Genomic DNA, 106,919 nt, shown 5'->3' with positions numbered 1-106,919 from the left:
AGGCGCTCGACGCCGAAGGCCGCCTGCCGGAGACCGGCTGGCGCAAGGAGCAGCAATGGGCGCTCGACATGGGCCTGCCCGGCGCCGACTCGATCGTCGACAAGTCGATCCCGACCTTCGCCCGCGGCGAGCTCCCTCATTTCGCCGGCATTAACACCTTCATGAAGGCGCCTTACGTCGAAAACGTCCGCGACGTCGGCAAATACGACGCCGCCGTGCTCGGCATCCCCTTCGACTCCGGCACCACCTACCGGCCGGGCACGCGTTTCGGGCCGCAAGGGGTGCGCCGCATCTCCGCGCTCTACACGCCCTACAATTACGAGATGGGCGTCGACCTGCGCGAGCAGATGACGCTGTGCGACGCGGGAGACGTGTTCACGATCCCCGCGAACCTCGAGAAGAGTTTCGACCAGATCTCGAAGGGCGTCAGCCACGTCGCCTCGTCCGGCGCGCTGCCGGTGATGATCGGCGGCGACCACTCGATCGGATTCCCCTGCGTGCGCGGCATCGCGGAATGCACGTCCAAGCGGATCGGCATCATCCATTTCGACCGGCACATCGACATCCAGGAGAAGGATCTCGACGAGCGCATGCACACCACGCCCTGGTTCTGGGCGACCAACCTGCCGAACGTCTCGCCGAAGAACCTGGTCCAGCTCGGGATCGGCGGCTGGCAGGTGCCGCGCTACGGCGTCTCGGAGGCCCGCAAGCGCGACACCAACGTGCTGACGATCGCCGACATCGAAAAGTTCGGGCTGGAGAAGACCGCCGAGATCGCGCTCGAGCTCGCCTGGAAGGACGCGGACGCGGTCTACATCTCGTTCGACGTGGACTCGATCGACTGCGGCTTCGTGCCCGGCACCGGATGGCCCGAGCCCGGCGGCTTCCTGCCGCGCGAGGCGCTGAAGATCCTTGGTCTGGTGACGGCCCCGGGGATCTGCGGGCTGGAGGTGGTGGAGGTCTCGCCGCCTTACGACACGTCGGACATCACCGCTTTGTTCGGCGTGCGCGTGATCGTCGAGGCGCTGGGGTCCATGGTCGCCAACGGCACCCTCGGCAAGCACAAGACGATCATCGACAAGCCGGTGAGCTTCTGATGCGGTCGCAGAGGCGATCTGCGTGCTTCGAGACGCGGCCCTGCGGTCCGTTCCTCAGCATGAGGGGCGTGGCGGATGGGAGCCTGAACCCTCCTCATGCCGAGGAGGCGCGAAGCTCCGTCTCGAAGCACGCACGCCGTCGCGCGAGACGTGAAGGTCGGGAGGCCTGAATGCATTACGGACACGACCACCCTCACGACCATGCCGGCGGGCATTCCCACGGGCACGGCCACAACCAGCCGGCGGCGCGCGCCGTGCAGTGGCAGACGCCGCATCTCCCTCATGATCACGCCCAAGCGACGGAGGACCCGCGCGAGACCGACCTCGACCTTGTCGAGGCCGCCTTCGTGGAGGCCTTTTCGGCCGCTTCTGACGTGACGAGCTTTCTTCGCGTCGCGGGCGTGCCCTTCGTCGGCGAGGACGAAGCCGGCCGGCGGCTGCATCTGCTGCGCGTCGAGACCGAGGACAGCGTCGACGTCGGGGCGGTCGCGCCGCTGCTTGGCGGAAAGGGCGTGCGTTACGATCCGCTGCCGGCGAAGATGACGTCGCGCCGCCGGCGCCTCGCTTTCCTGTTCCATGACGGCGCCGTCGTGCGGCGCCTCGACTTTGCGGCGACGCGCCGCCTCGCCGACCGCACCGAAGCCTCCTTCTTCGAAACCGAAACGCGCTGACGCGCCGAACGTCCGTCAGGAGAACGACCCGATGACGCCTCGCCTGCTCCGCCCCGCGCTCGCCGCAGCCGCAGCCCTCGTCCCCTCGCTCGCTTACGCGCATCCCGGCCATCTCGACGCGGTCGGATTCGCGGCCGGCTTCGGCCACCCGATCGGCGGGCTCGACCACGTGCTCGCCATGGTGCTGGTCGGCGTGTTCGCCGTCCAGCTCGGCGGCCGGGCCGTCTGGCTCGTGCCCGCCACCTTCGTCGCGGTCATGGCCGCCGGCGGCGCGCTCGGCGCGGCAGGGGTGGAGGTTCCCTTCGTGGAGACCGGCATCGCGCTCTCCATCGTGGTGCTGGGGGCGGTCGTCGCCTTCGGCGTGAAGGCGCCGGCGGCGGCCGCGATGGCGCTGGTCGGGCTGTTCGCGATCTTCCACGGACACGCGCATGGGGCGGAGATGCCGGAGACCGCGGGCGGTCTCGCCTACGCCGCCGGCTTCATGATCGCCACCGCGCTCCTGCACGCCGCCGGCGTCGGGCTGGGCTTCGCCATCGGCCGGCTCGCCGAAGGCCGCGGCGATTGGCTCGTCCGCGCCGGCGGGGCCGCCGCCGGTCTGGCTGGCGTCGCCCTGCTCGCTTGAGCGGTCCCGCCGGCTAAAGCGTCGCGAGCACCGTCTCCGGCGCTTCCGACAAGGCATGCGCGAGAAAATCCAGCGCGTGCCGGATCTGGGGTCGGGTGGTCGGGCCGCCGAGGCAGACGCGCACCGCCTCGGCGGGCTTGCCGTCGGCCGCGAACATGTCGCTCGCGACGACGCCGATCCCCGTCGCCCGCGTGTGCTCGACGAAAGCCGAGCGCGTCCAGGGCGCGGGCAGCGGCAGCCAGATGTTGAAGCTGAGCGGGTCGGCGCGGAACGAGCCCGCCGGCAGGATCTCGGCGGCAAGCTTCTGCCGCGCTGCGCTCTCGCCGCGGATGAATCGCAACAGGCGATCGGCGGTGCCGTCCTCGATCCAGCGGGTCGCGAGCGCGACGGTGAGCGGCGACGGCATGACGTTCGCCGCCCTGAGCGCCGCCGCGAACGGCCATGCGGCCCGCGCGCTCGGCGCCACGACATAGGCCGCGCGCAGGCCCGCCCCGATGCATTTCGCGAGCCCCGCAATGTGCCAGGTGAGATCGGGCGCGATCGCGGCGAAGGCCGAGATCTTCTCGGTCGGGATGAAGCCATAGGCGTCGTCCTCGACGATCGGCACGCCAAAGCCGCGCGCCACCGCCGCGAGCGCCGCGCGGCGCTCCTCGGGAATCGTCAGCGTCGTCGGGTTCTGCAGCGTCGGGTTGAGGTAGATCGCTTTGGGCGACAGCCGTTCGCAGGCGTCCGTGAAGGCTTCCGCCGTCACGCCATGCTCGTCCATCGCGAGCCCGACGAGCTTCAGCCCCAGCAGCGCCGCGATCGCGCGCATGCCGGGATAGGTGACCGCCTCGCACAGCACAACGTCGCCGGGCTTCGCCAGCACGCCGAAGATCCCGAGCAGGGCCGGGTGGGCGCCGGGGGTCACGAACAGGCGCTCCTGCGTCGGCACCAGAGCGCGGCGGCCGAGCCAGGCGGAGGCGGCGTCCTTGTCGGCGCGCGAGCCGCCGAATCCCTGATAGCGCAGCAGCGGCACGAGATCGCGCGAGACCTCCAGCAGGCCCTCGCGCATGAGGTCGAGCAGCTCCGGATCGTCGGGCTCCGGGGGCAGGTTCATCGAGAGGTCGACGAGTTCGGGCCGGCTCGGGCCCGTCGGCCCGGCCTGACGGCCCCTGCCCCGGACGAAGGTGCCCTGTCCGACGCGGCTGTCGACCAGACCGCGCTTCTGCGCCTCGACATAGCCGCGCGCCACCGTGGTGAAGTCGACGCCCAGCCGGCGCGCCAGCAACCGCTGCGGCGGCAGACGATCGCCCGCCGACAGCCGGCCGGCCTTCACGTCGCGCTCGATGTGGTCGGCGATCGCAATGTAGCGCGGCGCGCCATTGGCGGAGAGGTCGGGCGTCCAGTCCAGCATGCGGCGATGTCGTCCCGGTCGAGGCGTCGGCGACCCGCCGACGGATTGACTGTATAATGTTGCAATCGCCCGCTGTCACGCGCCGGGACGCGGAGCCGCCGCCTGCGCGCTAGACGCCGGCGCCTAAGTTGGAAGCGGAGGGCGCCCGATCGTTGGGCCGTCGGGGGCAGCCGCATGGCTTGACATTGAATGGATATATGACTGCATATTGTTGCGTCTGAACGCTTCGGTCAATCTGGCGCCGAGGTTGCATCCTCTCTCCGCAACGCCAACGCGTCGGAGGAGTCGACGATGCCCGCAGTGACGAAGCCCGCCCATCAGAAGGGCGACTTCCTGGTCGATTACGAATCCAAGCTGTTCGAAGACGTCAAAGCCGAGCCCGGGGAAAAGGCGCTCGTCACCTTCCACACGGTGGCGTTCGAGGGTTCGATCGGCTTCGTCAACCTGCTCCAGGCGACCCGCCTCAAGCGCAAAGGCTTCGAAACCTCGATCCTGCTCTATGGCCCCGGCGTCACGCTCGGCGTCCAGCGCGGCTTCCCGAAGCTCGGCGACGAGGCGTTTCCGGGCCACCTCAACTTCAACAACCAGATCACGAAGTTTCTGGAGGAGGGCGGCAAGGTCTACGCCTGCCGCTTCGCGCTTCAGGCGCTCTACGGCCATGGCGAGCCGTCTCTGATTCCGGGCATCACGCCGATCAGCCCGCTCGACGTGCTCGACCTCATTCTGCTCCACCGCAAGGACGGAGCCTTCATCCTCGACACCTGGACGCTTTAACGCCGCTCGCGATCCCGGATCGCCGGTCGCCGGCGATCCGGGATGATGCGTTCCTGCAGGGAGGCCGTCATGGCCGAAAAGCGCATCGTCAAGGCCGCCGCGGTCCAGATCGCGCCTGATCTCGAAGACGGGTTGGGCACGCTCACGCGCGTGCTGAACGCGCTCGACGACGCCGCGGGCAAGGGGGCCGATCTCGTCGTCTTCCCCGAGACCTTCCTGCCCTGGTACCCCTATTTCTCCTTCGTGCGCCCGCCCGTCGCGATCGGCGCGGAGCACCTGCGCCTGTACGAGCACGCGGTGGTCGTGCCGGGGCCAGTGACGGAGGCCGTGTCCGCCGCCGCGCGCAGGCACGGGATCGTCGTCGTGCTCGGCGTCAACGAGCGCGACCACGGCTCGCTCTACAACGCGCAGCTGATCTTCGACGCCGACGGGACGCTCAAGCTCAAGCGCCGCAAGATCACGCCGACCTATCACGAGCGGATGATCTGGGGGCAGGGCGACGGGTCCGGCCTCAAGGTCGTCGACACCCGGGTCGGCCGCGTCGGCGCGCTCGCCTGCTGGGAGCACTACAACCCGCTCGCCCGCTACGCCCTGATGGCGCAGCACGAGGAGATCCACGCGGCCCAGTTCCCGGGCTCGATGGTCGGGCCGATCTTCGCCGACCAGATGGAGGTGACGATCCGCCACCACGCGCTGGAGAGCGGCTGCTTCGTGGTCAACGCCACCGGCTGGCTCACCGACGCGCAGCGCGAGACGATCCAGCCCGACGAGAAGCTCCGCAAGGCGCTGACCGGCGGCTGCATGACCGCGATCGTCTCGCCGGAAGGCGCCCATCTCGTCCCGCCGCTGACGTCCGGCGAGGGGATTCTCATCGCTGATCTCGACATGGCGCTCTGCCTCAAGCGCAAGCGGATGATGGATTCGGTCGGCCACTACGCCCGGCCCGAACTCCTGAGCGTCGTCCTCGACGATCGCCCGCACGCCCCCGTCCGTTCGCCGTTCGCCGAAATCCCCGACCTCGGGAGAGACCCCGATGAAACCGATGCTCAAAGCCCCGACGTCGATCGCGACGGAGGAGCTGATCAACGCGTTGCAGTCCTCCGGAGTGCGGCTGGTCGACCCTAGGGCCGGAGCCGACAGCCGCCGCGGCGGCGCCGGACCTTCCGACCACAAGGCGATCACCATCGACGGCATGACCGTGATGGCGCCGGTGCACACCGCGCCGGCCTTCGAGAGCCCATATCTCGTCGAGAAGCCCGACGCCTTCGGCCGCTCGCGGCTGACGCGCGACGGCAAGCTCGTCGCCGACGTCTCGTTTCCGCTGCGCCCGAAATTCTACGATCTGACGACGGCGGAAGGCGTGCCCTACAGCCACATCGCGACGCTTCACGGCCGCGACGTGTTGGCGACGACGGTGCTTCAGACGTGCATCCGCTACCAGAGCCGCGCCAAGACCTGCCAGTTCTGCGCGATCGGCCAGTCGCTCGCGGCCGGCCGCACGGTGGCGCACAAGACGCCGGCGCAGCTCGCCGAGGTGGCGGAGGCCGCCGTCCGGCTCGACGGCGTGCGCCACATGGTGATGACGACCGGCACGCCGAAAGGCGCGGACCGCGGCGCCGCAGTGCTCGCCGAAAGCGCGGCCGGCGTGAAGGCGCGCGTCGTCCTCCCGATCCAGGTCCAGTGCGAGCCGCCGGACGACGACGCCTGGTTCGCCCGGATGCGGGACGCCGGTGCGGACGCGCTCGGCATGCATCTCGAGGCCGTCACCGAAGACGTCCGGCGGAGGATCATGCCGGGCAAGGCCCAGGTCTCGGTCGCGCGCTACTTCGAGGCCTTCGCCGCAGCCGTGCCCGTGTTCGGGCGCGGCCAGGTCTCGACCTACATCCTCGCCGGCCTCGGCGACGCGCCCGAGGACATCCTGTCGGTCTGCGAGCGGCTGACGGCGATCGGCGTCTACCCCTTCGTGGTGCCGTTCACCCCGATCTCCGGCACGCCGCTCGAAAGCCATCCGACGCCGTCCGCGGAGTTCATGAACGGGCTTCTGAAGCCGCTCGCCGGCATGCTCGCCGCGAATGGGCTGAGGTCTGCCGACGTCAAGGCGGGCTGCGCCAAATGCGGCGCCTGCTCCGCGCTCGCGACCTACGAGCGGAGCGGAGCGAGATGATCCTCGAGCCGTTCGCCCCCTTCGTGTCGAGCGAGTTCCGCGTGAAATACGCGACGGAGCCTTGGGAGCTTCGCGGCGCCGCCGCGCTGCGCCGCGCCGTGTTCTGCGAGGAGCAGAAGATCTTCGAAGGCTCCGACCGCGACGCAATCGACGCGCTCGCGACGCCGATCGTGGCGCTGTCCTCCTATGTCGTGGCGGCCGACGCGGTCGTCGGGACGGTGCGCATCCACGAGGAGGAGCCCGGCGTCTGGTGGGGCTCGCGGCTCGCGGTCGCGCCCGCCTATCGCCGGGTCGGAGCGCTCGGCCAGGCGCTGATCCGGCTCGCGGTGTCGTCCGCGCACGGGCGCGGCGCGACCCGCTTCCTCGCTTATGTCCAGCCGCAGAACGGACTGCTGTTCCAGCGCCTGCATTGGCGCGTGATCGACGAGACCGCGCTCCACGGCCGGCCGCACCTTAGAATGGAGGCCGACCTCGCTTATTACCCGCCCTTCCTGACGCCGGAGGCCGGCTTCGCCGCCTATCCCCGGAAGGCCGCGTGATGCTGGGAACCGCGGCCCTCGAAGCGATCGCCGGCGCGATCCGCGACGGATCGGGGCTGAAGGCCAAGGCCGACATCGGCCGCGCCGCCGCGCGCCTCGGCCTGTCCGCCGCAGACGCCGTGCCGGCCGGCGACGACTGCGCGGCGATCCCGACCGACGACGGCTGGCTGCTGCTCGCGATCGAAGGCTTCATGAACGGCTTCGTCGCCGGCGATCCCTGGTTCGCCGGCTGGTGCGGGGTGATGGTCAACGTCTCCGACGTCGCCGCCATGGGCGGGCGGCCGATCGCCGTGGTCGACGCCGTGTGGGCGGAGGACGAAGACCGCGCCTCGCCGGTGCTCGCCGGGTTGCGCGAGGCCGCCGATCGCTACGGCGTCCCTGTGGTGGGCGGCCACACCAATCTCGCCTGCGACCGCGGCCAGCTCTCAGTCGCGATCCTCGGCCGCGCGCGGCGTCTGCTGACGAGCTTCGACGCCCGGCCGGGCGATCGGCTGATCGCCGCGATCGACCTGCGCGGCCGCTACCGCGAGCCGTTCTCCAACTGGGAGGCGGCGACCGACGCGCCGCCCGTACGGCTGCGCGCCGATCTCGAGCTGCTGCCGGAGATCGCGGAAGCCGGCCTCTCGCTCGCCGCCAAGGACATCAGCCAGGGCGGCCTCGTCGGCACCGCGGCGATGCTCGCGGAATGCTCCGGCGTCGCGATCGAGATCGACGTCGACGCGGTCCCGCGGCCGGACGGCGTCACGCTCGACCGTTGGCTGACGAGCTTTCCGAGCTACGGCTACCTGCTCGCCGTGACGCCCGAACACGTCGCCGCGGTGCATCAGCGCTTCGAGCGCCGCGGGATCGCCGCCGCCGATATCGGCGCGATCTCGCAGGGGTCGCGGGTCACGATCCGTCGGGGCGCAGCCTCCCAGACCGTTTGGGATTTCGCCGACCGACCGCTCATCGGCTTCGCGCCGCAGCGGGCGCCGGCATGACGCGCGCGAGCGTGAGGGGCCGCCCATGATGACCGGGCCTCTGCGGATCGCGCTCTTCACGCATTCCGTGAATCCGCGCGGCGGCGTGTCCCATGCGCTGTCGCTGGCCGAAGCGCTGGACGAGCTCGGCCACGAGGCGATCGTCCATGCGCCGGATGCCGACGCCCGCGGATTCTACCGTCCCGCGCGCTGCGGCACGGTGGCGGTGCCGGCGACCCGGATCGCGGACGGCGACACCACGGCTCTGGTGGAGGCCCGCATCGCCGATTACGTGCGCTGGCTTCAGCGCGCCGAGTCGCGCCGCTTCGACGTGTTCCACGCGCAGGACGGCATCTCCGGCAACGCGCTCGCGGACCTGAAGCAAGCCGGCCGCATCGCGCGCTTCGCGCGCACCGTCCATCATGTCGACGACTTCGCCGACCGCAGGCTGGAGGAGCTGCAGCACCGCGCGATCGCGACGGCCGACGCCCATTTCACCGTCAGCCGTCTCTGGCGCGACGACCTGCGGCTGCGCGTCGGCGTCGAGGCGACGGTGGTCGGCAACGGAGTCGACCTCGCCCGCTTCAGGCCTGAGCCCGACGGGCGCGAAGGTCAACTCAAGCTCAGGCTCGGTCTCGGAAGCGGCCCGGTGGTGCTCGCGGTGGGCGGCGTCGAGGACCGCAAGAACACGCTGCGCCTGCTGGCCGCCTTCCTGCAGATCCGCCTGTTCCGGCCGGAGGTGCAGCTGGTGATCGTCGGCGGCGCGTCGCTGCTGGACCACGGCGCCTATCAGGCGCGCTTCGCTCAGGCGCTCGCGGAGGCCCGCCTGCCCTCCGGCGCGGTGGTGCTGGCCGGGTCGCTGCCCGACGCAGACATGCCGGCGCTCTACCGGATCGCCTCCCTGCTCGCCTTTCCCTCGCTCACCGAAGGGTTCGGGCTCGTGACGCTGGAGGCGCTGGCGAGCGGCTTGCCGGCGCTCGTCTCCCGCATCCCGCCCTTCACCGAATATCTCGGCGCCGACGAGGTCGTCTGGTGCGACCCGCGCTCGGAAGGCTCGATCGCCAACGCCCTGATGGCCGCGCTGTCGGAGCCCCTCAGCGCCAAGCTCGCGCGCGGCGGTCCGGCGGTCGCCGCGCGCCACGGCTGGCGGCGCGTCGCGGAAGCCCACCTCGCCGTCTATCGCCGCCTCGCGGAGCCCGCTTATGCCTGAGATGCGTTTCCTGATCCGCTGGCCCGACGGGGCGCCCGAGAGCTGCTACTCGCCCTCCCTCGTCGTGAGGGACCACATGGCGCCCGGCGAGAGCTATCCGCTCGACGATTTTCTCGCGCGCGCCCGCACGGCGCTGACCATCGCGAGCGCCCGCGTCGAGGCGAAATACGGCCGCCCCTGCGGACTCGCGCTCGGCCAGCTCGCCCGCATCGAGGCGAAGGCCGCGAGCTTCGCGGACGCTCCCGATCCGCGCGTCGCCATCGACGCCTTTGAAGACTGACCGGAGGACATGCGCGCCATGACCGATGCGACCGCCGAAGCTCCGCTCCCGCATTATCCCGTCGTCGTGGTCGGCGGCGGGCAGGCGGGCCTCTCGACCAGCTATTGGCTGAAGCAGCGCGGGATCGCGCATGTGGTGTTCGAGGCGCGCGCCGCCTGCCACGTCTGGAGCAGCCAGCGCTGGGACAGCTTCTCTCTCGTGACCCCGAACTGGCAGTGCCAGCTGCCGGGCCACCCTTACGGAGGCGACGATCCCGACGGCTTCATGCGCCGCAACGAGATCATCGCCTACGTCAACGCCTTCGCCGCCAAGGTGAAACCGCCGATCCGGGAGGGCGTGTCGGTCACCCGCGTGACGCGGCGGCCCCAGGACGGCTTTGAGGTGACGACGACCTCCGGCTCCTGCACCGCGGACGAGATCGTCGTCGCCTCCGGCGGTTACAACGAACCCATCGTGCCGCGCTTCGCGGAGAAGCTGCCGCCCGAAATCCTCCAGCTCGGCGCCGCAGACTACCGCAATCCGGACGCGCTGCCGGAGGGGCCCGTGCTGGTGGTCGGCTCTGGCCAGTCCGGCGCGCAGATCGCCGAAGACCTGCACCTCGCCGGTCGCAAGGTGCATCTCGCGGTCGGCCACGCGCCGCGCTGCGCCCGCTTCTACCGGGGCCGCGACGTCGTCGCCTGGCTCGCCGACATGGGCTACTACGAAATGACGGTGAACGAGCATCCCCTGCGCGAGGGGGTGCGCGACAACACCAACCATTACGTCACCGGGCGCGACGGCGGCCGCGACATCGATCTCCGGCGCTTCGCCAAGGAGGGCATGGAGCTCTACGGCGCGCTCGAAGGCTTCGAGGCCGGCGCGCTCCGCTTCCGCGGCGACCTCGCAGCCAGCCTCGACTCCGCCGACAAGACCTACAACGGCATCAACGCGGCGATCGACAAGCACATCGCGGAGAACGGGATCGAAGCGCCGCCGGCTTCCGTGTACGAGCCGGTGTGGCGGCCCGCGGAGGAACGTCTGACCCTCGACATCGCAGCCGCCGGCATCCGCGCCGTGCTGTGGTGCATCGGTTTCAGGCCGAACTTCCGTTGGCTCGACGCGCCCGTGTTCAACGGCGCCGGAGCCCCGATCCACGAGCGCGGCGTGACCGGCGAGCCGGGCGTGTCCTTCATCGGCCTACCCTGGCTCAACACCTGGGGATCCGGCCGCTTCGGCGCGGTTGGGCGCGACGCCGAATATGTCGTCGACCGGATCGCGGAACGGCTGCGCAGGACCCGGCCGGCGCTCGCCGCCATCTGAGCGACGGAAGGCCGGAGCTCGCCCCGCGGCCGGCCGACGCCGCAAAGCCGCTTGCGCCGTTCCTGTTTCGTGCCATAATCGAACGTATGGAGAACATCACCCAGTCCCCAGCGCTGGACGAAGAGGTGCGGCGCGAAGCGCGCGGGCCGTCGCTCGTCGGCGTGGCGGCCGATCTGGCGCGCGGCGTTTGCCGCCATCTCGTCGCGGCCGGCTATGGCTGCCTGCTGGAGGTTCCGCTGCGGTCCGGCCGTCGCGCCGACGTGATGGCGCTCGGCGCGAAGGGCGAGATTCTGATCGTCGAGATCAAATCCGGCCGACAGGACTTCCGCACCGACCGCAAATGGCCGGACTATCGGGATTTCTGCGATCGATTGAGTTTCGCCGTCGGCGCCGACTTCCCGCAGGAACTCATTCCCGGCGATGTCGGGCTGATGCTCGCGGACCGTTACGGCGCGGCCGCCATCCGCGACGGACCGCGTCATCCGCTGGCGCCGGCCCGGCGCAAGGCCGTCTGTCTGCGGTTCGCCCAGATCGCTGCGGTTCGTCTGCAAGCGAAGCTTGATCCAGCGACCTTCGTCGCGCCCTAACGCAAGCTGTGAGCGCAACCACAATCCGCCATGTTCCCGTCTCAATTCGGCACATTCTGCCGCGAGACTTCGATGCGTCGGGTGATTCGACGACTAACCGAGCGCCCGGCAGTTCCGGCGTCTCCGTCGAGCTTCATCGATGCTTGGCGCCGCTTAAGACGGCGCATCTGGAGACGAGTGATGTCCAATGATGACGTGAACGCGGTGATCCTGCGCCTGGCGCGGACGCTGCAGCGCTGCGGGGAGGATCCGCGCGTCGTGTTTTCCGCTCTGATCGGCGCGGCGGCCACCGTCGCCGCCGACCTCGGCCACGAGGTCGACACCCCGGAGGACCTGCGGCGCGCGATCGACTCCGTCGTCACCTTCGGCGATCTCAGGGGGTTGCGAAGCGGATCGGACGTGACGTCGGCCGCGAATGTCGTGCCGTTCCGTCCCGCCGCGCGCGTCGCCTGACGGCGGGGTCCGGAGCTTGGACGACGGGCGGTCGAGCCCCCGCAGAACGCATTTGATCGGTCGAGCAGGGCGACTGCGGCCGCCCGGATCGTGAGCGGCCCGCTTTGAAGCGCGACATTCTCGACTGTCCTCCCGGGCTTGGTCCCGGGATCCATTCCCGCCGCGGGCGGCATATCCCTGAAGACCCAGCACACATGGGTTCCGGGAACAAGCCCGGAACGACGTCTGCGGTGGGAGAAACCGAACGAGTGCGGGCGGGCGTGATCCCGCTCCAAGATGCGGCGGGGCGCAGCGTGGCGCCGGCAGGTCAAGGCCTGCCAGTCTGGCCGACCGCCTAGGCTGACGTTTCTACGAACCCGCGTAGCCAGCGCCGCTCAGCGCGGCGCGCGTTTGGCCAGGATGCGCTGCAGCGTGCGTCGGTGCATGCTGAGACGACGCGCCGTTTCCGACACGTTTCGCCCGCAGAGCTCATAAACCCGTTGGATATGCTCCCAACGGACACGATCCGCCGACATCGGATTCTCGGGCGGCTCCGGCTTATGGTCGCCGGCGGCGAGCGCGCTGTGGATCTCGTCGGCGTCCGCCGGCTTCGCGAGATAGTCGACCGCGCCGAGCTTCACTGCGGTGACCGCGGTCGCAATATTTCCATAGCCCGTCAGCACGATGCCCCGCGCATCCGGGCGCCGCGCCTTCAGCGCGGAGATCACGTCGAGGCCCGACCCGTCTCCAAGCCGCATGTCCACCACGGCGAAGGCGGGCGGCGCTTTCTCCACGGCCGCTAAGCCCTCGCGAATCGTCTCGGCGATCGTCACGGCATAGCCGCGGGCCTCCATCGCGCGCCCGAGGCGCTGCACGAAGGCTCGATCGTCGTCCACGATCAACAGCGTCATGTCGCCTGAGACCTCGGGGGTCTCGGCTGGCGCGCCCGTATCCGTCGTCACTTGCATGGCCACCCTCCCAGGCGCCTGAAACATGGTCCGCGGAGGCGCGCTCCCCGCGACCAATCGAAGCACTTATACCGTTCGCCGCAGCCGATCAACCGCGCCGGGAGAGACCCCGCACGCAGCCCCGATCCGCACATATCGCATGGCGAGGAAAATAGACGGCGTCCCGCCGCACGTCAGCGCGGCGCGAGAACCATCGTCATCTGGCGTCCTTCAAGGGACGGATCGCTCTCGACCTTGGCGAGAATCGACACCTCTTCGCGCACCTTGACGAGCAGCTTGAGCCCGAGATCTTGGTGCGCCATCTCTCGTCCGCGGAAACGCAGGGTCACCTTGACCTTGTCGCCTTCCTCGAAGAACCGTCGCATCGCCTTCATCTTCACGTCGTAGTCGTGATCATCGATGTTGGGACGCATCTTGATCTCTTTGACTTCGACGACCTTCTGATTTTTGCGAGCCTCAGCGGCCTTCTTCTGCGCCTGGTACTTGTACTTGCCGTAGTCGAGCAGCTTGCAGACCGGAGGCACCGAGTTCGGCGCGATTTCGACGAGGTCGAGGCCCGCGTCCTCCGCGGCCTGGAGCGCGTCGTTGATCTTGGTGGCGCCCAAGTTCCGCCCATCTGCGTCGATGAGCTGAACTTCCAGGACACGAATCTCCTTATTGACGCGCGGGCCATCTTTCTGCACCGGCGCGACGGGCCTCATGGGACGACGAATGGCGGCGATCTCCTCTTGACGACACAGGGGCGACGGCGGGCGAAAACACGAAAAACCCCGTGACGGCTCACGAGGCGTTCGGGCGTCCACGGCGCATCGCGCCCGCGTCTGCCGCCAAGATCGTGACAAAGGCGTTGGAAGTCAATGACGCGCGCGCCCGCAAAGCCATTGAGGCCGCAGCGCAACGCCAGACGATGGCGCCGCTCCGAACGGTCCGCCATGATAGCGCCGCCGCCAACCGCCGGGAGGCCGAGCCCTGAACGCCGCCAGCCGCGCCCTGCCCATTCTCTATCTCGACGCCGACGCCTGTCCGGTGAAGGATGAGGCTTACCGCGTCGCGGAGCGCCACGGCGTTGAGGTCGTCGTCGTGGCGAACCGCTTCATCAACACGCCGCGCGGAGGCGCCGTCCGACTGCAGGTGGTCGGCGAGGGTCCTGACGTCGCCGATGACTGGATCGCGGAGCATGTCGCGCCGGGCGACGTCGTCGTCACGGCCGACATCCCGCTCGCCGCGCGCGCGCTCGAGAAGGGCGCCGCCGCCATCGGCACGACGGGGCGGCCGTTCACGCAAAGCTCGATCGGCTCCGCGCTCGCGACGCGGGCTCTGATGAGCCACCTCCGTGAGGTCGGCGAGATCACAGGCGGCCCTCGCGCCTTCGCCCCGAAGGACCGCTCGCGCTTCCTTCAGGAGCTGGAGCACGCGCTGACGCGGGCCAAGCGCGCTTTGGCCGCGGCCGGGCCATGACGCGACGAAGGCTTCTCGCGCTGCTCGCCGCGCCGGGTCTGACCGCGGCCGCATGGTTCACGAACGCCCGGGCGCGCAACGCCTATTACGAAGGCCCCGTCACTGATCACTTCGACGGGCTGCGCTTCTTCAACCCCGATCTTCCCTGGACGAAGACGCCGTTCGAGGCGTTCCGGGCGCTCGCCCTCGCGGAGAAGGCCAAGTGGCCGGCCAAGTGGCCGAGCCCGTTTCGCGACCGCCCGCCGCGCCGGGTCGACGGAGCTGCGTTGCGCGTTGTGGCGGTCGGCCACGCCACGCATCTCATTCAGGCCGCCGGCCTCAACATCTTGACCGATCCCGTCTGGTCGGAACGCTGCTCGCCGGTCTCATTCACCGGGCCGAAGCGCGTCTGCCCTCCGGGGATCGCCTTCGACGACCTGCCCCCGATCGACGTCGTGCTGCTGTCGCACAATCACTACGACCACATGGACGTCGCGACCCTGTCCGCGCTCGCCGCGCGCGACCAGCCCCGCGTCATCGTCCCGCTTGGCAACGACGCGATCCTCAAGGCGCATGATCCGGCCATTCGCGCCGAGGCCTATGATTGGGGCGATCGCGTCCCGCTGTCGGCCGACGTCGCGACCACGCTGCGCCCCGCCTATCACTGGTCGGCCCGCGGCGTGGCGGACCGGCGCAAGGCGCTGTGGTGCGCCTTCGCGCTCGACGCCGGCGCCGCCGGCCGCGTCTACATAGCGGGCGACACCGGCTTCGGCCCGGCGGCCAACTTCCCGGCCGCGCGCGAGGCCCACGGCCCGTTCCGGCTCGCGATCCTGCCGATCGGCGCCTATGAGCCGCGCTGGTTCATGAAGGACCAGCACATGAATCCGGAGGACGCGGTCGAAGCCATGCAGCTGCTCGGCGCCGAGCAGGCGATCGGCTGCCACTGGGGCGTGTTCCAGCTCACGGCGGAGGCGATCGACGCGCCCGCCAAAGAGCTCGCGGCAGCGCTCAAGGCCAGGGGCATGTCGCCCGAGCGCTTTCGCGCGCTGCGCCCGGGCGAAGTGTGGGAGTCGTCCGCGCCCTGAGCGCGGAGCGGCTACAGGCCTTCGAACAGCGCCGTCGACAGATAGCGCTCGGCGAAGCTCGGGATGATGACGACGATCGTCTTGCCGGCGGCTTCCGGACGGGCCGCGACCTCGAGGGCTGCGGCGACGGCGGCGCCGGAGGAGATGCCGACGGGGATGCCCTCGAGCCGGGCGATCAGACGGGCCGTCTCGAATGAGGTCTGGTTGCCCACCGTCACCACCTCGTCGATGACCGCGCGGTCCAGCACCCCCGGCACGAAGCCCGCGCCGATGCCCTGGATCTTGTGCGGGCCCGGCTGGCCGCCGGACAGCACCGGCGAATCCTCGGGCTCGACCGCCACCACCTTGACCGCCGCCTTGCGCTGCTTGAGCACCTGGCCGACGCCGGTGATGGTGCCGCCCGTGCCCACGCCGGAGACGAAATAGTCGAGGGCGCCGCCGGTGTCGTTCCAGATCTCCTCGGCGGTGGTGCGGCGGTGGATTTCGGGATTGGCCGGGTTCTCGAACTGCTGCGGGATGACCGCGTTCGGAATCTCGCGCACCAGCTCCTGGGCGCGGGCCACGGCGCCCTTCATGCCCTTCGGCCCCTCGGTCAGCACGAGTTCGGCGCCCAGCAGCGCCAGCATCTTGCGACGCTCCATCGACATGGTCTCCGGCATCACCAGGATCAGCCGGTAGCCGCGGGCGGCGGCCACGAAGGCGAGCGCGATGCCGGTGTTTCCGGAGGTCGGCTCGACCAGCACGCTGTCGGGCTTTAGCACGCCGTCGCGCTCCAGCGCGTCGATCATGGCGACGCCGATGCGGTCCTTGACGCTGGAGATCGGGTTGAAGAACTCAAGCTTCGCGAGGATGTGGGCCTTGACGCCCTTGTGCGCGGCGAGGCGGTCAAGGCGAACGAGCGGCGTGTCGCCGATCGTGTCTGTGATCGAATCGTACACCCGGCCGCGGCCGGGGGCATGATGCGGATCGACGGGCTTGAGGGCCGGCTGGCTCATCGGACATCTCCTCGTCGCCGGCGTCCTGTCGTCCGCGCCGACGGTTGAATGGTTCCGCCGACGATATCGAAGTTACAGATCAATGTCGATGAACGTTGATAATTACACGCTCATATCGTGAAATCATAGGTCGGACGATTGTCGCCGAACACCGAGCGACGCTCAGCCTCCCGGCAGAGATCGTCGACGCTGATCTCACCCAACCGCTCGAGAAAGGCTTCCGACGCCGAGCGGATCATCGGGGTCACCACGTCGGAAACGAGGGGCGACACGTCGTCGGCGCGCGCCTCCCGCGCTGCCGGATCGGACGCGTCTTCGCCCTCTCCCAGGGCCGCGCGCACGATGTCGGCGATCGATATGCGGCGGCGTTCGCGCGCGAGCTCGTAGCCCCCGCGCGGTCCGCGCACGCCTTTCAGGATGCCGGCGCGCACGAGAACTTGAAGCAGGGTCTCGAGATGTCGCGGGGGCAGGCCATGACGGGCCGCGAGCATCTTCGCCGCGATCGGCGTGGGACGCGCGTGATAGGCGATGTCCACGACGGCGGCGACGGCCAGCAGGCTCCGGCGCGGCAGCAGGTTCATTCTGCGTCTCCTCCCGGACCTACCGTCCCGTGGAGCCGAAGCCGCCCGTCCCTCTCGCGCTGGGATCGAGCGCCGCCGTCTCGACGATCGTCGCACGCGCGACCGGCGCCATCACGAGCTGCGCGATCCGGGCCCCGCGCTCCACCGCGAAGGCCTGGTCTCCCAGATTGACGAGAAGGACTTTGACCTCGCCACGATAGTCCGCATCCACCGTTCCGGGCGTGTTCAGAACCGTGACCCCATGACGAAGCGCGAGCCCCGAACGCGGCCGGATCTGAGCCTCGAAGCCTTCGGGAAACTGGAGCGACACCCCCGTCGGGACAAGAGCGCGCGCGCCGGGGACGATAACGATCGGCGCGTCGGCCGGAACGGCCGCGACCAGATCGAGCCCGGCGGCCCCCGCCGACTCGTAACGCGGCGTCGGCAGCCCTTCGGTATGCGGCAGCCGCAGCAGGTTCAGCGTGACCTCGATCATCGGGCCGCCAGCGCCGCGGCGATGCGCTCGACCAGGGCGTCCGCGACGGCGGCTTTGGACATCGCCGGCCAGGACTCCACGCCGCCCGGTCCCACGAGATGGACCGTGTTGCGCTCCCCGCCCATCACGCCGCTCGCCGGCGAGACGTCGTTGGCGACGATCAGATCGCATCCCTTGCGGGCGAGTTTCGCCTTGGCGTGCTCGATCACGTTCTCGGTCTCCGCGGCGAAGCCGACGACCAGCGCCGGCCGCCGCTCGCCTTTCGACACCGTAGCGAGGATGTCGGGGTTTTCGACCAGCGCGAGCGACGGCGGCCCGCCTTCGCCCTTCTTGATCTTCTGCTCCGCGCCTTCCGCCACGCGCCAATCCGCGACGGCTGCGGCGAACACGCCGACATCGGCCGGCAGCGCGGCCTCGACCGCGGCCAGCATCTCCCGCGCCGACTCGACCTTGACGACCCGAACGCCGGCAGGGTCTGGGATGGCGACCGGGCCGGAGACCAGCGTGACGTCGGCGCCGGCCGCCGCGGCTGCGGCCGCGATGGCGTGCCCCTGGCGGCCCGAAGAGCGGTTCGCCAGAACTCTCACCGGATCGATCGGCTCGTGCGTAGGGCCGGAGGTGACCAACACCCTTCTTCCTGACAGGCTTTGCGGGGCGGCGGACTGCATCCGGGCGAACAGCGCTTCGACGGCCGCCGCGATGGCGAGCGGCTCGCTCATCCGCCCGAGCCCGCTTTCGCCGCGCTCGGCCATCAGGCCGGAGTCCGGCCCGACGAAGGCGACCCCGTCCGCCTTCAGCCGCTCGACGTTGCGGCGCGTGGCGGGGTGCGCCCACATGGTCGGGTTCATCGCCGGCGCGACGAGCACGGGCGCTGTGGTCGCGATCAGAGCCGTCGAGGCGAGGTCGTTGGCGAGGCCGTTCGCCAGCTTCGCCAGCAGATCGGCCGTCGCCGGCGCGATCAGCACGAGGTCGGCGTCGCGGGCGAGCCGGATGTGGCCGACGTCGTGCTCGTCGGTCAGGTCGAACAGGCTCTGGAAGCAGCGCTCGCCCGTCAAAGTCGCGACGGAGAGCGGCGTGACGAATTCGGCGCCGGCCGCGGTCAGGATCGCGCGCACGGAAAAGCCGCGCTCCTTTAGCCGCCGGATCAGGTCGAGCGACTTATACGCGGCGATGCCGCCGCCAATGATGAGCAGGATGCGGGAGGAGGTCACGGCGCGGGGCGGCCTCGGGTTGAGAACCTGTGGGTCACGTGGGTTCACCTGAACAGATAGACCAGCACGCCGAGCGCGATGGCGCCGAGCGCCAGGTTGCCCCAGATCGCGGCGCGCTGGACGCCGCTGACGATCGCCTGGATGCTGTCGTCGGAGTAGCTCAATCCGCCGCGCACGACCTCCTCGAGGTCGACGGTGATGCGCTCGACGCGCAACAGCAGGTCCGGCAGGGCGCCCACCCCCCGCAGGAGATGGCGCAGCTCCTCGGCGGCGTTCTCCGCGATCCCGATCGGTCCGAGATTGCGCTCGATCCACTCCCGCACGACGGGTTCGGCCGTCTTCCACATGTCGAGCCTCGGGTCGAGCGTGCGCGCGACGCCTTCGACGACGACCATGGTCTTCTGCAGCATCAGAAGCTCAGGCCGGGTCTGCATCTGGAACAGCTCGGTCACCTCGAACAGCAAGGTGAGCAGCTTCGCCATCGAGATCTGGTCGGCGGTGCGCGAATGGATCGGCTCGCCGATCGCGCGCAGCGCGCGGGCGAACTCGTCGACCGACTCGTCCTGAGGCACGTAGCCCGCTTCGAAATGGACCTCGGCGACGCGGCGATAGTCGCGCACGATGAAGCCGTGGAGGATCTCGGCGAGGAAGCGTCGTTCCTTCTTGCCGAGCCTGCCGGTGATGCCGAAATCGACCGCGATCAGGGTCCCGCCGGCGTCGACGAACAGGTTTCCCGGATGCATGTCGGCGTGGAAAAAGCCGTCGCGCATCGCGTGCCGCAGGAAGGTCTGCATGAGATGGCGGCCGAGCGCCGGCAGGTCGTGGCCGGACGCCTCCAGCGCCGCGCGGTCGGACAGTTTGACCGCGTCGATCCATTCCAGCGTCAGCACGCCGCGCGCCGTGCGCTCCCAATCGACGGCGGGAACGCGGAAACCGGGATCGGCGGCGGTGTTCTCGGCGATCTCCGACAGCGCCGCCGCCTCGAGCCGCAGATCCATTTCGATCGCGATCGACCGGGCGAGGGTCGCCACGACGGTCACGGGCTTCAGCCGGCGCGCCTTCGGGACGCGCCGCTCGATGAACCGCGCGATGGCGAAGAACGCCGCGAGATCGCGCTGGAAATGGCGTTCAACGCCCGGCCGCAGGACCTTGACCGCCGCCGCGTACTCGACGCCGTCCCTCCCCCGCACGATCGCGCGATGGACCTGCGCGATCGAGGCGGCGGCGACGGCCGGGCCCAGCGTCACGAAGCGCTGGCCGAGCGGCGCGCCGAGCGCCTCGGCGATGGCCGCCTCCGCGATCTTCTGGGGAAAGGGTTCGACCCGGTCCTGAAGGCGCTCCAGGTCGCGCGCCGCGCGGACGCCGACGACGTCCGGCCGGGTCGCCAGGAACTGGCCGAGCTTGACGTAGGAGGGTCCCAGGCGCTGCAGCGCACGCGCGAGCCCTTCGGCGCCGTCCTTCGCAGAGCGTTTCTCGAACAGCCGGCCGAAGCCGATCAGCGTGCGCGCCGAGGGCGGCAGGTCGATCGGATCGACGAGGCGGAGCGCGCCCTCGCGGCCCATGACGAAGCCGGCGCGGGCAAGACGCAGCAGGTTCGGCAGGACGGAGAGCGCCGGCATGAGCTCAGGCCCGCCCGCCGGCGGCGCGTGACGCGGGGCGAGTCGTCAAATCCGGAAGCCCATATGCAGCGCCGCCACTCCGCCGGTCATCGGCGTCGCGCTCACCTGATCGAAGCCGGCCTCGCGCATCATGTCGGCGAAGGTCGCGGCGTCGGGAAAGCGCCGGATCGACTCGACGAGGTAGCGATAGGGCTCGCCGTCCCCGGCGACCGCCTGCCCCAGCCGAGGAATGACGCGGAACGAGAAGGCGTCGTAGATGCGGTCGAGGCCCGGCACGTCGACCTTCGAAAACTCCAACACGAGCAGCCGCCCGCCCGGCTTCAGGACGCGTCGCATCTCCTTCAGCGCGACGGGAATCCGGGGCACGTTGCGGATGCCGAAGGCGATGGTGACGGCGTCGTAGGAGCGATCCGGAAAGGGCAGATCCTCGGCGTTCCCCTGTACGAAGCTCACGCGGTCGGAGAGCTTGCGCTTCGCCGCCCGGTCCGCGCCGACCTCGAGCATGGCGCCGTTGATGTCGAGCACTGTGACCGCGACGCCTGCCCCTCCCGACTTCAGCGCGCGGAAGGCGATGTCGCCGGTGCCGCCCGCGACGTCGAGCAGACGGAACGATCTGACGCCGCGCGGAAGGCCGATCTCCGTCGCCATGGCGGATTTCCATGCGCGGTGCAGGCCGCCCGACATGAGGTCGTTCATCAGATCGTAGCGCGCGGCGACCTTGTGAAAGACGTCGTCGACGCGGGCCTGCTTGTCGCCGAGCGGCACGCGCTCGAAGCCGAAATCGGTCTCGTCGGAGGCGGGGCGGTCCATCATGTCCTCGGGCGCGAAAGCGGCCGGACCCTAGCTTGCGCGCCCCGCCCGCGCCAGAGCCGGTTCGCGCTACGCGAACCCGCGCAGCTGGCGAAGCGGAGAGTCGAGCAATCATCCCACTCTACGGGCGAAGAAAGTCTTTGTTAACTATGGTTTTGGAGCCGCGCACTGCAAGAACGAATCGTGATTCACCCATGTTTTGCCGATTCGTTCTAAATCGAACGAATCACGTACCTGACGTCAGTTATCGATTCGTTCCGCCGTTCAGGTTGGAAGCCCAGCTTGGAACGACATATATTGTTAACTATACATGCACAAATAGCGGCGTGGTTGGGAGTATGCTAGGCCAATTGAGACCTTGACGAGCGATCCTGCTTGACGAGCGAACGCCCGCATGCCGCGGGACCGCGCTCGGGACGTGAAGCGATGGATTGGCTTGGCAGCGCTGTCGGACGGCGGGCGATCGCCTACCTCACGGCGGAGGTTCGCCGCGAGCCGCTCGCGCCCGGCGACCCCAAGGCGCTCGCCGCCACGCTTCGGGTCGGCGACGTGATCCTGGTCGCTGGCCGCTCGCGCGTGGCGGGCGTAATCCGTCGGATGACTTCGTCGATCTGGTCGCACGCCGCTCTCTATGTCGGCGACATGCTCGACGCCTTCGAGCCGGACGGCGAACGCCATACGCTGGTCGAGATGGAGCTCGGAATCGGCTGCGCCTCGGCGCCCCTGTCGAAATACGCCTCCGAACAGACGCGCGTCTGCCGGCCGTTCGACCTCGACCTCGCCGAGCGGGAGCAGGTCGCGCGCTATTGCATCCTTCGGATCGGCTACGAGTACGACGTCAAGAACGTCTTCGATCTCATGCGGTATCTCGCGCCTCTGCCGCTGCTGTCGCCACGCTGCGGGCGCCGCGTCCTGATGCTGGGCTCAGGGCTGCCGACGCGGGCGATCTGCTCGTCGCTGATCGCCCGCGCCTTCGAGCAGGTGCGCTATCCCATCCTGCCGCGCGTGGAGACGGTCGCCGACGCGGAGACGCGCAAGGAGATCCTGCACATCCGGCACCATTCCCTCTACATGCCGCGCGACTTCGACATCTCGCCCTTCTTCGAGGTGGTGAAGCCGACGCTGGCGCAAGGCTTCGATTATCGCCGGCTGGTCTGGGCCGAGCGGCGCCAGACGGCCCGCAGCGAAGCGAGCCACCCTCCGTCGCCCGCTTTGGTCGCGATGCGACGCGAGCGCTGACGGGCGACGCGCGGCTCCGACGAACTGCCAGCGAGATCTCCGCCGGCTTGACAAACGATATATCGTTTGCGAGATAGGTCTCATGCAAAACCTATCGAAAGAACATCCGATGTTCGCTCATTCCCATCGCTGGGGCCGCCGCCGGCCCTGGTTTGGAGCCGACCTCTCCGCCGAGCCGCGCGAACGCCACTGCGGCAAGGGGCATCGCGGCGGACCCTTCGGGCGCCACCGCGGCGGGCCGTTCGGCGGCCGCGGTTCGCGCATGTTCGACGCGGGCGCGCTCCGCCTCGTCGTGCTCGGCCTGCTCGCGGAAGGCCCGCGTCACGGCTACGACGTCATCAAGGCGCTCGAGGCCCGCTTCCAGGGGGCCTACTCGCCGAGCCCAGGCTCGATCTATCCGATGCTGCAGATGATGGAGGAGGCCGATCTCGCGACCTCGGCGACCGAGGGCGCGAAGCGCCTCTACTCGATCACGGAGCAGGGCCGCGCCTATCTCGAGGAGAACCGCGCCGAGCTCGACAAGATCAACGCGCAGCTCGACGAGGCGTCCGGGGCGCTGGGCGAGGCCGCGCTCGGCGAGGCGATCCACGATCTGAGGCGCACCCTGTTCCGCAAGCTCCGCGGCGGCGATCTCAGCGCCGACCAGGCCGCGAAGGCGCGCGACATCCTCGCGCGCGCCGTGCGGGATCTGGACGGGATCTGACGGCCGACCGACGGGCGCGAACCTTCGAAGAGGTTCGCGCCTCTCAGATCTTCCGCAGCCGCACCTCGTCGATGCGGTGGCTGCGGCCCTTCTTGAGGATCAGGTCGGCGCGGGCGCGCGTCGGCCGGATGTTCTCGCGCAGGTTCGGCAGGTTGGTCTCCGCCCACAGCTTCTCAGCCGTCTCCAGGGCTTCGGCCGTCGAGACCTGGGCGTATTTGCGAAAGTAGGACTGCGGGTCGCGGAAGGCGGTCTCTCGCAGCCGCATGAAGCGCTCGACGTACCAGCGCCGCAGCAGCGGCTCGTCGGCGTCGAGATAGATGCCGAAGTCGATGAAGTCCGAGACGAAGGGCGTGACGCGCCCGTTCTTCGGCCGCTCCCCGGTCTGCAGAACGTTGAGGCCTTCGAGGATGACGATGTCGGGACTCCCGACCACGGTCCGCTCCCCCGGCACCACGTCGTAGACGAGATGGCTGTACATCGGGGCGGTGACGTCCTTCTTCCCCGCCTTGATGTCGGACACGAAGCGCAGCAGGCCCTGGACGTCGTAGCTCTCGGGAAAGCCCTTTCGCGCCATGAGGTTGTCGCGAGCGAGGACCGCGTTCGGCCAGAGAAAGCCGTCCGTCGTGACGAGGTCGACCTCCGGCATGTTCGGCCAGCGCGCCAGAAGGGCGCGCAGCACGCGGGCGGTGGTGGATTTGCCGACCGCGACCGATCCCGCGACGGCGATGACGTAGGGAACCCGCGTCTCGCTGTGGCCGAGAAAACGCTGGGTGGCGCGGAACAGCTGCTGGCGCGCGGCGACGTAGAAGGCGAGCAGGCGCGCGATCGGCAGATAGATCTGCTCGACCTCGTCCATATCGATCGGATCGTTGAGCGACGCGAGACGGGCGAGGTCCGCGTCGTCCAGCGTCATCGGCGTGTCGGCGCGCAACGCGGCCCAGGCCTCGCGCGAAAACGTGGCGTAGGGCGAAGGGCTCGGGGGCCGGTTGGGCCGATCGTCCATCAGCGCCCTTCCCGCGACGCCTTTTCCTGGAGCCCCGACTGCGCGGTGCGCTGCTCCAGCACCTTCATGACGTCGGCGAGGGGAACCTGCCGCACCCTGAGGGCCACGAGCAGGTGATAGAGCACGTCTGCCGCCTCCGCGGCGAGTTCGACCTTGGCGCCGCTCGCGCAGGCGAGCGCCGCCTCGACGCCCTCTTCGCCGAGCTTCTTGGCGCAGCGGGCGGGGCCCGCCTCGATCAGCGCGCTGGTGTAGCTGTCCTTGGAGCTGGCGGAGGCCCGCTCAGCCACGATGCGTTCGAGGTCGTCGAGACTGAATGTCATCGCGGGGGGCTCGCGCGCGAGAGGGGGGACGAGATGGCGTAAGACCGCCGCAAGGTTCGGATCACGCGGCGTAATCCTCGGTCAAGTCGAGCGCAAGACCCGCGGGCAGGATTGTCGCCGCCTGCTCCGGCTCACGCGCCGGGATCGAGCCGCACGGCGAGGCCGGCCGCCGCCATCGCGGCCTTGGCCTCTCCGATCGTGTGCTCCCCGAAATGGAAGATGGAGGCCGCGAGCACCGCGCTGGCGCCGCCCTTCGACACGCCTTCCACGAGATGCTCCAGCGCGCCGACGCCGCCGGAGGCCACCACCGGCACCGGCACCGCGTCGACCACGGCGCGGGTCAGCGCCAGGTCGTAGCCGTCGCGCGTCCCGTCGCGGTCCATCGAGGTGAGCAGGATCTCGCCGGCCCCGAGCGACGCCACTTCGGCGGCGTAGGCCACGGCGTCGAGCCCGGTCGGCCGGCGGCCGCCATGGGTGAAGACCTCCCAGCGGTCCGGCTCGCCCTCGGTCGAAACCTTCTTGGCGTCGACCGCGACCACGATGGCCTGCGCGCCGAACTTCTCCGCGGCCCGCGCCACCACCGAGCGGTCGTTGACCGCCGCCGACATGATCGAGACCTTGTCGGCGCCGGCCAGCATCAGCGCCCGCACGTCCTCGACGGAGCGCACGCCCCCGCCGACCGTGACCGGCATGAAGCAGTTCTCCGCCGTGCGCGCGACGACGTCGAGCAGGATCGCCCGCTCCTCGTGGCTCGCCGTGATGTCGAGGAAGCAGAGCTCGTCGGCGCCGGCGGCGTCATAGGCGATCGCCGCCTCGACGGGGTCGCCGGCGTCGCGCAGATCGACGAACTGCACGCCCTTCACGACGCGGCCGTCCTTGACGTCGAGACAGGGAATGACGCGAATTTTCAGCATGGGATCGACGCCGCTGCGTGCTTCGAGCCGGCCCTCCGGGCCTCCTCGGCATGAGGAGGTTTGAGCCTGCCGCCATCGGCCCTCAGGCTGAGGAGCCCGCTCTTGCGGGCGTCTCGAAGCACGCAGGCGCGGCCGGCGATCATCAATTCGCCCTCGCCGCCTTCACGAAGGCGAGCGCCTCGCGGCCGTCCAGGCGGCCATCATAAAGCGCGCGGCCGGTGATCGCGCCGGCGATCGCGGCGTTCTCCGGCGCGAGCAGGCGGCGGACGTCGTCGATGTCGGCGAGCCCGCCGGAGGCGATCACCGGGATCGCGACCGCCTCGGCGAGCTCCCGCGTCGCCTCGAGGTTCAGGCCCTTCAGCAACCCGTCGCGGGAGATGTCGGTGTAGATGATGGCGGCGACGCCGGCGTCCTCGAATCTGCGGACCAGGTCGAGCGAGGTCATGTCGGAGACCTCCGCCCAGCCCTGCACCGCGACCTTGCCCTCGCGGGCGTCGACGCCGACCGCGACCCGGCCGGGATGGGCCTTCGCGGCCGCCTTGACGAACTCCGGATCGCGAACCGCCGCCGTGCCGAGGATCACGCGCGCGATTCCGCGCTTCAGCCAGGCCTCGACCGCCTTCATGTCGCGGATGCCGCCGCCGAGCTGCACCGGCGCCCCGGCCGCCTCCAAGATCGCGTCGACCGCCGCCGCGTTGACGCTGGCGCCGGCGAAGGCGCCGTCGAGATCGACCACGTGCAGCCACTCAAAGCCGATCTCGGCGAAGGTCCGCGCCTGGGCGCCGGGGTCGGCGCCGTAGACGGTGGCCTGCTCCATGTCGCCCTGCTTGAGCCGCACGACGGAGCCGCCCTTGAGGTCGATGGCGGGATAGAGGATCACGGCCGCCACTCCACGAAGTTCGCGAGCATCGCCAGGCCGAGGCGCTGGCTCTTCTCCGGATGGAACTGGACGCCGGCGACGTTGCCGCGCGCGACCAGCGCCGTCACCGGCCCGCCATAGGAAGCGGAGGCGACGACGTCGTCGGCCTCGTCCGGGACCAGATGATAGGCGTGCAGGAAATAGGCGTGCAGGCCGTCCGGCCCAAGGTCGAGCCCCTCGACGAGCCTGTGCGCGCGATGCCGCTCCAGCGTGTTCCAGCCCATATGCGGCACCTTCAGCCGCGCGTCGCCCGGGTGGATGCGCACCACCCTGCCCGGAATCCAGCCGAGCCCCGGGGTCGGCTCATACTCCTCGCCCTCGGTCGCGAGCAGCTGCATGCCGATGCAGATGCCGAGAAACGGCCGGCCGCGCCGCAGAACGGCCTCGGCGAGCGCCTCGCCGAGCCCGTTCGCATGGCTGAGCGCGGCGCGGCAGTCCGGAAAGGCGCCGTCGCCCGGCAGGACAACTCGATCGGCCGACGCCACCAGTTGCGGGTCGCTGGTCACGACCACGTCGCGGCCGCCGGCGCGCAGCAGCGCCTTCTCGACCGACCTCAGATTGCCTGCGCCGTAATCGACGACCGCGATCGTCACCGCGCCGCTCCGGGCTCCGGGAACAGGCCGAGCACGCCGGACACGGGCGGCCGAAAGGGCGCGCCGCTTGCCCCGCGCGGGGCGGCCGTCGGCGCCGCGCCGGCGAGCCAGTCCTGGAAGAAGGCGAGCTCGGCCTCCTCCCGCTCGCGGGCGACGACGCTGCCGGCGAGGGTGAAACCACGCCGCTCCAGGGAGCGGGCGCGCAGCCACGCCGCCTCGAAACCGACGGCGAGGTTCGGCAGCAGCGCCAGCGTGAAGCTGGAGCCCCCGCGGAGACCGAACGCCCATGCGGCGATCGCCAGCGCGACCTCGGCCGCGACATAGATCGCGAGCGCCAGCCAGCACCGTCGGAACGCCAGCCAGAACGGCGCGAAGACGAAGGCGCGCTTGGAGAAGCCTTCCCGCAGGGTGACAAACCCTTCAGCGCCGTCGAGCGTCGGCCGCGCGCCGCCGGGCGGTTCGTAGATCAGCCAGTTCCGCATGTGCTCAGTGCCTTACAGGATCAGTCGCCGATCCGTTCCTTGGTCGACGGCAGCCGGTCGCCCGCCCGCGGATCGATCGCGAACGCCGCCTTCAGGCAGCGCGCGAGGCCCTTGAAGCAGGATTCGGCGATGTGATGCGCGTTCGCGCCGTACAGCGTCTCGACATGCAGCGTCACCGCCGCATGGGTCGCAAACCCCTGGAAAAATTCGCGCACGAGCTCGCTGTCGAACTCGCCGATCTTCGCCGCCGGGAAGGTCGTGCGCCAGACCAGGAACGGCCGGCCCGACACGTCGATCGCGACGCGCGTCAGCGTCTCGTCCATCGGCATGTGCACGTCGGCGTAGCGCGTCAGGCCCTTCATGTCGCCGAGCGCCTTGCGCACGGCCTGCCCGAGCGCGATCCCGACGTCCTCGGTCACGTGGTGGAAGTCGACATGCGTGTCGCCCTTGGCGGCGACCTCGAGGTCGATCATGGCGTGCCGCGAGAGCAGCTCGAGCATGTGGTCCAGGAAGCCCACGCCGGTCGAGATCTTGGACGCGCCGGTCCCGTCAAGGTCGACGCCGAGCGTGATCTCGGTCTCCGCGGTCTTTCGGGTGACGTCGCCCCGTCGCATGGGCTCTCCGGGCGCGTCGCGCGCGTCTCTAGGGAAGGAAACGGCGCGTCACTACCACGCTCTCCTTGCGAGAACCATGGCCCAGAGAGCCGCGGGCCACGGCGCATGTGCAAAGCCGCCCCGAAAGAATCGAACGCGCTCTCGAAAACTGCGAAGGACGGACTACCTCGTGCCTGACGACGCCGTCGCGCGCTCGGGAGGTCCGGGCCGGCGGCGCTCGAGGGGATCAAGATGGCCAAGTCCACTCCGAAGACGTCCGCCAAGATGGACGCAGCAAAGGTCCGCCGCAAGGCCGCGCTCGCGACGCCGACCAGCCTGGAGTCGAACGCGATCAAGGACATCGAGGGCGCGATGAACGCGCTGCTCGCCGACACCTTCGCGCTCTATCTCAAGACCAAGAACTTCCACTGGCACATGAGCGGCCCGCATTTCCGCGACTACCATCTGATGCTCGACGAGCAGGCCGAGCAGATCCTCGCGACCACTGACGACATGGCCGAACGCGTCCGCAAGATCGGCGGCACGACGATCCGTTCGATCGGCCACATCGGGCGCCTGCAGCGGGTCGAGGACAACGACGCCGACTTCGTCACGCCGCAGGACATGCTGGCGGAGCTCCGTCAGGACAATCTCGACTTCGTCCAGCGCATGCGCGAGGCGCACGACGTCTGCGACGAGCATGACGACGTCGCGACCGAAAGCCTGATCGAGAACTGGATCGACGAGGCCGAGCGGCGGGCTTGGTTCCTGTTCGAGGCTTCGCGAGGCGCGTGACGGGCTTGGAGCGCGCCGGTCGGCGCGCTCCCCTTACCTCGGGCTGAGGTCGATCCGTCGTCGCGGCGCGGCGGAGCCCCCCGACGCCCAGATGTCATAGGCGTCGAGCGCCGGGCTCGGAGGGTCGAACAGTCCGGGCGGACACCCGATCGCCGCCCGCTCGCCGGTCGCCGACGCGACGAGATCGCGCGACAGGAGGTCCCGTGCGAACCGGGCCGTGCTCGATGACGGATCGAAGCATTCGAGGTCGAACAGCGTGACCGGCCGACCGGTCGCGCACGCTTCGCATGTCATGGTCAGCGAGTCCGGCGTCACCGCATAGCCGTCCGCCCCCGCCATCGCGGCTTCAAAACCCGCGCGGTCCGAGCGGTCGACGAACACGGCGCGGCCGGCGAACGCCGCGCGCAGCCGGCTTTCGACAGTTCGCATGGTGCGGCGAGAGAACGCGATCGTCAGCGGCTGATTCGCCCGCCGCTCCGAGAGTGCGGCGAGTTGCGACGCGATCCGCGCGGGATCGATCGTGAACGCCTTGTTCAGACCGCCGATGAGCGCGACGAGCCCGGCCGGAGCGTCGGCGGCGCGCGGGCCTTGGATGCGGCGCGTCATGACGCCGAGCCGAAGCACGGTCGTGCGCGCGGCCGGGAAGGCGGCGGCGTCGGGAGGATCGTCGCCTTCGAAGGCGTGCCGGCCGACCAACGCCACGTCGAAGATCTCGTCACGCCAGCGCGGCCGGCCCGAAAACACCGCGAAGACGTCCGTCCCGAACAGCGCGCGATACGCGGCGACGACAGGTTCGGCCGCTCCGCCGCTCGCCACGATCCGCAATCGGCCGGGGCTGCGCGCCCGAGGCGCGGCGCGCCGGATCGCGATCCGCTTCCGAGCGTTCAGGACGAGACGATCCAGCGGACCGGTCATCCGGGCGGGCGACGGAATGAGCTCCACCGCGTCCGGCGTCCACCCGGCCGCCTCGCAGAAGGCGTGACACTGGTTGACGTGACCGGTTTTGGCGACGCTGACGATGAGGGTACGCATAAGGGACGGTCCGCGCAGATCCGGCCGGTCTTCTAGACCGCCGGCGCGACGGTCGCGCGACGCGCCGGGCGCAGTTGCGAATCGTTCGCGCATACATACGTAAGCGGCTCCAGAGTTCCGGAGTCCCCCATGTCCGACATCATCCTGCACGGCACGACGATCCTGCTCGTCAAGAAGGGCGGACGCGTCGTCATCGGGGGCGACGGCCAGGTGAGCCTCGGCCAGACGGTGATGAAGGCGACCGCCAAGAAGGTGCGTCGCATCGCCAAAGGCGAGGTCATCGCGGGCTTCGCCGGCGCCACCGCCGACGCCTTCACTCTGTTCGAGCGGCTCGAGACCAAGCTGGAGCAGCATCCCGGCCAACTGCTCCGCGCCGCGGTCGAGCTCGCCAAGGACTGGCGCACCGACCGCTATCTCCGCCGGCTGGAAGCGATGATGCTGGTCGCCGACAAGAAGGCCGCGCTGGTCATCACCGGCACCGGCGACGTGCTGGAGCCGGAGGACGGGGTCGCGGCGATCGGCTCCGGCGGGAACTACGCGCTCTCGGCCGCCCGGGCGCTCGTCGACATGGACCTCGACGCCGAGGCGATCGTGCGCAAGTCGATGAAGATCGCCGCCGACATCTGCGTCTACACCAACGGCAATCTCACGGTGGAGAGCCTCGAGACCGAGGAGTGAGGGGCGGCGACGCTCGCTGCATGCTTCGAGACGCCCGCTGTCGCGGGCTCCTCAGCATGAGGCGCGGTGAGCTGGCCATGTCTGAAACCTTCCTCATGCTGAGGAGGCCCGACGGGCGGTCTCGAAGCACGCCTCACGGCTCCACAGCCTGATTTCATCCCGCCGGCGCTTCGGGCCGGCTGCTCCGAATGGGCCGCCGAGGCGGCGCCGCTGAAAGAGACCACATGACCGACCTCTCCCCCCGCGAAATCGTCTCCGAACTCGACCGGCACATCGTCGGCCAGCGCGACGCCAAGCGCGCGGTCGCGATCGCGCTCAGGAACCGCTGGCGCCGGCTGCAGCTGACCGGGCACCTGCGCGAGGAGGTTCTGCCCAAGAACATCCTGATGATCGGCCCGACGGGCGTCGGCAAGACCGAGATCTCGCGGCGGCTCGCCAAGCTCGCCAACGCGCCGTTCCTCAAGGTCGAGGCGACCAAGTTCACCGAGGTCGGCTATGTCGGCCGCGACGTCGAGCAGATCATCCGCGACCTGCTCGAGGCCGCGATCGGGCTGACGCGCGAGGCCAAGCGCAAGGACGTCCGCGCCAAGGCCGAACTCGCCGCCGAGGAGCGTATTCTGGTGGCGCTCGTCGGCGCGACCGCGAGCCCGGCGACGCGCGACTCCTTCCGCAAGAAGCTGATCGACGGCGACATGGAGGACAAGGAGATCGAGATCGAGATCGCCTCCTCCGGCTCGCCGATGATGGAGATTCCCGGCATGCCCGGCCAGGTCGGCATGATCTCGCTCGGCGACATGTTCAAGAACATGGGCGGCCAGAAGAAGACCCGCCGCATGCCGGTCAAGGACGCGCGCGAGCAGCTCGTGGCGGACGAGTCCGACAAGCTGCTCGACCAGGAGCAGCTGGTGCAGGACGCGATCCACGTCGTCGAGAACGCCGGCATCGTTTTCCTGGACGAGATCGACAAGATCTGCGCCCGCGAGGGCCGCGCCGGCGACGTGTCGCGCGAGGGCGTGCAGCGCGACCTGCTGCCGCTGATCGAGGGCACCACGGTCGCGACCAAGCATGGTCCGGTGAAGACCGACCACATCCTGTTCATCGCGTCGGGCGCCTTCCATGTCGCGAAGCCGTCCGACCTGCTGCCCGAGCTGCAGGGCCGGCTGCCGATCCGCGTCGAGCTGTCCGCGCTGACCCGCGAGGACTTCGTCCGCATCCTGACCGACACGGAGGCGAGCCTCGTGAAGCAGTACGTGGCGCTGATGGCGACGGAAGGCGTGACGCTGGAGGTGACGGCGGACGGCGTCGACGCGCTCGCCGACATCGCGGTCCAGGTGAACTCGACCGTCGAGAACATCGGCGCGCGCCGGCTGCAGACGGTGATGGAGCGCGTCCTCGACGAGATCAGCTTCACCGCGGCCGACCGCGCCGGCGAAACGGTGGTCGTCGACGGCGACTATGTCCGGAAGTTCGTCGGCGATCTCGCGAAGAACGCGGATCTGAGCCGGTACATTCTGTAAGCGGCCTAACGCGGACGCCTGATCCGCACATAGAGCGCGCCGGCCCCGCCATGGACGGGGTCGGCGGGCTCGAAGCCGACCACCACGCCCCTCGCGGTCTCCGCGGCGAGCCACAGCGGCACGGCGCGGCGCAACACGCCGCGCTCGGCGAAGGGATCGGCGCCGGGCGCGCCCTTGCCCGTGATCACCAGGACCAGCTTGTGCCCGCGCGCCTGCGCTCCCGCCAGGAAGGACGAGAGCCGCCGATGCGCGTCCTCCTGCCGGAGCCCATGCAGGTCGATGCGCGCGTCGATCGCGACCACGCCGCGGGCGAGGCGGCGGCGGAACCGGGTCTCGAGCGGCGCGAGGGCGGGCAGCGCGGGCGGGCGCGGCTGAACGCGCGCGGACAGCGCCGAAGGCGAGGCCTGCGGAGTCGCGGCCGGGGCGACAGGCGTCTCGGGCGCCGGCTCGGCCGCGGACGGCGCCGCGCGCCCGGCCAGCGGCGCGACGTCCTTCACCACTTTGCCCCAGAGCTCGAGCTCCGCGCGCGTCGGGTCGCGCCGCGACCGCCTCATGACGTCTCCGACCGAAAGCGAATGGCGCCGATCCGGGCCCGACGGCCCGGATCGGCGTGACGAACAGGCTTGGTTCTAAAGGAGCGCGCGCCTCCGCGACAGACGGGGCCTCCCATCCTGTATCCTGCCTTGATCTTCGGACCGAGGCCCGCGCGGCCCGCATCCTAGGATTACTTGGCCTCTCCCGCCCCGGCCTCGCGCGGCAGCAGCGCGACGAAGCCCGTCTGCTGCTTCATGCCGCCGGCGACGGCTCCGGCGGCGTCTCCTGTCCCGACGAAATAATCGCCGCGCGCCGCGCCGAGAATGGCCGAGCCGGTGTCCTGCGCGACGACCAGCTTCTCGATCCGCTCGCCATCTGGAAAGCGGCCCTCGATCCAGAAGGGCAGGCCGTAGGACCAGAGCGTCCGGTCGACCGCGATCGATCGGCCGGGCGTCAGCGGCACGTTCTGCGCGCCGCGAGGCCCGTCCGTCTCCTTCAGGGAGCCGTCGATCCGGAAGAAGATGTAGGATGCGTTCTCGCGCATCAGGTCGCGGCCCTCGCGCGGGTTCTGGGCGAGCCAGGTGCGGATCGAGGCCATGGTCGTCCCCGATTTGGTGAGAGCGCCCCGCTCGACCAGCAGACGGCCGATGCCCGTGAATTTCTGGCCGTTGCGTCCGTCATAGGCGAGCCGCAGCGCCGTCCCGTCGGGCAGGCGCACCCGCGTGGACCCCTGGATGTGGACGAAAAAGGCGTCGACCGGCTCGGTCCAGACGAGCTCTAGCCCGCGGCCGGCGAGGGCGCCGTCCTCGATCTTCGCCCGCTCGGGATAGGCCTCGAGGCCGCCATCGGGCCTGCGGCGCGCAGCGCCGAGGCCTGGGGGAACGCCCGGCGCGGTCTCGCCCTCGGCGAACATGACCAGATCGGCGGGGCGCGCCATCAGCGGGGTGTCGAAGCGTGCAGTCTTCTCGCGTGAGCCCTCGATCTCGGGCTCGTAATAGCCGGTCAGCGTGCCGGTTCCGACGCGGTAGGCCCGGAACTCGCGCTCGAAGAAGGCGCGCGCGGCGGCGGCGTCCTGCTCGTCGAGGGCGAGGGCGTGTTCGCAGACCGCCTTGAGAGCGGCGCTCGGGGGAAGGGCGGGGCGTGACGGCGGCAGGTCGTCGCGGATCGCCCGGCACGAGGCGGAGAAGGTCGCGAAAGCGGCGGCGTGGTCGTCACGCGCCCAGCCTTTCAGCTCCGAGAACGCGACGGGGCTCAACCCGACCGGCTGGGCGAGCGCTGACGCCGGCGCGACCAGGGCCGCAAGCGCCGCCATGGCCGCCGCCACGAATGCTCGCCGCATCCGCCCGCCCGTCAGAGGGGCTCGGTCGAGATCAGCCGCCAGTTCGGATCGCGCGCGTTGACCTCGCGGGCGAAGGTCCAGACGTCGACCAGGTCGGCGATCTCGGTCGCGCTGCCGTCGATCAGGGCGCCCGTCTTGTCGCGCGTGGCGGTGATCAGCTTCGACACGAAGCGCACCGTGACCTGCGCGCTCTTGCTCGCGACCTCCGCGCCGACGATTTCGGCCTTCTCGATCGAGACGAAGTTCGACTCGACCGTTTCTCCGCGGCTCTCGCGATCGGCGATCGCCTGCGCGAAACTGTCGAACACCTCGCGAGCCAGCAGAGGCTTCAGCGACTTCCGGTCGCCTGCGGCGAAGGCGGTCACGATCATCTCATAGGCGGCCTTGGCGCCGACAAGGAATCCCTTGGCGTCGAAGCCGCGCTCGGCGGCGGCGATCTGATCGAGGCCGCGCGCCACCGCCGAATCGGGCTCGGCGACGCCCGCCCACCGGTCGCCGGCGGACTCTGCGATCGGCTCGGCCGGTTGCGCGGGGCGCTGCGGCTCGGAGGTCCGCTGCGGGAGAGGGATCACCTTGTCGTTCGCGGGAGGCTCCGGCTTGGTCTGCGGGCGCCCGACGAACGGATCCTGCGGACGGCGCTCATTGCCCGTGCGGGTGCCCAGCACCGACCGCAGCCGGAGGAAGATGAACACCGCCAGCACGAGAATGATCACGGTATAGATGTCGAAGCCTTCGCTCATCTCATCTCGCAGTCGGTTCGTAAGGCCCCGCCGGCGCGATCGATCGCCTCGGGCCGCCATCCTATATGTGAGGAACGCGCCGCGCGATTCCAGTCGCCTGACGGAGAAGCTTGAATTCGGCGGCCCGCCATACCCACATGTCCTACAGCGCGTTCCGCCACAAGGACCTTCACGGACACGTCATGCCCCGACTCCTCGCACTTCTGTTCGCCCTGCCAGTGCTCGAACTGATCGTCTTCGCGCTTGTCGCGTCTGCGATCGGCCTCGGCAAGGCGATTTTGCTGCAGGTCGCGATCTCCGCGATCGGGCTCGCCATGCTGGGCTCGCTGTTCAGCGAGGCGAAAGGCCGGCTGTCCCGCGAGGGCGGATTCACAGCCTTTGCGCTCGACGGCACGAAGGGCCTGCGCGGACTGGCCGGACTGCTGCTCGCGATGCCCGGCTTCGTCACGGACGCGCTGGGCGTGCTCGCGCTCGTTCCGGAGTTTCGCCAGGGCCTTCGGCGTTTCATCCGCGGCGGGGAGCCCGTCGTCGCCACACGGCGACCGCGTCCTCCGAGCGGCCGCGCCGAGATGCTCGATCTCGAAACCGGCGAATGGCGCGAAGTCCAGCCCACGGGCCGGGCCAAGGTCTGACGGACGCGCCTTGCGGCCGCTCGCGGGGCCGTGTTACGCCGCGCCGCTCGCGGCCTCATCGACGTCACCTTGGCCGCCCGGCTTCCCTCCGACGCGGAAAAGAGACGCTCAATGGCCAACACCAACGGCGCGCCCGCCGCCGAGAACAAGGCGCCCGCCATCAACGTCCTGGCCCAGTACGCCAAGGACCTGTCGTTCGAAAACCCGAACGCCCCCCGTTCGCTGGCTCCGCGCACCACCTCCCCGCAGATCGAGATCAACGTCAACGTCAACGCCCGTAAGGTCGGCGACACCGATTTCGAGGTCGAGCTCCAGATCCAGGGCGCGGCTAAGGACGGCGAAACCCAGCTGTTCGCGGTCGAGCTCGCCTATGGCGGCGTGTTCCGCGTGGTGAACATCCCGGAAGAGCAGATCCACCCGGTCGTCATGATCGAGTGCCCCCGCCTCCTGTTCCCCTTCGCCCGTCAGATCGTGGCCGACAGCGTGCGCAATGGCGGCTTCCCCCCGCTGATGCTCGATCCCGTCGATTTCGCCGCACTTTATCGCGCCCGCGCCGAAGAAGCGCAGGCCGCCGGTCAGCCGATGCCGAACTGACGTCAGTCCTTCCGCTGGCGCACCGACGCCAGCCGAAATCCCGTCGCGCGTGACGCGCGCGGCGGGACGCTCGCCATCACCCAGCGGCGGCGAGCGCGGGCTCGGCGAGATACTCCCGCCAAATCGGCGTTCCGCCGAGAGTCGCGACGAAGGCGAGATGAGCCGCGATCTCGTCCGGCGTCAGCCGAGGCGGCAGCGGCGCCGGGCGACGGGCGACGGCCGATCCCATGCGCGCGCCGCGGTCGGCGAGATGCGACAGACCGAGCGTCGATTGCCGCCCGCCGAGCAGCTCGAGATAGACCTCCGCGAGGATCTCGCTGTCGAGCAGCGCGCCGTGCTTGGTGCGGCGCGAATTGTCGATGCCGTAGCGCTGGCAGAGCGCGTCGAGCGAGGCCTGGCCGCCCGGGTTCTTGCGGCGGGCGAGCATCAGCGTGTCGACCACCCGCTCGCGGCCGATCGCCGGTCGACCCATCCGGTCGAGCTCCGCGTTGAGAAATCCCATGTCGAAAGCGGCGTTGTGGATGACCAGCGCGTCGTCGGCGATGAAGTCGAGAAACTCGTCGGCGATCTCCGCGAAGCGCGGCTTGGTCGACAGGAACTCGCTCGACAGGCCATGCACCCGGAAAGCGCCCTCCGGCATGTCGCGCTCGGGATTGACGTAGACGTGGTAGCTCGCGCCGGTCGGGATGCGGTTCAGCAGCTCGACGCAGCCGATCTCGACGACTCGGTCGCCAGTCAGCGGGTCGAGCCCCGTGGTTTCGGTGTCGAGCACGATCTCGCGCATCGCCTGAAGCTCAGCCTCCGCTCAGTTTGGCAAGCGCCCGGCGCACCTGCGCGCGGGCGTCCTCAACGCCGCGGGACGTGTCGATCACGACGTCGGCGCGCGCGCGCTTCTCGGCGTCCGGCGTCTGCCGCGCCAGAATGCTTTGAAACATCGCCTCGGTCATCCCCGGCCGCTCCATCACCCGCCCGCGCTGCTCCGCCTCGCCGGCGCTGACCACCACGACCGCGTCCATGCGGTCGGCCCGGCCGGTCTCGAACAGCAGGGGGACGTCAAGCACGGCGACCTTCGCGCCCTGGGCCCGCGCCTTTTCGAGAAAGGCGCTCTCCGCCGCGCGCACCAGAGGATGGACGATCGCCTCCAATTTCGCGAGCGCCTCGGGCTGTCCGAGGACCCTCATCCCCAGCTCCTTGCGATCGACGACGCCGTTCCGGACGGTTCCGGGAAAGGCGGCCTCGATCAGCGGCGCCGCTTCCCCCGCATAGAGCGCATGCACCGCGGCGTCGGCGTCGTGGACGGCGGCGCCCTCCTCCGCGAACAGTCTGGCGGTGGTCGACTTTCCCATGCCGATCGAGCCGGTCAGGCCGATGACGATCATGCGCGCGTTTCGATATCCGCGACCGCGAGCGCCCGGAGCTCGGGCGTCACCGCAGGCCGCACGCCGAACCAGCGCTCGAAGCCCGGGACCGCCTGATGCAACAGCATCCCTAAGCCGTCGACCACGCGGTTCCCGCGCGCGCGGGCTTGGGCCAGCAACTCCGTCTCCAGCGGGACGTAGACGAGATCGTTGACGACCGTGCCGCCTCGGAGTCCGGCCAGCCCGACGCCGAGCGTGCCCTTGCCGGCCATGCCGAGCGATGTCGCGTTGACCAGCACGTCCGCGCGCGGCAGCCAGCGCGGCAGGTCGTCGACGCCGCCGGCCACGCCGGCGCGCCCCGCCAGCGCCGCGACAGCCTCCGCCTTCGACGCGGTCCGGTTGAGGACGACCACCTTGTCGAAGCCGCGCTCCGCCAGCGCGTGGACCACCGCCCGCGCCGCGCCGCCCGCGCCGAGGACGATTGCGACCGACCGCTCGCCTTCCCAACCCCGAGCGCCCTCGTCGAGATTGGCCAGAAAGCCTATTCCGTCGGTGTTCGCTCCGAGCAGACGGCCGCTCTCGAGCCACAGCGTGTTGACCGCGCCGAGCGCCGCTGCGCTTGGCGCCGCTTCGTCGACCAGCGCGAACGCAGCCTCCTTGTGCGGAACCGTGACGTTTCCCCCCACGATCCCGCTGGCGGCGAAACCGCGCACGAAGGCCGCGAAATCCTCGGGGCGCACCTCCGCGGGGTCATAGGCGCCGTCGACGCCATAGGTCGCGAGCCAATGGCGGTGGATCAGCGGCGAGCGCGACTGGCGGACCGGCCAGCCCAGCACGCAGGCGCGGGGAGGGCCGCCGGTCATTCCGCCAGCGCGCCGAGACGGCGCAGCGCGGACAGCAGCGGCAGCAGCGGCAAGCCGAGCACCGTGCGGAAATCGCCGTCGACGCGGTCGAACAGCTGCGCGCCCAGGCCTTCGAAGTGGTAGCCGCCGACGCTCGTCATCACGCTTGCGCCGACGGCGCTGAGATAGGCGTCCAGGAACCGGTCCGAGAGCGGCCGCATCGCGAGCCGCGCCTCATCGACGCCGCTCCACAGCACGACCCCGTCGCGGGCGAGGGCGGCGCCGGAGGACAGCACGTGCATCCGGCCGGCGAGCCGCCCGAGCTGGTCGTGGGCCTCGGCCGGCGTGCGCGGCTTGGTGAAGCGCTCGCCGTCGAGCGAGAGGGTCTGGTCGGCGCCGACGACGAGACGTCCGGGCGTCCGCGTCGAGACGTCGATCGCCTTGGCGGCGGCAAGCGCGCCGGCGACGCTCGCCGCGTTGGCGCCATCGTCCGTCAGCGAGGCTTCGACCGCGCGCTCCTCGACGGAAGACGGCCGGATCTCGACCGGCACGCCGGCGTCCTGAAGCAGCCGCGCCCGGATCTCGCTTTTCGACGCGACGACGAGCGGGAGCGGCTCGAGCCAGAGCGCCGTCGCGTCTTGGGCGAGCGGACCGGACATCGGCGAGCCCCTCATGTGGTCGCGATCGATTCGGCGAAGCGCCTGGCGCGGTGCTCGGTCAGCATGGCGATGATGGAGGCCGCCGTCTCTTCGATCGATCGCCGCGTGACGTCGATCGTCGGCCAGCCGTGACGCGCGCAGAGCCGGCGCGAATCCTTGACCTCCTCGGCCACGGCCTCCGGGTCCACATAGGAGCCTTCCTGCAGCCGGCCGGTCATCGCGCCCTCGAGCCCGAGCACGCGGTTGTGCCGGATCGCGACGATCCGCTCGGGCGTCGCGATCAAACCCACCACGAGCGGCCGCTTCAATCCGTCGAGCCCGGCCGGCGGCGGCACGCCCGGAACCAACGGAACGTTCGCGGTCTTCACCCCGCGATTGGCGAGATAGATCGACGTCGGCGTCTTCGAGGTGCGGCTGATGCCGAGCAGAACGACGTCGGCGTCCTGCAATTCGTGGGCGTTCTGCCCGTCATCATGCGCCATCGTGTAGTTCAGGGCGTCGATGCGCTTGAAATAATTGGCGTTCAGCGAGTGCTGAGCGCCCGGCTGCTTGTTCTGTTCGGCGCCGAGATAGGAGCGCATCAGCGCGAACACGGGCTCCAGAACGGACAGGCAGGGGCTGTTGAGTTCGGCGCAGTGGCTTTCAAGAGTCGCGATGAGGTCCTCGTCGACCAGCGTGTAGAGCACGATGCCGGGGTCGGAGGAGATTTCCTCCAACACGCGTTCGAGCTGCCGGGCGGATCGAACGAGCGGGTAGACGTGCTCGACGGCGGTGACGCTCTGGTACTGCGAAGCGGCCGCCCGCGCGACCGACACCAGGGTCTCGCCGGTCGCGTCCGACACCAGATGGAAGTGAAAAGACGGCGTCATGGGGCTGGGGGTAGACCTCGGCGCGCCTGCCGTGAGCGCTGTGGACGGCTGTGGACGGCGAAGCGTCGAATGGGCCGCGGCGCCGGCACTGTCGCCGAGCCCGCCAAATTCATCAACACCCGCCCGTGACGGGAGAGCCACGGAGGCCTCGGTGGCGAAAAGGGTGAACAACTCGTTAACGCCGCCAATTTGAGGCTTTCGCCACAGGTCCTAACGAACCGTTAACGCCGGCTGCCCTGTGGGCGACTTGTGGACGGGCTGGAACGCTTGTAGTTCGCCCCCCTAACAATAGAAGCAGAAGAGTCGAATCTTAAGTTTTGAGAAAGGAAGCGCATTGACCGGTCCTGTGGTCGAACGGCGGCCGGACGAAGCGGGAAGCCGTGAGTCCCGCTTCCTCAGGACGCTCGCCGGCGAGGCGCTGACGCCGCCCCCGATCTGGCTGATGCGCCAGGCCGGTCGCTACCTGCCGGAGTATCGCGAGCTTCGCGCCAGAGCGGGCGGCTTCCTCGATCTCTGCTACACGCCCAAGTTCGCGACGGAGGTCACGCTGCAGCCGATCCGCCGCTTCGACCTTGACGCCGCCATTCTGTTCTCCGACATCCTCGTCGTGCCGCATGCGCTCGGACGCGACGTTCGGTTCGTCGAGGGCGAAGGCCCGAGGCTCGACCCGATGACGTCCCTCGCCGACGTCCATCGGCTCAAAGAAGCGATCGATCTCGATTTCCTCGCTCCGGTGTACGAGACGGTCTCGCGCGTCCGAGCCGAGCTCGATCCGTCGAAGGCGCTGATCGGCTTCTGCGGCGCCCCCTACACGGTCGCAACCTACATGGTCGGCGGGCGCGGCGGCGAGGAGCAGGCGCCGGCGCGGCTGCTCGCCTATCGCGAACCCGACACCTTCCAGGCTTTGATCGACCGGTTGGTCGACGCCTCGGCCGCCCATCTGCTTGCGCAACTCAGGGCGGGGGCTGACGCCGTGCAGATCTTCGACAGCTGGAGCGGCGACCTGCCGCCCGCCGAGTTCGCGCGCTGGTCCACCGCCCCGATCAAGGCGGTGTGCGAGCGGGTGCGGGCGGAGGTTCCGGACGCACCGATCATCGCCTTCGCCCGCGGCGCCGGCGCGAAGCTCGCGGACTTCGCCGCCGCGGTGCCGGCGAATGCGTTCGGGATCGCCACTTCGGAGAACCTTGCGGCCGCCCGACGGGCCGTCCCGGGCCACAGAGCGCTCCAGGGCGCCGTCGATCCTATCGCCCTCGTCGCTGGAGGCGCCGCGCTCGATCGGGCGGTGGACACGGTTCTGGAGGCTCTGGGCGACCATCCGCTGATCCTGAACCTCGGCCACGGCGTCCGGCAGGAGACGCCGCCGGAGCATGTCGCTCAGCTGGTGGCGCGGGCCCGGAGCAGATAAAGCGACGGACCGGGGAGGCGTCATTCTCGCCCGTCGTCCCGACCACGGTCGCCGTGGTCTCCCGGCCCTCAGAGGAGCTTCATGGACGCCTATCTCTGGCTCAAGGCCCTTCACGTCGTCGCTGTGATCGCGTGGATGGCGGGTATGCTCTACCTGCCGCGACTGTTCGTCTATCACGCCGGCGCGACCGTCGGCTCCGAGACGTCCGAGACCTTCAAGGTCATGGAGCGGCGCCTGCTCAAGGCGATCATGACGCCGGCGATGATCGTGACCTGGATCGCCGGTCTCGCGCTGATCTGGAAGGGGGGGTGGCTGGGCATGTCGGACGTCGGCTGGCTGCACGCCAAGATCGCGCTCGTGGTCGCGCTTTCCGGGCTGCACGGCGCCTTCGCCGGCATGGTCCGAGCCTTCGCCGAAGACCGCAATCGCAGACCGGCCGGCTTCTACCGAATCCTCAACGAGGTCCCGACCGTGATCATGCTGATCGTCGTCGCGCTCGTAATCGTGAAGCCGTTCTGAGCCGCGCGGCGCCTCAAACGCCTGGAAAGCCCCGCTTGCGGCGCCAACGCTCTTGTCGAGGGCCCTTCGACTCGGTAAGAGGACAACAACGCGAGTCACGCGTTTTCTAAAAGCGCGACTCTCAAAGATTGGCCATCGCCTCCCGCGATCGGCCCTGCGGCCAGTTCCAGACGATCCCCAGACGAGGAGGTTCCGGCGAACCTCCCGCTCTGTGCGTCCCGCAACCCACCTGATCCCTGTCCGGTCTCTCCTCGTCCGCCGCCACGGCGGAACTCATCCTCCAAAAGGCCATCGATGCCCGAAATCAGGCTCTTCGATCTCAAGGCGAAAACGCCGACCGAACTTCTCGCGCAAGCCGAGGAGCTCGAGGTCGAAAACGCAAGCACGCTGCGCAAGCAGGAATTGCTGTTCGCCATCCTCAAGCAGCTCGCCGCCCGCGAAACCGACATCATCGGCGTCGGCGTGGTCGAGGTTCTCCAGGACGGCTTCGGCTTCCTGCGCTCGCCGGACGCGAATTATCTCCCCGGTCCCGACGACATCTACATCTCTCCCTCCCAGATCCGCCGCTTCTCGCTTCGCACCGGCGACACGGTCGAGGGACAGATCCGCGGCCCGAAGGAAGCCGAGCGCTACTTCGCGCTGCTCAAGGTCAACACGATCAATTTCGAGGACCCCGAGAAGGCGCGTCACAAGGTCCATTTCGACAATCTGACGCCGCTCTATCCGGACGAGCGCTTCAAGATGGAGATGGACCATCCCGTCAAGGACATGTCGGCGCGGGTGATCGACATCGTCGCCCCGCTCGGCAAGGGCCAGCGCGCGCTGATCGTGGCGCCGCCCCGCACCGGCAAGACGGTGCTCATCCAGAACATCGCGACCTCGATCGCCGCGAACCACCCCGAATGCTTCCTCATCGTGCTGCTGATCGACGAGCGGCCGGAAGAGGTCACCGACATGCAGCGCTCGGTGAAGGGCGAGGTGATCTCCTCGACCTTCGACGAGCCGGCGCAGCGCCACGTCCAGGTCGCCGAAATGGTGATCGAGAAGGCGAAACGACTCGTCGAGCATGGCCGCGACGTCGTGATCCTGCTCGATTCGATCACCCGCCTCGGCCGCGCCTACAACACGGTGGTGCCGTCCTCCGGCAAGGTGCTGACCGGCGGCGTCGACGCCAATGCGCTGCAGCGCCCGAAGCGCTTCTTCGGCGCCGCGCGCAACATCGAGGAGGGCGGCTCGCTCACGATCATCGCCTCGGCGCTGATCGACACGGGATCGCGCATGGACGAGGTGATCTTCGAGGAGTTCAAGGGCACCGGCAACTCCGAGATCATTCTCGACCGCAAGGTCTCCGACAAGCGCACCTTCCCGGGCATGGACATCACCCGTTCCGGCACCCGCAAGGAAGAGCTCATCGTCGCACCCGATCAGCTCAAGAAGATGTATGTGTTGCGCCGCATCCTGAACCCGATGGGCACGGTCGACGCCATTGAGTTCCTGCTCGACAAGTTGCGCTCCACCAAGTCGAACGCCGAATTCTTCGAATCGATGAACACCTGACCTTCTCCAGACCGTGCGCTGGGTGAGGGATCGGTCCGGCTTGACCGGACCATCCACGCCGAAGCCATAGGGCGGCGCGCCTTGTCATGCTCCGACGCTTGCCCCGCGCGGGCGTCTTGTGCTGGGAATGCGGCCATGTCGATCAGGCGGCTCATCACGGCGCTGGCGGCGGCGATCGCGGTGCTGGGCGTCGTCGCGTCGGCCCATCCCGCGCTTGCGCAGACGCTGACCTTTCCGGCGTTCACGAACTACGTCGTCGACGAGGCGAACGTCCTCCCCGCCGACGCCGAGGCGGCGCTGATCGCCAAGCTCAAGGCGTTTCAGGAGCGGTCTGGCCATCAGTTCGCGGTCGCCACCGTGCGGTCGTTGCAGGGAACCTCGGTCGAGGATTACGGCAACCGCCTGTTCCGCGACTGGAAGCTCGGCGACGCCCAGCGCAACGACGGCGCGCTGCTGCTGGTCGCGCCCAACGAGCGCAAGGTGCGCATCGAGGTCGGCTACGGCCTCGAAGGCGATCTCACGGACGCCGTCTCCCGCCTGATCATCGAGAATGCCATCCTGCCCCGCTTCAAGGCCGGCGACATTCCGGGCGGCGTCGCGCGCGGCGCCGACGACGTGATGGCGGTGTTTTCCGGCCAGGCCGAGGACTACAAGGCCCGCGCCGCGGCGGTCGACGCGCCGGCGGCGGCGGGAGAGCAGATGATGGTCCTCGTCTTCTATGTGCTCGTCTTCGGCTTCGTCGCCTACATGCTCTGGCGCGCCTCGCGCGGAGGCGGGATGACGCCCGGCCGCCGGCGTGGATCGCCCTGGATCGTCGGCGGGCCGATGTCGGGCGGGGGGTCATGGGGCGGCGGAGGCGGCGGCTTCGGGGGAGGGGGCGGCGGCTCCTCGGGCGGCGGCGGAGCGTCCGGCGGATGGTGACGTTTTCCCAGGCGCCCGCGACGGAGCCGCGCGGCCCAGCGCTCTCGGCCGCCGACCGCGCCGCGATCACGAACGCCGTCAAGGCGGCGGAAGCCGGCACCTGCGCGGAAATCGTCGTGGTGATAGCGACCGACCCCTGCGAGGAGGGCGACGCCACCGTCGCGCTCGTCGCGGCGGGCTTTGCCGCGATCGGCTGTGCCGGCCCGCTCTGGCTCTTGGGCTTGAGCCTGCACGCGATCGTCGTCGGGCAGGCCGTGGCGTTCGGCGCTCTGGCTGCGCTCGGCTCTTCGTCGCGCGTGCGCCGCGCCCTGCGGATCGATCGCCTGCCGTCGGTCGCCGCGCACGAGGCTGCGGAGCGCGCCTTCGACGAACTCGACCTCGGCCGCACCAAGGCGCGAACAGGCGTCTTGATCCACGTCGCGGTGGCGGACCGGCATGTCGAGGTGATCGCGGACGAAGGCGTTCACGCAGCGCTCGCCCCCGAGACGTGGAGCGAGTGCGTCGCGGACGTGGTCAGGGCCGCGAAGGCCGGGCGCCTGGCCGATGGGGTCGTCGAGGCGGTGCGCCGCTGCGGCGCGGCGCTCGCCGAAGCGCTTCCGCCGCAGCCCGGCCTCGGCGACGAACTGCCGGACGAGCCGGTGACGCGCTAGCGCCGGCGCATGGCGGCGTCGCGCGTCAGCGGTTCCGGAAGGACGGCTTCCGCTTCTCCACGAAGGCCGCCATGCCCTCCTTCTGATCTTCCGTCGCGAAGGTCGACTGGAAGGCGCGGCGTTCGAAGCGCACGCCCTCGCTCAGGCCGAGCTCGGCGGCGACGTCGACCGCCTCCTTCGCCGCAAGGACGGCGACCCGCGGGAAGCTCGCGATTTTGGCGGCCGCTTCAAGCGCCTCGTCGAGCAGGCGCTCGAACGGCACGATGCGCGCAACGAGTCCGGAGCGCTCGGCCTCGGCGGCGTCCATCATGCGGCCGGTCAGGATCAGGTCCATGGCCTTCGCCTTCCCCACCGCGCGTGTCAGGCGCTGGGTGCCGCCGAAGCCCGGGATGATGCCGAGGGTGATCTCCGGCTGGCCGAACGTCGCGGACTCTGACGCGATGATCAGGTCGCACATCATGGCGAGTTCGCAGCCGCCGCCGAGAGCATAGCCCGAAACCGCAGCGATCCTCGGCTTGCGGCAGGCGACGACGCGCGCCCAGGCGCCGCCGAGATCGGCGAGATAGACGTCGGCGAAGCTCTTGTCAGCCATCTCGCGGATGTCGGCGCCGGCCGCGAACGCCTTCTCGCCGCCTGTGAGCACCACCGCGCCGACGGCCTCGTCCGCCTCGAACGCCTCGAGCGCCGCGCCGAGCTCCCGGATGAGCTGAGCGTTGAGCGCGTTGAGCGCCTTCGGGCGGTTGAGCGTGACGAGGCCGACGGCCCCCCGGGTCTCGACAATGATGGTTTCGTAAGCGGCGTCGTGGGTCATCGGGCCTCGTGGCGGCGGCTGGAAGAGAAGCGTCGTCCTTGGTCCAGAAAAGGCGTCCACCCGCATGAACGCAACAGGGCGACCCATCCGTCAGCTCTGGCATTCCGCACAGAAGAAGGTGGAGCGCCCCGTCTGGACGATCCGCCTCACGATCCCTCGGCAGCCGGGCGTGGGACAAGGCTCGTCCTCGCGATCGTAGACCCGAAAGGAATGCTGGAAGTAACCGAGCGCGCCGTCGGCGTGGGCGAAGTCGCGCAGGGTGGAGCCGCCGGCGGCGATCGCGTCCTCGAGGGTCGTCCGGATCGCCGGAGCGAGCGCCTCCGCCCGCTTCGTCGGACCCCCGTCCTCCCGGGCGAGCGTGCCGGCGAGCCGCGTCGGCGAAAGCTTCGCGCGATGCAGCGCTTCGCAGACATAGATGTTGCCGAGGCCGGCGATCAGCCGCTGGTCGAGCAGCGCCGCCTTCAGGCTCGTCTTCTTCCCGGCGAACAATTTCGCCAGCAGGGTAGCGTCGAGGCGGTTCCCGAGCGGCTCGACGCCGACATGGCGAAACAGCGGGTGCGCCTCGAAACCGGAGCGCGGGATCAACGCCATGAAGCCGAAGCGGCGCGGGTCGTTGTAGGTGACGGTGGCGCCGCCTGACAGCCGGAACTCGACATGGTCGTGGACCGCGGCCTTGGAGCGCGGATGGTGGAAGGCGCCGGGCGCGGCTTCCGTCTCCGGCAGCAGAATGCGGAACGAGCCGGACATGCCGAGATGCATGACCAGAGCCTCGCCGTCGTCGAGGTCGGCGACGAGGTATTTCGCGCGCCGACCGAGGGAGACGATCGTGCGCCCCGTCAGCCGCTCGGCGAAGCGGGTGGGGAACGGGAAGCGCAGGTCCGGCCGGCGCGCGTCGACCGCTTCGATCCGGCGACCCTCCATGACGGGGGCGAGCCCGCGGCGGACGGTCTCGACTTCGGGCAGCTCAGGCATCGCTCGTCCAGCTCTGGCGGCTTTCGCGACCGCCGCTCATCGAAGGCGCTGCGCGGGCGTCAGCCCCGAAGCGTGGCTCCGGTGGCCTTCTCGACCTGCGCCACGATCCGGGCCGAGACCTCCTCGATCTCGACGTCGGTCATCGTCTTGTCGCGCGGCTGAAGAGTGACGGCGAGCGCGAGCGAGAGCTTGCCGTCCGGCACGCCCGGCCCCTCGTAACGGTCGAACAGGTCGACGCGCGTGACGAGCTTGCGGTCGGCGGCCTGCGCCGCGCGCATCAGATCGGCGGCCGGCACCGTCTTGTCGACGACGAAGGCGAAGTCGCGCGTCAGCGGCTGGAGCGCGGATCCCTCGAAGGGCGGCTTCGCGCGCGTCGCCTTGGCCTTGGGCTGGGGCAGGACGTCGAGCGTCAGCTCGAAACCGACCATCGGGCCCGAGGCGCCGAGCTTCTGAAGAATCCGCGGATGCAGCTCGCCGAACGCGCCGAGCACGAGCTTCGGCCCAAGCTGGAGCAGGCCCGAGCGTCCGGGGTGCAGCCAGTCCGGCGCGGAGCCCTGCGCGATCTGCACGGAGGCCTGCGACAGGCCGAGAGCGGCGAGGACGGAGAGCGCGTCACCCTTGGCGTCGAAGGCGTCGACGGAAAGCGTGGGCTCGCCCCAATGGCGGCCGGCGCCGCGCGCCTTCGCCGTTCCGCGGCGGACGCCTGCCGCCGACATGCGCTGGTCCTGCGGGCGGTCGCCCAGGAAGGTTTGTCCGACCTCGAACAGCGCCACGTCGCCCAAGCCCCGGTCGGCGTTGCGCTGGGCGGCCGCGATCAGGCCGGGAAGCAGGCTCGGGCGCATGTCGGAGAGATCGGCGGCGATCGGATTGGCGAGCGCGAGCTCGGGGGCGCCGCCTCCGAAGGCCTCCGCAGACGCCTTGGAGACGAAGGACCACGTCACGGCCTCGACCAGGCCGCGTGCGGCGAGCGTGCGGCGCGCCGTGCGGGCGCGGCGCTGGACAGGGCTCAGCTCCACCGCGCCGACGCCGCTCCGCGGCGGCAGGGGCGTCGCCTTGACCTGGTCGAGCCCGATGATGCGCACGACCTCCTCGACGAGGTCGGCCTTGCCTTCGATGTCGGGCCGCCAGCTGGGGACGGCGACCTTCAGCGTCTCGCCATGTCCGGTGACCCAGAAGCCCAGCATCTTAAGCGGAATCTTCACCTCCGCCGCCGCGACCTCGAGTCCTGCGAGCCGCCGCACTTCGGAGACCGGAAAGTCGATGATCAGGTCGCGCTCGGGGACATCGCCCGCGGTCGTGATCTCCGACGCCTCGCCGCCGCAGATGTCGAGGATCAGCCGGGTCGCGAAGTCGAGGCCGGGCAGCGCGTAGGCCGGGTCGACGCCGCGCTCGAAGCGGTGGCGCGCGTCTGAATTGAGGTTGAGCGCGCGGCCGGTGCGGGCGATCGCGAGCGGATCCCAGAGCGCGCTCTCGACCAGCACGTCGGTGGTGGAGGCGTCGCAGCCGGTGGCGGCGCCGCCCATGATTCCGGCGAGCGACTCCACGCCGGAATCGTCGGCTATCACGCACATGCTGTCGTCGAGCGCGTAGGTCTTGCCGTCCAGCGCGACGAGGGCCTCGCCCGGCCGCCCGCGCCGGACGACAAGATCGCCCATCACCTTGGCGGCGTCGAACACATGGAGCGGCCGGCCGCGGTCGAAGGTCAGATAATTGGTGACGTCGACCAGGGCGTTGATCGGCTTTTGGCCGATCGCCTTGAGCTTGCGCTGCAGCCACTCCGGGGAAGGACCGTTCCGCACCCCTCGCACCAGGCGCAGCGCGAAGAACGGCGACAGCGGAGCCGTGTCGCCGAAGTCGAAGCGCACGGCGACCGGGCAGGGGAAGGCGCCGCGGATCGCCGGCGCCGGCGGGTCGACGAGCTCTCCGATCTCCGCCGCCGCAAGATCGCGCGCGACGCCGTGGACGCCGAGGCAGTCCGGCCGGTTCGGCGTCACCGCGATCTCGATGACGGGGTCGTCGAGGCCGATCGTCGGCGCGAAGGGCTTGCCGACGGGCGCGTCGGCCGGCAGTTCGAGGATGCCGTCATGCTCCTCGCTCAGGCCGAGCTCGCGCGCCGAACACAGCATCCCGGCAGACGGGACGCCGCGGATCTCGGAAGCGCCGAGCTTCACGCCGGACGTCGGGATGACGGTTCCGGGCGCCGCGAACACGACCTTCAGGCCGGCGCGCGCGTTCGGCGCGCCGCAGACGACCTGAAGGGGCTCCGACTTGCCGACGTCGACCTTGCAGACCTGCAGCTTGTCGGCGTTGGGGTGCCGGTTCGCCTCCAGGATATGGGCCACCACGAAGGCCGACAGGTCGCCCGCCTTATCCTCGACATGCTCGACCTCGAGCCCGACGCGCGTCAGCGTCTCGGTGACCGCGACGAGGTCGGCGTCGCCGGCGAGGTGCTCTTTCAGCCAGGAGAGGGAGAACTTCATCGGGAACCTGCGGGCCGCTTCGAATAGTGGTTGGGAGCGACCGCCTGCGTGCTTCGAGACGGGCCTTCGGCCCTCCTCAGCATGAGGATGGGGAGGAAGCCGGAACGCAAACGCGCCTCATGCTGAGGAGCGGACCGCAGGCCCGCGTCTCGAAACACGCAGCACGTCGCTACGGTCACGACGACAATCCCCCGGCGAGGCTAGGCACGTCGAGCGGCTTGAAGCCGTAATGGGCGAGCCAGCGCGCGTCGGCGGAGAACAGGTCGCGCAGGTCCGGCATGCCGTATTTCAGCATGGCGATGCGGTCGATCCCCATGCCCCAGGCGAAGCCCTGATAGACGTCCGGATCGATGCCGCAGTTCCTGAGCACGTTGGGATGCACCATCCCGCAGCCGAGGATCTCGAGCCAGTCGTCGCCTTCGCCGATCCGGACCTCGTTCGGCAGCCTGCGGCACCGGACGTCGACCTCCATCGACGGTTCGGTGAAGGGGAAGAAGGACGGCCGGAAGCGCAGCTCGACGCTCGGCACCTCGAAGAAGGTCTTGAGGAACTCCTCCAGCACCCATTTGAGATGGCCGAGATGCGCGCTCTCGTCGATCACCAGCCCCTCGACCTGGTGGAACATCGGCGTGTGCGTCTGGTCCATGTCGAACCGGTAGGTGCGGCCCGGGCAGATCACGCGGATCGGCGGTTTCTGAGCGCGCATCGTGCGCACCTGCACCGGGCTCGTGTGCGTGCGCAGCAGCAGGCGCTCGCCGTCGACCTTGGTCGGCAGGAAGAAGGTGTCGTGCATCTCCCGCGCGGGGTGGCCGACGGGGAAGTTCAGCGCCGTGAAGTTGAGCTCGTCGGTCTCGATGTCCGGGCCCTCGGCGACGGAAAAGCCCATCGCTGAGAAGATTGCGATCAGCTCGTCCGTCGCCTGGCTGACCGGATGGATGCGGCCGGTCTCGAGGCCGGTCTCGCGCACGGGCAGCGAGACGTCGAGCCGTTCGGCCGCGAGCCGCGCTTCAAGGGCGGCGTCGGCGAGCGCGGCCTTCCGGGAGGCGATCGCCGCGGCGACGGAGTCGCGCAGCGCGTTCAGGGCCGGCCCAAAGGTCTTGCGCTGCTCGGGGTCCATGCCGCCGAGCGTCTTCATCTTCTCGGAGACCGAGCCCTTCTTGCCCAGCGCCGCGACGCGCACGGCTTCGAGCGCCGCCTCGTCGGAGGCGGCGGAGACGGCCGACAGGACGTCGGTTTCGAGGGTCGTGAGGTCGGAGAGGTCGGTCATCGTCGGGGCGACGCTTCCGCTTCGGGGAGGCGTCGCGCTCACGCCCCATCCTGCCCGCGGCGTCGTGGTCCGGGTTGACCGGACCACCCATATCGGGACTGGAGCTCTACGCCGAAGATGGATCCTCCGGTCGAGCCGGAGGATGACGAGCTTTACGCTGAAGGGGCCGAGGCCGGCGCCTGAGAGGTCACGCCGGCAGCGCGGCCTTCGCCTTCTCGGCGAGCACCGCGAACGCAGCGGGTTCGGCGATCGCGAGTTCTGACATCATGCGGCGGTCGACCTCGATCCCGGCGAGCGCGAGCCCGTTGATGAAGCGGGAATAGGTCAGGCCGTGCTCGCGGACCGCGGCGTTGATGCGCTGGATCCAGAGCGCGCGGAAGGTGCGCTTCTTGTTCTTGCGGTCGCGGTAGGCGTACTGCATCGAACGATCGACGGCCGCCTTGGCGGCGCGGATCGTGTTCTTGCGCCGGCCATAGAAGCCCTTGGCGGCGTCGAGCGTCTTCTTATGCTTGGCGTGGGACGTGACGCCCCGTTTTACGCGAGCCATGATGTCATCTCTCAGAAATCGAAAAAGCGTGGTCGGAAAAATCAGCGCGAAAGCGGGCGTCAGCCGTAGGGCAGGAACGTCCGGACGATCCGCGTGTCCGCAGGCGTCAGGATCGTGGTGCCCCGCTGGTTGCGGATCTGCTTGTTGGTGCGCTTGATCATCCCGTGGCGCTTGCCGGCCTGAGCGGAGATGACCTTGCCGGTCGCGGTGAAGCGGAAGCGCTTCTTCGCCGCCGACTTGGACTTGATCTTGGGCATTTCGCTCTCCGAAATAGAGCAAGGCCTCAAGCGGTCGGCCGTTCGACCCGGGAAGGTCGATCCGGACAGCCCCAAGGCCTTGAGCAGGTTTGGCGCGCCACGGCAGCCCATTCTTGGCCGGGCGCGCGGGAAGGTGCGGCTTATACGCGGCGACCGCTCCGTTTGCAACGGGCAGCTCTATTTCGGCGCATCCTTCGGCGACCGCGTGATCGCGACGGCGACCGTGCGCGACGGCGAGCCCGAGAATTGGAGCGTCGCGGGCCCGCCGACGAGGTCGAAGCGCATGCTCTTGCGCGCGCCGTCGCAGTCGGGCGCGCCGGAATGGGCCATGGGTTCGAGCAAAACCCCGTCTTGGACGACCTCGAGCCACACCCGGTCGCTCACGGTGATCTGGTAGACGCCGGCGAGCGCCTCGAAGCGCAGCACGCCGCCCGGCGCGCCCGGGGCGGGAGGCTTCGACGGCGGAATGACGTAGCCGGCCGCGCCGGCGTCGACCATCAGAACCCGGACGCCTGTCGGAGCCGTGACGTCGATGACGGCGCCGCTGTCCACCCGTGCGGCCGCCGCGAGCAACGCGGCGTCCGTTTCGATCGGCCAGGCGAAGCTTTCGCAGCCGCCTTCGGCCGCAGGCGACGGTCCCGCGAAGAGACAGAGCGTGAGGGCGAGAATGGCGCGCATGTTCCTCCTGGAACGTCTGGCGGGATCTCGGTCGACGGGTTTCGCGGCCCAGCGGGCGCCGCTTTTTTAGGCGTGCCTAGCGCTCGACGCGCCATCCTCCGCTCATACCTCAACCCCGTGGCGAAGCAACGCAGAGGAGGTTGCCATGGCCGAAGTGCAGGAGGATCGCGCCTGGACGGTGGAGAACGTCCGGGAGCTTCAGGAACTCATCCGCGCGAAGGTGCCGGCGAGCGTCATCGCGATGCGGTTGCGCCGATCGCAGACCGACGTCCACGACAAGGCGTCCGAGCTCGGGATGGCGCTCGTCGCCGAGTAAGACGTCAGGCCGGCGGCGGCGGCGCGTCGCCGCCGCCCCACAGCGACGCGAGGAAGATCGCGATCGTCACGAAGAAGCCGAGCGCCCACACGCCCGAGCGGACGGTCGGCCGGTCAGCCACATAGGCCCAGACATAGGCCAGCCGAGCGACGACGAAGACGATCGCGAGCCGGTCGACCCATTCCTGCGGCGCCCCTTGCGTCCAAGCGACGAGCACCGCCGCGGCGAAGAAGGGAAACACCTCGAAGGCGTTGCTCGCGGCCGCCTTGGCGCGCTTGCGCCAGCCTTCGAGCGACGTCTCCCATTCGCGCGGCTTGGAATTGTCGAAATCCTTGGCGCCCCATTTCGCGAGCCCGGTGGTCGCGATCGGCAGGATTCCGGCGAGGAGGACGCACCACATCGCGATGGGCATGCAGGACCTTGCGTTGGGATCGAACGGTCAGCCGACGGCTTTCGCGAGCACGCGCTCGTAGATCCGGGTGAGGGCTTCGAGGTCGGCGAGCGGCGTGCGCTCGTCGATCTGATGCATGGTACGTCCCACAAGCCCGAACTCGACCACCGGGCAATAGGATTTGATGAAGCGCGCGTCGGAGGTGCCGCCCGACGTCGTGAGCGCCGGGCGCCGTCCCGTCTCGGCCTCGACCGCATCCGCCACGAGCGCGCTGAGCGGACCGGGGGGCGTCAGGAAAGCGTCGCCCGTGTGCGGCTCGAAGGCGAGCGCGTAGCCGTCCGGGCCGAGGGCCCGATCGAGCCGCCCCGCGATCAGCGTCATGAGGCTCTCTGCGTCGTGCCGATCGTTGTAGCGCACGTTGAAGCGCAGCGTGGCTTCGCCGGGTATGACGTTGAACGCGCCGGCGCCGCTTTCGACGCCGACGACTTCGAGGTTCGACGGCTGGAAATGCTCCGTCCCGTCGTCGAGAGGCTCGTCCATCAGCGCGGACAGGGCCTGGGTGAGCTTGCGCACGGGATTGTCGGCGCGGTGGGGGTAGGCCACGTGGCCCTGGACCCCGGGGATCGTGACCACGCCCGACAGGCTGCCGCGGCGGCCGACCTTGATCTCGTCGCCCAGGGCGTCGGGGTTCGTGGGTTCGCCGAGCAGGCAACCCGAAAACGCCTCGCCACGGGCGGCCGCCCACGCGAGCAGCTTGGGCGTTCCGTTGACGGCGGGCCCTTCCTCGTCGCCGGTGATCAGGAAGGCGACCGGCGCGGCGTCCGGCCGCCGCGCGACGGCCGCGACCATGCAGGCGACGGCGCCCTTCATGTCGACCGCCCCGCGGCCGTAGAGCTGGTCGCCCACGACCGCGCCGGAGAACGGCGCGTGCGTCCAGCGGGCGGGGTCGCCGGTCGGCACGACATCGGTGTGGCCGGCGAACACGAAGGCCGGTCCCTGGCCGCGGCGGGCGTACAGATTTTCGACGTCCGGCGTGCCTTCCGCCGAAAAGACGGGGCGCTCCACGGAAAAGCCCAGCGGCTCCAGCAGAGATTCGAGCAGCGCCAGCGCGCCGCCCTCCGCCGGAGTGACGCTCTCGCAGGCGATCAGCGCCTGCGCGACGGCGATGGGGTCCCGGGCGTCGATGCTCATGGCCGCCTCCATCCCCTCACCGTCACCCTCGCCTTCGCGGGCACGACGCGCTTTACGCCCGCAGCAGTTCGTTAATGCCGGTCTTGGAGCGGGTCTTCTCGTCGACGCGCTTCACGATGACCGCGCAGGCGAGCGAGGGGCCAGGCGTTCCGTCCTTGAGCGGCTTGCCGGGCAGCGCGCCCGGCACGACGACCGAATATTCCGGGACCTCGCCATAGAACGTCTCGCCGGTCGCCCGGTCGACGATCTTGGTCGACGCGCCGAGGAACACGCCCATCGACAGCACGGAGCCCTTGCGGACGATCACGCCCTCGGCGACCTCGGAACGGGCGCCGATGAAGCAATTGTCCTCGATGATCACGGGCCCGGCCTGCAGCGGCTCCAGCACGCCGCCGATGCCGACGCCGCCGGAGATGTGGCAGTCCTTGCCGATCTGGGCGCAGGAGCCGATCGTCACCCAGGTGTCGACCATGGTCCCTGAGTCGACATAGGCGCCGACATTCACGAAGGACGGCATCAGCACCACGCCCGGCGCCACGAAGGCGGAGCGCCGCACGATCGAGCCCGGCACGGCGCGGAAGCCGGCGTTGCGGAATTCGACCTCGGTCCAGGCGTCGAATTTCGACGGCACCTTGTCCCACCAGCCGGCCTCGCCGGGACCGCCGGGAATGCGCGCCATGTCGTTCAGGCGGAACGACAGCAGCACCGCCTTCTTCACCCATTGGTGAACCGTCCAGGAGCCGTTCTCCGGCGTCGCGACGCGCAGCGTTCCCGCGTCGAGCGCGGCGAGCGTGTCCTCGACGGCCTCGCGCGCCGGGCCGTTCGTCGACGGCGAGATCTCGGCGCGGCGCTCCCAGGCGTCGTCGACGACGGCGGCGAGATCGGCGTGGGTCATCGGGGCAGGCTCCGGTAGAACGACAGGCGCGGACGTTTGGAGCGCTGAGCGGGGCTATGTCAATCGCAGCGACGAGCGTCGGGTCGGCGAAGGGGGCTGGCGACGCATCCCCTCACTTCGTCCCGTAGAGCCGATCGCCGGCGTCGCCCAGCCCGGGCACGATGTAGCCGACCTCGTTCAGCCTCTCGTCGATCGCCGCCGTGATGATGGGCACCTCGGGATGGGCCTCGTGGAATCGCGCGACGCCCTCGGGCGCAGCGAGCAGGCAGAGGTAGCGCAGCTCCTTCGCGCCGGCGGCTTTCAGTTCCGCGACGGCGTCGACCGCGGAGTTGCCGGTGGCGAGCATCGGATCGACCACGATGACGAGCCGCTCCCCGAGATCCGACGGCGCCTTGAAGAAGTAGCGCACGGGCTGCAGCGTCTCGTGGTCCCGGTAGAGCCCGACATGGGCCACGCGGGCGGACGGCACGAGGTCGAGCATGCCGTCGACCAGGCCGTTGCCCGCTCTCAGGATCGACGCGAAGACCAGTTTCTTGCCCGAGAGCATCGGCGCCTTCATCGTCGTCATCGGCGTCTCGATGTCGACCAGCTCGACCGGCAGGTCGCGCGTGACCTCATAGGCGAGCAGGAAGGCGATCTCCTTCAGAAGCCGCCGGAAATTGGCGGTCGAGCGCTCCTTTTCGCGCATCAGGGTCAGCTTGTGCTGCACCAAGGGGTGGTCGACGACGGTGACCCGGGCCATCGGCCGGCGCTCCTTGTTGACGGTCACAGGAAGGGTTCGCCGTACGGCCCCGGACCAAGCCCAAGATGGGCGCCGAGCGTGGCGCCGACGTCGGCGAAGGTCCGTCGCAGGCCGATCGAGCGCGTGGCGACGCTGGGCCCGAAGGCCAGCACCGGCACGCGCTCGCGGGTGTGGTCTGCGCCGCGGAACGTGGGGTCGCAGCCGTGGTCGGCGGTGACGACGCAGAGATCGCCGGGCGCCAGCGCCGCCTCGATCTCGGGAAGTCGGGCGTCGAAGGCCTCGAGCGCGGCGGCGTAGCCCGCCACGTCGCGGCGGTGGCCGAATTCGGTGTCGAAGTCGATCAGGTTCGCGACGACGAGGCCGCCCTCGGGAAGGTCCGCCAAGGCGCCGAGCGCTGCGTCCAGCAGCGCGTCGTTGCCGACCGCCTTCACGATCCGCCCCGTGCCGTCATGGGCGAAGATGTCGCCGATCTTGCCGACCGAGACGACGGCGCGTCCCGCGTCCGAGGCCCGCCGAAGCAGCGTCGGCTCAGGCGGCGGCGTGGCGTAGTCCCGCCGGTTGGCGGTGCGCCGGAAGGAGCCGGCGTCCGCGCCGACGAAGGGTCTGGCGATGACGCGGCCGATTCCATACGGGTCCACCAACTCCCGGGCGGTCTCGCACAGCGCATAAAGCCGCTGGAGCCCGAAGGCCTCCTCATGGGCGGCGATCTGAAACACCGAGTCGGCGGAGGTGTAGCAGATCGGCTTTCCCGTCCGGACATGCTCTTCGCCGAGTTCGGCGATGATCGCCGTTCCGGAGGCGTGGCGGTCACCGAGGATGCCCGGCAACGCCCCACGCTCGATCAGCGCGTCGGTCAGCGCCTTGGGGAAGGCCGGTTCGGTTCTCGGAAAATAGCCCCAGTCGAAGGGCACGGGCACGCCCGCGAGCTCCCAATGGCCGGAGGGCGTGTCCTTGCCGGACGAGATCTCCTCCGCCGCGCCATAGGCTCCGCGGCGGGCCTCGCCCTCGAGGCCCGTCGGCGTGCGGCCGGCGGCGATCCGGCACGCCTCGCCCAGCCCGAGGGCGACGAGGTTAGGCACGGCGAGCCGGCCCCGCCGCAGCCCCGAGCGGTCGGCCTCGCCGCGGGCGGCGGCCTCGGCGATATGGCCCACGGTGTCGCCGCCCTCGTCGCCGAAGGCCGCCGCGTCCGCCGCGCCGCCGACGCCGACGGAATCGAGGATGAGAAGCAGCGCGCGGTTCACGGTCGCCGCCGCCGCGGCGGCAGGGAAAGGCGGGAGATCGGCCCGTTCATGCGATGCGCTCCTGGATCAGGGGCGGTCGCCGGACCGGCTCGCCCGAAGCCGCGAGCCGGTAAGCGGCGCGGACCGCCGCCGCCGCCCGCTCGGCGTCGGCTTCGTCGCGGGCGTGGACGGTCGCGAGCGGGCGCGCCGCGCCGACCTCCTCGCCGACGCCGGCCAATTCGGCGAGTCCCACCGCGTGATCGATCGCGTCATCGGCGCCGGTTCGTCCGCCGCCCAGCGCCACGACGGCGAGGCCGAGCGCGCGGGCGTCGACGCCGGAGACGACGCCGTCGCGCTCCGGCGTCACCGCGCGGACGATGGGCGCCGCGGCCAGATGCGTCGCCGGCCGCTCGACGATGTCGCCCGGCCCGCCCAGCGCCGCGACCATGAGGGCGAAGCGCTCCGCCGCGGCGCCGGAGGCGAAGGCCGCTTCGAGCGCCGAGCGGGCACTGGCCGCGTCGGGCGCGAGCCCGCCAAGGAGCAGCATCTCCGCCCCCAGCGCGAGCGTGACTTCCATCAGGCGCGCGTCGCTGCGCCGCCCCGCCAGGATCTCGATCGCATGCCGCGTCTCCAGCGCGTTGCCGGCGACGCAAGCGAGCGGCTCGTCCATGTCGGTCAGCAGCGCGACCGCCGGCAGCCCCGCGCCGGCCGCGACCTCGACCAGCGAGCGGGCGAGCGCCTCGGCGCGCTTCGTCGTCGCCATGAAGGCGCCGGAGCCGGTCTTCACGTCGAGCACGAGCGAGGAGAGCCCGGCGGCGAGCTTCTTCGACAGGATGGAAGCCGTGATCAGCGGGATCGATTCCACCGTCGCCGTGACGTCGCGGATCGCATAGAGCCTCCGGTCGGCCGGGGCGATCTCCGCCGTCTGCCCGACGATCGCGCAGCCGGCGGAGCGCACCGTCCGGACGAAGACGTCGAGGTTCGGCCCGGTGACGTAGCCGGGAATGGCGTCGAGCTTGTCGAGCGTGCCTCCGGTGTGGCCGAGGCCGCGGCCCGCGATCATCGGCACGACGCCGCCGCAGGCCGCGACGGCCGGGGCGACCAGCAGGCTCACGGCGTCGCCGATCCCGCCGGTGGAGTGCTTGTCGAGCACGGGACCGTCCACGTCCGGCCAGTCGAGCCGGACGCCGGACGCCGTCATCGCCGCGGTGAGCGCGACCGTCTCGTCGCGGTCGAGGCCGTTGAGAAAGGCGGCCATCGCGAAGGCGCCGACCTGCGCGTCGCTCAGCGCGCCGGACGCGACGCCTGCTACCAGCGCGCCGATTTCCCGCGGCGCAAGCCGGGCGCCGTCCCGCTTCACGCGGATCAGCTCCTGCGGCAGGGGCGCGGGTTCAGCGCTCACGTGGCGCCGCCCGCGAGATTCCCGGGCCCGAAGCTCGCCGGCAGCAGTTCGTCGAGGGTGAAGCGTCGGCGGACGCCCTCAGCCCCTGCGACCAGCACCACCGCGTCGCCGGCCGCGAATTCGCGGATTCGCTGGCGGCAGGCGCCGCAGGGGGTGCAGAGCCCCTCGCCCGGGCCGACGACGAGAATGGCTGCGATCCGCCGGCCTCCGGCGGCCGCCATCGCCGCGATCGCGCCCGCTTCCGCGCAGGTTCCCGAGGGATAGGCGGCGTTCTCGACGTTGCAGCCGGCGTGAAGCCCTCCCTCGACCGTGAACAAGGCGGCGCCGACCGCAAAGCCCGAATAAGGCGCATACGCGCTCGCTTGCGCGGCGCGCGCGGCCTCAAACAGGGCGGCGAGGCTGGTCTCGTCGATCATGCCGCTCCTTCGGGATGGCCAGGGATCGTGGCGCGGGACGGTCGCGCGGCGCAACGCGACCATAGCGCGTCGCGGCGCGTTGGGCAGTCCGGCGGAGCACTGCGGAGGCGGGTGGCCGCCCGCGTCGGCTCATGGCATCCTATTTGCGAAACGTCGTGCGGAATCAGGTTGCGCGGGAAGCCGCGGGCCTCGACGCGGAGGCGCGCATGGCTTTGTGGTCCGCCCCCTGCGCGCTAGCGGGCGCTGCGCTGCTGGCGGTCGGGCTCGCCGCGCCTCGGGCCCGCGCGGCGGACGGCGCGCAGGTCGATCTGGAGCTCGTGCTCGCGGTCGACATCTCCTACTCCATGGACGCCGAGGAGCAGCAGATCCAGCGCGACGGCTACGTCGCGGCGCTGACGTCGAAGCCGGTGCTGGACGCGATCGCGCACGGGCTGATCGGCCGCATCGCCGTCGCCTATGTCGAATGGGCCGGCGAGGACGAGCAGCGTTCTGTGGCGCCATGGACCCTGATCGACGGTCCGGCCTCGGCGTCCGCCTTCGCCGCGCGTCTCGCCGCGGCGCCCCTCCGGCGCGCCTACCGCACGTCGATCTCCGCCGCTCTGGCCTATTCCGCGGACATGTTCGACGGCAACGGCTTCGACGGCATGCGCCGGGTGATCGACATGTCCGGCGACGGCCCCAACAATCAGGGCCCGCCGGTCGAGAGCGCGCGCGACGCCGTGCTGGCGCGCGGCGTGGTGATCAACGGCCTGCCGCTGCTGCTGAAGCGCCCCAGCTTCTCGATGATGGATGTGGGCGAGCTCGACGTCTATTACCGCGACTGCGTAATCGGCGGCCCCGGCGCCTTCATGGCGCCCGTGCGGGCGATCGACCAGTTCGCGGAAGCGGTGCGAACGAAGCTCGTCATGGAGATCGCCGGGCTCGAGCCTCCCGCGCCAGACATCGGCCTGGGCGAGCGCCCCCCGTCGCGGCCGGCGGCGATGACGGCGGCGGAACCGACCTCCTGCACCGTGGGCGAAGACATCTGGCGCGAGCGCTTCGGCAACTGAACGCGGCCGGCCGGGCCGACGCCGCGCTCTAGAACCGCCGGGCCACCATCATCGCCTTGATCTCGGCGATCGCCTTGGCCGGATTGAGGCCCTTCGGGCAGGCCTTGGCGCAGTTCATGATCGTGTGGCAGCGGTAGAGCTTGAACGGGTCCTCGAGCTCGTCGAGGCGATGGCCGGTCTGCTCGTCGCGGCTGTCGATCAGCCAGCGATAGGCCTGCAGCAGGGCGGCCGGGCCGAGATAGCGGTCGCCGTTCCACCAGTAGCTCGGGCACGAGGTCGAGCAGCAGGCGCACAGGATGCACTCATAGAGCCCATCCAGCTTCTCACGGTCGTCGCGGCTCTGCTTCCACTCGTCGCCGGGCGCGCGGGTGTCGGTCTTGAGCCAGGGCTCGACCGAGGCGTGCTGGGCGTAGAACTGGGTGAGGTCGGGGACGAGGTCCTTGACCACCGGCATGTGGGGCAGCGGATAGATCTTCACCGTCCCGCCGGAAGCGCACTCGTCCATGCCCTTGGTGCAGGCGAGCGTGTTGGTGCCGTCGATGTTCATCGCGCAGGAGCCGCAGATGCCCTCGCGGCAGGAGCGGCGGAAGGTCAGCGTCGAGTCGACTTTGGATTTGATCCAGATCAGCCCGTCGAGCACCATCGGCCCGCAATCGTCCCGGTCGACGTAGAAGGTGTCCATCCGCGGATTGATCCCGTCATCCGGGTTCCAGCGATAGACCTTGAACTCGGTGACGTTTTTCGCCTGCGGCTTCGGCCAGGCCTTGCCGTCGACGAGCCGCGAGTTCTTGGGAAGGGTGAGCTGAACCATCTTGCCTTATACCGAAATTCTAAAAGCACCCGTGTTTCACGGAGCTTCGCGCGACACGTTGTGCAACGTCCATGCGGGATCCGACGCTCCGCAGGTTTTGAGGTTCTCTCTTGCCTGAAGCAGCGAGTAACGGTTAGCGCCCCCGCGTAAATCCGGATGGGCCTCTTGAACCGGATCGTCTTCCCAGCCGCAGCGGTCGCAGATCTCGTAGCTGCCGGCGTCTTCGAAGCCAAGCTCGCCGCAGCAAGGGCAGGGATACATACCATCGACAGGCGTGCGTGCGCTTTCAACAGACGCGGCAGCTTCGAAATATGATCTGCCGTCAGCAATCATCAATACACCCGAGCCTTGGGCTCGATGTACTGTATGTCGTTGGTCATCGTGTAGGTGTGCACCGGGCGGTAGTCGATCGTGACCGTCTGCTTGTCCGTGTCAGCCCATGACAGCGTGTGCTTCATCCACTGCTTGTCGTCGCGGTCCGGGAAATCCTCGCGGGCGTGGGCGCCGCGGCTTTCCTGGCGGTTGACCGCGCTCTCCATGGTGACGACGGCCTGGGAGATCAGGTTGTCGAACTCCAGCGTCTCGATCAGGTCGGAGTTCCAGACCAGCGAGCGGTCGGTGATGCGCACGTCGCCGGAGCCGGACCAGACCTCGTGGATCAGGCCCTTGCCCTCTTCGAGCACCTCGCCGGTTCGGAACACGGCGCAATTCGATTGCATGACCTTCTGCATCTGCAGCCGGAGCTCCGCGGTCGGCGTGCCCCCGGAGGCGTGGCGCAGACGGTCGAGGCGGGAGATCGCGGGGTCCGCCGCGCCCTTCGGCAGTTCGGCATGCTCCGCGTTGCGCTCGAGCGTCGCGGCGCAGCGGTCCGCCGTCGCGCGGCCGAAGACCACGAGGTCGATCAGCGAGTTCGAACCGAGTCGGTTCGCGCCGTGGACCGAGACGCAGGCGGCCTCGCCGATCGCCATCAGCCCGCGCACCACGGAGTCCGGGTCGCCGTCGATCTTGGTCAGCACCTCGCCGTGAAAATTCGTGGGGATGCCGCCCATGTTGTAATGCACGGTCGGGATGACCGGTATCGGCTCCTTGGTCAGGTCGACGCCGGCGAAGATGCGCGCGCTTTCGGAGATGCCCGGCAGCCGCTCGTGCAGGATCTTCGGGTCGAGATGGTCGAGATGCAGGTGGATGTGGTCGCCGTTCTTGCCGACGCCGCGGCCCTCGCGGATCTCGACCGTCATGGAGCGCGAGACCACGTCGCGTGAGGCGAGGTCCTTCGCTGACGGCGCGTAACGCTCCATGAAGCGCTCGCCCTCGGAATTGGTGAGGTAGCCGCCCTCGCCGCGGGCGCCCTCGGTGATCAGGCAGCCCGCGCCGTAGATGCCGGTCGGGTGGAACTGCACGAACTCCATGTCCTGCAGCGGCAGCCCGGCGCGCAGCACCATGGCGTTGCCGTCGCCGGTGCAGGTGTGGGCGGAGGTCGCGGAGAAATACGCCCGTCCGTAGCCGCCGGTCGCGAGGATGGTGCGCTTCGCCTTGAATCGGTGCAGCGTGCCGTCGTCCATCTTCAGCGCCACGACGCCGACGCACTCGCCCTCCTCGTTCATCATCAGATCGATGGCGAAATATTCGATGAAGAACTGCGCCTTGGCCTTCAGCGCCGCCCCGTAGAGCGTGTGCAGGATGGCGTGTCCGGTGCGGTCGGCGGCCGCGCAGGTGCGTTGGGCGGTGCCCTTGCCGTAATGGGTCGTCATGCCGCCGAAGGGGCGCTGGTAGATCTTGCCCTCCTCGGTCCGGGAGAAGGGCACGCCCCAATGTTCGAGCTCGTAGACCGCGGCCGGCGCGTTGCGCACGAGGTACTCGATCGAGTCCTGGTCCCCGAGCCAGTCGGAGCCCTTGACCGTGTCGTACATGTGAAAGCGCCAGTCGTCCTCGCCCATGTTGCCGAGCGCGGCCGAGATGCCGCCCTGCGCCGCGACCGTGTGGGAGCGGGTCGGAAACACCTTCGTGATGCAGGCGGTGTTCAGGCCGGCTTCCGAGCAGCCGACGGTCGCGCGCAGGCCTGCGCCGCCTGCGCCGACGACCACGACGTCGAAGACATGATCAGTGAAGGGATAGGCCCGACCGTTCACGGCAGGGCCCGCGCCGTTCGGCTTTGCGGCCGTCGCCATGCGATCAGACTCCGAAACTGATTTTCAGGAGGGCGAAGGCGGCGGCGAGGCCGACCACGATCGCGAAGAAGGTGTTCGCCATCAGCGCGAGGATCTTCAGGAGCTCGTCATGGACGTAGTCCTCGATGATCACCTGCATGCCGATCCGCATATGGACCGTCGCCGACAGCGTGAACAGCAGCATCAGAATCGCGACCCAGGGGCTGCCGAGCGTCGCCATCGCGCCGGCGTGGCTCGACCCCGCCAACATGATGACCACGCTGACGAAGACGAGCGTGAGGAGCAGGTTCGAGACAGCCGTGAGACGCTGGATCCAGAAATGCTCGGTGCCGGATTTCGCCGCGCCGAGGCCGCGCACGCGTCCGAGAGGCGTCCGCATTCGCTTGTCTCCTTCAGCCGGCGGAGCCGCCGAGCACGTAACCGACGATCCACAGGAGCACGGTCAGGACAATCGCGCCGACCAGGCTGATCCGGTATCCGAGTTCGCGCTCCTCCGGCTCGAAACCGTGCCCCGTGTCCCAGACAAGATGGCGTACGCCGCCGAGCGCATGATGGATGAGGGCCCAGGTGTAACCGAACAGGACGATCTGGCCGGGCCAGGAGCCGTATATGTCCTGCGCGGTCGCGAAAGCCGACGGGCCGGACGCGGCCGCCACCAACCAGACCACCAGCAGGAGCGTGCCGACGTAGAGCGCGGCGCCGGTGATCCGATGCACGATCGACATCATCATCGACAGCATCGGCCGGTAGATCTGAATGTGCGGCGACAGGGGCCGCGCCGCTTCAGCCTTCGTGGAGTCCATCGTTCCTTGGACCTCTTCGAAGTTCGCCGCCTGCAACTAGCGGATGGTGCGCCGCAGCGCAACGGCGCGGCGCGCAGAGCGGCCGCCCTCTTTGGTCTTAACTGAAGATTGGCGGAAGACGAAACGAAACATCGTCAATAGCTGATTTGCGTGAAATATGCGACATACGGTCGCTACGTGTTTTCCCGCTCTGTGGCTGACTCGCCGAACGAGGCATTCTTAAGAAGCGTCGCCCGGCCGTCTATGAGGCGGCGCCCGGGCGAGGCGACGACAGCCATGGTGGCGACCTTGATCGAAAGCGACATCGTCATCCGACGGCGCGCTCCTCGTCTCGCCGGAGATGCGCGTCGCGCTCAGATCGTCGACGCAGCCTGCCTGTTCTTCGCCGACAACGGATTCAGCGGCCCGACCCGCGACCTCGCCGCGTCGATCGGGGTGACCCAGGCGCTGCTCTATCGGTATTTCGACAGCAAGACCGATCTCATCGACGCCGTGTTCGCGCAGGTGTTCCGCCACCACTGGAGCGAAGGCGCGCTGGCGCGCTTCGAGGCGGGCGCCGGAGCCCCGATGGTCGACAGGCTTGCGGAATCCTACGAGGCCATGCTGCCGCGCATGACCTGCACCTCCGTCCGGCTGTTCTTCCGCGCGGGCCTCGATTCCTACGCCCAGCCGATCTTCCAGAGCGCCGTGAAGGGCTGGCCGTTGTGGAGCGCCATGCTTGACGCGTGGCGCGCGGAGGAGGGCGTCGAGCCGCTCACGTCGAAGCCGATGATGGAGGGCGAACGCGCCTTCATGCTCTCGCTCCACAACGCGATGGTGATGATCCGCGTGCGCGAGCACATCTACCGGGCGGCGCGCACGCTCACCGACGCCGACGAGGTCCGCCAGATCGCCGAGACCTTCGACGCCGGCGCCCGCGTCGTGATGCGTCGCCTGCATTCCGGCGAGGCGAGCGAGCGGCGGACCGCCGTCGCGCGCGAGGCCCAGGAAGCGGCTTAAGGCGCGGAGCGTCTCGCCGGAGGCCGGAAAGCGTTCAGCGCGGAATGAGCAGCCAGAGATCGAGGTCCAGCACGACGGCGGGATGATCCTTGCCGTCTTCGCCCAGACGCGGGAAGGCGGCGCCTGCGCAGTCCTTCAGGCCTGTCAGGCGGACGCGCATCGCCCCGACGTCGTCACGCCCGGGAAGCGGCTGCTTGTCGAGGATTTCCGACCAGGCGTAGAGCGTGTCGCCGGCGAAGATCGGCGCGACGTGCCGGCCGCCGTTGATTCCGGCGATGTGGAAGGCGTTCTCGAGGCCGTTGAAGCTGAGCCCGCGCGCCAGGCTGATGACGTGGCCGCCATAGACCAGCCGCCGGCCGATCTTGCTCGACTTCTGGCCGTAGCCGTCGAAATGGACCCGCGCGGTGTTCTGCCAGAGACGGGTCGCGAGCTGGTGCTCGGCCTCCTCCACCGTCATGCCGTCGACATGGTCGATCTTCTCGCCGACATGATAGTCGTCGAAGCGGCGGTCGCTGCCGGACTCCGCATTGTCCCAGGCCGCGAGGTCGAGGCGCGGACAGGCGTCGCCGAGCTCCGACGGGTCGACCGCCTTGGGCAGATCCGGAACCACCGTGTCCTGGATCGACCGTCCGCCCTGGACGCGCACCAGCACCCAGCGGACATAGTCGAGCACGGGCGCGCCGTCGGCGCGCACGCCGCGGGTCCGCACCCACACGACGCCCGCGTCGCCCTTGGAGGTCGGCCGCACGCCGATGACCTCCGAGCTCGAGACCAGCGTGTCCCCGGGGTAGACGGGGCGAAGGAAGCGGCCTGCGGCGTAGCCGAGATTGGCGAAGGCGTTGAGCGAGACGTCCGGCACCGACTTGCCGAACACGACGTGGAACGCGATCAGGTCGTCGACGGGGCTGCGGGGATAGCCGATGGCTTGCGCGAAGGCGTCGGAGGATTGGACGACGAAGCGGTTGCCATAAAGCGCTTGGTTCAGCGCGACGTCGCCGACCGTCACCGTGCGCGGCGTCGCGTGGCGGATCACGTCACCGACGATGAAGTCCTCGAAAAACCGTCCCGCTCCGGCCATGCGTCCGCTCCGCTCTGTGTGCGGTGCGGTATGTGCCACGTCTCCCCGCGTGCGGCGACATCGACGTTCGTCTTTTGCGGGCCTTTCCGGACCGTCAACACAACAGGGAGATTCGAGCACGTCCGCTTCACCCGGCCTTCAAGCGAGCCGTGCGACGTTCGCCCTGACGGAGGGCCGTGGGCCCGTGCCGAGGACGTGCATGAGGACGACGACGATGGCGCCCGGGGAAGCAGCGGAACGTACCGAGCCACGGCGCGAGCCGGTCCTGGAGGGCGCCCGCAAGGCCCTCGCTCATGAGCGCGCCGGTCGGTACCGGGACGCCTGGAGCGCCTGGGAAAACCTCAGGGCCGCTCACCCCGCGCGCTCGGACTGGAACGCGCCGCTTGCCGCGAGCTACCTGCGCTTCGCCTTCGGCTGGACCGCCGACGGCTCGGAAGGCTCCCTGCAGGAGGCGGAGGAGGCGCTGGTGCGCGGCGTCGCCATCCTGACGCTCGACGTCGCCGCGTATCCGGACGACGTCGCCCGACTGATGCTGATCGCGCGAGCCTGCGAGCAGCGCTGCATCCTGCGCGCCTTCGGCGCCAACTGGACGAAGGCGGCGCGGGAGGCGCTCGAATCCGGCGATGCCCCCTGCGTGACCGGAAACGCCCGGCAGGTGTCGGCGGCCGGAGCCGCGGCCGCCGCGGCCTACGATCTCGTCGCGATCGCCGCCCCGTCGCTCGCGACGCTCGCCGCCGAACTCGCGCAGAGCTGCCTCAGGCTCGCCACCACGCTTGAAGCCGTAGGCGCCGACGAACAGGCGAGCGAGCTCCTGACGCGCGCCGAAGCGGTCTTGCGCGGCCCTCAGCCTCGCGAGCGCCGGGCGATGCTTGTCACGATCGAAGGCGGCGCCGGCGAGGCGGACCGGACCCCGCCGCGGCGCCCCGAGCTGAGGCTCGTCACCACTCGGACAGCGTGACGTCCTCGGACCAGTCGACGCCGACGACCTCCTTCACGATCGCCTGCCCGCAGATCACGGTCTTCTTCTCGGGATCGTAGGTCAGCGTCGGAGAGCCGCTGAGTTGCCAGCCCTTGTTGAGCGCCGACGACACCCGCTTGCAGAAGGCGGAGTCGTCGGGCCCGGTGAGATAGCGGTAGAGCTTCATCCGAATGGGCCCCGGGCCGCTCACGCCGCCTGTTTCAGGAAGCCGCGGTTGACGAGGCTTTCGGCGATCTGCACCGCGTTCAGCGCCGCGCCCTTGCGCAGATTGTCGGAGACGATCCACATCGCGAGCCCGCTGTCGACCGTCGGATCCTCGCGGATCCGGCTGACGAAGGTCGCGAAGTCGCCAACGCATTCGACCGGCGTGACGTAGCCGCCGGGCTCCCGCTTGTCGACGACCAGGATTCCCGGCGCCTCGCGCAGGATGTCGCGCGCCTCGTCGGCCGAGAGCGGGCGCTCGAACTCGATGTTCACCGCCTCGGAATGGCCGACGAACACCGGCACGCGCACGCAGGTCGCGGTCAGCTTGATCTTCGGGTCGAGGATCTTCTTCGTCTCCGCGACCATCTTCCATTCCTCCTTCGTAAAGCCGTCCTCCATGAAGACGTCGATCTGAGGAATGACGTTGAAGGCGATCTGCTTCGGGAACTTGCCGCCCTCGAACTCGGCCGACTGGTTCACATAGATGCCCTTGGTCTGCTGCCAGAGCTCGTCCATCGCGTCCTTGCCGGCGCCGGAGACCGATTGGTAGGTCGAAACCACGACGCGCGTGATCTTGGCGGCGTCGTGCAACGGCTTCAGCGCGACGACGAGCTGGGCGGTCGAGCAGTTCGGGTTCGCGATGATGCCCTTCTTCGTGTAGCCGGCGACCGCGTCGGCGTTCACTTCCGGCACCACCAGCGGCACGTCCGGGTCCATCCTCCAGACGGAGGAGTTGTCGATCACGATCGCGCCCTTGGCCGCGATCTTCGGCGACCATTCCTTGGACACGGCGCCGCCGGCCGACATCAGGCAGATGTCGGTCTTCGAGAAGTCGAACTGCTCGAGATCCTTGCACTTCAGAGTTCGGTCGCCGAACGACACCTCGGTCCCCATGCTCTTGCGCGAGGCGAGCGGGACGAGCTCGTCGACCGGGAACTCCCGCTCGTCGAGGATGCTCAGCATTTCGCGGCCCACATTGCCCGTGGCGCCGACGACGGCGATCCGATAGCCCATTTCAAGCTCCATCGCCGACGGCGGAGGCCGCCGGCTTCGCAGAATGTCGCGACGTCGCCGCCGCGGCGTTCACATGACCCGAAACCACGCGAATTTCAACGCGCGCCTCCGCATCTCTGAAACCTTTCGCGCCTGCGCCACGTTTCCAAATGTGACATTCAGGCGCCGGAGGCACGTCATGGCATTCTCGTTGACCCGCAGTCTCGTTCTGGCCGTGACGGTGGCGGCGACGCCGTTTCTCGCCCTTCCCGCGGCCGCGCAATCGGAACGGGCCGGCGTGTCGGTGACGATCCGCAAGGCGCCGAGCTATCTGAACACGCGCACGACGCCCAGCCCCGGCTCCGCGACGCGCGCGGCGAGGGAGACCTCGGCGCTGACGCAGTCGAGCTTTCCAGTGAGAAACTCGAACACGTTCTCGCGGTGGCCGCTTCCGACGACCTTCGACACGCCGGGCTACTGAGGCGCGCGCTCGCCCCGTTCGCGCATCTCGCGCCGCCCCATCGGCAGCGTGTCGACCAACGCCGTCAGCTGGTGGGCGACGACGGGGCGTACGCGGCGGAACAGGCTCGACTCCTGCGACCAAAGGCGGACGAGCCTCTCCGACGTCCCCGGCGCGCGACGTCAAGGCTGGGGTTTGGGCTCGACCGCGATCGTGAACGCGCCCGCGCCCGTGTGGGTCCCGGTCAGGACGATCCGGTACTGTTGGCCGGCGGTCAGATTGATCCCAATCCCCGACGTGGCGAAATTGCCGACCGGTCCGAGAGCCGCGTCGCTCACGAGGAAGGTATTGCCCGCAAAAAGATCGATGTTTACGCCGGTCATGCGGACGAAGTCCATCACCGCCCAGGCCGCGCGCATCGAGAAGGGTCCGCCGATCGTCGGCGTGAAGTAGATCGACAAGTTGACGGTGTTGCTCGGCCGCGGCAGGCCGCCATTGATGATCAGCGTGTCGCCGGGACCCAACTGCCCCGCCGCGAGAGAGCCGAAGCCGGTTTCAACGCTCAGAATGACGTCTTTCGCGCGCGCCGGGGCGGCCGCCGCCGCCGACAGCGCGAGCGCCAAGCAGAGTTGCGACTTCATCCGCGCCTCCGAACATTTAAGATCGAAGACGAAAGGTCTCACGGTCGTCGGGCGCGTGTCCAGCGTCCGACGACTTGCGCTCATCATCAATTGATCAGAAGATCAGGCCGCCAGAAGCGCCTCGACCCGGCCGATGACGGCGTCCCCCATGGCGGTCGTGCCGACCTTGGTCTTGCCCTCGCTCCAGATGTCGCCGGTCCTGAGCCCGGAGGCCAGAACGTCGGCGATGGCGCGGTCGACGAGGTCGGCGAGCTCGGGTTTGCCCAGCGAGTATTTCAACGCCATGCCGAGGCTCGCGATCATCGCGATCGGGTTCGCGAGACCCTTGCCCGCGATGTCCGGCGCGGAGCCATGCACGGGCTCATAGAGCGCGTGACGCTTGCCCGTGGCAGGGTCTTCCGCGCCGAGCGAGGCCGACGGCAGCATGCCGAGCGAGCCGGTCAGCATGGAGGCGACGTCGGAGAGCACGTCGCCGAACAGATTGTCTGTCACGATCACGTCGAACTGCTTCGGAGCGCGAACGAGCTGCATGCCCATCGCGTCGGCCAGCATGTGGTCGAGCTTGACGTCCTCATAGCCCTGTTTGTGGGTCGCGGTGACGACCTGGTTCCAGAGCAGGCCGGACTTCATCACGTTGCGCTTCTCGGCCGACGTCACGCGGTTGCCGCGCACGCGCGCGAGTTCGAACGCGACCTTGGCGATGCGCACGATCTCATAGGTCTCGTAGACCTGGGTGTCGACCGCGCGCTGCTGGCCGTTTCCGAGATCGACGATCTCCTTCGGCTCTCCGAAATAGACGCCGCCGGTGAGCTCGCGCACGATCATGATGTCGAGCCCGTCGACCAGCTCGCGCTTCAGCGACGAGGCGTCGGCGAGCGCCGGATAGCAGATCGCCGGCCGAAGGTTGGCGAACAGCTCGAGATCCTTGCGCAGCCGCAGCAGGCCGGCCTCGGGGCGCGCGTCATACGGCACGCCGTCCCACTTCGGGCCTCCGACGGCGCCAAGCAGCACGACGTCCGCAGCCTTCGCCTTCGCGACGGCCGAATCCGTCACGGCGACGCCATGCGCGTCATAGGCGGCGCCGCCGACCAGATCCTCTTCGACCTCGAAGGACATTCCGGCCTTGGCCTCAAGCGTCCCGATGAGACGCTTGACCTCGCCCATCACCTCCGGGCCGATGCCGTCGCCGGCCAGGAGCAGGAGCTTGTGGGTCGCCATGGGAGCCTCGTCTTCTTATGGGCCGGAGCCGTCGGCGGCGTTTTGACCGGGCGGGAGCCGGTTGGCAAGATGCCCGGTCGATCGCCCCCGAAACCTGCGGAGCCTGCATGGACACGCCGCCCGTCAGTCACGACGCTTTCGTCCATGTCCGGATGATCAACGGCGTCGTGGTCGGTCTCGGGGTCGGCCGTCTGCTGACCGGCCTCGCCCGCTTCGTGCAGCACCCCTCGGGCAAGGCGATCTATCCCGTGCACCTCGCCTGGGCCGGCTTCACGCTGCTGCTCATCGTCCATTTCTGGTGGTTCGAATTCCGGCTGTCGCTGGAGCCGCAGTGGCTGTTTCAGACCTATCTGTTCGTGATCTTCTATGCCTGTCTGCTGTTTCTTGCGACGACGCTGCTGTTTCCCGACAAGATGGACGACTACGCGGGCTACCGGGACTACTTCATGTCCCGCAGGCGGTGGTTCTTCGGCCTGCTCGCCCTCATCTTCCTCGTCGATCTGGTCGACACCGGACTGAAGGGCGGCGCCTATTTCGCCTCCTTCGGCCTCGAATACCCCATCCGCAACCTCGCCTACGCGGCGGCTTTCGTCGCCGCCGCGATTGTCGAGGACGCGCGCTTCCACGCGGGCCTCGTCGCGGTCGCGCTGGTCTACGAGATCGTCTGGATCTTCCGGCTGTTCGACGCCCTGTGACCCAGGCCCCGATCGCCGACCGGCTACGCCAACGCCGGAGCTGTCGCCGCGTCCGTCAGAGGAAGCGCCCGCCCTTCTGCAGCACCTCGATCTTGTAGCCGTCGGGATCGGTCACGAAGAAGAACCGCGCGAACGGCTCGCCCTGATAGTCGAAGCCTTTGAGCGGGGTCGGGTTGAGCCCGGCCTCCGTGAAACGGGCATGCTCGGCGTCGAGATCGTCGACCGCGAAGGCGAGGTGGCCGTAGCCGTCGCCGAGGTCGTAGGGAGCGCTCCGGTCCCCGTTGACGGTGAGCTCCAGCTCGAAGTCGGCTTCCGCATTGCGGAGATAGATCAGGGTGAAGCCGTCGAACGGGTAGCGGTCGGCGACGGTCAGCCCGAAGGCGGTCTCGTAGAACGCGAGCGAGCGCGCCTCGTCGAGCACGCGGATCATGGAGTGGATCATCTTGGCCAAGGGAACGCTCCGGCGGACAATCTGTGGGGACGGGGCGACGAAGATGCATCGTCGCCGCGGTCGCGCAAGAGGCCTCAGGCGAGCCCCTGAAACGCAGAAGGCCCCGGCGTCGCCGCCGAGGCCTTCCCGCAACCTCCGGCCCGGAGGCCGGAATTCTAATGCGTCACTCGCGGTTGCCGAACAGCGAGAGCAGCATCGTGAACAGGTTGATGAAGTCGAGGTAGAGCGACAGCGCGCCGAGGATGGCCTTGCGGCTCATCGTGCCGTCGTCGTCCATCGAGTAGTACATTTCCTTGATGCGCTGCGTGTCATAGGCCGTGAGGCCGGAGAAGATCAGCACGCCGAGCACCGACACGACGAACTGAACCATCGTCGAGCCGAGGAAAATGTTCACGACGCTCGCGATGATGATGCCGAACAGGCCCATCACCAGGAACGAACCCATGCCGCTCAGGTCGCGCTTGGTCGTGTAGCCATAGAGGCTGAGCGCGCCGAAGGCGGCGGCCGTGATGAAGAAGACGCGCCCGATCGAGGCCCCGGTGTAGACCAGGAAGATCGACGACAGCGACAGGCCCATCAGGCCGGCGAAGACGTAGAAGGCGATCTGCCCGGCGGACGCGCTCATCTTGTGGATGCGCGCGGACAGGAAGAACACCATGCCGAGCGGAGCCAGCATCACCACCCACTTCAGGGGGCTCGCGAACAGCAGATAACCAAACTGGGTCAGCTGCATGTTGCGCGCCTGAGCGACCGCGGCTGCCGGGTCGTTCGTCACGGCGAGCATGAACGCGCCGATCGCCGCGAAGCCGGTGATGGCGAGGCCGATCGACATGTAGTTGTAGACGCGCAGCATATAAGCGCGCAGGCCTTCGTCGATCGTCGCGCCCGGAACCGCGACGCCACCGACGCGGCCGAAAGCGTTGCGTTGGAATTCGGACATCGTGAGCGTTCCTTACGAACTGTTCCCAAACGCCCTGCGGCGAACCCGCCGGACCTTTGGTTGATGAGGATATGGGGATCAGGGGGCGCCGCACAAGTTCGCGAGGCCGCTGCGCTTCATGACATCTTCGTCAGAAGACCGGCATGGTCGACGAAGGCTTAGCGCGCCCGCCGGCGCGGTCGGGGCTTGGTCTGGCCGACGCGCATGACGGTGCGCGGCCCGATCCGCGCCAGCAGCCGGCGAAGCTCTCCACGGCCGAGCGCCACGCACCCTTCCGTCGGCGTCAGGCCGGGGCGAGCGACGTGGAGGAAGATCGCGCTGCCGCGGCCGCGCCGCGGCGGACGGTCGTTCCAGCCGAGTTCGGCGACCAGGTCGTAGAGGCCATCCTCCCGCCACAGCCGCTCGTGCGATCCCGAAAAGGGAAGCCTTACCAGTCGGTTGTAGCGACGGAGCCGGATGTCGTCGCACCATCCGTCGTCGCGCCGGATCACCCCGACGCGCAGCGCCGTCGAGGGCCGCGGGCCACGGTCGGGTCGACGCCACAGCTTCCGGATCGCGAGCGCGCCGCGCGGCGTTCCGCCGTCGCCCTCGCGCTTTTGGGCGACGACGCCGGCCGGTCCCAGGGCGCAGGACAGCCTCATCGAGCCCGCGACCAGCCGGCCGCGGGCGCGGTCCGCGGGCGTCGATCGCACCTCGACGACGCGAAGAAGTCGGCGCTTCGGGGCTTTGCTCATAGTCTTATGGCGTCCGCCGCCGTCTTGCCGAAGGCGGGGGACGTGCTCTACTTCACAAGGGACGTCGCCGTGGGGGCGACGGCCCGAAGAGATGATGAATGGCGACCAAGCGCAAGATCCTAATCGTAGAAGACGACGCCGACCTGCGCGGCGAACTGGCCGAACAGCTCGATCTCCATGACGAGTTCGAATCGCTGCAGGCGGGCGCCGCCACCGACGGCGTCGCTCAACTCCGCGGCGGGCATGTCGACCTGGTGCTGATGGACGTCGGCCTGCCAGACATGGACGGCCGCGAGGCGGTCAAGATCATGCGCCGCGACGGCTATCGCGGCCCCGTCATCATGCTCACCGGCCAGGATTCCGACGCCGACACGATCCTCGGTCTCGAGGCCGGCGCCAACGACTACGTGGCGAAGCCGGTCCGATTCGCCGTGCTGCTCGCCCGCATCCGCGCCCAGCTGCGCAGCCACGAGGCGAGCGAGGACGCCGTCTTCACGATCGGGCCCTACACGTTCAAGCCCGGCGCCAAGATGCTCGTAACCGAGAAGAACGCCAAGATCCGGCTCACCGAGAAGGAGACGGCGATCCTGCGCTACCTCTACCGGTCGGGCGCGTCCGTCGTGGGACGCGAAACGCTTCTTCAGGAAGTCTGGGGTTACAATTCGGGCGTGACGACTCACACGCTGGAAACGCACGTCTACCGGCTTCGCCAGAAGATCGAGGCCGATCCGTCCAATGCGCGTCTGCTCGTCACGGAAGCTGGGGGCTACAAGCTCGTTCCCTGAGGAGCGGGCCGCGTATGCGTTGCGAAGCGGGGGCGCGTGGCGCTCGAGGACGACATCAGGACGTTGAACGAGACGCCGCTGCTCGATGAGCTCGGGCGCGACGCGCTGCGTCTCGTGGCGTTCTCGGCCGATCATATTCATCTGCAGCCCGGCGCTCTGCTGTTCCGCGAGGGCGACGTGGCCGAGGCGAGCTTCGTCGTCGTCTCCGGCGAGATCGCGCTTGAACGGGCCGGCGTCGAGAAGCGGGTCGGCCGCTGCGCGCTGATCGGCGAGATCGCGCTCGTCGCGGAAACGCTCCGCCCGGCGACCGCGACCGCGGTCGGTCCGGCCGAGCTCATCCGCATCACCCGCGGCCTGTTCGCCCGGCTGTTCGAGGAATATCCCGAGCTCGCCCGAAAGCTGCACGCCCGAATCGCCGCGCGGGTTCAGTCCAACGTCGCCGACCTCAGGCGCGTCGAAGCGCTGCTCAGGAAGTAGGTCTCAGGCGATCGTCAGGATCACCGGCACGTGGTCCGACGGGCGCTCCCAGCCGCGCGCGTCGCGCAGCGTCTCGACGCCGGTCGAGCGGGCGGCGACGTCGGCGCTCGCCCAGATGTGGTCGAGCCGCCGGCCGCGGTCGGACGCCGCCCAGTCGGCGGCGCGGTAGCTCCACCAGGAATAGAGCTTCTCGGGATGCGGGACATGCGCGCGGACCGCGTCGACCCAGCGGCCGGCGAGGCGCATCGCGTCGAGGCCTTCGGTTTCGACCGGGGTGTGGCTCACCACCTTCAGGAGCTGCTTGTGGCTCCAGACGTCGCTCGGGTCCGGCGCGACGTTGAGGTCGCCGACCATGATGCGCGCGCCGGTGTGGGCGATGCGCTCGGACCAACGGGTGAGGTCGCCCAGGAACTGGAGCTTGTGCGCGAATTTCGGATTGACGAGCGGGTCGGGCTCGTCGCCCCCGGCCGGCACGTAGAAATTATGGACGGTGACGCCTTCGAGCGGCCCGGCGGCGAAGGTCGCGGCGAGGTGGCGGGCGTCCTCCTTGTCGGCGAAGCGCTCGCGGGCGACGGTCACGAAGGGGTAGCGCGAGAAGATCGCGACGCCGTGATAGCCCTTCTGCCCGTGCAGCGCGACGTGCTCGTAGCCGAGCCTGCGCACCTCGTTCAGCGGGAAATGGTCGTCCGGACACTTCGTCTCCTGCAGGCACAGGACGTCGGGCGCGTGGTCGTCGACCAGCTTGCCGACGAGCCCGATGCGCAGGCGCACGGAATTGATGTTCCAGGTGGCGAGACGGACGGGCATGGCGCGGGGGGAAGGGCGTCGACGCGGGGCGCGCCCGCTTTAGCCGTTTCGCGCCCCGCACGCAAAGACGCCCGACCTCCGGGGGAAAGGCCGGGCGTCCTGCGCGCTAGGCGCTCCGTCGATCGGAGGAGCGACGGAGGCGAAACGTCATTGCCAGCTCTGCGACGGGGGAACGCAGGGTGCGCCGGCGGCGTCTCGCTCGAGAAGTGATTTGGGGAACACGCCCAAAAACGTCAAGAGCACGAGTCCGTGAGCTTGCGTGTGACGATTATGCCGCAGTTTTGGCCTCGTTCGCCCGTCGCCTCAGCGGCCGGGCAGCGTCGGCCAGCGCGGCTGCACGATCTTGAACAGATTGTCGTCGAGCTTCGCCGAGGCGTTGAAGTCGGTGAGCGACACCGAGGTCTCCATGCCTTGCGCGTCCGTGACCGTCCACTGCTTCAGCTCGTAGTTCTTGCCGGAGAACATCAGCTGGATCTGGGCGCGGCCGCCGATCGCGTTCTTCTCCTCCAGCACCACCGAGACCATCTCGGGCTCCTGATAGACGCCGAGCACGTTGGCGTCCTTCAGGAGGTCGATGTTCTTCTGGGTGATGAAGCGCAGCGGGGTCTGGCTGAGCGGCCAGAGCTCCTGGGTCGCGAGCTTGCGGTTCTTGACCGACACCGACGAGCCGTCGGCCACGATCTCGAGCGGGCTCGGCGGCGCGTATTGGAAGCGGATCTTGCCCGGCCGCGACAGATAGAGCTTGCCCACGCTGCGCGAGCCGTCCGGGCCGACCTGCTCGAAATTCGCGGTCATGTCGCTCAGCGAATTGAAATAGGCGTTGACGCGGGCGAGCGTCGCGCGCTGGGCGGGGTTGAGCTGGCCGACCGGAATGCCCGTCGCCGTCCGCTGCACGGGCGGCGGCGGTGGGTCGCCCGCGCCCCCGAACCACGACTGCGCGGAGGCGGGAGAGGCGACGAGGGCCGCGGCGGCGAGGCCGGCGAAAAGGCGGGCGGTGGTCATGATCTTAAAACCAGTCCTTGTCGACGGAGGGCGCTGACGCGCCTCGACACGCAAGACCATCTAGTGTCCTTTCGTGGCGTTTTCAGGTTGCGCGCCCGTGGTTTCGTCGGGGCCGACAAAAAACCGGAGCGCTCGCGCGTGCTGCTGTCGCTGCGCATCGACTGGGACCGCGTCGGGCGCAGGGACGTCTATCCCTTCGACCTTCCGGCCTTCGCGGGGCTGGACGAGATCGACCTCGACGCTCCCGTGGTGATGTTCGTCGGCGCGAACGGCTCGGGCAAGTCGACGCTGATGGAGGCGATCGCCGTCCAGCTCGGCTGCAACCCCGAGGGCGGCTCGCCGAATTTCCGCTTCGACACCGCGAACACCCTGTCCGACCTGCACCGGGTGATGCGGCTCGCCCGCCGCATCCCGCGCAACACGGATCGCTTCTTCTACCGCGCCGACGCCTTCCACGTGTTGGCGACCGAGATGCGGCGGCTGGACGCCGAGTCCTCCTTCGGGCCACCGATCAAGACATTCTACGGAGGCCAGGACCTGCATGAGATGTCGCACGGCCAGTCGGTGATGCGGCTGCTGCGCCACCGCTTCCGCGGCCGCGGCCTCTACCTCATGGACGAGCCCGAGGCCGCGCTTGCGCCGGAGACCCAGCTCGAGGTCATCGCCCGCATCGTCCAGCTCTGCGGCGAGGGCGCCCGCTTCGTGCTCGCGACCCACTCGCCGCTGCTGATGGCGCTGCCGGGCGCGCTGATCTACGAGCTCGACGAAACCGGGATCGCGCGCCGCGCCTATCACGAGCTCGGCCATGTCCGGCTCTACAAGCGCTTCCTCGGCGACCCGCACTCGGTTGTGGCGCGGCTGACGGCGGAGGATTAGGCGGTTCGGCCGGGTTCACGGTCGTCCGGCGCTCCACGCGCGGCGACTTCGCGTCCGGCTCAGCTTTCATCGGGATCGAGGCCCCGGCTGCGGTCGAGCCTTCGCATGATCGGCGTGACGGTCAAACCGTGCATGAGGATCGACATCAGGATCACGAGGCCGACGATGGCCCAGAGCCGGTCGCCGCCCTCAACGGGCATGTGGTTCAGGCCGTAAGCCAGGTAATAGATCGACCCGACGCCGCGGATGCCGAAAAACGCCAGCGTCAGCCGCTCTCGCCAGCCGGCGTCGTGCCCGATCAACCCGACCAGCCCGGCGATCGGCCGTATGACGAGCAGGATCACGAAAGCCGCCGCGGCGTCGCTCCACTCGAGCGGCGCAAGCAGACCGCTGATGAGGGCGCCACCGAACAGCAGCAGGAGCGCCATCATCATGAGGCGCTCGATCTGCTCCACGAGCTCGTGCATGCCGACATGGAAGTCGTGGTCGCGATGGGCGTGCCGGAACGTCAGCGCCGTTACGAAGACCGCGAGAAAGCCGTAGCCGTGGATGATCTCGGTCAATCCGTAGGACACAAAAGTCGCCGAGACCGCGATCAGCCCGTCGCCGGTCTTCGCGAGCTTCGATTCCGCCGGCATATGGAACGTCAGCCAGCCGAACGCGCGGCCGATGAGGTAGCCCGCGGCGATGCCGGCGACGATTTCCCAGATCACATTGACGGCGATCCACTCGGCCAGCCACGGCTCGCCCGTCGCGGCCGACGCCGCAAGAGCGATCGCCAGGTGGACGAAGGGGAACGCGAAGCCATCGTTCAACCCGGCCTCGGCCGTCAGCCCGAAGCGGACGTCATCCTCATCCTCGGATTTAGGGGGCCCGACCTGGACGTCAGCCGCAAGCACCGGATCGGTCGGGGCGAGAGCCGCGCCGAGCAGCAGCGCGACCGTCCACGACAGACCGAGGCCCCATCCGCCGATGAGCGTGATGGCCGCGATGCTGAGCGGCATCGTCACCACGATGAGGCGCAGCGCGACGGACCATCGGCGGAAGCCGAACACGCGATCGATCTTCAGACCCGCGCCCATCAGCGCGATGATGACGACGAACTCCGAGAACCGCTCCGTGAGTTCGGGATAGCGTACAGGGAGCGGCCCGAGCGTGATCTGCGGGAACGAGAACAGCCCGGCCCCAAGCGCGATGCAGACAATGGGCAGCGACAGCGGGAGGCGGCGCAAAGCCGTCGGCAGCCACACGACGAGGGCTATGAGAAATCCGGCGCCCGTCAAGGCGAGGATGTAGGGATCAGGAAGCCAGGCTTGGGGAAAGTCCATGGGCCTGAACGGATCGAACCACATGATCGATCCGAGGGATTTCAAGTCGGGCGAAACGCCTCGCTGCAAAATCCATGAACGATCGCAGCTCCGTATGACCGTCGGTCCGCGGCGGACGGAAGTCGTGGATGCCCGAAGACGGGCATGACGGCGGCGGATGAAGGCGCCGCAGCCGACGCCCCGGGGCGGACACATCCGGTCATGCCCGCCGCAGGCGCCGCCCTCCCCCGCATGGCCGGCCGGTCCGGACACGCCTTCCCGACGGGGAGAGTGGGGGCAGGAGAGCATGAGGGACAGAACTTGTCAAGTATATATTCCTAACGATGGCGCTCGGGCGACAGGTCCGCGAAGGCGGGACGAGGGGCGTCGGCTAGCCTCCACCCGTCCGCCGACCTGTTGGCCCGACGACCGTCGTGCTCGTAGACGTCGTAGCTGCGACCGCCCGCGCAGGCTCGTGGTCCCGTCACGCGCGGATCGCCTGCTCGACCTCCTCCAGCGTGAAGCGGGGCGTAATGTGCTGCGGGCAATTCCAGTCGAAAGCCTCGACACGAACGATCGCCGCGCGTTCGACCACCGCCGCATAGCCTTCGACGGCGACGGCTTCGACGAGCTTCGTATCCGTGGCCCCGTCGACCATCCGCAGGCGGCCGAAGATCTTGAGCCGCCGTTGATGAGCGTAGTCCATCAGGAAAAGCGACACCCGGTCGTTGGCTGCGACGTTGCCGGTCGTGACGTACTGCCGATTGCCGCGGAAATCCGCAAAGCCGAGCGTATGGTCGTCGAGCGTCCGCAGGAACCCCGTCGGTCCGCCCCGGTACTGGACGTAAGGCCAGCCGGTCTCGGAGACCGAGGCGAGATAGAACCCGTCGCGTGCCGCGATGAACGACCGTTCCGTTTCGCCGAGCCGGTCGTTGCGGACCGTCCCCTCCGAATCTTGCGTTCCGTCCAGCCGCGCATAATGCGCCGCGCCGCCATAATGCTCGCGCGCCGCCTTCACCGAAGGCGTGAACGCGAGCTGAAGCCATTTGTGGATCATCGGTTTTTCTCGAAGACGCGAGCGGTCCAGCTAATCCTGATACGCCCAATCGGCGACTGACCAATTCAAGCGGCCCTGGTCCGAGACGATCCGGCCAAGCCCGGGGAACGGCATATGCGTCGCCGCGATGAGCGCGCCCTCCTCGGCCGCGCGAGGGAAGAAGCGGGCGCGCATGGCCTCGGCGGCCGGCCGGTCCTGTTCGAACAGGAAGGTCACGTCGGCGCCCATCCCCGGGTGGACCACAGGAAAGATCATGTCGGAGACCATGATCAGGCTCTCGGACCCGTCCGCGATCCGCACCCCGATATGGCCGGGCGTGTGGCCCGTGAGGTCTACGAGCGAAAGGCCGCGGGCGATCGTGTGGTCGCCCTCGGTCGCCTGAAGCTTGGGATAGAGGCGCACTAGATCGGAGGCGATCTGGAAGCTCTTCTGGAGGTAGTCGGGCGCCCCGGCCTGCTTCGCCGGATCGGTCCAGTGCGCGACGTCGCGGCGGTCGACATAGACCTCAGCATTCGGGAACCGGCGCTCGCCGCCCGCGACCAGACCGCCCATGTGGTCCTGATGCATGTGGGTCACGGTCTGGCCCAGCGTGCCGGCAGGCCCGGCGTCGATCAGAACGCGGCTCGCGCCGTCCTCGACGAGATATTGGTTGAACAGGAACCGCACGCCGCTCGGGCGCGCGGTGAACTGCGCCTTTGCCGCGGCCTCCACCTGCGCGGGTGTCCGTCCCGGAAAGTAGGAGAAAGGCATGTCCGCATAGCCGTCCGTCAGCGCGGTCACGGTGAAGCGGCCGACCCTGATCTGCGCGAGCGGCGTCACCTCGGAGGTCGGCGGCGGGGCGGCCAGAACCGACGAGGGCGCCGCGACCGCGCCGAGGGCGGCGCCGGAGAGGCCCAGGGCCAGAGCCCGACGAGAGAGCGAAACAGCCATCGGACAGCTCCAGTTGGGCCGGAACCCGTCGCCCGACTGGCTCCGGCGGTTCCGGCCGGAGCCAAAGCTAGATCCTCTTGCCCGATCCCAGTATCCTCTGATGCAGGGATGCTACCTCTCGATTTGTGGAAGGCAGGATGGATCGCCTCGAGGCCATGTCGGTGCTGCTCGCCGTCGTCGAGGAGGGCAGCCTGTCCGGCGCGTCGCGGCGCTTGCGGGCGCCGCTCGCGACCGTGAGCCGCAAGGTCGCTGACCTGGAACGGCACTTGCGCACGCAGCTTCTGGTGCGCACCAGTCGCCGCGTCCAGGTCACCGACGCCGGTCGGCTTTACGTCGAGGCGGCCAGGCGCATCCTGGAGCAGGTCGAGCAGGCCGAGCGTGACGCCGCCGGCGAGTACAGCGCGCTTCGCGGCGAGCTCGAGGTGACGGCGCCGATCACGTTCGGTCGAACGCATGTGCTGCCGATCACCATCGACTTTCTCAAGGCGCAACCGGAAATCGACATAAGGCTGCTTCTCAACGACCGCCAAGTGAACATGGTCGAGGAGCACGTCGACGTCGCCGTCCGCATCGGCCATCTGGTCGACAGCGATCTGCGCGCGACGAAGGTGGGCGAGGTCCGCAGGGTGGCCGCCGCGAGCCCCGACTATCTCAGCAGCCGAGGGACGCCGGCGGCGCCGGGCGACCTGCCGGCGCACGACGGCATCACGTTCCGAGGGTTCAAGACCGCGCCCGAGTGGCGCTACCGCGGCGACAATCCGGGCTGGACCGCCGAGCCTCGCAAGCGCCTCGCGGTGAACTCGACCGAGTCCGCCGTCGCAGCGGCCGCCGCCGGGCTGGGCGTCGTGCGCGTCCTCTCCTACCAGATCGAGCAGGAGCTGCAGTCCGGCGCGCTCGCCTTGATCCTGGAGAAATTCGAGCCCGAGCCGCTGCCGGTGAGCCTCGTTTACCCCGAAGCGAGCCTGCGGCCGCAGAAGGTTCGAGCCTTCCTGGACTGGATCGCGCCACGGCTCCGAGCGCGCCTCTAGAGCGCGCCAGGCGTTCGTCCGGCCCTGTTCGCTAACGCCCCAAAGATTCGCCCGGCAGGCCAGCCGGGCCGACGCTCTTGCAGACGGTCGCAGCCGCCCCTCACGCCGCGTCGTGGTCCTGGGTCTCCAGCAGGATCTCGCGCTTGCCTGCGTGGTTCGCCGGTCCCACCACGCCTTCCTTCTCCATGCGCTCGACGAGCGAGGCGGCGCGGTTGTAGCCGATCTGAAGGCGGCGCTGGATGTAGGAGGTCGAGCACTTCTTGTCGCGCAGCACGACCTGGACCGCCTGGTCGTAGACGTCGGCGCCCTCGTCGCCGAAGCCGCCCTTGTCGAACACGGCGCCGTCCTCGGCGCTCCCGTCCTCGTCGTCCTCGGCGGTGACGGCGTCGAGATAGTCCGGCTGGCCCTGGCGCTTCAGATGGGCGACGATCGCCTCGACCTCATTGTCGGAGCAGAACGGCCCGTGGACGCGGGAGATGCGGCCGCCGCCCTGCATGTGCAGCATGTCGCCCTGGCCGAGCAGCTGCTCGGCGCCCATCTCGCCCAGAATGGTGCGGCTGTCGATCTTCGACGTCACCTGGAAGGAGATCCGGGTCGGGAAGTTCGCCTTGATCGTCCCGGTGATGACGTCGACGGAGGGGCGCTGCGTCGCCATCACGATGTGGATGCCGGCGGCGCGCGCCATCTGGGCGAGGCGCTGGATCGCGCCCTCGATCTCCTTGCCGGCGACGAGCATCAGGTCCGCCATCTCGTCGACGATCACGACGATGTAGGGCAGCTTGCCGATCTCCATCACCTCCTGCTCGTAGATCGCCTCGCCGGTCTCGCGGTCGAAGCCGGTCTGCACCGTGCGGGTGATGGCCTCGCCCTTGGCGAGCGCCTGTTCGGCGCGGGCGTTGAAGCCGTCGATGTTGCGGACGCCGAGCTTCGACATCTTCTTGTAGCGGTCCTCCATCTCGCGGACCGCCCATTTGAGCGCCACGACCGCCTTTTTGGGGTCGGTGACGACGGGCGTCAGCAGATGGGGGATGCCGTCATAGACCGAGAGCTCCAGCATCTTCGGGTCGATCATGATCAGCCGGCACTCTTCGGGCTTGAGCCGGTAGAGCAGGCTGAGGATCATGGTGTTGATCGCGACCGACTTGCCGGAGCCGGTGGTGCCGGCGATCAGCAGATGCGGCATGCGCGCGAGCTCGGCGATGACCGGCTCGCCGCCGATGGTTTTTCCCAGGCACAGCGGCAGCCGCATCTTCGCCTTCTCGAAGTCGGCGGAGGCCAGCAGTTCGCGCAGGAACACGGTCTCGCGGCGCGCGTTCGGCAGCTCGATGCCGATCGCGTTGCGGCCGGGGATCACGGCGACGCGGGCCGCGACCGCGCTCATCGAGCGGGCGATGTCGTCGGCGAGGCCGATCACGCGGGACGACTTGATGCCGGGCGCGGGCTCGAGCTCGTAGAGGGTGACGACCGGCCCCGGCCGGACGTTCAGGATCTGGCCGCGGACGCCGTAATCCTCGAGCACGCCTTCGAGCAGCCGGGCGTTCTGCTCAAGCGATTCCTGGCTGACCTGCGGGGCCGCGCCCTTGCGGGGCTCGGCGAGCAAAGCGAGCGGCGGAAGCTCATAGGAGTCGCGGTCGAGCAGCGAGGGCTGCGCCTCGCGGGTTGCGCGTCGGCCCGGCCTCAGCGCGCCGGCGGGCGGGGCGACGCGGCCCGGCTGGTCGTCGGGGCGGGTCAGCTGCAGCGGCGCGCCGCCGAGCACGCCGCCGGCGTCGCGGCGACCCGCGCGCAGCACGGGCGCGCCGTCGAGATCGACGTCGCCGTCGGGCGCGAAGCCGGGTTCGCGGCGGAGGCCGGCGTCGAAGGCGTCGGGCTCGCGGCTCGCGCGCGCCAGAATGCGCGACAGCGTGCGGTCGTCGTCGACGCCTGCGGCGCGGCGGGCGAAGCGGCGCGCGATCCGGGCCTTCGCCGACAGCGCCCAGTGCGCGATCAGGCCGAGCGAGATGAGGCGACGGTCGTCGTCCTCCTCCTCGTCATAGTCCTCGATGTCCGCAGCCGGCTCGCGCGCGCCGGAGGGCGGCGCGGCCAGGCGCGGCTCGAGCTTCTGCGGCTGTCCCGGCTGGCGCGCCTTGGGCGGCCGGGGCTGGGCCGCGGCGCGGGCCGCTCGCTCGCTCGGGGCGATCGCGCCCACGGCGAGCAGGAAGAACACGAGGCCGAGCGCCGCGAGGCCGGAGCCGACCACGACGCGGGTCGCCCCGCCGACGCCGAGCGCGTCGGCGCCGACCGCGAACAGGTCGCCGATGCAGCCGCCGAGCCCGGTCGGCAGCGGCCAGGTCGCCGGGGCGGGGTTCAGCCCGGCGACGCCGGCGAACAGGATCGCGGCGATCGGCCAGAAGGCGAGCTTGATCTTCTCGCCGTCGATCGCGCGGCGCGTCAGCAGCCGCCAGCCCCACACGCCGATCGGCAGCACGAAGACGGCGGCGGCGAGGCCGAACACCTGCGTCAGCAGGTCGGCCACCACGGCGCCGACGGGGCCGAGCAGATTGTGGACCGGGCCGTCGGTCGCATGGCTGAGGCTCGGATCCTGGACCGACCAGGTCGCGAGCGCGACGCCGGCGAGCGCGGCGCCGCCGACGAGCGACAGCCCGCCGAGCTCCGTCGCGCGGCGGATCATCATCGCGCGCAAGCCTTCCGGCAGCACGGCGTCGGCCTGAAAGCCGCGCGGACGGGTCCTGAGCGCGCGCATGGTCATCTGGCACCCCCGGCCGGCGTGCGGCGGAGAGCCTTCGAGACGCGCGCCGCCACGCCCGCCTGACCGCTCGAACCCTGCATCCGCGACGCCGACCCCTGTTGAACGTTCGATCGAAAACCCGCCGATCGTTGAGGAACTCTAGGATCGGGAGGGTTAAGAGCCGATTACCTCCTTATGTTTGTCACCCGCTCAGGCGGGGAACGGCGCACAAAAAAAGAGGCCCCGGGGTCGCCGGGGCCTCTCTGTTCCCGCCGCGCGTCGTGACGCGCGGGCGTTCGCGTCAGCTGTTGTAGGCGCGCTCGCCATGCTCGGTGATGTCGAGGCCTTCGCGCTCCTTGTCCTCGGTGACGCGCAGCCCGATGAGCACGTCCACGATCTTGTAGAGGATGAAGGAGCCGACGCCCGACCACACCAGCGTGACCAGCACGCCCTTGCACTGCGCCATGACCTGGGTGGCCATGTCGTAGGCGCCTGCGGTGCCGGCGCCGCCGTCGAGCGTGTAGTCCACCACGCCCGCGCCGCCGAGGGCGGGGCTGACGAGAATGCCGGTCGCGATCGCGCCGACGATGCCGCCGACGCCGTGCACGCCGAAAACGTCGAGCGAGTCGTCATAGCCGAGGGCGTTCTTCACGCTCGTGCAGGCGATGAAGCAGATCACGCCGACCACCAGGCCGAGCACGATCGAGCCCATCGGTCCGGCGAAGCCGGCGGCGGGCGTGACGGCGACCAGGCCTGCGATCGCGCCGGAGGCGAGACCGAGCATGCTCGGGTGTCCCTTCGCCATCCACTCCACGAACATCCACGCCAGCGCAGCGGCCGCGGTCGCGAGGAAGGTGTTGATCATGGCGAGGGCGGCGTAGCCGTTGGCCTCGAGGTTGGAGCCGGCGTTGAAGCCGAACCAGCCGACCCACAGCAGGCCGGCGCCGACCAAAGTGAGGGTGAGCGAGTGCGGGGCCATCGGCTCCTTGCCGAACCCGATGCGCTTGCCGAGCACCAGGGCGCCGACCAGAGCGGTGATGCCGGCGTTGATGTGGACGACGGTGCCGCCGGCGAAGTCGATCGCGCCGAAGCTCCAGATCAGGCCGGCGCCGGCGACCGTGGCGTCAGCCGGGTTGGTCGCCGCGAACTCCGGTCCCGGCCACCACCAGACCATGTGCGCCATCGGGAAGTAGATGAACGTCACCCACAGCACGGTGAACAGCAGCAGGGCCGAGAACTTGATGCGCTCGGCGAAGGCGCCGACGATCAGGGCCGGCGTGATCGCCGCGAAGGTCATCTGGAAGCAGACGAACACGAGCTCGGGGATCACGACGCCGCGCGAGAACGATTCCACGGTCGTCGTAACGTCGACGCCCGACAGGAACGCCTTCGAGAAGCCGCCGACGAAGGTGTTGAGGCCGCCGCCGTCGGAGAACGCCAGGCTGTAGCCGTAGATCGCCCAGATGATCATGACGACGCAGCTGATCGCCATCACCTGCATCAGCACCGAAAGCATGTTCTTGGTGCGCACCAGGCCGCCGTAGAACAGCGCCAAGCCGGGGATCGTCATCAGCAGGACGAGGACGGTCGACACCAGCATCCAGGTGGTGTCGCCCTTATTGGGCGTCGGCGCGGCCGCGGCGGCCGCCGGCGCGGCGGCGTCCTGCGCGTAGGCGGCGCCCGCGATCAGGAGGCCGGCGGCGAGGGCCGGCGCTCCCCAGCGGAGAACGGAACTCAGTTTCATCGAGTGAACTCCCGAAGACTTCATAAAAGGAATGGGGGCGTCGGCCGCGCGTCAGAGCGCGTCGTTGTCGGTCTCGCCGGTGCGGATGCGCACCGCCTGATCGATCGAGTAGACGAAGATCTTGCCGTCGCCGATCTGGCCGGTCTTGGCCGAGGCGGCGATGGCTTCGACGACCTTGTCGACGGAGCCGGCCACGACCGCGACCTCGATCTTCAGCTTCGGAAGAAAGCTCACGGCGTATTCCGCGCCGCGGTAGATTTCAGTGTGGCCCTTCTGCCGCCCGTAGCCCTTGACTTCGGTGACGGTCAGGCCGTGGACGCCGATGCCTGTGAGGGCGTCGCGCACCTCGTCCAGCTTGAACGGCTTGATGATGGCCATCACGAGTTTCATGCGTCGCGTTCCCCGTTGGCCCACCGCTGTGCCCGCGCACGCATGCGGAGCGGTCGACTGTTGACGATGACCGGGACGCGGATCGGCTCCGGCCGTCGCGTCTCGCCGCGCCGCGGCAATCAAGCGCCGTGCCAACTCCGTGAACGGCGGGTAACGCACTGATTTGTCGGCTTGTTGTGCAACCCCGGGCCGCCGCCGCCGCCGCCGCCGCACGCGTCAGGCTATAAAATAGCCATAGCGCCTAAAAACGTATCATTCAATGTGGTGAGTCCGAGGCGCAGCCTAGGAAATGGGCAATTCGTCAGCTTAAGCACATTGCCGGACGGCAGAGGAGGCGGCCATGAGCCGTCCACGCCATCGGCTGGCGGGCCTCTACGCGCCGCGCGAGCCGAGTGGACGTGGTCGGCCCGCGCATGACGCAGCCAAGCGTCGTCGTGGAACTTCGCGTGCAATCCACGCGTGGGGCGGGCCTCGTCTCTGTCGTCCGCTCCAGCCGGACGGGATGCGTTCCTTAATCTCCAGAGGAGGCGGGAGCGCGCCACGATCCGTGACGTTCAGGCTGTTCGATCGTCCTTCCGGCAGGAGAGCCCTCGGCCTGACGCCGTCGATCACCGATCAAGCCAGACGGCATCAAGGCCTCGGGAGACGCCCCTCAGGGTTTAGCGGCCTTGAGCGATCCGCACCATTTCAGGAGTCGCGTTCCCCTTTTTCGCTTCCAGATACTGCGCATAGTTAAACCTCCCGTCTATCGCCGCTTTCAGGAAGCGCTGGCAGATGACTCCCGGCGCATCGGCCACAGACAAGCTCACCAGCGTCGCAGATTCTTGCAGCTTATTGGGATCTTGGCGTATCTTCTTCTCGCATGTCGCAACATATTGCTGCCGTAGCGCAGGGCTTCCTATGAGCCCTTCTCGCGTCGCCGCGAAGGTCGTTTCGTTTAATGTCGGCGCGCATCCGGCAAGAAGCCCCACGCAAGCGGCCGCCCCCGCGACTTTAACAACCCGCATTCCGTCCCCCATGCGCCGACCCGCCCATCGGCATGGGCGACGCAGCACCTTACATGATTGCATTCCTGGTGAAAGACACGCGCGAGCCGTTCCGGCTGGGCTCGGAGGCGTCCGTAATGTCCGGACCAAATCCGGACATCCATTCTTCTCGCCAAGCCCATGATCGCGGATCGAGCCGGAAGCGACGATTCAGTCTCTCCGTTCGCCGCCTTCAGCGCCCCTGCGCGATGCGGATCATCTCAGGGGTCGTGGTTCCCTTCAACGACAGCACATACTGCTCATAGCTGAATTTCCCGTCACGCATCGCTTTGACGAACCGCTCGCAGATGACCGCCCTCGCGCGATCCGCTGGCAAGTTCGCCAGCGCGCCCAGTTCGTCTAGCATCTTCGGATTGACGGGCTTCGCCACGCAGGTCGTGATAGTCTTTTGATAGAGGGCTGGGCTTCCTATCATCGCTTCACGGCTTGCCGCGAAGTTCGTCTCGTTCACCTGCGGGGCACACCCGACCGAAAGGGTCGCGCAAACGGCCGCGCCCATCACCGAAACAACTCGCATTCTTTCCCCCGACTGGATGTTCCGCCCGACGGTCATGTCCGCATGCTGAGCGACTGCGATTGTGGCGCGGCGCGCAACGCTCGTAAATGACGAGCGCCGCATGCGCGGGCGTCCGCGCCGTTAAGTCGATCGCGACAAAGCGGAGCCTCGGATCTGCATCTTGGCGGCGAGCCGGCTTCCGCTGCCGTTGGGCTCCGGAGCATGTGGACGGTGGTCGCGTCGCGCGCGAAAGAGTTTGGGCCTGCGACCCGAAATCGGAAAGACCAATGACGTCGCCCGTGGACTTCTTCGCTCAGCCGCGGCGGCGGCGGATGAGGCCTTCCTGCGCGACCGTCGCCACGAGTTGGCCGGCCTCGGTGTAGATCCGCCCGCGCGCCAGCCCTCGGGCGCCGCCGGTGAATGGGCTGTCCTGCGTGTAAAGCAGCCACTGATCCGCGCGGAACGGCCGGTGGAACCACATCGCGTGGTCGAGGCTCGCCGCCTGGATCTCGTTGGAGAACACGCTCGCGCCGTGCGCCACCAGGGCGGCGTCGAGGAGCGTCATGTCCGAGGCGTAGGCCAGCACGCATTGATGGATCGCCGGATCCTCGGGCAGCGGGCCGGTCGTGCGGATCCACACCGACTGGAAGGGCTTGCGCGGCTTGCCGTCGACATAGCGCATCGGATCGACGTGGCGCAGCTCGATCGGCCGCTCGCGCTCGAAATAGGCGCGGATCGCCTCCGGCATCGTCGGCATCAGCTGCTCCTTCAGCACTTTCTCGCTCGGCAGCTCGTTCGGCCCGGGCACCTCGGGCATGTCCATCTGATGCTCGAAGCCCGGTTCGTCGAGATGATAGGAGGCGGCGAGCGAGAAGATCGCCGCGCCGTGCTGGATGGCGTTGACGCGGCGCGTCACGAAGCTGCGCCCGTCGCGGATGCGGTCGACCTCGTAGATGATCGGAACCGAGGGATCGCCCGGCAGCATGAAGTAGCCATGCAGCGAATGCGGCGGCCGGCCGTCGACCGTCCGGGTCGCCGCGACCAGCGCCTGCCCGACGACCTGCCCTCCGAAGACCCGCTGCCACCCGGTCTGCGGGCTGCGGCCGCGGAACAGGTTCTCCTCGAGCTTCTCGAGATCGAGGATCTTCAGCAGTTCGTCGATGGCGGACATGACGGGCGGGAACTCCTCTGCTGAAGCGGCCGGGAGTGTCGCCGGTCGCGGCGCGTCGTCAACCCTCATGTTCGGGCCGTCGGAAGTGATCCGATCTCGCGCGGGCCGCGAACCTCCGATAGGCTCGGCCCGACGATAAGCGTCCGCGCCGTGGATGAGACTCGAATGCCGGTCACAATCGTCCTCAGCGTCTGCCTCGTCGCCAACGCCGCGACCTGTCGGCAGGAGCGCATCGAATTCACCGGCTCGCCGATGGCCTGTGTGGTCTCGGCTCAGCCGATCGTCGCGGAGTGGGGCGCGGATCATCCGGAATGGCGTGTGACGTCCTGGAAATGCGGTCGCGGATGACCGACGCCCGGCCGACATCCGCCGCCGGGGGCCCGGCGGCGTGACGCGGAGCAGCCCCGCGGTCCTGGACGTCGCGATCGCGGGCGCCGGCCCCACGGGACTGGCGCTTGCGCTCGCGCTCAGGCGCGCGCTCGGACGCTCGCTCCGCATCGCCCTGTTCGACCCTGCGCTGGCGCGGCCGGCCGGTCAGGACGCCCGGGCGTCGATGATCGCGGCCGACGGCCGGCGGCTTCTCCAGGACGTCGGGGCCTGGCCGGACAATGCGGCGCCGGTCGCAGGCCTTCGCATCACCGACAGCCGTCTCGACGACGCGATCCGCCCGACCTTCCTCGAGCTCGGCGACCGCGCCCTCGACGGGGAGCCCTTCGCGCACATGGTCGCCGATTCCGAGCTGCGCGCCGCGCTGCGGAGGCGCGCCGAGGAGGAGGGCGTCGAGCTGGTCGCCGCCGCGATCGATCGCCACGAGGCGACGCCCGGCGGCCTTACGCTCTCGTTCGGCCTCGACGAAAGACGGTGCCGGCTGCTGGTCGCGGCCGACGGGGCGCGCTCGCCGACCCGCGCGCGTGAGGGGATCGCCGCTCACCAGTTCGCCTACGACCAGATCGCGCTCGTGGCGACGCTCGGGCACGAGGCGCCGCATGGCGGCGTCGCGGTCCAGCATTTCCTGCCGGGCGGCCCGTTCGCCATGCTGCCTCTCTCGGGGAACCGCTGCTCGCTGGTGTGGAGCGAGCGGCGCGCCGAAGCGGAGCGCGTCATCGCCGCGGACGATTCCGCCTTCCTCGCCGAGGTCGAGCGACGGGCCGGCCCCGACTTCGGCGCCCTGACGCTTGACGGTCCGCGCGGGGCCTTTCCGCTCCGGTTCCTACTGGCGCGGAGCTTCGTCGGACGCCGCGTCGCGCTCGCGGGCGACGCGGCCCATGTCGTTCACCCGCTCGCTGGCCAGGGCTTCAACGTCGCCTTGCGGGACGTGGCCGCGCTGTCCCGCATCGTCGCGGCGGCCGCGCGCGGCGGCGAGGATTTTGGAGCCGCCGCGACGCTCGCGCTTTATGAGCGCGCGCGCCGTCTCGAGGTCGCGAGCGTCGCCGCGGCGACCGACGGGCTGTACCGGCTGTTCGCACATGGGGCGACGCGCGGTCTCCGCGACGTCGGTATGGGCCTCATCGACCGCGCGCCCAGTCTGAAGCGCCGGATCGTCGCCACGGCCGCGGGGCTCTAGCGCCGAACATGCAAAAAGCCCGGCGGAGCCGGGCTTTAAGCGTCATCCTGACAGGTCAGGCGGCGAAGCGGCGCGTCACCAGCCGCGGAGCGCCGTCACGCCCATGCGGCCGGCGAAGGCCGCCGCGGCCGCGCCGAGCACCAGCGCGAAGAACGCGATCAGCGCGCCGGCCGATCCGGCCGTCGCCGCGGCGTCGGCGGCGTCGGTCGCCTTCTGCTTGGCCTGGTCCATCGTCTGGCGGTACTGCGTCTGATAGGCGTCGATCTGGGATCGGGCCTGATCGACCGGGATGTTCTGCGCCTTGGCGAGCGCCTCCGCGGCCTGGGTCTTCGCCTGCTCCTGCTGGGCGGGATCGGCCGACAGGGCGGCGCGCGTCGCCGAGATCGCCTTGTCGCGCAGAGCGGCCGGGTCGTCCCCGCCCGAAGCGCTGCGGATGTTGCTCTCGATCGACCCGAAGGGGTCGGAGACGTTGGAGAGCGCCGGCGCCGCCGACTGCGCGGTCGCCATCGCCGCCTGGCCGGCCCCGCCGAGCGCGCTGGTCACGCCGCTGAACGCGCCTCCGACCAGGCCGCCGATCGTCGTCGTCAGCAGATAGAGGACGATCAGGGTGGTCGCCGCCCACGACGTCAGGCCGTGCAGCACGCCCACCGTGAGCTGGGTCGCTCCGCTGGCGCGTCCGGCGACATAGCCGCCGGCTGCCGCCGCGATCACGCCCGCGATCACCCACCAGATCCCCGCCGACATGGACAGCGTCGCGGCTTCCGGAGAGCCGTCGCCGGCCGGATCGACCGTCGCGAGGCCGACGCCGAAGCCCAGCATGCTGAGCAGGAGTTGAACGATCAGCGCGATCACGACGCCGGCGAGGACGGCGCTCCAGGAGATCTTGTTGATCGAAACCGTCGCGGCGGGGGCGTGCGCGCCTCCGGGCGACAAGTCGCTTGAATAGGACATTGTTGGCCACCTCAATGCTGATCGATGCGCGCGGCGGACAGCCGGCGGTCGGGCGTTGATCAACATTCAGGGGGGTATTTGGTTCATTACTCCCGAAAGGATTCGGGCGCGCCGAACCCGGTCAGTCCTCGAGCGGCCGCGCCTCGTCCGGCAGCATGATCGGGATGCCGTCGCGGATGGGGTAGGCAAGCTTGGCGGGCTTTGAGATCAGCTCCTGCCGCTCGGCGTCGTAGGTCAGCGTCGCCTTGGTCAGCGGGCAGACCAGGATTTCGAGCAGCTTCGGGTCGACGCCGCCGGCGCGGCCGGTGTCTGTCATGTCGGTCATTGCAGCGACGAGCTCGCGTCTCCCCGGGCGCGCGCGAGCTCCATCTCGGTCACGGCGACCAGGATCTCAGCGCGGGATTTCAGATCGGACGCCTCGAGCAGCGCCTGCTTCTCGCGCGGCCCGAAGGGGCTCATCATCGCGAGCGCGTTGACCAACGCTTCGTTGGGCGCGCGGCGGATGCCGTCCCAGTCCGCGTCGAGATTGTTGGCGGACAGGTAATCCTTGAGCGTCTTCAACAAGGCGTCGCGGTCGACATTGTCCTGGCCCTCGCCGGGCGACAGATCGGCGGCGAAGTCGTCGAAGGCGACGCGCGCCTGCCGGTAGGGCGTGACGGCCGTCACCTCCTCCACCAGCCGGAAGCGGGCGACGCCGGTGAGCGTCACGAGATAGCGCCCGTCGCCGGTTTCTCCCATCGCGGTCAGCCGGCCGGCGCAGCCGACATGCACGAGCGCCGGTCGCTCGTCGTCCTCGTCCGCGTCGGGCTCCGGCTGGATCAGGCCGATGATCCGGCGGCCCTGGATCACGTCGTCGATCAGCTGGAGGTAGCGCGGCTCGAAGATGTTGAGCGGCATCTCTCCGCGCGGCAGCAGAAGCGCGGAGCGCAGAGGGAACAGCGGGAGGACCCCCGGCAGCTCCTCGATCCTGTGATAGGTGACGTTGGAAGCCATGAGACGCGTCCCGGTCAGGCGAACAGGAGGGACGAGAGTTTCTTCCGGCCCGCCACGCTGTTCTCGTCCTTGAACCCCCAAGCCTCGAACAGCTTGACCAGCTCCTTGCGGGCGCCGTCGTCGTTCCAGGTTCGATCGCTCCCGACGATGTGGAGCAGATGGTCGAGCGCCTCCTTCCGCAGCCCGGCCGCGGCGAGGCCGACGGCGAGGTCGAAGCGCGACTGATGGTCCAACGGATCGGCGGCGACCTTGGCTTCGAGCGGCGCGAGGTCACCCACCAGGGCGGCCCGGTCGGCGAGCTCGATCTGCGCCTTGACCGGGGCGAAAGCGGGGTCGGACGCCTTGTCCGCCGGCACCGACGCCAATGTGGCGCGCGCGCCGTCCAGGTCGCCGGCCGCGATCTGCGCCTTGGCGAGCCCCGCAAGCGCCGGGGCGGAGTCCGGCTCCTCGCCGAGCAGGGCGGCGTAGAGCTCCGCCGCGCCCGCGGCGTCGCCGGCCTCCAGCGCCGCCTCGGCCTGCGCCATCAGGTCGTCCGCCTCGTCGGCGATCGGCCCCTTGATCATGCGCTCGACGAAGGCCTGGACCTGCGCCTCGGGCAGCGCGCCCATGAAGCCGTCGATCGGCTGGCCGCGCTGGAAGGCGATGACGGCCGGAATCGACTGGATGCCGAGCTGTCCCGCGATCTGCGGATGCTCGTCGATGTTCATCTTGGCGAGCTTCACGCGACCGCCGGCGGCCTTGACGACCTTTTCCAGCACCGGCGTCAGCTGGCGGCACGGACCGCACCAGGGGGCCCAGAAATCCACCAGAACGGGCGTCGCGGTCGACGCCTGGACCACGTCGGCCATGAAGGTCTGCGTCGAGGTCTCGACGATCAGGCCGTCCGTGGCGGATGCGGAGGCGATGTCCCCGGCGAGCATTCAGCGTCTCCTGCTGCGCGCCGGCGGCGGCGCCGGCGTCCTGCGATCCGCGAGAGATGGGGGAAGCGGCAGGCGAATGCAAATGCGCGGAGCCCCGAACGCGCCCTTCGATGGGAGGCCTTGACGCATCGTCGTCGGCGCTCTTGGCTCTGCTCGGCGCGGAGCGCCGCCCGGCGCAGACGAAACGCCTCATGTTCCGCGACCCACGACCCGCCTATATCGCAGCGCACAATAAGCATGGAGACCGATCAGCGATGGACGCCGAAGCGCTTTCCCGGCCGAAGGTCGTCATCGTCGGCGGCGGCTTCGCCGGCCTGACGGCCGCAACCAAGCTCGCCAAGGCGGACGTCGAGATCACGGTCCTCGACCGGCACAACTACCACTGCTTCCAGCCGCTGCTCTATCAGGTCGCGACCGCCGAGCTGTCACCCGCCGACATCGCCTGGCCGATCCGCCACGTGCTGCGCAAGCAGAAGAACGTGCGGGTTCTGCTGGGCACGGTCAGCAGCGTCGACCTGGCGGCGCGCAAGGTTCATGCGGACACGGTGACGCTCGACTTCGACGATCTCATCCTCGCGACCGGCGCGACGCACTCCTATTTCGGCAATGACGACTGGGAGAAGTCCGCGCCCGGCCTGAAGCGCATCGAGGACGCCACGATCATCCGGCGCCGCCTGCTGATGGCCTTCGAGCGCGCCGAGCTCTCCGACGATCCCGCCGAGCGCGAGCGGCTGCTGACCTTCGCGATCGTCGGCGCGGGGCCCACGGGCGTGGAGCTCGCCGGCGCGATTATCGAGGTCGCGCGCCAGGTGATGCCGTCCGAGTTCCGCCGCGTCGACCTGCGCACCGCGCGTGTCCTGCTGATCGAGGCGGGACCGCGCGTCCTGCCGGCGTTCCCCGACGCGCTGTCGGCCTACACCAGGCGCTCGCTCGAAGGCATGGGCGTCGAGGTGATGACCGACACGCGCGTGACGAAGGTCGACGACCAGGGCGTCGACATCGAGGGCGGCCGGCTCGACGCCGCGACTGTGATCTGGGCGGCCGGGGTGGTCGCGTCGGACGCCGGACGCTGGATCGACGCGCCGCGCGACCGAGCGGGCCGGGTGATCGTCACGAAGGACCTCTCGGTGCCCGGCCACCCGAATGTTTTCGTGGTGGGGGACACGGCGGCCGTCACGGACGTCGATGGATCGATGGTGCCGGGCGTGGCGCCGGCGGCCAAGCAGATGGGCATCTACGTCGCCGACGTCATCGCCTCGCGCCGGCGCGAGGCGGTGCCTCCGCCGCCGTTCAAGTACAAGCACCAGGGCGACGTCGCGACGATCGGGCGGCGCTCCGCGGTGGTCAAGCTGCCTTACGTCAATCTCGAGGGCTGGATCGCCTGGGTGTTCTGGTGCCTCGCGCACATCTACTTCCTGATCGGGACGCGCAACAGGATCGCCGTGGCGTTCAAATGGGTCTGGGACTACCTGACCTTCCAGCGCGGCGCGCGGCTGATCACGGACCAGCGCGATCAGATCTGATCGCGGGCCGAGCGCCCGACGTCCTCAGGAGCGCCGGCGCTTCTCCTTGTCCGATGGAATGTGGAGAGAGGCGGGCTCGACGCGCCGAGCGGAACGATGTCCTAAGCCCGGGAGTTGACGTCGCACCCGACGCTAAGGAGACGACCCATGCTCAAAGGCGGCCTGTTGTGGCTCATCGGCATTCCCCTGCCGATCATTCTGATCATCTGGTTCCTCGGCTATCTCAGCTGACGGACGATCCGTCGCGCAGGCGCGCCCCGCGTGACGGCACGACCGAAGGGGCGCCCCTTGCGCCCGGAGGGCGGGCGCTTCCTTGTCCGCCAAGTCGCTTCCCGCGACGGCTTCAGCGAGAGCTGAGCCGTCGGGGACGACCGACCCGCCCGCGCCCTACAGATTCCTCAGATGGCGCGCCGGCGTTTCGCCGAGCACGCGCCAGGTTCCGACGAGGCCGAGGCCAATCGTGAGCGCGAGCGCCGCGAGCGCGGCGAGGCCCGCGCCGAGGGGATCGAAGGCGAAGTCGATCCGCATGATCTCCTCCGTCACGCCCCACGCCGCGAGCGAGCCGGCGACGAGCCCGAACGCCGCGGCGGCCAGTCCAAGCAGCGCATATTCGGCGGCGAAGGCTGCGAGCAGGCGCTTGCGCGTCGCGCCCAGCGTCTTGAGCACCACCGCTTCGTAAACGCGCCTGCGATGGCCGGCGGCGAGCGCCCCGGCGAGCACCAGCACGCTCGCGACGAGCGTCACGCCGCTCGCCGCGCGGATCGCCAGCGCGAGGTTGCCGACGACCTCGTTGATCGAGGTCAGCGCGTCCTTGACCCGGATCGCCGTCATCGAGGGAAAGGCCTGCGTGAGGTCGCGCAGCAGCGCGTATTCCTGCGCGTCGGTCGAGCCGCCGGGATAGGCGATGGTGGCGAGGTTCATGTAAGGCGCGCCGGCGAAGGCGTTCGGCGAGAACACCATGAAGAAGTTGATGCCGAGCGTCTCCCAGGCGATCTCGCGCAGATTCGCGACCTTCGCGGCGATCGGCCGCCCGAGCACGTTTACCGTCACCTCGTCGCCGACCGTGAGCCCGAGCGCTTCCGCCAACCGTTTGTCGAAGGAGACGAGGTTGTCGCCGGTGTGGCCCGGCTCCCACCAGGCTCCCTCGATGACCTTTGATCCCTCCGGCACGACGTCGGAGAACGTGACGCCGCGGTCGCCGCGCAACGCCCAGCGGTATTCGGGGTCGACCGAGACCTCTTCAGCCGGGACGCCCTTCACCGCCGCGAACGAGCCGCGCAGCATCGGCACGGCCTCGAGCTTGGCGTCCGGGGCCTTGGCGTAAACGAGGGCCGCGAAGGCGTCCCGCTCCGAGGACGGGATGTCGAGGAGGAAGAAGGCGGGGGCCTTCTGCGGCAGCTCGTTGGAGAGCTGCCGGCGGATCGAGAAGTCGATCAGCGTCAGCGCGACCAGCAGCGCGAGGCCGAGTCCGAGCGACAGCACCACCGAGGGCGTCAGCGCGCCCGGCCGGTGAATGTTGGCGAGGGCGAGCTTGAGCTCGATGGTCTTCGGCCGCGGGGCGCGGGCGGCGAGCCGCATGATCGCCCAGGCGACCACGCGCAGCGCGACGAAGGTGGCGGCGATCGCGCCGACGAAGATCGTCGCGATCCGCGTGTCGTAGGCCGAGATCACGGACAGGCCGGCCAGCGCCGCCGCGAACAGCACGGTGGCGACGACATAAGGCCAGCGCGGCAGCTGGCGGCTCGGCGCGACCTGGTCCCGGAACAGCGCCGCGACGGGCACGTCGTGGGCGCGGCCGAGCGGCCAGAACGCGAAGGCGAGCGCGGTCAGGGCGCCATAGGCGAAGGCGAGCGCGAGTTCGCGCGGATAGATCGCCGGCGCGATCGGAAGCGGCAGAAGCTCCTTCAGCGCGGCGACGGCGGCGAAGGGCAGGGCGGCGCCCACGACAAGGCCAAGCGCCACCCCCACCGCGCCGAGCGCCGCCACCTCCGCGAGATGGATAAGGAACACCGTTCGGCCGGACGCGCCGAGGCTTTTCAGGACCGCGATGGTGTCGCGCTTGCGCTCGACGAAAGCGGCGACGGCGTTCGCGACCCCGACGCCTCCCACGACCAGCGCGGCGAGGCCCACGATCGTCAGGAACTGGGTGAAGCGGTTGACGTTGCGTTCGAGCTGCGGGGCGGCGTTGAAGCGCGAACGCGCCTCGAAGCCCGCGCCCGGCGCGGCCTTCTCCACATCGGCCAGGAGCCGCCTGACCGCGCCGTCGTCGCGCGCGGCGTCCGGCAGCGCGACGGGGTAGGTCCATTTCACGAGGCTGCCGGGCTGGATCAGCCCGGAGGCTTTGAGCGCCGCGTCCGAGACCAGCAGCCGCGGTCCGAAGCCGATGCCGCCCGACAGCCGGTCGGGCTCCCGGGCGAGCGTCGTGCGCGCCTCGATCTCCAGGCCGCCGAGCCCGAACCGGTCGCCGACCTTGAGCCCGAGCTTCGCGAGCAGGGCGGGGTCGACGGCCGCTCCCCAGACGCCGTCGCGCTCGGCGAGCGCCGCGCCGAGCGGCATGGCCGGCTCCGTGACGGCTTCGCCCACCATCGGCCACGAACCGTCGACGGCCTTGAGCTCGACGAGCGTCGAATCGCCGGAAGGCGCGCGCACCATGGCGCGCAGCGTCGCCACGGTCGCCACGCGACCGTGAGACGCGAGCATCGCGCGCTCGTCCGCCGAAATCTCGCGGTGCATCAGCGAGAAGGCGGCGTCGCCGCCGAGGATGGACCGGCCCTCGCGCGCCATGCCTTCGGTGAGGCCCCGCGCCAGCGAGCCGACGCCTGCGATCGCGGCCACCCCGAGCGCGAGGCAGAGCAGAAACACCACGAACCCCTTCGCGCCGCCGCGCAGCTCGCGCGCCGCGATGCGCAGGACGACCGGCGCCCGCGTGTCCAGCCGGGGGCGCCGCGCCTCGACGGGGCGGTCGAGCGACTCCGCGGCCCTCACGCGGCCGCCTCGGTCTCGCTCTCGATCCGTCCCGAACGCAGACGCACCGTCCGGCTGCACCGCGCGGCGAGACTTGGATCATGCGTCACGATCACGAGAGTCGCGCCTCGCTCGGCGCCCTTGGCGAACAAGAGATCGACGATCTGGCGCCCCGTCGCGTCGTCGAGATTGCCGGTCGGCTCGTCGGCGACGAGGATCTGCGGCCGGACCACGAGCGCCCGGGCGAGCGCCACGCGCTGCTGTTCGCCGCCGGAGAGCTGGGCCGGGTGATGGTCGAGCCGGTCGCCGAGGCCGACCGCCTGCAGTTCGGCCTTCGCGCGATCCTCGGCGTCGGGCGCGCCGGCGAGTTCGAGTGGGGTCGCGACGTTTTCGAGCGCCGTCATCGTGGGGATCAGGTGGAAGGACTGGAACACGACGCCTATGTTCCGACCGCGGAAGCGCGCAAGCCCGTCTTCGTCGAGCCGGGACAGGTCCTCGCCAAGCACGCTGATCCGGCCGGAGTCCGGGCGCTCGAGCCCTGCGAGGGTCATCAGCAGCGTGGACTTGCCGGAGCCGGACGGGCCGACCAGTCCGACCGTCTCTCCGCGTTCGACGCTGAGGCTGACGCCTTTGAGGATATGGACACGGGCGGGACCCTGCCCGAGCGCGAGATTGACGTCCTGGAGTTCGATCGCAGCCATGAAGCCTGTACGTCCGGAGAGAGCCGCAGGATGCTGCGGCGCAACCGCATATATTGACGCTCACGCAGACCGCCACCCGTCCCGGCGCTTGGCGCTTGCCGGCCTCGCCGCGTCTCTCGCAACCGTGATGACGGTCCGGCCTCTGCGCGCCGCGGGACCTGTCCGCCTGGTCGCGCTCGGCGACAGCCTCACCGCGGGCTATGGGCTCGGACCGGGAGAAGGCTTCGTCCCGAAGCTTCAGGCGGCGCTGAAGGCGAAGGGCCGCGACGTCACGGTCGCCAATGCGGGCGTGTCCGGCGACACCGCCTCCGGCGGGGCGGACCGACTGGACTGGTCCGTGCCCGACGGCAGCGACGGGGTGCTGGTCGCGCTCGGCGCGAACGACATGCTGCGCGGCGTCGATCCGAGGACGACGCGCAAGGCGCTCACCCGCATCGTCGACCGGCTGGAGGCGCGCAAGATCCCGGCGATGCTCGCCGGCATGCGCGCGGCGCCCAATCTCGGGCCGGACTACGGCAAGTCCTTCGAATCGATCTACCGCGACCTCGCCGCCGAGCGCGGCCTCGTGCTCTACCCGTTCTTCCTCGACGGCGTCGCGGGCGACCGCGCGCTCAACCAGGGCGACGGCGTCCATCCCAACGCGCGCGGCGTCGACATCATGGTGCGCGGCATCCTGCCGAGCGTCGAGAGCTTCCTCGACCGCATCGCCGCCGCCTGACCCTCCCGGAGACTTTCCAGATGCAGCACCGCAAGCTCGGGCGGACGGGGCTCGACGTCAGCCTCGTCTGCCTCGGCACCATGACCTTCGGCGAGCAGAACAGCGAGGCCGAAGGCCACGCCCAGCTCGATCGCGCCCGCGACGCCGGCGTCAATTTCCTCGACGCCGCCGAGCTCTATCCGATCCCGCCAAAGCCGGAGACGCAAGGGCGGACCGAGGAGATCGTCGGCTCCTGGCTCGCCGCCCGCGGCGGCCGCGACCGGACGATCGTCGCCACCAAGGCCGTCGGGCGCTCGGTGATGGAGTGGTTCCGCGATCCGCCCCGCAAGGCGGAGCTGTCGCGCAGAGATATCCGTGAGGCGGTGGAGGGCAGCCTCAGACGGCTGAAGACCGATTATATCGACCTCTACCAGCTGCACTGGCCGGACCGGGAGGTCGGCCAGTTCGGCTCCAACCCGATCATCTACCGCAAACCCGAGCCCGGCCCCGAGCATCCCATCCACGAGATCCTGGAGAGCCTCGGCGAGCTCGTGCGCGAGGGCAAGATCCGCCATGTCGGCCTGTCGAACGAAAGCCCGTGGGGCACGATGCGGTTCCTTGCGGACTCCGAGGCGCGCGGCCTGCCGCGCGTCGCGTCGATCCAGAACGCCTACAGCCTCGTCAACCGCGTCTTCGAGACCGGCCTCGCCGAGATCGCGCTGCGGGAGGACGTCGGCCTGCTCGCCTATTCGCCGCTGGCGCAGGGCTACCTGACCGGCAAATACCGCGACGGCGCCCTCCCGCCCGGCGCGCGCAAAACCCTGTTCGACCGGCTGCAGCGCTACGAGACGCCGGGCGCGGAGGCCGCGATCACGGCCTATCTCGATCTTGCTGGGGAGATCGGTTGGTCGCCGGCCCATCTCGCCTTGAAATTCGCGGCCACGCGTCCTTTCGTGACCTCCGTGATCATCGGCGCTACCAGCCTGGACCAGCTCGACCACGATCTCGCGGCGTTCGACGCGCCATGGAGCGCGGAGATCGAGGAGAGGATCGACGCGATCCACCAGGTCTGCGCCAACCCCTGCCCGTGAGCGCGGCCGCGCCCTCGTTCCCAGAATAGCCAGGAGGTCCGCCGTGCCGCGGCTGTTCACCGCCCTCGAGGTGCCCGACGACGTCGGCGCCGCGCTCGCCACCTATCGCGGGGGACTGTCCGGCGCGCGCTGGATCGATGTCGAGAACTATCACGTCACCCTGCGCTTCCTGGGCGACGTGGACGACGAGACGGCGCATGAGGCGGAATACCTGCTCGGCAAGGTGCGCCGGGCGCCGTTCGACGTCGTGATCGAGGGGCTCCACGTCTTCGGCGGAGCGCGGCCGCGCGCTTTGATCGCCAAGATCGCTCCGTCGCGCGCGCTGATCGAGCTGCAGGGGGAGCACGAGGGACTCATGCGGCGCGCGGGCCTCGAGCCCGAGGGCCGCAAGTTCACGCCGCATGTCACGCTGGCGCGGCTGCGCGACGCGTCGCCGAGGTCGGTCGCGGACTATCTCGGACTGCGCGGCGGCCCGGCGCGGCTGTCCTTCCGCGCGGAGCGCTTCGTGGTGTTCTCATCGCGCGATTCGGTGGGCGGCGGGCCGTATCTCGTCGAAGCCGCCTACCCCTTGCGCTGACGCGTCAGGACACCTTGCGGATCAGCCGCCGCACGATGTCGGTGCCGGCCGCGGCGGGCCGCTCGTGCGTCTCGATCGCGTTGAGCGACGCCAGACGGTCGATCGTCATGCGAAGCGCCTCGACATAGAGGTCCTCGTCGCGGCGGGTGACGGCGCGGAGCTGCGCCCGCGTCCGCGCGTCGAGCGCAACGCGCTTGTGAACCGCGTTGTAGCGCCGCGGAAGCTTCGGCGCGCCGTCGCCGAACAGCATCGCGAGACCGAGCTCGAAGCGTTCGCTGACGCCCACGAAGGCGAGATCCTTCAGCTCGAAGCCGTGCAGATACTCGGCGTACATGTTGCGGATGCGCTTCTTCTTCGCGAACTCGATCAGGGAGAGCTGGCCCGCCTTGATCTCCTTGTCAAAGGACCACTTGGTCTTGCGCTCCTTGATGAAGGAGTAATGCGACCAGACCCGCTCGAGCGGGTCGCGCAGCCAGGTCCAGATCTGCGTCGAGGGATCGTCGACGGCGTCCTTCACCAGGCGGAGATAATAGTGCCCGTGCAGCACTTCGATTCCGTGCTCCTCGAGCAGCGGGATGCGCGAGGCGAGATCCTGCCGCGGCACCCTGAGCAGCGGATGCGTCGCCTTGTCCCGCGCGCCGTAGTAAAGCGCCAGGCGGTCGCCATATCGGCTCTTCAGGGCGTTCCGGAAGCTCGTTCCGGCGGTTTTCGGGATGTGGACGGAGAAGATCATGCGGTGGGAACGCCTTCGCGCGGGGCGGACCGGAGCGCCGGGCCGCGCCAGGGACCGGGCGCTTGACCCCGCATTCGGGCGGGAGCATGACACCGGGCTTCAGGAGATGAGGACATGCAGAAGTTTACGACCCTGACCGGCGTCGCCGCGCCCTTGCCGATGATCAACATCGACACCGACATGATCATCCCCAAGCAGTACCTCAAGACGATCAAGCGCACCGGCCTCGGCGCGGGATTGTTCTCCGAGCTGCGCTACAACGCCGACGGCAGCGAAAACCCGGACTTCGTGCTCAATAAGCCAGCCTATCGGGACGCGCAAATCCTGGTGGCGGGCGACAATTTCGGCTGCGGCTCGTCGCGCGAGCACGCGCCGTGGGCGCTGCTCGACAAGGGCATCTCCTGCGTGATCTCCACGTCCTTCGCCGACATTTTCTACAACAACTGCTTCAAGAACGGCATCCTGCCGATCGTGGTCAGCCCCGAGGACCACGCCAAGCTGATGGACGACGCCGAGCGCGGCGCGAACGCCCGGCTCACCGTCGACCTCGCGGCGCAGGAGATCCACGGGCCGGACGGCGGCGTCGTGCGTTTCGACATCGACCCGTTCCGCAAGCGCTGCCTGCTCGAAGGTCTCGACGACATCGGCCTGACGCTGGAGAAGGCGCCGTCGATCGACGGCTACGAGGCCAAGCTCGCCGCCGAGCGTCCCTGGGCGTGAGCGAAAGCGGCGCGCCGCAGCCGTCGTTCCGGGCTGTCCCGGAACCCATTTCCTCGGCGTTCGCGGTAACTTGACGGCGTGAGCGAGAATGGATCCCGGGCCAAGCCCGGGATGACGGTCGAGGATAGCCCGCTTCAAAGCGAGCCGATCCCGTTCAGCCGATGACGCGCAGCACCGGCTTGTCGAGGACGGCGAGCACCCGTGCGAGATCGGGTCCCCGCTTCAGGATGTGGCCGGTCGTGGACACGACGCTGTAGGCGCCCTGCCGCCGGGCGAGCTTCGGCGTCTTCTCGATCCGGTAGAGCGGCGCTTCGCTCGCCCGGCGAAACACCGAGAACACGGCTTGGTCGCGGAAGAAATCGATGGCGTAGTCGCGCCATTCGCCGGCGGCGACCATGCGTCCGTAGAGATTGAGGAGAGCGTTCAGCTCGCGTCGGTCGAAGAAGACCTGCGGAGCCCCGGGCTCGGCGGCGGCTTCCGCCTGCGCGCCCGCGCGGGGGACGAAACGTATGGGCTCGGGGTCGGTCATCGCGCCTCCTTCACCGAGCCGTCATGATCGCCCCAGCCTGCGGCGCGCGCAAGGCGCCGCGGACCCGGATCACTCCGCCGGCCGCGCGCCGAGCGCCTTGAGCAGCGCCGCCTCGAACTCCTCCGGCGCCTCGACCTGCGGCGCGTGGCCGCGTCCGGGAAAGGCGACGAGCGCGGCGCCGGGAATCGCGGCGGCGGCCTTCTTGCCGAGCGTCGCGTAGTCTCCCAGCTTCGCCGCGATCTCCTTCGGCGCCCGGTTCGCGCCCGGGGCGGTGCGGTCCGTCTGGCCGATCATCAGCGTCGTCGGCACGGCGATGCGGCCGAATTCATAGATCACCGGCTGCGTGTAGATCATCTCGTGGGTCAGCGCGCCGATCCAGGCGACGCGCTCGCGGCCGGCGCCGGCATACATGCCGGCGTTCATCTCGGCCCAGCGGTCGTAATCGGGCTTCCACCGGCCGTCGTAATAGAATTTGAGCTGGTAGGCCTTCACCGTGTCGTAGGTCGTCTTGAGCTCGCTCTGATGGAGCTGGTCGACGGTGGCGTAGGGCACGCCCTCGGCCTTCCAGTCTTCGAGGCCGAGAGGGTTGACCATCACCAGCCGCTCCGTCGCGGCGGGGTATGTCAGCGCGTAGCGGGCGGCGAGCATGCCGCCCATGGAGTGGCCGAGCACGACCGCCTTCGTGACGCCGGCCGCCTCGAGCAGGGCGTGGGTGTTCGCCGCAAGCTGGTGGAAGCTGAACTGGTAGCCCTCGGGCTTGGTCGATTTGCAGAAGCCGATCTGGTCGACCGCGATCACGCGGAAGCCGGCGCCCGACAGCGCCCTGATCGCGCTCTCGAAGGTCGCGGAGCAGAAGTTCTTGCCGTGGAGCAGCACGACCGTGCGCCCGTTCGGCCTGGCCGCGGCGACGTCCATATAGGCCATCGACATCGCCTTGCCCTGCGACGTCAGCTCGAAGCGCCGAACCTCATAGGGGTAGTCGAAGCCTTCGAGCTCCGGACCGTAGGACGGATGCTCGGCCGCCGCCGCCGCGGACGCCGACAAGGCGAGGGCGGCCGCGCTCGCGAGACGCGCGAACCCCCTCAATAGGGCTGCCGCATCAGCAGCGACGTCGCGGTGGGCGGATCGTTCGGAACCCGGTCGGCCTTGGCCGCGCCGAGAATGGCCCCGGGCTGTCCGCCGCTGCCCGTCTGGACCAGCACCGCGACCGCGTCGGTCTCGGGCCTCATGATCTCGTCGAGCGGCGCGTCGAAATGGGCGACGGCTCCGTCCCAGGACCCGAGCCGCGTCATGTGGCGCACGACATTGGCGTAGGTCGCGCTGCGGCCGGCGTTCTCGCCGCGGCCGATCTTGACCGAGCGCGACCGCTCGATCGCGAAGGCCCAGACCTCGCCGTGCGGCTGAGCCAGCGGCCGCGTCGGCGCCGCCACCGTGACTTCGGCGCGCCCGTCGACGAGCTTGAGCGAGACGGGGAGCGCCATGCCCCCCTCGTTCTCGCCGCGGCGCATGGCCTCGACGATGGCGCCGCGATCGCCGCCGATCGCGGCGTCCCGGCCGTTCACGACGACCTGCGGCGTGTAGACCTTGCGGTCGCCGCGCGTCATGGCGTAGGCGCGCTGGCGGGCGGAGTTCGCGGGACTGGCGAGCGTGTCCTTCCAGCCGAGATAGTCCCAATAGTCGACGGGAAGCGTCAGCACGAGCGTCCGCTCGTCGCGGCTGAGATCGAACGCCAGACGGTCGGCCGGGGGACAGGACGAGCAGCCCTGGCTCGTGAACAGCTCGACCACGCCGCGCGGCGCCTCTCCGGCGAGCGCGCCGCCGGCGGCGAGAGTTCCCATGATGGCGAGAAAAGCGAGACGCATGCTTTGGAACCGGTCGGCTGCGGAGGCTTGATCCCATTTAGGGTCGGCCCCTGCGCCCCCGCCACTCACATGGCGGTGACGCTCCTGATCGTGATCGGCCGGCGCGCCGTCACGCCGCAAGGCTTCGCAGCACGTAATGCAGGATGCCGCCGTTGCGGAAATAGTCGAGCTCGTCGAGCGTGTCGATCCGGCAGAGCAGCGGAACCTTCCGGGTTTCGCCGCCCGGCGAGGTGATCTCGGCCTCGAGCGTCACGCGCGGCCTCAGGCCGTCGGCCAGGCCGTGGATCGTCACGGTCTCCTCCCCGGTCAGGCCGAGCGTCTGCCAGCTGTCGCCCTCCTGGAAGGTCAGCGGCACAACGCCCATGCCGACCAAATTGGAGCGGTGGATGCGCTCGAAGGATTGCGCGATGACCGCGCGCACGCCGAGCAGATTGGTGCCCTTCGCCGCCCAGTCGCGCGACGAGCCGGTGCCGTACTCCTTACCCGCGAACACGACGAGCGGAACGCCCTCCGCCTTGTACTTCATCGCGGCGTCGTAGATCGGCATCTGCGCGCCGTCGGGCCAGTGCTTGGTCATCCCGCCTTCGACGCCGTCGAGCATCTGGTTCTTGATGCGGATGTTGGCGAAGGTGCCGCGCATCATGACCTGGTGGTTGCCGCGCCGCGTGCCGTACTGGTTGAAGTCGGCCGGCCGGACCTGATGGTCGCGCAGATACTCGCCGGCCGGGGACGCCTGCTTGATCGAGCCCGCCGGCGAGATGTGGTCGGTGGTGATCGAATCGAGGAACAGCCCGAGGATGCGCGCGTCGTCGATGTCGGTGATCGGCTTCGGATCGCGCTCCATGCCCTCGAAATAGGGCGGGTTCTGGACGTAGGTCGAGCTGTCGACCCAGGCGTAGGTCTCTCCCGCCGGCGCGTCGATCTTCTGCCAATTCTCGTCGCCCTTGAAGACGTCGGCGTATTTCTCCTGGAACATCGCCTTGGTGACGTTCTCGCGGATGAACTGCTGGACCTCCTGGTTCGAGGGCCAGACGTCCCTGAGATAGACCGGGGCGCCGTCCGATCCCATGCCGAGCGGCTCGGTGGTCAGGTCGATCTGAAGCGAGCCCGCGAGCGCATAGGCGACGACCAGCGGCGGCGAGGCGAGGTAGTTCGCCTTCACGTCCGGGTTTACGCGGCCCTCGAAATTGCGGTTGCCGGAGATCACGGCGCCCGCGACCAGATCGTGAGCGTTGATCGCCTCCGAGATGTCCTCCGGCAGCGGGCCGGAATTGCCGATGCAGGTGGTGCAGCCGAAGCCAACCAGGTTGAAGCCGAGGGCGTCGAGGTCCTTCTGCAGATCGGCGGCCTTCAGGTAGCCCTCGACCACCTGGCTGCCCGGCGCGAGCGAGGTCTTCACCCACGGCTTGGATTTCAGCCCCTTGGCGACCGCCTTGCGGGCGAGCAGGCCGGCCGCGATCAGCACGCTCGGATTGGACGTGTTGGTGCAGGAGGTGATGGCGGCGATCGTCACGTCGCCATGGCCGAGGTCGAAGCCGGAATTGGCGACCGGCACGCGCTTGGACGCCTCGCCCGGCTTCTTGAACTCGCCTTCGAGCGCCGCCAGGAAGCCGGTCTTGGCCTCCTTCAGCAGCACGCGGTCCTGCGGGCGCTTCGGCCCGGCGAGCGACGGCTCGACGGTGGTGATGTCGAGCTCCAGCGCGTCGGTGAACACCGGGTCGGGCGATCCGGCCTCGCGCCACATTCCCTGCGCCTTGCAATAGGCTTCCACAAGCGACAGCCGATCGGGATCCCGGCCGGTCTCGTCCAGATAGGCGATGGTCTCGGCGTCGACGGGGAAGAAGCCGCAGGTCGCGCCATATTCCGGCGCCATGTTGCCGATGGTGGCGCGGTCCGCGAGCGACAGATGGTCGAGCCCGTCGCCGTAGAACTCCACGAACTTGCCGACCACGCCCTTCTTGCGCAGCATCTGCGTGACGGTGAGCACGAGGTCGGTGGCGGTGATGCCTTCCTTGAGCTGGCCGGTCAGCTTGAAGCCGATCACTTCAGGGATCAGCATCGACACCGGCTGGCCGAGCATTGCCGCCTCGGCCTCGATGCCGCCGACGCCCCAGCCAAGCACTCCGAGGCCGTTCACCATGGTCGTGTGGCTGTCGGTGCCGACGCAGGTGTCGGGATAGGCGACGGTCTCGCCGTCCTCATCCTTCGTCCAGACGGTCTGGGCGAGGTATTCGAGGTTCACCTGGTGGCAGATGCCGGTGCCGGGCGGCACCACGCGAAAATTGTCGAAGGCCGACTGCCCCCATTTCAGGAAGCGGTAGCGCTCCTGGTTCTGCTTGTACTCCTCCTCGACGTTCTTGCCGAAGGCGGCGTTGTCGCCGAAGAAGTTCACGATCACGGAATGGTCGATCACGAGGTCGACCGGCACCAGCGGGTTGATGCGCTTCGGGTCCCCGCCGAGATGCACCATGGCGTCGCGCATCGCGGCGAGGTCGACCACCGCGGGCACGCCCGTGAAGTCCTGCATCAGCACGCGCGACGGGCGGTAGGCGATCTCGTACTCGCCCTTGCCGCGGTTCTCGAGCCAGCCCTTGACCGCCGAGATGTCGTCTTTCTTGACCGTGCGTCCGTCCTCGAAGCGCAGCAGGTTCTCGAGCAGCACCTTCATCGAGAAGGGCAGGCGGGACACGCCCTCGAGCCCGTTCGCCTCGGCGTCGGGGATGCTGTAGTAGCGGTAGGACTTCGAACCGACAGACAGAGTTTTCGCGGACCGGAAGCTGTCGGGATGGGACACGGGGAAGAGCTCCTGGGATTCGGGGCCGCGCAC

Annotated in this window: 119 protein-coding genes (1 of these 119 only partly in view); 45 read left to right on the top strand and 74 right to left on the bottom strand. The window is 69.4% G+C overall.

The genetic code is table 11. The annotated features are described in order from the left end of the window. The 3 genes from ACO2RJ_RS15250 to ACO2RJ_RS15240 all read left to right on the top strand — a co-directional run. On the top strand, positions 1-1,097 hold the 3' portion of the coding sequence (locus tag ACO2RJ_RS15250; protein WP_423268843.1) for an agmatinase family protein. 112 nt of this gene lie to the left of the window's left edge; 1,097 of the gene's 1,209 nt are visible here — the last part of the coding sequence; its start codon lies beyond the left edge, outside the window; its stop codon occupies positions 1,095-1,097. Positions 1,098-1,267: 170 nt separating this feature from the next. Further along, positions 1,268-1,768, top strand: coding sequence for a hypothetical protein (locus ACO2RJ_RS15245; protein ID WP_423268842.1), 501 nt, complete (start codon positions 1,268-1,270; stop codon positions 1,766-1,768). Between the two features lie 31 nt (positions 1,769-1,799). Further along, positions 1,800-2,390: a HupE/UreJ family protein gene (locus ACO2RJ_RS15240; protein WP_423268841.1), complete on the top strand. Its 591-nt coding sequence runs from the start codon at positions 1,800-1,802 to the stop codon at positions 2,388-2,390. A 13-nt stretch (positions 2,391-2,403) separates the two neighbouring features. On the opposite strand, the gene ACO2RJ_RS15235 is transcribed toward ACO2RJ_RS15240, so the two are convergent. Next, complete coding sequence (locus ACO2RJ_RS15235; RefSeq protein WP_423268840.1) at positions 2,404-3,786, bottom strand: PLP-dependent aminotransferase family protein; 1,383 nt, start codon at positions 3,784-3,786, stop codon at positions 2,404-2,406. 291 nt (positions 3,787-4,077) lie between these two features. Here ACO2RJ_RS15235 and ACO2RJ_RS15230 point away from each other — a divergent pair, with 291 nt between their 5' ends. The 10 genes from ACO2RJ_RS15230 to ACO2RJ_RS15185 all read left to right on the top strand — a co-directional run bounded on the left by ACO2RJ_RS15230 (position 4,078) and on the right by ACO2RJ_RS15185 (position 12,051). Continuing rightward, positions 4,078-4,560, top strand: coding sequence for an MSMEG_0572/Sll0783 family nitrogen starvation response protein (locus ACO2RJ_RS15230; protein ID WP_423268839.1), 483 nt, complete (start codon positions 4,078-4,080; stop codon positions 4,558-4,560). Between the two features lie 69 nt (positions 4,561-4,629). Beyond that, a complete protein-coding gene (locus ACO2RJ_RS15225) occupies positions 4,630-5,685 on the top strand; it encodes a Nit6803 family nitrilase (protein WP_423268838.1) in 1,056 nt (351 codons plus the stop codon). Next, complete coding sequence (locus tag ACO2RJ_RS15220) at positions 5,603-6,724, top strand: MSMEG_0568 family radical SAM protein (RefSeq protein WP_423269000.1); 1,122 nt, start codon at positions 5,603-5,605, stop codon at positions 6,722-6,724. Before ACO2RJ_RS15225 ends, ACO2RJ_RS15220 begins: the two co-directional genes overlap by 83 nt. Then, positions 6,721-7,263 carry an MSMEG_0567/Sll0786 family nitrogen starvation N-acetyltransferase gene (locus ACO2RJ_RS15215; protein WP_423268837.1) on the top strand — a complete coding sequence of 181 codons (543 nt, stop codon included), beginning with the start codon at positions 6,721-6,723 and terminating at the stop codon, positions 7,261-7,263. Before ACO2RJ_RS15220 ends, ACO2RJ_RS15215 begins: the two co-directional genes overlap by 4 nt. Beyond that, entirely contained in the window at positions 7,263-8,243 is a 981-nt protein-coding gene (locus tag ACO2RJ_RS15210) for a sll0787 family AIR synthase-like protein (protein WP_423268836.1), read from the top strand. Before ACO2RJ_RS15215 ends, ACO2RJ_RS15210 begins: the two co-directional genes overlap by 1 nt. Positions 8,244-8,271: 28 nt before the next feature. Continuing rightward, the gene (locus ACO2RJ_RS15205; protein WP_423268999.1) at positions 8,272-9,432 is read left to right on the top strand and encodes an MSMEG_0565 family glycosyltransferase; all 1,161 of its coding nucleotides are present in this window, start codon (positions 8,272-8,274) and stop codon (positions 9,430-9,432) included. Further along, entirely contained in the window at positions 9,425-9,712 is a 288-nt protein-coding gene (locus ACO2RJ_RS15200; RefSeq protein WP_423268835.1) for an MSMEG_0570 family nitrogen starvation response protein, read from the top strand. The genes ACO2RJ_RS15205 and ACO2RJ_RS15200 overlap by 8 nt, the downstream gene beginning before the upstream one ends. 18 nt (positions 9,713-9,730) lie before the next feature. Next, the gene (locus tag ACO2RJ_RS15195) at positions 9,731-11,011 is read left to right on the top strand and encodes an MSMEG_0569 family flavin-dependent oxidoreductase (RefSeq protein ID WP_423268834.1); all 1,281 of its coding nucleotides are present in this window, start codon (positions 9,731-9,733) and stop codon (positions 11,009-11,011) included. 86 nt (positions 11,012-11,097) lie between these two features. Continuing rightward, positions 11,098-11,598 (top strand): MmcB family DNA repair protein, encoded by a 501-nt coding sequence (locus tag ACO2RJ_RS15190; RefSeq protein ID WP_423268833.1) that lies wholly within the window; start codon positions 11,098-11,100, stop codon positions 11,596-11,598. A 180-nt stretch (positions 11,599-11,778) separates the two neighbouring features. Next, positions 11,779-12,051 carry a hypothetical protein gene (locus ACO2RJ_RS15185; protein ID WP_423268832.1) on the top strand — a complete coding sequence of 91 codons (273 nt, stop codon included), beginning with the start codon at positions 11,779-11,781 and terminating at the stop codon, positions 12,049-12,051. A 374-nt stretch (positions 12,052-12,425) separates the two neighbouring features. On the opposite strand, the gene ACO2RJ_RS15180 is transcribed toward ACO2RJ_RS15185, so the two are convergent. Together ACO2RJ_RS15180 and infC are read right to left on the bottom strand one after the other, a co-directional pair. Further along, a complete protein-coding gene (locus ACO2RJ_RS15180) occupies positions 12,426-12,998 on the bottom strand; it encodes an ActR/PrrA/RegA family redox response regulator transcription factor (RefSeq protein WP_423268831.1) in 573 nt (190 codons plus the stop codon). A gap of 173 nt (positions 12,999-13,171) precedes the next feature. Then, positions 13,172-13,711 (bottom strand): translation initiation factor IF-3, encoded by a 540-nt coding sequence (gene infC / locus ACO2RJ_RS15175; protein WP_423268998.1) that lies wholly within the window; start codon positions 13,709-13,711, stop codon positions 13,172-13,174. 59 nt (positions 13,712-13,770) lie between these two features. On the opposite strand from infC, the gene ACO2RJ_RS15170 reads away from it, so the two are divergent. Genes ACO2RJ_RS15170 through ACO2RJ_RS15160 form a run of 3 tightly spaced genes read left to right on the top strand, consistent with a single transcriptional unit; the run spans position 13,771 to position 15,520 of the window. Beyond that, a complete protein-coding gene (locus ACO2RJ_RS15170; protein WP_423269002.1) occupies positions 13,771-13,971 on the top strand; it encodes a hypothetical protein in 201 nt (66 codons plus the stop codon). Beyond that, entirely contained in the window at positions 13,968-14,456 is a 489-nt protein-coding gene (locus tag ACO2RJ_RS15165) for a YaiI/YqxD family protein (RefSeq protein ID WP_423268997.1), read from the top strand. Before ACO2RJ_RS15170 ends, ACO2RJ_RS15165 begins: the two co-directional genes overlap by 4 nt. Further along, on the top strand, positions 14,453-15,520 hold the full coding sequence (locus ACO2RJ_RS15160) for an MBL fold metallo-hydrolase (RefSeq protein WP_423268830.1): 1,068 nt from the start codon (positions 14,453-14,455) through the stop codon (positions 15,518-15,520). Before ACO2RJ_RS15165 ends, ACO2RJ_RS15160 begins: the two co-directional genes overlap by 4 nt. 11 nt (positions 15,521-15,531) lie before the next feature. Here the strand turns inward: ACO2RJ_RS15160 and cysK are convergent, their stop codons facing one another. From cysK to ubiE, 6 genes are all read right to left on the bottom strand, one after another. After that, the gene (cysK, locus tag ACO2RJ_RS15155) at positions 15,532-16,515 is read right to left on the bottom strand and encodes a cysteine synthase A (protein WP_423268829.1); all 984 of its coding nucleotides are present in this window, start codon (positions 16,513-16,515) and stop codon (positions 15,532-15,534) included. A gap of 110 nt (positions 16,516-16,625) precedes the next feature. After that, on the bottom strand, positions 16,626-17,096 hold the full coding sequence (locus ACO2RJ_RS15150; protein WP_423268828.1) for an RrF2 family transcriptional regulator: 471 nt from the start codon (positions 17,094-17,096) through the stop codon (positions 16,626-16,628). Between the two features lie 19 nt (positions 17,097-17,115). Further along, on the bottom strand, positions 17,116-17,571 hold the full coding sequence (dut, locus tag ACO2RJ_RS15145) for a dUTP diphosphatase (RefSeq protein ID WP_423268827.1): 456 nt from the start codon (positions 17,569-17,571) through the stop codon (positions 17,116-17,118). After that, entirely contained in the window at positions 17,568-18,830 is a 1,263-nt protein-coding gene (gene coaBC, locus ACO2RJ_RS15140; protein ID WP_423268826.1) for a bifunctional phosphopantothenoylcysteine decarboxylase/phosphopantothenate--cysteine ligase CoaBC, read from the bottom strand. Before coaBC ends, dut begins: the two co-directional genes overlap by 4 nt. Further along, positions 18,827-20,401, bottom strand: coding sequence for a 2-polyprenylphenol 6-hydroxylase (gene ubiB / locus ACO2RJ_RS15135; protein WP_423268825.1), 1,575 nt, complete (start codon positions 20,399-20,401; stop codon positions 18,827-18,829). The genes coaBC and ubiB overlap by 4 nt, the downstream gene beginning before the upstream one ends. 45 nt (positions 20,402-20,446) lie before the next feature. Next, a complete protein-coding gene (gene ubiE, locus ACO2RJ_RS15130) occupies positions 20,447-21,211 on the bottom strand; it encodes a bifunctional demethylmenaquinone methyltransferase/2-methoxy-6-polyprenyl-1,4-benzoquinol methylase UbiE (RefSeq protein WP_423268996.1) in 765 nt (254 codons plus the stop codon). Positions 21,212-21,637: 426 nt separating this feature from the next. On the opposite strand from ubiE, the gene ACO2RJ_RS15125 reads away from it, so the two are divergent. Together ACO2RJ_RS15125 and ACO2RJ_RS15120 are read left to right on the top strand one after the other, a co-directional pair. Then, complete coding sequence (locus tag ACO2RJ_RS15125; protein ID WP_423268824.1) at positions 21,638-22,450, top strand: lipo-like protein; 813 nt, start codon at positions 21,638-21,640, stop codon at positions 22,448-22,450. Between the two features lie 109 nt (positions 22,451-22,559). Beyond that, positions 22,560-23,153, top strand: a complete 594-nt coding sequence (locus ACO2RJ_RS15120; RefSeq protein WP_423268823.1) for a PadR family transcriptional regulator — start codon at positions 22,560-22,562, stop codon at positions 23,151-23,153. Between the two features lie 43 nt (positions 23,154-23,196). Here the strand turns inward: ACO2RJ_RS15120 and coaA are convergent, their stop codons facing one another. The 7 genes from coaA to hisB all read right to left on the bottom strand — a co-directional run bounded on the left by coaA (position 23,197) and on the right by hisB (position 27,998). Next, positions 23,197-24,156: a type I pantothenate kinase gene (gene coaA / locus ACO2RJ_RS15115; protein ID WP_423268822.1), complete on the bottom strand. Its 960-nt coding sequence runs from the start codon at positions 24,154-24,156 to the stop codon at positions 23,197-23,199. Continuing rightward, complete coding sequence (locus ACO2RJ_RS15110) at positions 24,156-24,476, bottom strand: phosphoribosyl-ATP diphosphatase (RefSeq protein ID WP_423268821.1); 321 nt, start codon at positions 24,474-24,476, stop codon at positions 24,156-24,158. The genes coaA and ACO2RJ_RS15110 overlap by 1 nt, the downstream gene beginning before the upstream one ends. Positions 24,477-24,607: 131 nt before the next feature. Further along, a complete protein-coding gene (hisF, locus tag ACO2RJ_RS15105) occupies positions 24,608-25,390 on the bottom strand; it encodes an imidazole glycerol phosphate synthase subunit HisF (RefSeq protein WP_423268820.1) in 783 nt (260 codons plus the stop codon). A gap of 142 nt (positions 25,391-25,532) precedes the next feature. Beyond that, positions 25,533-26,279, bottom strand: a complete 747-nt coding sequence (hisA, locus tag ACO2RJ_RS15100) for a 1-(5-phosphoribosyl)-5-[(5-phosphoribosylamino)methylideneamino]imidazole-4-carboxamide isomerase (protein WP_423268819.1) — start codon at positions 26,277-26,279, stop codon at positions 25,533-25,535. Then, positions 26,267-26,902, bottom strand: coding sequence for an imidazole glycerol phosphate synthase subunit HisH (hisH, locus tag ACO2RJ_RS15095; RefSeq protein WP_423268818.1), 636 nt, complete (start codon positions 26,900-26,902; stop codon positions 26,267-26,269). Before hisH ends, hisA begins: the two co-directional genes overlap by 13 nt. Continuing rightward, positions 26,899-27,384, bottom strand: a complete 486-nt coding sequence (locus tag ACO2RJ_RS15090; RefSeq protein ID WP_423268817.1) for a DUF2628 domain-containing protein — start codon at positions 27,382-27,384, stop codon at positions 26,899-26,901. The genes hisH and ACO2RJ_RS15090 overlap by 4 nt, the downstream gene beginning before the upstream one ends. A 20-nt stretch (positions 27,385-27,404) precedes the next feature. Then, positions 27,405-27,998, bottom strand: coding sequence for an imidazoleglycerol-phosphate dehydratase HisB (gene hisB, locus ACO2RJ_RS15085; RefSeq protein ID WP_423268816.1), 594 nt, complete (start codon positions 27,996-27,998; stop codon positions 27,405-27,407). Between the two features lie 231 nt (positions 27,999-28,229). On the opposite strand from hisB, the gene ACO2RJ_RS15080 reads away from it, so the two are divergent. Then, on the top strand, positions 28,230-28,772 hold the full coding sequence (locus ACO2RJ_RS15080; RefSeq protein WP_423268815.1) for a Dps family protein: 543 nt from the start codon (positions 28,230-28,232) through the stop codon (positions 28,770-28,772). Positions 28,773-28,805: 33 nt separating this feature from the next. Here ACO2RJ_RS15080 and ACO2RJ_RS15075 read toward each other — a convergent pair whose 3' ends face one another. Further along, a complete protein-coding gene (locus tag ACO2RJ_RS15075) occupies positions 28,806-29,804 on the bottom strand; it encodes an ELM1/GtrOC1 family putative glycosyltransferase (protein WP_423268814.1) in 999 nt (332 codons plus the stop codon). A gap of 129 nt (positions 29,805-29,933) precedes the next feature. Here ACO2RJ_RS15075 and hslV point away from each other — a divergent pair, with 129 nt between their 5' ends. Next, entirely contained in the window at positions 29,934-30,482 is a 549-nt protein-coding gene (gene hslV, locus ACO2RJ_RS15070; RefSeq protein ID WP_423268813.1) for an ATP-dependent protease subunit HslV, read from the top strand. A 224-nt stretch (positions 30,483-30,706) separates the two neighbouring features. Next, on the top strand, positions 30,707-31,999 hold the full coding sequence (gene hslU / locus ACO2RJ_RS15065) for an ATP-dependent protease ATPase subunit HslU (protein WP_423268812.1): 1,293 nt from the start codon (positions 30,707-30,709) through the stop codon (positions 31,997-31,999). Between the two features lie 5 nt (positions 32,000-32,004). Here the strand turns inward: hslU and ACO2RJ_RS15060 are convergent, their stop codons facing one another. The 3 genes from ACO2RJ_RS15060 to ACO2RJ_RS15050 form a co-directional block, all read right to left on the bottom strand. Then, positions 32,005-32,553 (bottom strand): Smr/MutS family protein, encoded by a 549-nt coding sequence (locus tag ACO2RJ_RS15060; protein ID WP_423268811.1) that lies wholly within the window; start codon positions 32,551-32,553, stop codon positions 32,005-32,007. 170 nt (positions 32,554-32,723) lie between these two features. Then, positions 32,724-33,872 carry a murein transglycosylase A gene (locus tag ACO2RJ_RS15055; RefSeq protein ID WP_423268810.1) on the bottom strand — a complete coding sequence of 383 codons (1,149 nt, stop codon included), beginning with the start codon at positions 33,870-33,872 and terminating at the stop codon, positions 32,724-32,726. Positions 33,873-33,883: 11 nt separating this feature from the next. After that, the gene (locus ACO2RJ_RS15050; protein WP_423268809.1) at positions 33,884-34,612 is read right to left on the bottom strand and encodes a Tim44/TimA family putative adaptor protein; all 729 of its coding nucleotides are present in this window, start codon (positions 34,610-34,612) and stop codon (positions 33,884-33,886) included. A gap of 182 nt (positions 34,613-34,794) precedes the next feature. Here ACO2RJ_RS15050 and ACO2RJ_RS15045 point away from each other — a divergent pair, with 182 nt between their 5' ends. Both ACO2RJ_RS15045 and secB read left to right on the top strand, forming a co-directional pair. Then, complete coding sequence (locus ACO2RJ_RS15045) at positions 34,795-35,244, top strand: FxsA family protein (RefSeq protein WP_423268808.1); 450 nt, start codon at positions 34,795-34,797, stop codon at positions 35,242-35,244. Between the two features lie 111 nt (positions 35,245-35,355). Then, positions 35,356-35,838: a protein-export chaperone SecB gene (gene secB, locus ACO2RJ_RS15040; RefSeq protein ID WP_423268807.1), complete on the top strand. Its 483-nt coding sequence runs from the start codon at positions 35,356-35,358 to the stop codon at positions 35,836-35,838. Positions 35,839-35,914: 76 nt separating this feature from the next. On the opposite strand, the gene dnaQ is transcribed toward secB, so the two are convergent. Genes dnaQ through ACO2RJ_RS15015 form a run of 5 tightly spaced genes read right to left on the bottom strand, consistent with a single transcriptional unit; the run spans position 35,915 to position 39,566 of the window. Further along, on the bottom strand, positions 35,915-36,622 hold the full coding sequence (dnaQ, locus tag ACO2RJ_RS15035) for a DNA polymerase III subunit epsilon (RefSeq protein WP_423268806.1): 708 nt from the start codon (positions 36,620-36,622) through the stop codon (positions 35,915-35,917). A 10-nt stretch (positions 36,623-36,632) separates the two neighbouring features. Then, positions 36,633-37,217, bottom strand: a complete 585-nt coding sequence (coaE, locus tag ACO2RJ_RS15030) for a dephospho-CoA kinase (RefSeq protein ID WP_423268805.1) — start codon at positions 37,215-37,217, stop codon at positions 36,633-36,635. Beyond that, positions 37,214-38,059, bottom strand: coding sequence for a shikimate dehydrogenase (locus ACO2RJ_RS15025; protein ID WP_423268804.1), 846 nt, complete (start codon positions 38,057-38,059; stop codon positions 37,214-37,216). The genes coaE and ACO2RJ_RS15025 overlap by 4 nt, the downstream gene beginning before the upstream one ends. After that, complete coding sequence (locus tag ACO2RJ_RS15020) at positions 38,056-38,697, bottom strand: Maf family protein (RefSeq protein WP_423268803.1); 642 nt, start codon at positions 38,695-38,697, stop codon at positions 38,056-38,058. Before ACO2RJ_RS15020 ends, ACO2RJ_RS15025 begins: the two co-directional genes overlap by 4 nt. An 11-nt stretch (positions 38,698-38,708) precedes the next feature. Next, complete coding sequence (locus tag ACO2RJ_RS15015) at positions 38,709-39,566, bottom strand: pyruvate, water dikinase regulatory protein (RefSeq protein ID WP_423268802.1); 858 nt, start codon at positions 39,564-39,566, stop codon at positions 38,709-38,711. Positions 39,567-39,912: 346 nt separating this feature from the next. Here ACO2RJ_RS15015 and hemE point away from each other — a divergent pair, with 346 nt between their 5' ends. The 5 genes from hemE (at position 39,913) to ACO2RJ_RS14990 (ending at position 44,618) form a co-directional block, all read left to right on the top strand. Next, on the top strand, positions 39,913-40,971 hold the full coding sequence (hemE, locus tag ACO2RJ_RS15010) for a uroporphyrinogen decarboxylase (protein ID WP_423268995.1): 1,059 nt from the start codon (positions 39,913-39,915) through the stop codon (positions 40,969-40,971). Between the two features lie 81 nt (positions 40,972-41,052). Beyond that, positions 41,053-41,490: a protoporphyrinogen oxidase HemJ gene (gene hemJ, locus ACO2RJ_RS15005; RefSeq protein ID WP_423268801.1), complete on the top strand. Its 438-nt coding sequence runs from the start codon at positions 41,053-41,055 to the stop codon at positions 41,488-41,490. 294 nt (positions 41,491-41,784) lie between these two features. Next, positions 41,785-43,047: a transcription termination factor Rho gene (gene rho, locus ACO2RJ_RS15000; RefSeq protein WP_423268800.1), complete on the top strand. Its 1,263-nt coding sequence runs from the start codon at positions 41,785-41,787 to the stop codon at positions 43,045-43,047. Positions 43,048-43,182: 135 nt separating this feature from the next. Then, on the top strand, positions 43,183-43,968 hold the full coding sequence (locus ACO2RJ_RS14995) for a TPM domain-containing protein (RefSeq protein ID WP_423268799.1): 786 nt from the start codon (positions 43,183-43,185) through the stop codon (positions 43,966-43,968). Further along, a complete protein-coding gene (locus ACO2RJ_RS14990; RefSeq protein ID WP_423268798.1) occupies positions 43,962-44,618 on the top strand; it encodes a TPM domain-containing protein in 657 nt (218 codons plus the stop codon). The genes ACO2RJ_RS14995 and ACO2RJ_RS14990 overlap by 7 nt, the downstream gene beginning before the upstream one ends. Before the next feature lie 25 nt (positions 44,619-44,643). Here ACO2RJ_RS14990 and ACO2RJ_RS14985 read toward each other — a convergent pair whose 3' ends face one another. The 7 genes from ACO2RJ_RS14985 to ACO2RJ_RS14955 all read right to left on the bottom strand — a co-directional run bounded on the left by ACO2RJ_RS14985 (position 44,644) and on the right by ACO2RJ_RS14955 (position 51,630). Further along, positions 44,644-45,429 carry an enoyl-CoA hydratase gene (locus ACO2RJ_RS14985; RefSeq protein WP_423268797.1) on the bottom strand — a complete coding sequence of 262 codons (786 nt, stop codon included), beginning with the start codon at positions 45,427-45,429 and terminating at the stop codon, positions 44,644-44,646. Between the two features lie 90 nt (positions 45,430-45,519). After that, a complete protein-coding gene (gene mutM, locus ACO2RJ_RS14980) occupies positions 45,520-46,401 on the bottom strand; it encodes a bifunctional DNA-formamidopyrimidine glycosylase/DNA-(apurinic or apyrimidinic site) lyase (protein ID WP_423268796.1) in 882 nt (293 codons plus the stop codon). A gap of 59 nt (positions 46,402-46,460) precedes the next feature. Further along, positions 46,461-48,881, bottom strand: coding sequence for a phenylalanine--tRNA ligase subunit beta (gene pheT / locus ACO2RJ_RS14975; protein WP_423268795.1), 2,421 nt, complete (start codon positions 48,879-48,881; stop codon positions 46,461-46,463). A 175-nt stretch (positions 48,882-49,056) separates the two neighbouring features. After that, positions 49,057-50,148 carry a phenylalanine--tRNA ligase subunit alpha gene (gene pheS, locus ACO2RJ_RS14970; RefSeq protein WP_423268794.1) on the bottom strand — a complete coding sequence of 364 codons (1,092 nt, stop codon included), beginning with the start codon at positions 50,146-50,148 and terminating at the stop codon, positions 49,057-49,059. A 187-nt stretch (positions 50,149-50,335) separates the two neighbouring features. Next, complete coding sequence (gene rplT, locus ACO2RJ_RS14965) at positions 50,336-50,695, bottom strand: 50S ribosomal protein L20 (protein ID WP_423268793.1); 360 nt, start codon at positions 50,693-50,695, stop codon at positions 50,336-50,338. Positions 50,696-50,754: 59 nt separating this feature from the next. Then, entirely contained in the window at positions 50,755-50,952 is a 198-nt protein-coding gene (gene rpmI / locus ACO2RJ_RS14960) for a 50S ribosomal protein L35 (RefSeq protein ID WP_423268792.1), read from the bottom strand. A gap of 177 nt (positions 50,953-51,129) precedes the next feature. Next, positions 51,130-51,630 (bottom strand): hypothetical protein, encoded by a 501-nt coding sequence (locus ACO2RJ_RS14955; protein ID WP_423268791.1) that lies wholly within the window; start codon positions 51,628-51,630, stop codon positions 51,130-51,132. A gap of 145 nt (positions 51,631-51,775) precedes the next feature. On the opposite strand from ACO2RJ_RS14955, the gene ACO2RJ_RS14950 reads away from it, so the two are divergent. Then, positions 51,776-51,946, top strand: a complete 171-nt coding sequence (locus ACO2RJ_RS14950; protein ID WP_423268790.1) for a hypothetical protein — start codon at positions 51,776-51,778, stop codon at positions 51,944-51,946. Between the two features lie 4 nt (positions 51,947-51,950). Here the strand turns inward: ACO2RJ_RS14950 and ACO2RJ_RS14945 are convergent, their stop codons facing one another. The 7 genes from ACO2RJ_RS14945 to ACO2RJ_RS14915 all read right to left on the bottom strand — a co-directional run bounded on the left by ACO2RJ_RS14945 (position 51,951) and on the right by ACO2RJ_RS14915 (position 58,203). Then, positions 51,951-52,358: an MAPEG family protein gene (locus ACO2RJ_RS14945; protein WP_423268789.1), complete on the bottom strand. Its 408-nt coding sequence runs from the start codon at positions 52,356-52,358 to the stop codon at positions 51,951-51,953. Between the two features lie 27 nt (positions 52,359-52,385). Continuing rightward, positions 52,386-53,522 (bottom strand): succinyl-diaminopimelate desuccinylase, encoded by a 1,137-nt coding sequence (dapE, locus tag ACO2RJ_RS14940; protein WP_423268994.1) that lies wholly within the window; start codon positions 53,520-53,522, stop codon positions 52,386-52,388. A gap of 58 nt (positions 53,523-53,580) precedes the next feature. Then, positions 53,581-54,423, bottom strand: coding sequence for a 2,3,4,5-tetrahydropyridine-2,6-dicarboxylate N-succinyltransferase (gene dapD, locus ACO2RJ_RS14935; RefSeq protein WP_423268788.1), 843 nt, complete (start codon positions 54,421-54,423; stop codon positions 53,581-53,583). 112 nt (positions 54,424-54,535) lie between these two features. After that, positions 54,536-55,165: a uracil phosphoribosyltransferase gene (gene upp / locus ACO2RJ_RS14930; protein ID WP_423268787.1), complete on the bottom strand. Its 630-nt coding sequence runs from the start codon at positions 55,163-55,165 to the stop codon at positions 54,536-54,538. 23 nt (positions 55,166-55,188) lie between these two features. Next, entirely contained in the window at positions 55,189-56,406 is a 1,218-nt protein-coding gene (locus ACO2RJ_RS14925; RefSeq protein WP_423268786.1) for a phosphopentomutase, read from the bottom strand. A 46-nt stretch (positions 56,407-56,452) separates the two neighbouring features. Beyond that, positions 56,453-57,787 (bottom strand): thymidine phosphorylase, encoded by a 1,335-nt coding sequence (gene deoA, locus ACO2RJ_RS14920; protein WP_423268785.1) that lies wholly within the window; start codon positions 57,785-57,787, stop codon positions 56,453-56,455. Continuing rightward, entirely contained in the window at positions 57,784-58,203 is a 420-nt protein-coding gene (locus ACO2RJ_RS14915) for a cytidine deaminase (protein WP_423268784.1), read from the bottom strand. Before ACO2RJ_RS14915 ends, deoA begins: the two co-directional genes overlap by 4 nt. Before the next feature lie 206 nt (positions 58,204-58,409). Here ACO2RJ_RS14915 and ACO2RJ_RS14910 point away from each other — a divergent pair, with 206 nt between their 5' ends. Then, positions 58,410-59,252, top strand: coding sequence for a DUF1194 domain-containing protein (locus ACO2RJ_RS14910; protein ID WP_423268783.1), 843 nt, complete (start codon positions 58,410-58,412; stop codon positions 59,250-59,252). A 28-nt stretch (positions 59,253-59,280) separates the two neighbouring features. On the opposite strand, the gene ACO2RJ_RS14905 is transcribed toward ACO2RJ_RS14910, so the two are convergent. Genes ACO2RJ_RS14905 through sdhC form a run of 5 tightly spaced genes read right to left on the bottom strand, consistent with a single transcriptional unit; the run spans position 59,281 to position 63,034 of the window. After that, on the bottom strand, positions 59,281-60,063 hold the full coding sequence (locus ACO2RJ_RS14905; protein ID WP_423268782.1) for a succinate dehydrogenase iron-sulfur subunit: 783 nt from the start codon (positions 60,061-60,063) through the stop codon (positions 59,281-59,283). A gap of 36 nt (positions 60,064-60,099) precedes the next feature. Continuing rightward, a complete protein-coding gene (locus ACO2RJ_RS14900) occupies positions 60,100-60,396 on the bottom strand; it encodes a CPCC family cysteine-rich protein (RefSeq protein WP_423268781.1) in 297 nt (98 codons plus the stop codon). Further along, a complete protein-coding gene (gene sdhA, locus ACO2RJ_RS14895) occupies positions 60,396-62,231 on the bottom strand; it encodes a succinate dehydrogenase flavoprotein subunit (protein WP_423268780.1) in 1,836 nt (611 codons plus the stop codon). The genes ACO2RJ_RS14900 and sdhA overlap by 1 nt, the downstream gene beginning before the upstream one ends. Before the next feature lie 4 nt (positions 62,232-62,235). Beyond that, positions 62,236-62,610: a succinate dehydrogenase, hydrophobic membrane anchor protein gene (gene sdhD, locus ACO2RJ_RS14890; protein ID WP_423268779.1), complete on the bottom strand. Its 375-nt coding sequence runs from the start codon at positions 62,608-62,610 to the stop codon at positions 62,236-62,238. A gap of 13 nt (positions 62,611-62,623) precedes the next feature. Then, positions 62,624-63,034 carry a succinate dehydrogenase, cytochrome b556 subunit gene (gene sdhC / locus ACO2RJ_RS14885; RefSeq protein WP_423268778.1) on the bottom strand — a complete coding sequence of 137 codons (411 nt, stop codon included), beginning with the start codon at positions 63,032-63,034 and terminating at the stop codon, positions 62,624-62,626. 276 nt (positions 63,035-63,310) lie between these two features. On the opposite strand from sdhC, the gene ACO2RJ_RS14880 reads away from it, so the two are divergent. Further along, on the top strand, positions 63,311-64,033 hold the full coding sequence (locus tag ACO2RJ_RS14880; RefSeq protein WP_423268777.1) for a TetR/AcrR family transcriptional regulator: 723 nt from the start codon (positions 63,311-63,313) through the stop codon (positions 64,031-64,033). A gap of 34 nt (positions 64,034-64,067) precedes the next feature. Here the strand turns inward: ACO2RJ_RS14880 and ACO2RJ_RS14875 are convergent, their stop codons facing one another. Beyond that, positions 64,068-65,111, bottom strand: a complete 1,044-nt coding sequence (locus ACO2RJ_RS14875; RefSeq protein ID WP_423268776.1) for a MaoC family dehydratase — start codon at positions 65,109-65,111, stop codon at positions 64,068-64,070. Between the two features lie 199 nt (positions 65,112-65,310). Between ACO2RJ_RS14875 and ACO2RJ_RS14870 the strand changes: the two genes are divergently transcribed. Then, positions 65,311-66,069: a hypothetical protein gene (locus tag ACO2RJ_RS14870; RefSeq protein WP_423268775.1), complete on the top strand. Its 759-nt coding sequence runs from the start codon at positions 65,311-65,313 to the stop codon at positions 66,067-66,069. Here ACO2RJ_RS14870 and ACO2RJ_RS14865 read toward each other — a convergent pair. Then, positions 66,050-66,256 carry a DUF1737 domain-containing protein gene (locus ACO2RJ_RS14865; RefSeq protein ID WP_423268774.1) on the bottom strand — a complete coding sequence of 69 codons (207 nt, stop codon included), beginning with the start codon at positions 66,254-66,256 and terminating at the stop codon, positions 66,050-66,052. The genes ACO2RJ_RS14870 and ACO2RJ_RS14865 overlap by 20 nt on opposite strands. A 20-nt stretch (positions 66,257-66,276) precedes the next feature. After that, entirely contained in the window at positions 66,277-67,308 is a 1,032-nt protein-coding gene (locus tag ACO2RJ_RS14860) for an aspartate-semialdehyde dehydrogenase (protein ID WP_423268773.1), read from the bottom strand. 178 nt (positions 67,309-67,486) lie between these two features. Between ACO2RJ_RS14860 and ACO2RJ_RS14855 the strand changes: the two genes are divergently transcribed. Continuing rightward, positions 67,487-67,768: a hypothetical protein gene (locus ACO2RJ_RS14855; protein ID WP_423268772.1), complete on the top strand. Its 282-nt coding sequence runs from the start codon at positions 67,487-67,489 to the stop codon at positions 67,766-67,768. 161 nt (positions 67,769-67,929) lie between these two features. Here the strand turns inward: ACO2RJ_RS14855 and ACO2RJ_RS14850 are convergent, their stop codons facing one another. Both ACO2RJ_RS14850 and leuB read right to left on the bottom strand, forming a co-directional pair. Next, on the bottom strand, positions 67,930-68,388 hold the full coding sequence (locus ACO2RJ_RS14850) for a hypothetical protein (RefSeq protein ID WP_423268771.1): 459 nt from the start codon (positions 68,386-68,388) through the stop codon (positions 67,930-67,932). A gap of 102 nt (positions 68,389-68,490) precedes the next feature. Then, positions 68,491-69,606, bottom strand: a complete 1,116-nt coding sequence (leuB, locus tag ACO2RJ_RS14845; RefSeq protein ID WP_423268770.1) for a 3-isopropylmalate dehydrogenase — start codon at positions 69,604-69,606, stop codon at positions 68,491-68,493. 107 nt (positions 69,607-69,713) lie between these two features. On the opposite strand from leuB, the gene ACO2RJ_RS14840 reads away from it, so the two are divergent. Further along, a complete protein-coding gene (locus ACO2RJ_RS14840) occupies positions 69,714-70,301 on the top strand; it encodes a hypothetical protein (RefSeq protein WP_423268769.1) in 588 nt (195 codons plus the stop codon). 55 nt (positions 70,302-70,356) lie between these two features. On the opposite strand, the gene ACO2RJ_RS14835 is transcribed toward ACO2RJ_RS14840, so the two are convergent. The 3 genes from ACO2RJ_RS14835 to ACO2RJ_RS14825 all read right to left on the bottom strand — a co-directional run bounded on the left by ACO2RJ_RS14835 (position 70,357) and on the right by ACO2RJ_RS14825 (position 72,426). Next, complete coding sequence (locus tag ACO2RJ_RS14835) at positions 70,357-70,752, bottom strand: VOC family protein (RefSeq protein WP_423268768.1); 396 nt, start codon at positions 70,750-70,752, stop codon at positions 70,357-70,359. A gap of 163 nt (positions 70,753-70,915) precedes the next feature. Then, positions 70,916-71,692, bottom strand: coding sequence for a Bax inhibitor-1/YccA family protein (locus ACO2RJ_RS14830; RefSeq protein ID WP_423268767.1), 777 nt, complete (start codon positions 71,690-71,692; stop codon positions 70,916-70,918). Positions 71,693-71,850: 158 nt separating this feature from the next. Further along, the gene (locus ACO2RJ_RS14825; protein WP_423268766.1) at positions 71,851-72,426 is read right to left on the bottom strand and encodes a L,D-transpeptidase family protein; all 576 of its coding nucleotides are present in this window, start codon (positions 72,424-72,426) and stop codon (positions 71,851-71,853) included. 98 nt (positions 72,427-72,524) lie between these two features. Between ACO2RJ_RS14825 and ACO2RJ_RS14820 the strand changes: the two genes are divergently transcribed. Both ACO2RJ_RS14820 and ACO2RJ_RS14815 read left to right on the top strand, forming a co-directional pair. Then, on the top strand, positions 72,525-73,211 hold the full coding sequence (locus ACO2RJ_RS14820; protein WP_423268765.1) for a response regulator transcription factor: 687 nt from the start codon (positions 72,525-72,527) through the stop codon (positions 73,209-73,211). Between the two features lie 36 nt (positions 73,212-73,247). Next, positions 73,248-73,688: a cyclic nucleotide-binding domain-containing protein gene (locus ACO2RJ_RS14815; RefSeq protein WP_423268764.1), complete on the top strand. Its 441-nt coding sequence runs from the start codon at positions 73,248-73,250 to the stop codon at positions 73,686-73,688. Positions 73,689-73,691: 3 nt separating this feature from the next. On the opposite strand, the gene ACO2RJ_RS14810 is transcribed toward ACO2RJ_RS14815, so the two are convergent. Together ACO2RJ_RS14810 and ACO2RJ_RS14805 are read right to left on the bottom strand one after the other, a co-directional pair. Beyond that, positions 73,692-74,495: an exodeoxyribonuclease III gene (locus tag ACO2RJ_RS14810; RefSeq protein WP_423268763.1), complete on the bottom strand. Its 804-nt coding sequence runs from the start codon at positions 74,493-74,495 to the stop codon at positions 73,692-73,694. A gap of 303 nt (positions 74,496-74,798) precedes the next feature. Then, positions 74,799-75,497, bottom strand: a complete 699-nt coding sequence (locus tag ACO2RJ_RS14805; RefSeq protein ID WP_423268762.1) for a LolA family protein — start codon at positions 75,495-75,497, stop codon at positions 74,799-74,801. Positions 75,498-75,635: 138 nt separating this feature from the next. On the opposite strand from ACO2RJ_RS14805, the gene ACO2RJ_RS14800 reads away from it, so the two are divergent. Continuing rightward, positions 75,636-76,373, top strand: coding sequence for an AAA family ATPase (locus tag ACO2RJ_RS14800; protein WP_423268761.1), 738 nt, complete (start codon positions 75,636-75,638; stop codon positions 76,371-76,373). A 59-nt stretch (positions 76,374-76,432) separates the two neighbouring features. On the opposite strand, the gene ACO2RJ_RS14795 is transcribed toward ACO2RJ_RS14800, so the two are convergent. The 3 genes from ACO2RJ_RS14795 to ACO2RJ_RS14785 form a co-directional block, all read right to left on the bottom strand. Continuing rightward, positions 76,433-77,746 carry a cation:proton antiporter gene (locus ACO2RJ_RS14795; RefSeq protein WP_423268760.1) on the bottom strand — a complete coding sequence of 438 codons (1,314 nt, stop codon included), beginning with the start codon at positions 77,744-77,746 and terminating at the stop codon, positions 76,433-76,435. Between the two features lie 418 nt (positions 77,747-78,164). Further along, positions 78,165-78,737, bottom strand: coding sequence for a pyridoxamine 5'-phosphate oxidase family protein (locus tag ACO2RJ_RS14790; protein ID WP_423268759.1), 573 nt, complete (start codon positions 78,735-78,737; stop codon positions 78,165-78,167). A 30-nt stretch (positions 78,738-78,767) separates the two neighbouring features. Beyond that, the gene (locus ACO2RJ_RS14785) at positions 78,768-79,667 is read right to left on the bottom strand and encodes an MBL fold metallo-hydrolase (RefSeq protein ID WP_423268758.1); all 900 of its coding nucleotides are present in this window, start codon (positions 79,665-79,667) and stop codon (positions 78,768-78,770) included. A 137-nt stretch (positions 79,668-79,804) separates the two neighbouring features. Here ACO2RJ_RS14785 and ACO2RJ_RS14780 point away from each other — a divergent pair, with 137 nt between their 5' ends. Beyond that, on the top strand, positions 79,805-80,695 hold the full coding sequence (locus tag ACO2RJ_RS14780) for a LysR family transcriptional regulator (RefSeq protein ID WP_423268757.1): 891 nt from the start codon (positions 79,805-79,807) through the stop codon (positions 80,693-80,695). Between the two features lie 100 nt (positions 80,696-80,795). Here the strand turns inward: ACO2RJ_RS14780 and ACO2RJ_RS14775 are convergent, their stop codons facing one another. The 6 genes from ACO2RJ_RS14775 to tesB all read right to left on the bottom strand — a co-directional run bounded on the left by ACO2RJ_RS14775 (position 80,796) and on the right by tesB (position 88,267). Further along, the gene (locus tag ACO2RJ_RS14775; RefSeq protein WP_423268993.1) at positions 80,796-83,435 is read right to left on the bottom strand and encodes a DNA translocase FtsK; all 2,640 of its coding nucleotides are present in this window, start codon (positions 83,433-83,435) and stop codon (positions 80,796-80,798) included. 286 nt (positions 83,436-83,721) lie between these two features. Continuing rightward, positions 83,722-85,164, bottom strand: a complete 1,443-nt coding sequence (locus tag ACO2RJ_RS14770) for an ammonium transporter (RefSeq protein ID WP_423268756.1) — start codon at positions 85,162-85,164, stop codon at positions 83,722-83,724. Positions 85,165-85,215: 51 nt separating this feature from the next. Then, complete coding sequence (locus ACO2RJ_RS14765) at positions 85,216-85,554, bottom strand: P-II family nitrogen regulator (protein ID WP_423268755.1); 339 nt, start codon at positions 85,552-85,554, stop codon at positions 85,216-85,218. A gap of 659 nt (positions 85,555-86,213) precedes the next feature. Further along, positions 86,214-86,573: a hypothetical protein gene (locus ACO2RJ_RS14760; RefSeq protein WP_423268754.1), complete on the bottom strand. Its 360-nt coding sequence runs from the start codon at positions 86,571-86,573 to the stop codon at positions 86,214-86,216. Between the two features lie 199 nt (positions 86,574-86,772). Beyond that, positions 86,773-87,219 (bottom strand): hypothetical protein, encoded by a 447-nt coding sequence (locus ACO2RJ_RS14755; protein ID WP_423268753.1) that lies wholly within the window; start codon positions 87,217-87,219, stop codon positions 86,773-86,775. A gap of 190 nt (positions 87,220-87,409) precedes the next feature. Continuing rightward, the gene (tesB, locus tag ACO2RJ_RS14750) at positions 87,410-88,267 is read right to left on the bottom strand and encodes an acyl-CoA thioesterase II (RefSeq protein WP_423268752.1); all 858 of its coding nucleotides are present in this window, start codon (positions 88,265-88,267) and stop codon (positions 87,410-87,412) included. A gap of 165 nt (positions 88,268-88,432) precedes the next feature. Here tesB and ACO2RJ_RS14745 point away from each other — a divergent pair, with 165 nt between their 5' ends. Then, the gene (locus ACO2RJ_RS14745) at positions 88,433-88,615 is read left to right on the top strand and encodes a hypothetical protein (protein WP_423268751.1); all 183 of its coding nucleotides are present in this window, start codon (positions 88,433-88,435) and stop codon (positions 88,613-88,615) included. Between the two features lie 40 nt (positions 88,616-88,655). After that, entirely contained in the window at positions 88,656-89,831 is a 1,176-nt protein-coding gene (locus ACO2RJ_RS14740) for an FAD-dependent monooxygenase (protein ID WP_423268750.1), read from the top strand. Positions 89,832-89,906: 75 nt separating this feature from the next. Here ACO2RJ_RS14740 and ACO2RJ_RS14735 read toward each other — a convergent pair whose 3' ends face one another. The 4 genes from ACO2RJ_RS14735 to trxA all read right to left on the bottom strand — a co-directional run bounded on the left by ACO2RJ_RS14735 (position 89,907) and on the right by trxA (position 92,695). Further along, positions 89,907-90,782 (bottom strand): PhnA-like protein, encoded by an 876-nt coding sequence (locus ACO2RJ_RS14735; RefSeq protein ID WP_423268749.1) that lies wholly within the window; start codon positions 90,780-90,782, stop codon positions 89,907-89,909. Between the two features lie 121 nt (positions 90,783-90,903). After that, positions 90,904-91,107 (bottom strand): Trm112 family protein, encoded by a 204-nt coding sequence (locus ACO2RJ_RS14730; protein WP_423268748.1) that lies wholly within the window; start codon positions 91,105-91,107, stop codon positions 90,904-90,906. After that, positions 91,104-91,775, bottom strand: a complete 672-nt coding sequence (locus tag ACO2RJ_RS14725; RefSeq protein WP_423268747.1) for an LON peptidase substrate-binding domain-containing protein — start codon at positions 91,773-91,775, stop codon at positions 91,104-91,106. The genes ACO2RJ_RS14730 and ACO2RJ_RS14725 overlap by 4 nt, the downstream gene beginning before the upstream one ends. Positions 91,776-91,789: 14 nt before the next feature. Then, positions 91,790-92,695, bottom strand: a complete 906-nt coding sequence (gene trxA, locus ACO2RJ_RS14720; RefSeq protein WP_423268746.1) for a thioredoxin — start codon at positions 92,693-92,695, stop codon at positions 91,790-91,792. A 254-nt stretch (positions 92,696-92,949) separates the two neighbouring features. Between trxA and ACO2RJ_RS14715 the strand changes: the two genes are divergently transcribed. Then, a complete protein-coding gene (locus tag ACO2RJ_RS14715; protein ID WP_423268745.1) occupies positions 92,950-94,218 on the top strand; it encodes an NAD(P)/FAD-dependent oxidoreductase in 1,269 nt (422 codons plus the stop codon). 387 nt (positions 94,219-94,605) lie between these two features. On the opposite strand, the gene ACO2RJ_RS14710 is transcribed toward ACO2RJ_RS14715, so the two are convergent. Both ACO2RJ_RS14710 and ACO2RJ_RS14705 read right to left on the bottom strand, forming a co-directional pair. Next, positions 94,606-97,203 (bottom strand): ABC transporter permease, encoded by a 2,598-nt coding sequence (locus ACO2RJ_RS14710; protein ID WP_423268744.1) that lies wholly within the window; start codon positions 97,201-97,203, stop codon positions 94,606-94,608. Further along, positions 97,200-97,883, bottom strand: coding sequence for an ABC transporter ATP-binding protein (locus ACO2RJ_RS14705; protein ID WP_423268743.1), 684 nt, complete (start codon positions 97,881-97,883; stop codon positions 97,200-97,202). Before ACO2RJ_RS14705 ends, ACO2RJ_RS14710 begins: the two co-directional genes overlap by 4 nt. Before the next feature lie 127 nt (positions 97,884-98,010). On the opposite strand from ACO2RJ_RS14705, the gene ACO2RJ_RS14700 reads away from it, so the two are divergent. Genes ACO2RJ_RS14700 through thpR form a run of 3 tightly spaced genes read left to right on the top strand, consistent with a single transcriptional unit; the run spans position 98,011 to position 100,248 of the window. Then, a complete protein-coding gene (locus ACO2RJ_RS14700) occupies positions 98,011-98,601 on the top strand; it encodes an arylesterase (RefSeq protein WP_423268742.1) in 591 nt (196 codons plus the stop codon). A gap of 20 nt (positions 98,602-98,621) precedes the next feature. Then, positions 98,622-99,671 carry an aldo/keto reductase gene (locus ACO2RJ_RS14695; protein WP_423268741.1) on the top strand — a complete coding sequence of 350 codons (1,050 nt, stop codon included), beginning with the start codon at positions 98,622-98,624 and terminating at the stop codon, positions 99,669-99,671. Positions 99,672-99,714: 43 nt separating this feature from the next. Beyond that, positions 99,715-100,248: an RNA 2',3'-cyclic phosphodiesterase gene (thpR, locus tag ACO2RJ_RS14690; protein WP_423268740.1), complete on the top strand. Its 534-nt coding sequence runs from the start codon at positions 99,715-99,717 to the stop codon at positions 100,246-100,248. Positions 100,249-100,252: 4 nt separating this feature from the next. Here the strand turns inward: thpR and ACO2RJ_RS14685 are convergent, their stop codons facing one another. After that, positions 100,253-100,981, bottom strand: coding sequence for a hypothetical protein (locus tag ACO2RJ_RS14685; RefSeq protein ID WP_423268739.1), 729 nt, complete (start codon positions 100,979-100,981; stop codon positions 100,253-100,255). 114 nt (positions 100,982-101,095) lie between these two features. On the opposite strand from ACO2RJ_RS14685, the gene leuD reads away from it, so the two are divergent. Further along, entirely contained in the window at positions 101,096-101,701 is a 606-nt protein-coding gene (leuD, locus tag ACO2RJ_RS14680; RefSeq protein ID WP_423268738.1) for a 3-isopropylmalate dehydratase small subunit, read from the top strand. Positions 101,702-101,855: 154 nt separating this feature from the next. On the opposite strand, the gene ACO2RJ_RS14675 is transcribed toward leuD, so the two are convergent. From ACO2RJ_RS14675 to acnA, 4 genes are all read right to left on the bottom strand, one after another. After that, positions 101,856-102,230 (bottom strand): DUF2794 domain-containing protein, encoded by a 375-nt coding sequence (locus tag ACO2RJ_RS14675; protein ID WP_423268737.1) that lies wholly within the window; start codon positions 102,228-102,230, stop codon positions 101,856-101,858. Between the two features lie 69 nt (positions 102,231-102,299). Next, complete coding sequence (locus ACO2RJ_RS14670) at positions 102,300-103,316, bottom strand: alpha/beta fold hydrolase (RefSeq protein ID WP_423268736.1); 1,017 nt, start codon at positions 103,314-103,316, stop codon at positions 102,300-102,302. After that, the gene (locus tag ACO2RJ_RS14665; RefSeq protein ID WP_423268735.1) at positions 103,313-104,092 is read right to left on the bottom strand and encodes a DUF1223 domain-containing protein; all 780 of its coding nucleotides are present in this window, start codon (positions 104,090-104,092) and stop codon (positions 103,313-103,315) included. Before ACO2RJ_RS14665 ends, ACO2RJ_RS14670 begins: the two co-directional genes overlap by 4 nt. Positions 104,093-104,201: 109 nt before the next feature. Further along, positions 104,202-106,886: an aconitate hydratase AcnA gene (gene acnA / locus ACO2RJ_RS14660; RefSeq protein ID WP_423268992.1), complete on the bottom strand. Its 2,685-nt coding sequence runs from the start codon at positions 106,884-106,886 to the stop codon at positions 104,202-104,204. Between the last annotated feature and the right edge of the window lie 33 nt (positions 106,887-106,919).

The sequence above is a fragment of the Hansschlegelia sp. KR7-227 genome, assembly GCF_049446035.1.
In the GTDB taxonomy this organism is placed as follows: domain Bacteria; phylum Pseudomonadota; class Alphaproteobacteria; order Rhizobiales; family Methylopilaceae; genus Methylopila.
This window is presented reverse-complemented; position numbering and strand designations above follow the sequence as displayed.

Excerpts from the sequence above, each read along its gene's own strand:
- ACO2RJ_RS15245 (WP_423268842.1), top strand. The coding sequence starts at position 1,268 with ATGCATTACGGACACGACCACCCTCACGACCATGCCGGCGGGCATTCC.
- ACO2RJ_RS15240 (WP_423268841.1), top strand. The coding sequence starts at position 1,800 with ATGACGCCTCGCCTGCTCCGCCCCGCGCTCGCCGCAGCCGCAGCCCTC.
- ACO2RJ_RS15235 (WP_423268840.1), bottom strand. The coding sequence starts at position 3,786 with ATGCTGGACTGGACGCCCGACCTCTCCGCCAATGGCGCGCCGCGCTAC.
- ACO2RJ_RS15230 (WP_423268839.1), top strand. The coding sequence starts at position 4,078 with ATGCCCGCAGTGACGAAGCCCGCCCATCAGAAGGGCGACTTCCTGGTC.
- ACO2RJ_RS15225 (WP_423268838.1), top strand. The coding sequence starts at position 4,630 with ATGGCCGAAAAGCGCATCGTCAAGGCCGCCGCGGTCCAGATCGCGCCT.
- ACO2RJ_RS15220 (WP_423269000.1), top strand. The coding sequence starts at position 5,603 with ATGCTCAAAGCCCCGACGTCGATCGCGACGGAGGAGCTGATCAACGCG.
- ACO2RJ_RS15215 (WP_423268837.1), top strand. The coding sequence starts at position 6,721 with ATGATCCTCGAGCCGTTCGCCCCCTTCGTGTCGAGCGAGTTCCGCGTG.
- ACO2RJ_RS15210 (WP_423268836.1), top strand. The coding sequence starts at position 7,263 with ATGCTGGGAACCGCGGCCCTCGAAGCGATCGCCGGCGCGATCCGCGAC.
- ACO2RJ_RS15205 (WP_423268999.1), top strand. The coding sequence starts at position 8,272 with ATGACCGGGCCTCTGCGGATCGCGCTCTTCACGCATTCCGTGAATCCG.
- ACO2RJ_RS15200 (WP_423268835.1), top strand. The coding sequence starts at position 9,425 with ATGCCTGAGATGCGTTTCCTGATCCGCTGGCCCGACGGGGCGCCCGAG.
- ACO2RJ_RS15195 (WP_423268834.1), top strand. The coding sequence starts at position 9,731 with ATGACCGATGCGACCGCCGAAGCTCCGCTCCCGCATTATCCCGTCGTC.
- ACO2RJ_RS15190 (WP_423268833.1), top strand. The coding sequence starts at position 11,098 with ATGGAGAACATCACCCAGTCCCCAGCGCTGGACGAAGAGGTGCGGCGC.
- ACO2RJ_RS15185 (WP_423268832.1), top strand. The coding sequence starts at position 11,779 with ATGTCCAATGATGACGTGAACGCGGTGATCCTGCGCCTGGCGCGGACG.
- ACO2RJ_RS15180 (WP_423268831.1), bottom strand. The coding sequence starts at position 12,998 with ATGCAAGTGACGACGGATACGGGCGCGCCAGCCGAGACCCCCGAGGTC.
- ACO2RJ_RS15160 (WP_423268830.1), top strand. The coding sequence starts at position 14,453 with ATGACGCGACGAAGGCTTCTCGCGCTGCTCGCCGCGCCGGGTCTGACC.
- cysK (WP_423268829.1), bottom strand. The coding sequence starts at position 16,515 with ATGAGCCAGCCGGCCCTCAAGCCCGTCGATCCGCATCATGCCCCCGGC.
- ACO2RJ_RS15150 (WP_423268828.1), bottom strand. The coding sequence starts at position 17,096 with ATGAACCTGCTGCCGCGCCGGAGCCTGCTGGCCGTCGCCGCCGTCGTG.
- dut (WP_423268827.1), bottom strand. The coding sequence starts at position 17,571 with ATGATCGAGGTCACGCTGAACCTGCTGCGGCTGCCGCATACCGAAGGG.
- ubiB (WP_423268825.1), bottom strand. The coding sequence starts at position 20,401 with ATGCCGGCGCTCTCCGTCCTGCCGAACCTGCTGCGTCTTGCCCGCGCC.
- ubiE (WP_423268996.1), bottom strand. The coding sequence starts at position 21,211 with ATGGACCGCCCCGCCTCCGACGAGACCGATTTCGGCTTCGAGCGCGTG.
- ACO2RJ_RS15125 (WP_423268824.1), top strand. The coding sequence starts at position 21,638 with ATGGATTGGCTTGGCAGCGCTGTCGGACGGCGGGCGATCGCCTACCTC.
- ACO2RJ_RS15120 (WP_423268823.1), top strand. The coding sequence starts at position 22,560 with ATGTTCGCTCATTCCCATCGCTGGGGCCGCCGCCGGCCCTGGTTTGGA.
- coaA (WP_423268822.1), bottom strand. The coding sequence starts at position 24,156 with ATGGACGATCGGCCCAACCGGCCCCCGAGCCCTTCGCCCTACGCCACG.
- ACO2RJ_RS15110 (WP_423268821.1), bottom strand. The coding sequence starts at position 24,476 with ATGACATTCAGTCTCGACGACCTCGAACGCATCGTGGCTGAGCGGGCC.
- hisF (WP_423268820.1), bottom strand. The coding sequence starts at position 25,390 with ATGCTGAAAATTCGCGTCATTCCCTGTCTCGACGTCAAGGACGGCCGC.
- ACO2RJ_RS15090 (WP_423268817.1), bottom strand. The coding sequence starts at position 27,384 with ATGCGGAACTGGCTGATCTACGAACCGCCCGGCGGCGCGCGGCCGACG.
- hisB (WP_423268816.1), bottom strand. The coding sequence starts at position 27,998 with ATGCGACGGGGCGACGTCACCCGAAAGACCGCGGAGACCGAGATCACG.
- ACO2RJ_RS15080 (WP_423268815.1), top strand. The coding sequence starts at position 28,230 with ATGGCCAAGTCCACTCCGAAGACGTCCGCCAAGATGGACGCAGCAAAG.
- ACO2RJ_RS15075 (WP_423268814.1), bottom strand. The coding sequence starts at position 29,804 with ATGCGTACCCTCATCGTCAGCGTCGCCAAAACCGGTCACGTCAACCAG.
- hslV (WP_423268813.1), top strand. The coding sequence starts at position 29,934 with ATGTCCGACATCATCCTGCACGGCACGACGATCCTGCTCGTCAAGAAG.
- hslU (WP_423268812.1), top strand. The coding sequence starts at position 30,707 with ATGACCGACCTCTCCCCCCGCGAAATCGTCTCCGAACTCGACCGGCAC.
- ACO2RJ_RS15060 (WP_423268811.1), bottom strand. The coding sequence starts at position 32,553 with ATGAGGCGGTCGCGGCGCGACCCGACGCGCGCGGAGCTCGAGCTCTGG.
- ACO2RJ_RS15055 (WP_423268810.1), bottom strand. The coding sequence starts at position 33,872 with ATGCGGCGAGCATTCGTGGCGGCGGCCATGGCGGCGCTTGCGGCCCTG.
- ACO2RJ_RS15050 (WP_423268809.1), bottom strand. The coding sequence starts at position 34,612 with ATGAGCGAAGGCTTCGACATCTATACCGTGATCATTCTCGTGCTGGCG.
- ACO2RJ_RS15045 (WP_423268808.1), top strand. The coding sequence starts at position 34,795 with ATGCCCCGACTCCTCGCACTTCTGTTCGCCCTGCCAGTGCTCGAACTG.
- secB (WP_423268807.1), top strand. The coding sequence starts at position 35,356 with ATGGCCAACACCAACGGCGCGCCCGCCGCCGAGAACAAGGCGCCCGCC.
- dnaQ (WP_423268806.1), bottom strand. The coding sequence starts at position 36,622 with ATGCGCGAGATCGTGCTCGACACCGAAACCACGGGGCTCGACCCGCTG.
- coaE (WP_423268805.1), bottom strand. The coding sequence starts at position 37,217 with ATGATCGTCATCGGCCTGACCGGCTCGATCGGCATGGGAAAGTCGACC.
- ACO2RJ_RS15025 (WP_423268804.1), bottom strand. The coding sequence starts at position 38,059 with ATGACCGGCGGCCCTCCCCGCGCCTGCGTGCTGGGCTGGCCGGTCCGC.
- ACO2RJ_RS15020 (WP_423268803.1), bottom strand. The coding sequence starts at position 38,697 with ATGTCCGGTCCGCTCGCCCAAGACGCGACGGCGCTCTGGCTCGAGCCG.
- ACO2RJ_RS15015 (WP_423268802.1), bottom strand. The coding sequence starts at position 39,566 with ATGACGCCGTCTTTTCACTTCCATCTGGTGTCGGACGCGACCGGCGAG.
- hemJ (WP_423268801.1), top strand. The coding sequence starts at position 41,053 with ATGGACGCCTATCTCTGGCTCAAGGCCCTTCACGTCGTCGCTGTGATC.
- rho (WP_423268800.1), top strand. The coding sequence starts at position 41,785 with ATGCCCGAAATCAGGCTCTTCGATCTCAAGGCGAAAACGCCGACCGAA.
- ACO2RJ_RS14995 (WP_423268799.1), top strand. The coding sequence starts at position 43,183 with ATGTCGATCAGGCGGCTCATCACGGCGCTGGCGGCGGCGATCGCGGTG.
- ACO2RJ_RS14990 (WP_423268798.1), top strand. The coding sequence starts at position 43,962 with ATGGTGACGTTTTCCCAGGCGCCCGCGACGGAGCCGCGCGGCCCAGCG.
- ACO2RJ_RS14985 (WP_423268797.1), bottom strand. The coding sequence starts at position 45,429 with ATGACCCACGACGCCGCTTACGAAACCATCATTGTCGAGACCCGGGGG.
- mutM (WP_423268796.1), bottom strand. The coding sequence starts at position 46,401 with ATGCCTGAGCTGCCCGAAGTCGAGACCGTCCGCCGCGGGCTCGCCCCC.
- pheT (WP_423268795.1), bottom strand. The coding sequence starts at position 48,881 with ATGAAGTTCTCCCTCTCCTGGCTGAAAGAGCACCTCGCCGGCGACGCC.
- pheS (WP_423268794.1), bottom strand. The coding sequence starts at position 50,148 with ATGACCGACCTCTCCGACCTCACGACCCTCGAAACCGACGTCCTGTCG.
- rplT (WP_423268793.1), bottom strand. The coding sequence starts at position 50,695 with ATGGCTCGCGTAAAACGGGGCGTCACGTCCCACGCCAAGCATAAGAAG.
- rpmI (WP_423268792.1), bottom strand. The coding sequence starts at position 50,952 with ATGCCCAAGATCAAGTCCAAGTCGGCGGCGAAGAAGCGCTTCCGCTTC.
- ACO2RJ_RS14955 (WP_423268791.1), bottom strand. The coding sequence starts at position 51,630 with ATGCGCGCCATTCTCGCCCTCACGCTCTGTCTCTTCGCGGGACCGTCG.
- ACO2RJ_RS14950 (WP_423268790.1), top strand. The coding sequence starts at position 51,776 with ATGGCCGAAGTGCAGGAGGATCGCGCCTGGACGGTGGAGAACGTCCGG.
- ACO2RJ_RS14945 (WP_423268789.1), bottom strand. The coding sequence starts at position 52,358 with ATGCCCATCGCGATGTGGTGCGTCCTCCTCGCCGGAATCCTGCCGATC.
- dapD (WP_423268788.1), bottom strand. The coding sequence starts at position 54,423 with ATGACCCACGCCGATCTCGCCGCCGTCGTCGACGACGCCTGGGAGCGC.
- upp (WP_423268787.1), bottom strand. The coding sequence starts at position 55,165 with ATGGCCCGGGTCACCGTCGTCGACCACCCCTTGGTGCAGCACAAGCTG.
- ACO2RJ_RS14915 (WP_423268784.1), bottom strand. The coding sequence starts at position 58,203 with ATGATCGACGAGACCAGCCTCGCCGCCCTGTTTGAGGCCGCGCGCGCC.
- ACO2RJ_RS14910 (WP_423268783.1), top strand. The coding sequence starts at position 58,410 with ATGGCTTTGTGGTCCGCCCCCTGCGCGCTAGCGGGCGCTGCGCTGCTG.
- ACO2RJ_RS14905 (WP_423268782.1), bottom strand. The coding sequence starts at position 60,063 with ATGGTTCAGCTCACCCTTCCCAAGAACTCGCGGCTCGTCGACGGCAAG.
- ACO2RJ_RS14900 (WP_423268781.1), bottom strand. The coding sequence starts at position 60,396 with ATGATTGCTGACGGCAGATCATATTTCGAAGCTGCCGCGTCTGTTGAA.
- sdhA (WP_423268780.1), bottom strand. The coding sequence starts at position 62,231 with ATGGCGACGGCCGCAAAGCCGAACGGCGCGGGCCCTGCCGTGAACGGT.
- sdhD (WP_423268779.1), bottom strand. The coding sequence starts at position 62,610 with ATGCGGACGCCTCTCGGACGCGTGCGCGGCCTCGGCGCGGCGAAATCC.
- sdhC (WP_423268778.1), bottom strand. The coding sequence starts at position 63,034 with ATGGACTCCACGAAGGCTGAAGCGGCGCGGCCCCTGTCGCCGCACATT.
- ACO2RJ_RS14880 (WP_423268777.1), top strand. The coding sequence starts at position 63,311 with ATGGTGGCGACCTTGATCGAAAGCGACATCGTCATCCGACGGCGCGCT.
- ACO2RJ_RS14875 (WP_423268776.1), bottom strand. The coding sequence starts at position 65,111 with ATGGCCGGAGCGGGACGGTTTTTCGAGGACTTCATCGTCGGTGACGTG.
- ACO2RJ_RS14870 (WP_423268775.1), top strand. The coding sequence starts at position 65,311 with ATGAGGACGACGACGATGGCGCCCGGGGAAGCAGCGGAACGTACCGAG.
- ACO2RJ_RS14865 (WP_423268774.1), bottom strand. The coding sequence starts at position 66,256 with ATGAAGCTCTACCGCTATCTCACCGGGCCCGACGACTCCGCCTTCTGC.
- ACO2RJ_RS14860 (WP_423268773.1), bottom strand. The coding sequence starts at position 67,308 with ATGGGCTATCGGATCGCCGTCGTCGGCGCCACGGGCAATGTGGGCCGC.
- ACO2RJ_RS14855 (WP_423268772.1), top strand. The coding sequence starts at position 67,487 with ATGGCATTCTCGTTGACCCGCAGTCTCGTTCTGGCCGTGACGGTGGCG.
- ACO2RJ_RS14850 (WP_423268771.1), bottom strand. The coding sequence starts at position 68,388 with ATGAAGTCGCAACTCTGCTTGGCGCTCGCGCTGTCGGCGGCGGCGGCC.
- leuB (WP_423268770.1), bottom strand. The coding sequence starts at position 69,606 with ATGGCGACCCACAAGCTCCTGCTCCTGGCCGGCGACGGCATCGGCCCG.
- ACO2RJ_RS14840 (WP_423268769.1), top strand. The coding sequence starts at position 69,714 with ATGGACACGCCGCCCGTCAGTCACGACGCTTTCGTCCATGTCCGGATG.
- ACO2RJ_RS14830 (WP_423268767.1), bottom strand. The coding sequence starts at position 71,692 with ATGTCCGAATTCCAACGCAACGCTTTCGGCCGCGTCGGTGGCGTCGCG.
- ACO2RJ_RS14825 (WP_423268766.1), bottom strand. The coding sequence starts at position 72,426 with ATGAGCAAAGCCCCGAAGCGCCGACTTCTTCGCGTCGTCGAGGTGCGA.
- ACO2RJ_RS14820 (WP_423268765.1), top strand. The coding sequence starts at position 72,525 with ATGGCGACCAAGCGCAAGATCCTAATCGTAGAAGACGACGCCGACCTG.
- ACO2RJ_RS14810 (WP_423268763.1), bottom strand. The coding sequence starts at position 74,495 with ATGCCCGTCCGTCTCGCCACCTGGAACATCAATTCCGTGCGCCTGCGC.
- ACO2RJ_RS14805 (WP_423268762.1), bottom strand. The coding sequence starts at position 75,497 with ATGACCACCGCCCGCCTTTTCGCCGGCCTCGCCGCCGCGGCCCTCGTC.
- ACO2RJ_RS14790 (WP_423268759.1), bottom strand. The coding sequence starts at position 78,737 with ATGATCCACAAATGGCTTCAGCTCGCGTTCACGCCTTCGGTGAAGGCG.
- ACO2RJ_RS14785 (WP_423268758.1), bottom strand. The coding sequence starts at position 79,667 with ATGGCTGTTTCGCTCTCTCGTCGGGCTCTGGCCCTGGGCCTCTCCGGC.
- ACO2RJ_RS14780 (WP_423268757.1), top strand. The coding sequence starts at position 79,805 with ATGGATCGCCTCGAGGCCATGTCGGTGCTGCTCGCCGTCGTCGAGGAG.
- ACO2RJ_RS14775 (WP_423268993.1), bottom strand. The coding sequence starts at position 83,435 with ATGCGCGCGCTCAGGACCCGTCCGCGCGGCTTTCAGGCCGACGCCGTG.
- ACO2RJ_RS14770 (WP_423268756.1), bottom strand. The coding sequence starts at position 85,164 with ATGAAACTGAGTTCCGTTCTCCGCTGGGGAGCGCCGGCCCTCGCCGCC.
- ACO2RJ_RS14765 (WP_423268755.1), bottom strand. The coding sequence starts at position 85,554 with ATGAAACTCGTGATGGCCATCATCAAGCCGTTCAAGCTGGACGAGGTG.
- ACO2RJ_RS14760 (WP_423268754.1), bottom strand. The coding sequence starts at position 86,573 with ATGGGGGACGGAATGCGGGTTGTTAAAGTCGCGGGGGCGGCCGCTTGC.
- ACO2RJ_RS14755 (WP_423268753.1), bottom strand. The coding sequence starts at position 87,219 with ATGCGGCGCTCGTCATTTACGAGCGTTGCGCGCCGCGCCACAATCGCA.
- tesB (WP_423268752.1), bottom strand. The coding sequence starts at position 88,267 with ATGTCCGCCATCGACGAACTGCTGAAGATCCTCGATCTCGAGAAGCTC.
- ACO2RJ_RS14745 (WP_423268751.1), top strand. The coding sequence starts at position 88,433 with ATGCCGGTCACAATCGTCCTCAGCGTCTGCCTCGTCGCCAACGCCGCG.
- ACO2RJ_RS14735 (WP_423268749.1), bottom strand. The coding sequence starts at position 90,782 with ATGTCCTATTCAAGCGACTTGTCGCCCGGAGGCGCGCACGCCCCCGCC.
- ACO2RJ_RS14730 (WP_423268748.1), bottom strand. The coding sequence starts at position 91,107 with ATGACCGACATGACAGACACCGGCCGCGCCGGCGGCGTCGACCCGAAG.
- ACO2RJ_RS14725 (WP_423268747.1), bottom strand. The coding sequence starts at position 91,775 with ATGGCTTCCAACGTCACCTATCACAGGATCGAGGAGCTGCCGGGGGTC.
- trxA (WP_423268746.1), bottom strand. The coding sequence starts at position 92,695 with ATGCTCGCCGGGGACATCGCCTCCGCATCCGCCACGGACGGCCTGATC.
- ACO2RJ_RS14715 (WP_423268745.1), top strand. The coding sequence starts at position 92,950 with ATGGACGCCGAAGCGCTTTCCCGGCCGAAGGTCGTCATCGTCGGCGGC.
- ACO2RJ_RS14705 (WP_423268743.1), bottom strand. The coding sequence starts at position 97,883 with ATGGCTGCGATCGAACTCCAGGACGTCAATCTCGCGCTCGGGCAGGGT.
- ACO2RJ_RS14700 (WP_423268742.1), top strand. The coding sequence starts at position 98,011 with ATGACGGTCCGGCCTCTGCGCGCCGCGGGACCTGTCCGCCTGGTCGCG.
- ACO2RJ_RS14695 (WP_423268741.1), top strand. The coding sequence starts at position 98,622 with ATGCAGCACCGCAAGCTCGGGCGGACGGGGCTCGACGTCAGCCTCGTC.
- ACO2RJ_RS14685 (WP_423268739.1), bottom strand. The coding sequence starts at position 100,981 with ATGATCTTCTCCGTCCACATCCCGAAAACCGCCGGAACGAGCTTCCGG.
- leuD (WP_423268738.1), top strand. The coding sequence starts at position 101,096 with ATGCAGAAGTTTACGACCCTGACCGGCGTCGCCGCGCCCTTGCCGATG.
- ACO2RJ_RS14675 (WP_423268737.1), bottom strand. The coding sequence starts at position 102,230 with ATGACCGACCCCGAGCCCATACGTTTCGTCCCCCGCGCGGGCGCGCAG.
- ACO2RJ_RS14665 (WP_423268735.1), bottom strand. The coding sequence starts at position 104,092 with ATGCGTCTCGCTTTTCTCGCCATCATGGGAACTCTCGCCGCCGGCGGC.